The organism is Oceanobacillus bengalensis, from assembly GCF_003628445.1.
GTDB lineage: Bacteria > Bacillota > Bacilli > Bacillales > Amphibacillaceae > Oceanobacillus > Oceanobacillus bengalensis.
In genome coordinates this window covers 1-115,343 of sequence record NZ_RBZO01000004.1, presented here as the reverse complement: position 1 = coordinate 115,343, position 115,343 = coordinate 1, and the positions used below count along the sequence as shown (strand labels likewise).

The window sequence follows — 115,343 nt, the reverse complement described above, 5'->3', positions numbered from 1 at the left end:
TTCACACGTACAAGAAATAAAAAATATGTTCCCTGCAATCCTTGAAGTGAAGAAAACGAAAGAAGGGTTTAGCCGGACACAGTTTGTTTTGAAATAATCAAATAGGGGCCGCATTTATAGAATGTGGCTTTTATTAGAAAAGGAAGGGATGATGGAAGTGAATATTACCATTATTGGGGCAGGGGCAGTTGGTGGTTACTTTGGAGCAAGACTACATGATGCAGGTGCAAATGTAACATTTCTAGTACGAGAAAAGCGAAAGAAGCAACTGGATGAAGATGGCCTTAACGTAACAAGTGTAAATGGAGATACATATTTAAAGGAGCCTAATGTCGTAACTAATGCTTCTGACATTGAAGCATGTGATTTGCTTATTCTTTCTGTCAAAGGATATCATCTTGATGGTATTTATCCACAACTTGAAGTTCTCGTAAATAAAGGTGCAAAAATTCTTCCTTTACTAAACGGGATGGAACATTATGAGGTACTAGAAAAAAAGGTTGGACAAGAAGCAGTCATTGGTGGTCTATGCTTTATTATTTCAACGCTCGACAAGGGACATATCGTACATACTAGCAAGCAACATGATCTTATCTTTGGTCCTTTGAAAGAATCCCAACGGGCACTTTGTAAGAAATTAGCTATGATACTTGAGCAGGCGAACGTAAATTTTACCTGTACAGATGAGATACAAAATGAAATCTGGAATAAATATGCGTTTATCACTGCCTATTCTGGGGTGACTACAGCAAGTCGTTTGGAAATAGGGGCCATTCGCAAGCAAAAAGAAACGCTAACCTTATATAAAGAGGTTGCTGAAGAAATGAGGCAATTAGCTGAGGCGTACGGTGTTAACTTAGGTGGGGATCAATTTCTACAGTCAATTGAAGAGAAATCCTTCCAATTTCCAGAATATGCAACATCCTCCATGCATCAAGATTTCCGAAAAGGTCTTCCATTAGAACTGGATAGCTTGCAAGGCGGTGCATTACGAATGGCAGAATCGAAAGGTCTTAAACTGCCTATTATTAAGACGCTTTATGGTTTGTTAAAGCCGTTCGAAAGTGGACATGCATAATAAATTTTAAGTCATAAGTCTTTGGGATTTATGGCTTTTCGTTTTTCTAAGGATATAGCTTTCTTCTCAAGGCATGAGCAAGCTTTCCTCTTATCCCCATACCTCTAACAACGTGTCCTGAAATAATTTATTAAGATCACTAGATATATGAGCGTTGTTGCTATGTAAAGTTTTCACTCGTTGTTCTAGCCTTGTGATCTCTTTTTCTAAAAAAGAGTCAATGTGTGTAGACTGAAAGTGGACATCACCTGTAACTTTATACTTTATTAAAGAATCAATATCATTCCTTAATTTGCCTTTTGAAATAAACGCATCTACTAATGTGTTAAAATCTAAAGGAGGGAATTCGTTGTTTTTTTCAATCAAACAAGCTAAAAGGACTGGACGTAGTACATTTAGATAGTCTTTTATGTTTCGATCTTCACTTTGTAAAATCTGCTGGTAGTTTTGCTTCGCCATATTTAAATAATGGTACATACAGGGTTTTGCATTAAATCCATCAGATACCATTTTTCTTAATTGCTTGATGGTTGAAAATTTCTCGTAATAAGTAATAGTAGAATATAAACGTTCCAGTAAGGATGGATTCGATTTTCTAAATAGCCTAAGTGCTTTCGTTATCTCCCAACCACTGATATCGAGTGAATCATGAATCGGTATTTCGATAACATCCTTTTTCTTACCAATTCCAACTGGATCAATGCTTAAATAATGGTTTGTCTGGTGCACATAAATAAAACGTACATCATAATCACTATCATTATTAGCTAAACCCCAAGCTCTACTCCCGACATCACAAGCATGGAGTATTTTGATCGAATAGTCTCTTTCGATTTGTTTCAGTATGTTTGTGATTTTCTCTTTCATCATTGCACCTCGCATTTGGTTTCGTAAAAGCTTACATAATACAATAATGTACAGAAGGTGGGAATGCAATTAATGAAAAAGAAAAAAGGCATAATCATTCTATGTGTTGCAATATTTATAGTGATCTTCTCTTATACGCAAAATAATCTATTAAGTACAACAAAAATTACTGTACGATCAGGTATGCTCCCTTCCACTTTTGATGGGTACAAAATTGTACAATTATCCGATTTGCATAGTAAGCAATTTGGGAAGAATCAAACGCGATTGGTTAAACGTGTGGAAACGGAGAGACCTAATATTATTGTTTTTACAGGCGATCTTGTTGATCAGAAAAAAGCGGATGAAGAAAGTAATATCACTTTAATGAAAAAGTTGGCTAATATTGCTCCAACTTACTTTGTTACGGGAAATCATGAGTTTTGGTCAGGAAATGCTGCAGAAATAGAGAAAGCAGTACAACAGGTTGGTGTAAACGTTTTACGAAATGGCTATGAGCGGATTGAAAAGGGCGGAGAAGAAATTTATATTGCTGGAATGGATGATCCAGCAATAATGGAGGATTCATCGGGGGAAAGTATAGCAGTAGAAGATAACCTTCAAAAAGTATTAGATGGTGTAAGCGAGGATGCGTATACGATTTTATTATCCCACCGGCCAGAAATGTTTTCTATCTATCAACAGCAAAACATTGACCTAATATTCTCAGGGCATGCCCATGGTGGACAGTTGAGATTACCGTTCTTAGGTGGATTGGTAGCACCTGACCAAGGGTTATTTCCAGAATATACCGCTGGAAAATATATTGAGAATGATTCAGTGTTAATTGTTAATAGAGGGTTAGGAAATAGTATTATACCTCAGCGAATATTTAATCGGCCAGAGATTGTAAGTGTTACGCTGGAGAGAGAATAATAGAAAATAGACTGGAATGTGAAAGAAATGTTTCCGTTCCCATTACTAACGTCTCTGTTTCCGAAAAATGTATTTTATTTTTCATTAGAAACAATTATTTTATTCTAAATAATGAAAAATATTATTAAACCGTGTAAAATAGTATGTAAAGAAAGGAGGGATGCTCCAATTACTAGTAATGGATAATACAAATAAACTTAGAGAAGGGCCCGCACATTACATCCTCAGAGAGAAACGATCATCCACAAAATAGATTAAGAGAGAAAGTTTATTTACTAATTAAAATTAGGAGGAATGCGAGTGGCGCTAACCACAAATATTTTGGATCAAACCAATGGAAAACCAGCTGCAAACGTTTTGGTCGAGCTTTATTTACTAATGGAAAATTCCTTACAAAAGGAATTAATACATGTAAGCTATACGAATGAAGAGGGGCGAACGGATGAAGTTTTACTTACTAATGAGAAAATAGAAGTTGGAGAATATGAACTATTATTTTATATAGGGGATTATTTTAAAGAAATGAAGCTCGAAACGAATGGATCTACATTTTTAAATATGATACCAGTACGATTCGGAATTAATGATCGAGAAGCAAACTACCATGTTCGGTTTGATGTCTCCACTGGTGGATATCAGGTTTACCTGGGAGACTGAACGAAAACATGCATTTTACATGAAAAAATTGATAAAACAAATTATACATAAATAGCCTAGTTCATGATGAGTTAGGCTATTTTTATGGAAGTAATATTACATAGTTTAAATTTTGGGATAATTTGCCAAGTTTAAATATTTTTGATAAAGTTTAATAGATTAAATAATAGATTATTTAGAAGAAGATGCTGATACATATAAAGGGGAAGCCATAATGATTCGAACGTATATGAAACAAGAATTTTTTCTTATCATGAATAACAAGAAAAATATTCTTTTTATTCTGTTTCTTTTTGCTTTACTTTCTAGTTATTGTTTTTTGATCATACCAAATCAAGAGACATTAAATACATATGTACCAGAAGATAAGGCAAAAGAACTTGAAGAAATACATGCAGTACAACGGGATAGGGAAGAAAGAGGAGCAACTGGAATTATCCTTTACACAGGGATGCCGGCGTATGCGATGGATGCACATTACTATCATTTGCATCGTAATATGTTAACAGCTTACGAGGACCAAAATTATTTACGTTATCTCCTTTTAAAAACCTATGATCTCGAGTTTAATTCAATAGATTTCCATAATAAACAATACATAAATTTCATGGAATCGCCATTCCCGAGCAAGGATGTCGATCATCTTTACTATCAAACGTTACTACGTTATCAGGGATACTTAGAACAAGAACATCGAATTACCCTTCCAATAATAGAAGAAAAAACAGCTGTACAAGTATTGAAAAATAACATACTTCATTATGTTACATACTTCATTGTTTTTTGCGCCATTTTCTTTAGCAGTGATGTAGTAATTCGTGATCGTCATAATCGCTCCATTGTTCAGGGATTTCCATTTTCATGGTATAGCGTACTAAATATAAAATCGTTTGTTGCTTTTTCGTATACAATGATTATTCTCGTTTTGCTAGCTGCACTAGGAATGATTTTCTTAACTGCACAATTTGGCTTTGGTAACTTCGACATTCGCGTACCAATTCTAACATTGGAAAAGTGGAATTTTTCTTTGGAAGATTATGATACGATTTCCATTGCGCGTTTTCTGCTGCTCACAGTTAGTTTTATACCAATATTAGTTTATTTGTTTATTCGAATAAACGTTATTTTTAGTTTGTTATTCAAGAATCAATGGGTTGTTTTGGTTTTGAGTACGATTATGTTAGTTTCTGAAAGAATATATTTTACTAGAACAACGAGAGAATTGTTTGGTATAGAAATTAGCAATTTCCCACAAACCTATTTTGATTTTGGAAAGGTTATTACAGGGGAAAAGAACTTTCTTGTAAATGTTAATACGATTACATTTGAAAAAGGACTACTTGTATTAGGACTTAGCCTTATTATGGTGGAACTGATACTGATTGTCGTTTCACGTCTCATAAGCAAACGACGATTTTTTAAAGCTTCATAAATTCTAAAAATCTAGCAGTATCATAAGGTAGGTAAAAGATATGTTTTGGAAATATTTTCTCTTTGAGACAAAGTTATTACTGCATAATCGGAAAAATGCCTTATTAGGAATTATTATTATGTTATTTTTTCCATTATTTTATAATTATTATAGTGGAACACAACCAGAAACGTTAATTGACCAGAAGCGAACCGAAGGCGAACGGATGTATTCCATCCTAAACCAATTACCTGATAACTTGGAAGGAACACCAGAAGGAGAAGAAGTGTATCAACATATTACCAAACAAGCTTCCTTAGTAAACATGCAGGTGTACTATTTATCCGAAAAAGGTGAAATGGATGAAGAGTATATTAGAGATGGGTTACTACTTAATGAATTAAGAATGCGTGTCCATGAGCTAGGTAACATTGGGATACCAGAAAATTTAATAACTCCTATCGATGAAATATTAAGTGAGGACGCACGATTACGTTATATAGAAGAACATGATTTAACAATCATGACAGATCCGTTTGCCTCAAGTAACTATCTCGTTGTCGCTTTTCAGACGTTAAGTGGTATCTTGTTTTTCTTATTTGTTCTACTCTATGCCAGCGAAATCGTTGTATACGAAAGACTACATCACAGTGTTATGAATGGATTTCCACTTGCTTTTATGAAAAGAATCCATAGCAAAGTAATTCTTTATTTTATTCATTTATTTATGTTTTTAGTGATAGGGATTGTTTTAGGTGGATACTTCGCTTATAAAGATTCTGGTAGTTTTGGAGATTTCTCATATCCTATCCTTATTATGAATAATGGAGAATATACGTTCATATCAACAATGACCTATATTGGGATTTCGGTATTAATGCTAGCAATTATTACAGTCCTAGTTCTATATTTGTCCGTATTCATGAATTTACTTTTCAAAAATGCATATACAAATATATTGGTCGGCCTTGGATTGTTTATTTTACCAGATATACTAAGCGCAGTTGGGTTAGAAATATCCTTACTGAATCCAATAAAATATCTTGACTATTCGAAAGTGCTTTCTGGTGTATTTGCTAAGGATTGGGAGAATGCATTGGTTGATTATGGGCATGCCATTTTCTGGTTATTCATTGTTACTGGTTTGATTATAAGTGTGATCTATATTAAAAATAAATGGCCATATGTACAGAAAAAGAAGAATTTATTCGTTAAAAGGGGAATGGAATAGCGATGCTTACATTAAAAAATATCTCCGTGAAATTTAAAGACAAAGTTGTATTAGATGACCTATCATTTCAAGCTGAAAAAGGTGAAATTATTGGTGTTGCTGCTCCTAACGGTACTGGGAAAACAACGTTATTTAACGTCATGGCCAACTATTTAAAACCAAATGCAGGAGAAGTGATTATCGATGATAACTATACATATAAATCGGAGAAACAGGAAATTAAGATACGTAAACGGTTAACAACATTTCCAGATCAAGATGATTTATTTGATGAACTCTCAGGAATCGACCACTTGAAATTGTACGGCAATATGTGGAAGGGGACAACGAAGCATATACCACAAATTGTCGGAAAATTAAATATGGGGAATTATGTGAAGAATAAAGTACGTACCTATTCATTAGGAATGCGACAACGACTCTGCTTTGCGATGATGGCCGCTGCAGATAGTTCCATTATGTTAATGGATGAAGTGATGAACGGATTAGATATTAACAATGTATCCCTCATTTCCGAATACTTAATCGAGATGAAAAAAGAACAGAAACTTATCTTTATTGCGTCTCACTTATTGGAGAATTTAGATTTGTATGCAGACCGTGTAATTTTTTTAAGTGAAGGTAAAATTATTCATGAACAACGATTTGGTAGGGGAAATGATGACTATATTAAGATTTCCTTGGACCCACATCAATATAATCGATTAATAAATGAGTACGTGATTCCTGATAATCATCTGTACATTGCCAGCCATCTATTTTGTTTACCGCTTAAAGGTATGAAACAAGCGGAACAAATGAAATGGGTGGAACAGTTACTCGGCTTGAAAGAGAAAGAATTATCGATTGGACCACTTGGGACGGTGGAATACTATGAAAAACATTACCATTAAGAAACGGGAGAACATGACAATATTTCTGCTATTAGCTAGTGTTTGGTTGTTAGCGGGATGTCATAATGTACAAGAAGTACAAACTGAAAAGGTGTTAAGTTACCAAGAAAGTTATGAAATAACAGGTGAAGAAAAAGAAGAATTAATACGCAATCTAAGCCCAACAATCCTAGATACAAGTGATCGAAATAATTCCGAAGCAGAAGAGATAGTCATAGAAACGGTTGAACAGGAAGGTACGGAAGTAACAGTACCTTCTGGACGATATCAAATTTGGGGAAGCGATACAGGTCTTGTTGTAATTTCAGATGATAATGACCAAGTCCTACTTCGCGAAATCGTTGGGTATGGTGGTGTGCCAAGTATCACTGCTGATCTAAGTGAAAAACATACCATTCACTTTTACGGAGGATTTGACCAGGCTGGATTGACACCTGTTCCGACTTTAATGAATACAGAATTAACCACAGGTGTCTGGGAGGTAGGGATAGATATAAAAGCAGATAACTATCTGATCTCTGGTAGTTCTGGACTAGGTTATTTAGAGGTTTTTAACCCTGATGGTAAGGTGGATGTATATGAAATTGTTGTTGGTGGATTTGGTTCTTCTAAAAGCAATGTTCACTTAGAAGATGGGCAGAAACTACGAATCACAGGTGTTCCAAGCATTCTTTTTAACAGAGAGTAAGACTTAATAAAAAAACATCGCCTCCCTTTAAAGCTTGAGGCGATGTTTTTTTATTTGCAATATTTAATTTCCCCACCGATAATGGTCATTTCAATTTCTGTCGTTAATAACTCGTCAGGGTCTTCCATCTTAAATGGGTTCATTGAGTAAACCGTCATATCGGCTAGTTTCCCTCTAGCAATGGTACCTTTGATTGTTTCTTCGTTTGTTGGATATGCACCAAGCTCCGTAAATAATCGAAATGCTTCATGCATCGTAAGTCTCTCATCTGCGTTATAGATCGTATTTTGCCCAGGAATTTTCCTTGTGACAGCAGCATGGATTCCTAGTAATGGATCAACAGGTTCCACTGGTGAGTCTGAACCACCTGCACAAATAACACCTGCTTTTTGTAAGGATTTCCATGCATAAGAGAGTTTCAAGCGGTCTTCACCTAATCGTTCTGCGACCCAAGGAAAGTCACTAGCTAAGAAGCGCGGTTGAATATCAGCAATTCTACTTGGTTCTGCTAAACGCTGAATCAAATCCTCATGAAGTACTTGCGTATGAATAAGACGATCACGATGTGAAACAGTCGGAAACCTGTCTAATACATCTAGTACATTTTCTAAAGCCTTGTCACCAATCGTATGAACAGCGATTGGCATATCGATTTCACGTGCGCGTTTTACAATGTTTGAAAGTGCGTATGGATCTAACATTTCGTCACCATAATTGTCTCTGTCATCGGCATACGGTTCGGATAGAAGAGCAGTCCTTCTTCCAAAAGCACCATCTGCAAAAATTTTCACTGCACCAATTTGCAATGTGTCATTTCCATATCCGGCATACATGCCAGCGTTTTTTAAATCATCCAAGTACTCATGATTGATTAGTAGATTACAGCGTAACCCTAATTGTTCCTCGTTTAATAATTCGTCATAAATTTGGTATGTTCGCGCTAGCCCACCTAAATAAAGTGGATCATTAGAGTGTGCACTCGTAATTCCTTTACTCATAGCAAACTGAATCGCCTGTCTCATAGCATTTTTTGTTACTTCATAAGAATTAGCGGGAATATGCTGCTTAATTAAGTCAGATGCAGACTCAAGTAATAGTCCAGTTGGTTTTTTCGTCGTTTCATCTATAACAATTGTACCGCCTTCAGGAACGGTAATTGCTGGGTGGTAGTTACTCATTTCTAGTGCTTTACTGTTAACGACAGCGGCATGTTTGCAGACTCTAGTTAAGTATAAAGGGTTATTTGGCGCAACGTAGTCAAGTTCACTTAGGGGTGGAATAGAGCCTTCTGTAAAAAGATTTTCATCCCATCCACCACCAAGTAACCATTCACCAGGTTTTAATGTGTTTGCTTGTGCTCCAATTCTTTCTAACATAAACTGTTTTGAGCCTACCCCAGTTAAATCGAGATTGATAAAGTTGTCTGCAATCATAGAAAGATGTAGATGACTGTCCACTAAACCAGGAGTAACTGCTTTCCCCCCGAAATCGATTACTTCGGTATTTGCGTTTTTCCAGTTTTGTATCATTTCATTTGTTGTCCCCATTGAAACAAAGCGTCCATTTTCTACAACGACAGCTTCTGTAGTAGGGTGATTTTGATTAAATGTATAAATAACTCCGTTAATAAAGATCTTTCTCATCTACAACGCTCCTTGTTCATCTGTTTTCCGGATAAGCTGGTTCGCTTTTGGAAGAAATTAAAATTAAAAAAGTACACAAAAAAACAATGCTAGAAAATAACCTATCATTGTTTACAATATACGTTATCCTCCATTTCGATCAGTAGTTCTCCATGCAAAAAACATGCATGACAGTCTGCTCCTTATTCAGGAAACATCCCAGCATTAATAAGTTTGACCCTCATTATGCTTCGGCAAACAATCCTTTCATCTATCATCAACGCTGTCATACTCCGATAGACTACTCTTATTACTTGCGCCTCTACCTCACCGATCAGTAAGGTGTCTATGAAATTATTATCAATATTATCAAATAATTAGCTAATACTCAAGGATATAATTATTGAGAAACCGGCATTGGAGAAAAATTGGGAAGTCCCTCATTGACATCAATTATAGGAGTATTATATACTTTATTCAACATTGTTGAATAAGAAGAAACTATATTGAATATGTTGTAAGAAAGAAAAATGTTGGTAACATGAGAAAGCTTAAATCGTATTTGTGTGAGCGCATTCGGAGTAAACACAGACTTATGCGAAACTTCATATTATATAAAACGATAAAAATATACTTAAAGGAAAAATGACACCATCCTGAACCAGCAATAAAGAATATTTTAAACAGGAGGGTTTACCATGGTAAAATTGCCGGATTTTGTAGAGTTAAAGGAAGTTGGTCCCCGAGATGGTTTACAAAATGAACAAAAATGGCTACCGACTGAGGATAAAGTTGAATGGATTAATATGTTATCGGATTCGGGTCTTGGTGAAATTGAATATTCCTCCTTCGTCAATCCTAAATGGATCCCAGCACTTTCAGATGCACGGGCAGTTGGAAAACAGCTAAAACGCAATCCAAATGTACGCTATTCTGCACTTGTCCCCAACATGAAAGGCCTTGAATTTGCTTTAGAAGCAGGAATTGATGGAGCTTCTGTGTTTATGTCAGCAAGCGAAACACATAATTTAAATAATATTAATAAATCAATACAGAATACCTATCCCGTTCTAAAGTCAGTGATTGAAGAAGCAAAAAGGGCTGGTAAAAAAGTTACAGGCTATGTATCTACTGTTTTTGATTGTCCCTATGAAGGTAAAATCGCTCCTAATAAAGTTTTGTCTGTTTGTGAGAAACTACTAGAATTTGGTGTTGATGATCTGTCACTTGGGGATACGATTGGTTCTGCTGTTCCATCCCAAGTAGAAAAGTTGCTTGATGAATTATTGACTCGCTATCCTAGGGAAAAGATTATCCTGCATTTTCATGACACAAGAGGTATGGCAATTGCGAATATCATGACATCCATGCAATATGGAATCAACCGATTTGATAGCTCCATTGGCGGATTAGGCGGTTGTCCATACGCTCCAGGTGCAGCAGGAAATGTGGCAACAAATGATATTTTGTATCTTTTGCATGGTTTAGGAATTAAAACAGGAATTAATGATAAAAAAATACAGGAAGCATCATTATTCATTCAAAATAAATTAGGAAAGGTGCTTCCAAGTAGATCGCTATTGGCTAGTGGACAATAAGATAGTGAAAGCCCAATAAGACCACACGAAAGTAATCCGTTTGGTTTTGTTGGGCTTTTTGTGGTTAAAGTGTTATATAATTAAACCATATTAATAATAAGGGGTGTTTCATATCCGTAAAATTGCTTCAATTATTGGATTAATAGCGGGTGTAATCAGTGTAGTTCTATGGTTTATATTTGGCTTCTTCAATCCTTACTCGAGTAATTTGGAATTAGAGCCTATGATGAATACACTTGTTATGTTACTTCTCCCAGCTGTTTTAGCTATTCTGTCGGCACTAACTTCAAAAAAAATTTATATGTTAATTGCTTTCTTTTGGTCCTTTCCGATAAGCCTTTACTTTCTAATGACTTCTAGTATATTTGCTTTGTTTGGTATTACGTGCTTTACCTATTTTGTCAGCTTTATAATCATGTGGATGAATAAACAAGAAGAGGATTAAAGATTCCTTTATCACTACAATAATTGTAATTTTTGAAACCTTTCCTTCCCATATGCCGTAAACGATGATAGAAGAGCTGGAAAGGGGAGAAGGATGAAGAGACGTATAAAAATATATCTATTATTACTTATTAGCTTTGTTTTAACGGCATGTAATACGGAAGGAGAAGAAGAAATGGTTGATCAAAAGGAAGAAAATCTAGTCGTCGAGGAACCTATCAATGCGGAGGAATTACCTGAATACCTTATAAATGGTGATTTTGACAGGATTTATGGGCAGGCAAGTGAGGAGTTTCAAGAAAATGTAACCATTGAACAGTTCAAGGAGCTTGGTAGCTCTTTTAATGAAGGTGTCGAATATTTTGAACTTGTTTCAAAGGTTCCTGTTCAGGGGTTAATCGAATACCAATGGATGAATGATAAAGAAGATAAGGGGATTCGTAGTTATTTTTCCGAAGACCTTACGATAGAAGGGCTGCTGTTCTTACCAATTACTTCTTATCCAGAAACGGATGAACAGTATACCGAAAATACGTATCAGATGCCTGTGAACGAGGAATGGTTTACTTTTTGGGGAGGAACGAATGAACTAGTTAACTACCATTATGCAGTAGAAAGCCAGCGGTATGCTTATGATCTCGTTATTACACAAGGTGACAGTAGCTTTGATGGGAATCCAGCAGTTAATGAAAGCTACTATGCATTTGGAAAAGAAGTGATTGCGCCGAACCATGGAGTTGTTGTGTCCGTTGAAAATAATATTGAAGATAACACCCCTACCGTTGATACAAATACGGAACAGCCACTAGGAAATCATGTCATTATTGAACATGAGAATAATGAATACAGTATAATCGCACATTTTCAGAAAGATAGTGTAAAAGTGAATGTGGGAGATGAAGTAAGTGCTGGTGATGTTCTCGGATTAGCAGGTAATTCTGGAAACTCTAGTGAACCTCATATCCATTTTCATGTGGCAGATGGGCCTGACTGGAAAACCGCCACTTCCATTAGAATAAAATTTGAAAATGGATGGGATCCTGTACGCGGTGATTTTGTAACAGGGTTTTAAAAGGAGATTTTTCATGAAAGAAAAATTATTTCAATCAAATAACGAAGAATATGAGGACCCTATTTTATATGATAAGGAAAACAATGCCTACAATGACGATATCCCATTCCTCTTAAAATGGTCCTCAAAGGTTGATGGAACGATAATCGATTTGGCCTGTGGAACAGGGAGAGCGACTATTCCTTTAGCAAAAGGTGGGCATAAACTTATCGGTGTGGATGTACATCAGGGAATGTTAGCTGAAGCGAATAGAAAATCTTCAGATTCACAATTGAAGATTGCTTGGGTCTTACAGGATTGTACAAAATTGCATCTGAATACAAAAAGTAGGATGATTTATTCTGTTGGAAATTCATTTCAACATTTTCTTACTAACGAAACACAGGATGGTCTGTTACAATCAGTTAACAGACACTTAGAAGAGGCTGGTGTATTTATTTTTAGCACGAGATTTCCAAGCGCCGATGAATTGCTGCAACCAAGTACGGAAGAATATTGGAGAACGTACACGGACAGTGAAACATTGCTTGAGGTAGATCTATTTACAATTAGCAAGTACGATTCTCTGAACCAAATCCAACACAACACGACGATTAGAAGGTATAGAAGGCAATCTGGAGAAATCATAGATGAAAAAAGGACCAACATCAGCTTACGATACGTCTTTCCAAAAGAAATGGAACGAATCTTGTTTGCGAATGGATTTGAAATCGTGCATGTCTACGAAGACTGGAAGGAGAGTCCTTTAAAAGAAGATAGTAATCAAATGGTTTATGTTTGTAGGAAATTAACTACTATTTAAATGCAGATTGGATCATGAGTATGGCCTAGCTACATTGAGGTCTTCAAGAAAATCATAATGTACCTCCATTCCTTGACGCCTTCCCATGTACTATTCTATGATTAAAGCAATACATAAGATAAGAGACGAAGGGAATGAGTTTCAATAGATCTGAATAAAATTGGGCAAAAAATAAAGCAATTACGTTTAAGACAGAAGAAGACGCAACAGCAAATAGCAGATGTATGTGGCATTTCAAAAAGTATGCTATCAAAAATTGAGAATGGGCAAACGGCTTCTGCTGTTGCCACGTTATCGAAAATAAGCGAAGCATTAGACGTTTCCCTTTCCTGGGTTCTTGATGATAAAACCAATGAAGACCTTGTATTACAGAAAAGATCAAACCGTAAATCCAAGGTTGGGGATGTGCATATGGGATATTCCTATGAATTATTAGCTAATAGAGCTCATTCTAGTGGGATTGAACCAACCATTGTACATGTAGCACCAAAGAATATGAACAGGCGGAATGAATCCTACACCCATTCTCAAGATGAATTCATCTTCATTCTTGAGGGAGCGATTTATTTACTTTACGATGAAGAGAATTATTATATGGAAAAAGGGGATAGTGCGTATTTTCAAGGTTCAAAACCCCATCTCTTTGTACCAGTAAATGATGAAGAAGCACAAGTATTAACATGTTTTATTGATCAGGATGTATAATAAGCAGCTATGGTGTATTTACTTGAAAGATTGTGAAGTAAATGAAACGATTATTAACAATCTTAGTCAGTTATTAATTGCAGGAATTGGTGCATATTATGTTTTTTAGGCGATGGAAACATATACAATACAATGATATTAGCAGCAGGTCATTAAAAAGAGGGGGATAATGATGGTACGAAGTAAACTAGCACTCTTTAGTTCATTTATTATTCTAGCCATTTGTATGTATTTATTTTTTCCATTTCCAAACAATGTAACGTTAGAAGCACGTTCTCAATTCATGTCATTTCCAATCAGCAATCAAGATGGATATATATTACTTGGTATCATTGGGTCCATTTTGTTTGTAATCGCTATGATTTTACTTGTTATTGGCATGAATAAATATCGCTTTCGTGCAGTTATAATTGTTGCAGTCGTATATACAATTTTACCAAATCTATTAATTACAATGTACCAAGAAACGTTAGCGAGTGGTATTCAAGCAATTTCATACGATAGTCAAGGCGAGTGCAGTTTTGAGTATGTGAGCGAAGACTTATTGAATGGGGAATGCAATCTTGTATTACATAACAGAAGTAGTGAAGATGTGTCATTTGAATTAGAATTTATAGATTCCTCTTACTTTGAAGATGAAGTACGAATGGAGTCACTAATGAATGTAGCTGGTCCACATCATTTTACGATAGAAGCAAATCATAAAAATTCCATTCACTTAAAGGAATTACTTGATTTATCAGATATTCCGAAACATATTGAAGGAGGATCATCGTCTGATATTCATTTTAGGATAATTGACGGGGAACAAACGCGAATTTTATAGTGGTTGTTTATCTTTGAACCGTTTAACAGTAAAGAGCATTTCCTTGTGAGGAATGCTCTTTTTTATCTGGAATTACCAAAATATAAATATAAACAATATTTTTTTATTGCAAAACGATAAATGTTATATTAGAATCAATAAGTAAATAAATTTAGTGAGGTGCTTTTTATGAAACGAGGGTCAACACTCTTTTTAAAAATAGCTGTTATTTTAATTGGTATACCTATTTTAGCTTTATGCATATTTTTATTGCCTCAAATAGCATATGAAGCTATTCTGCAAGCTGGTGAAGGTTCTGACTTAGCTTATATAGTATTTGCAATATTAATTGTCATGTATGTATCGATAATACCGTTTTATTTTGCATTGTTCCAGGCATTGAAACTTTTAAGTTATATCGATAAGAACGAAGCTTTCTCTCAAATTTCAGTAAGAGCTTTAAAGAATATAAAAAACTGTGCCATTACAATTAGTGGTTTGCATATAGTAGCCCTACCATTTGTCTATATCATAGCGGAATGGGATGACGCACCTGGACTCATATTAATCGGAATGGTCATTATTGGTGCTTCAATGGTAATTGCAGTCTTTGCTGCTGTTCTCCAAAGACTTTTACAACAAGCTATTCATATAAAATCAGAAAATGATTTAACGGTTTGAGGTGATAACATGGCGATTATAATCAATATTGATGTGATGTTGGCGAAAAGAAAAATGAGTGTTACAGAGCTTTCGGGGAGGGTTGGAATAACAATGGCTAATCTTTCTATATTGAAAAACGGAAAGGCAAAAGCAATTCGTGTGACAACTTTAGATGCAATTTGTAAGGCGTTAGAATGTCAGCCTGGAGATATTTTAGAATACAGAAGTGATGAAGATACTTCAGGTTCATAATGTGGGGAAATTCATGATTGCAATGTTCTCATTCTTACTTATCCACTCCCTTAATAAATTCCTAATCTTACAAAAATAATTTATTTATCACTCGAATTGTGTGATAATATAGAAAATGGCAGAGACTCTATGGGGGTGGAAGGTTTGGACTACCTTGAAGCAAATATAATTCATGCACGAATCTCTACAGATGAAAATTGGTTATACATTATTGTGGATCAAAATAAGAGACAAATAGTATATATGGGAACTACAGAAATCCACCCAGTTGCACAGATAGAGAAACTTATTACAGATGGAACATATGAAACAAATGAAAATTCAGCACTAAAATTATATGCATTTCCGATACCGACAACAAAGAATAGGGAATTAATAAAGAAAATGGTTGTAAATGAACTGGAACAATTGAATGTAGATATTCGTGAGGAATTTGAAGGTGCGACATTAGATGCAGAAATATGGAAGGAACATGTAGATTTCTCTAAGAAAATAATCGCAAATATAAACATGATACAATTCGGTTGAAACGCATAGAATGGACCAATGGAAAAATGTGAAGAATTGCTGTTGACATACCATATTTCGAGGAATATAGAGGCTATTGATAAAGTAGCTCAAAGGCTTCCATTCCAAGTGTATCGATTACCGTTCTAACTCGGTTAATAATTGAATCGAAAGGTAAAAGAGCGATAAGTGAATTATAAGCAATGTTTTAGTGTAAGTGTATAGGGTGAAGATTACAGTATTCTGTAATCTTCACCCTTTTTGTATGGCTAAATCTGATTTCGTTTATTTTAAGTCATAAAACTCATTTTGTTCAACATTTTGTCACGAACACCTCATTGTGTGCTTAAAATCACATTCTGGGTGTGATGTAGTTCACTTAGTAAGCCCCACCTACAACTTACAATGTAATTGTAAAGTAAATAAGGGAGGGTTTATCAAATGGAGACAAACAAAGGGATCATCCCAGAGAATAACACGAAAGATGACGATGAAGATTCACTAAGAGGTTCATTATTTTCATCACTTGTATTTGTTGGAGGAACAATCGTAGCTTGTATTTTATTACTTTTCATCTTATACATGGTTAGATATTAAAAGGAGGTTATCGCATGAAAATGCATCGTTTTGAAGAAATATTTCTCATTATTGGTGTTGCCATTTTGGTGTTATCGATGGTTGTTACAGGGTATCAAACATTCGCATTAGAAATGGGTCCACCTAGTCATACAGAAACAATTGATCCACAGAAAGTTGATGAAACGGCACCGTTCGATAATCCAGGTGTATTTCAAACAGGTGATAATGAATACGAAGTTGTTATGACTTTACAAGTGTTCTCATTTACACCAAACCAAATTGAAGTACCGGTCGGATCAGAAGTTACATTTACGATGACTTCTAAAGATGTAACACATGGATTCCAAATAGCTGGAACAAATGTTAACGCAATGGTAATGCCTGGACACATTCAAAAAATTACAGAAACATTTGATGAACCAGGTGAATATTTAGTTTTATGTAACGAGTATTGTGGTGCTGGTCATCAAATGATGGCTACAACAATTACAGTTAAGTAGGAAGGAGGACAATATTATGGAAGCAGTAGTAAAAAATACTTTCGGTAGCAAAGTTAATGAAGTAGCAGGTGTCAATAAACAAGATGCACGAATTACTTTAACATTTTTCACAGTAGCATTTATAGCATTTTTTCTAGGTTGTGTTTTAGGATTACTTCAAGGGCTTAATCGTGCAGGACTTTTGGAACTACCAGCATGGCTAAATTATTATCAAGTACTTTCTGGTCACGGGGTATTATTGGTTCTAGTATTTAGTACAACATTTATGCTTGGTTACTTCCTAGCGGCATTTTCTCACACACTAGGAGGACTTCTGCCAAAAGTTAGAAAAATGGCATGGGTTGGATTCGCATTAATGGTTGTTGGTGTTGTGTTTGTTGCAACAACCATTATCATGGGTGACGCATCTGTTATGTATACGTTCTACCCACCAATGGCAGCATCCCCTTGGTTTTACGTTGGTTTAGTATTTTTAGTTTTAGGTATTTGGGCTGTTCTCTTTGGAGGATTTATCAATGTAGCTGATTGGAGAAAGAAACATAAAGGGCAGCATCTACCATTACTAGCATATTTCGCAACAGGTGCATTCGTTTTATTCTTCTTTGGTAGTATCGGTGTTACGATTGAAGTTCTAATGATCATCCCTTGGGCATTCGGATGGACAGAAACAATTAATGTTATGCTTAGTCGTACGCTATTCTGGAGTTTTGGTCATACACTCGTTAACATTTGGTATTTAACAGCTGTATCTTCATGGTATGTTGCAGTACCGAAACTTATCGGCGGAAAATTATTAAGTGATTCATTAGCTCGCTTAGTTGTTATTATCCTAGTTGTATTAAATATTACTGGTGGATTCCACCATCAAATTATTGACCCAGGTATAACAGAAGGGATTAAATTCATGCACGTATTTATGAGTTTATCTATCGCATTCCCTTCATTAATGACAGCTTTCGCAATGTTTGCAGTATTTGAACGTACAGGACGTAAGAAAGGTGCAAAAGGGCTCTTGGGCTGGATTAAAAAGTTACCATGGGGCGACGTTCGCTTCCTAGCACCAATGATCGCAATGATTGGCTTTATTCCAGCAGGAGCTGGTGGTATTGCACAAACGAATAACCAATTAAACCAAGTTGTTCATAACTCCATGTGGGTTGTTGGTCACTTCCATTTAACCCTAGGAGTAACAGTAGTATTGTCATTCTGCGGTATTGCATACTGGTTAATTCCACATCTGACAAAACGTGTGCTTACACCTAAAATCAATAAACTAGGTGTTATTCAAACAATTGTTTGGTCATTAGGTATGTTATTCATGTCTGGTGCAATGCACTGGGTTGGACTATTAGGTTCACCAAGAAGAACTTCTTATACAACATACGGTGATAATGCAACCGCATTAGGTTGGGATCCATATTTACTCTTCTTAGCTGTAGGTGGAACATTATTAATCATCGGTGCAGTACTCATGGTGTACATTGTATTCCATCTTATGTTTAAAGCACCTAAAGGAGAAACAGAGTTTCCAATCGCAGAAGCAGAAGAAGATGCATCTGAGACTCCAAAATGGACAGAACGATGGACACTTTGGATTGCGTTAATGATTGCAATTGTTGCGATGGCATATGTCATTCCTATTGTAGACATGATTGTTAATGCACCACCAGGATCACCACCATTTAGAACATGGTAATAATGAAGGACAAAGAGATAGTCTAATCGTTAGGCTATCTCTTTGGAATTATATCATCAGTATTTAAGCTTATTTTCCCTGATTCTCAGGGTAAATAAATAAAATCTAGGACGTGATCTTTATGATCAATAATAAACATAATCGGTTAGCAATGATAGTTGTTCTTATGTTTGGTGCAATATTGCTCTTTGTTGGTACAGATGGTTTTAAGGCATTTACGGTAGAGAAGGCTAGAATAAATAAACTCATGGAGGAAAACCCAGTCTTTCCTGAAGTTACGATTGAAGATAGTAAGGAGCGGGTCTATCCATTTAGTGCGTTCGAAGGAAAATATGTAATGCTAACGTTCATCTACACAGCCTGCACGGATGTCTGTCCAGAACTAGAGATGAATCTATACGAAGTTTATCGTTCGATACCAGAGAAATATATTGGTGAGGATATTGTATTTTTAAGTATTAGCTTTGACCCAACAAGAGATAATCCAGCTACACTAGAAAAATATAGACAATATTTTAATAGTGACGGGGAAACATGGCGTATGGCAAGAATCCCAAATCAAACAGAATTAGATAATTTATTAAATGAATTTGGAGTTATTGTTATACCAGATCAAAATGGTCACTTCCAACATAATTCTGCATTTTATCTAGTAGACCCCAATGGGATATTAGTTGAAGTAATGGACTATACTGAGGTAGAAGCAGCTGCAGACAAAGTTACATCTATTCTAACAACAGAAGTGGGGGAATAAAAAAGATGAAACAAGCAATCTATGGACTTGTGTTGTATATATTCTTAATGCTCCCACCAGTTGTTACATTAGCAGAATCTGTAATGGCAATTCATATGCACATGCAAATGCCCCTTTTCGTTGTTGCAGGGTTCCTAATGGCCCCGTTTTTCCAGAAACGATTTCCTAATTTCTTTGCAAAATGGAACAGTAATGGTGTACCAGGAATTATCCTTTTTATGATTATTGTACTTTACTGGTTGCTTCCACGTACGATGGATGAGGCACTAACAATCCCAGCAGTAGAAATATTTAAGTTTATTAGTTTACCATTCTTGGCTGGAATCCCTTTACGTGATAGTTGGAAAAAGCTAGGGAGCCTTGGTAAGAATATAATATATGTCTCATTAAGTGTCTTATTTGGGGTAATGGCATGGCTTTATATTGCTTCACCAACGCAACTTTGCAATAATTATTTAATCGTTGAACAAAAAACACTTGGTTGGGGATTTGTATTCCTTGCATTAGCTATTATGATATATTTTATTCAAACATTATTTATTGATAAATCGGAGTATGAATGAGTTTACAACAAGAGGCTGGGACAAAAGAAATTTAGTAAAGAAAAATCCGAACTATAAGTTTAAGTCCTCCATTAAATTCAAATTAATGGAGGACTTTGTATAGACTTCGGATCTATTTAATTCAGAATAGTGTAGCTCACGCTCACACTTATGAATGTTGTGTGTAGTCATTCGCTGCGGCAGAATGCTTCGCTTTCCGCGGGCACGGCCTCAGCCCTCCTCGGAAGAAGACCACTTCCTGTGGGGTCTTCAGACACGTGCTGTTCCCGCAGGAGTCTACGCATTCTGCCTACGCTATATTAAGTGCTCTAGATGTTATTAAAGCTATCGAACATAAAATAATTACGTTCTGGGCAGTTTTTCCTCGCAAAAGCATCGTTTTTTTAGTGGAAATCAAGTAGAGCAGGAGCTTAGTGGAGGAAAGACACGAAGACTCCTACGGGAGGATAGGCCTAGGTGAGACTGCGTAGTGCGTTAGCACGGAGGAGGCTCACCAGCCGCCCGTGGAAAGCGAAGTGTCTTTCCGGAACGGAGTGCTTAAAACAATTATGAATTAAATATATCTACACTTTATATCAACTATGAATTAATATTCAATTGTAGAATGTTAACATTCTGAGATTCCTATGCTATAATATTCGTCTTTTGATTGGAAGGTTTTAGTTTTGTCTCAGCCTCTTGTTTTTTTGCTGATACCTGGGGAAGCCTCTCTATTGTTAAAATAATTCTTCTTTTAATGCTTCAACACTAACAATCATATTTCCATCTTTATCTGTATGTAATAAGTGTTTCTTCTTTAATTGTGTTAACGTCCTGCTCACTGTTTCACGACTAGATCCAATCATATTCGCTAAGTCACGATTTGTAAATTGCGTTGTTACGTTTATTTCACCGTTGTCTAACTCTTTCCCATGATTATTTGCAATTCGAATTAGGAGTAAAATGATTTGTTCATAGGTATTGTATAAGATCTTTTCTTCTAAACGATTTTGTAAATCAAGAAGTCGCTCTCCAAGTACTCGGAAAAGCTTAATACTTATGTCTGGGTGTGTAATTAAAAAGTTTTCAAAAGAATGGATAGGAATATAGATAAGGACTGCATCTTCTAACACTTCAGCATGTGCCGGGTAATTATCTTTCCTGAAAAAGCCATGATGAGGGAACATTTGCCCCTTTTCAAATACATTAATGATTTGTTCCTTTCCATGCATGTCCGTTCTATAAATTTTAATCTTTCCTTGATGAATGAAATATACATTTGTCATCGGGTCACCTTGCATAAAGATATGTGATCCCTGACGATACGTTCTATTTTGTGCCAAGTCAACGATAGGCTCCATTTCTATATCATTTAAATCTTTAAACAAAGAAAATCGCTGCAACAAATCCTTTACAGATACTGGAAACATGTGGGCCATCCTTTCTTTATATATAAACCGTTTACATTTAGTTACCTTCATTTTATCAATTTATTATTCCTTTTGGTGTGATAAAAGTCATTGTCAATTGCTCTATTAAAACAATCCTAATTAATTGTAGCATACATATTTATAAAATAGGAGATAGATTGATATGTTAACGACACTTACTAATCGTAACACTGTGATGAGAATCATAGCTAGTTTGTGCGATAAATCACATCATAATGATTCATGAAGGTTTATGATAAGGATGTCGACAAGATAGTTAAAAATATTCTAGGAGGGCTTTATATGAAGAAAGGTTTATTAGTAACTCTATTCCTAAGTTTTATTTTAATGCTTGCAGCGTGTGGTGGCGAAGATACAGATGCTACAAGTGATACGTCGGATACTCCAGATTCAGAAGCTACGGAGCAGGTAGAAGAAACAGATTCATCTGCGGAAGCATCAGCAAATAATGATGTAAATATAATAGCAACAAACTATGATCTTGGTCAAGATGAATATGTTGTACAGTCTGGTGAAGAAGTAACATTAACATTAACTAATGAAGAAGGACATCATGGTATATCGATTGATGAGTTTGATGTAACAATCGAAGGAGATGGCGAAGTAACATTTACACCAGACGAACCTGGTGAATATAGAATCTATTGCAACATTTTCTGTGGTGAAGGTCATGGAGAAATGGTGGCTACTTTAGTAGTGATATAGAGTATATCTACAATTCCAGCAATACACTAGGTTAATGCTTTTCAACTTTTTAAAGCTAAATAATTGCGAGCATGTTGGTTGATCGTAACGGAAAACTACGTGCACTTACTTCAAAATTTGTATCTGCAATAAATTAATAAATCTAAAAAAACTGGAGGGTAGTACAATGAATGGTATCGAATATAAAGTAAAAATTCATGCACCAGATATTACACCAAGAATTCGTCATGTTAAAATCCTAGAAGCATTTGATGGATTACAACCAGGTGAATTTATGCATCTATCGAACGACCATGATCCAAAGCCATTACAATATCAACTTATGATAGAAAAAGAAGGATTATTTACTTGGGAATACCTTGAAAATGGGCCTGATCTTTGGCAAGTTGCAATAGGTAAAAAATAACCGAAATCAAATAACCCTCGATATTGACAATCATCGGGGGTTGTTTTTAATGAAGGATATGATGTGTGACAATTCTCACATCATATTAAATACAGCCGTGCTACACTTTAAGTAAATACAATTCACCAAGGGTGGGAAAAAAGATGTTTAATCGAGATTATAACAAAGATCCTTTTATTGTTATATGGGAATTGACACGTGCATGTCAGTTGCATTGTTTGCACTGTAGAGCTGAGGCACAGTATCACAGACACCCATTAGAATTAACGTTTGAAGAAGGTAAAAAACTAATTGATGATATTTTTGAAATGGACAATCCAATGCTTGTATTTACTGGTGGGGATCCATTAGAGCGTCCTGATGTATTTGATATTGCTGAATATGCAATTAAGAAAGGTGTTCGCGTATCAATGACACCATCAGCAACACCGAATGTCACAAAAGAAGCAATGCAAAAAGCTAAAGATATTGGACTTGCTAGATGGGCGTTTAGTATTGACGGTCATTGTGCCGAGGTCCATGATCATTTTCGTGGTACGGAAGGTTCTTTTGATTTGACGATGAATGCAATCAACTACTTACATGAGTTGGATATGCCATTACAAATTAATACAGTAATTTCAAGATATAATTATGAATACTTAGATGAACTGGCAGAAATGGTGGAAAAGTTAGGAGTTGTTTTATGGAGTGTGTTTTTCCTTGTTCCTACTGGAAGGGGAAAAGAGTCTGACATGATTTCCCCAGCAGAGCACGAAAAAGTATTTAGATGGTTATATAATCTATCGAAACGTGTTCCGTTTGATATCAAAACAACTGCAGGACAGCATTATCGCCGTGTCGTTATTCAAAATAAAATGCGCGAGCATAGAGGTATGAGTGACAAGGAACATATTTTTTACGAAGATGCCATCAATCAAGGAAAGACAGGTCAAATTGACGGGTTAGGTCGTGCTCCACAAGGCGTGAATGATGGAAATGGATTTGTCTTCATTTCGCATACGGGAGATGTTTTCCCAAGTGGGTTATTACCAATTAAAGCAGGTAATGTAAGGAAAACACCGTTATCCACAATATATAGGGAATCTGAGATATTTAAAAATTTAAGGAATCCTGATAAATACAAAGGGAAATGTGGTATCTGCGAATTCCGACATGTTTGTGGCGGGTCAAGGTCAAGAGCGTATAACGTGACAGGCGACTACATGGAAAGTGAACCATATTGTGTGTATATACCAAGAGCAATGAGACAAAAGGGAAAGAAAACAACTGTATAATTATTATGGAAGCCGAGCAATTGCTGTAAAAAGCTGTTGCTCGGCTTTTTTATGGATTGGATTTGAAGCGATAGTGTAACCGAACAGGATATTTGCCAAATTGATGAACAATAATCGCGTTTTCCAACTTGATTAGTGGAATTTAAGTATAAAAAAGGAAATTAAACCTCATAATTGTGATATATATTTTTAAAAAAGTAGTGACAATAGATTAGGAGGGATGAAAATATGTCAGGTCCAGGTTTAAAACATGTAGATAGTCATGCTGCAATTCATGAGGCAGCCCTGAATGAAGCAAGTGAGTTAAATGATATCCTAGCAAAATTAATAGAGCATAAACAAATGGACAAGGCTTTGGAAACTGCATTCATTGCTGTTGAACATTGGGAAACACGCACGCTTAGACATGCAGATGCAGAAGAAAAGGGATTATATAAAGATTTAGTAGAGGAAAATCCAAAGCTAAAAGATGATGTCATTCAGTTAACTCGAGATCATAATATCATGCGGTTTTTAGTAAAGGAAATTAAACAATCACTTGAAAAGGAAGGGTTTAATAAGGGCGTACTGGAGAAACTTCACGCACTTGTTCACGTCGATTTGTACCATAACCAAGAGGAAGAACGAATTTTGCCGCATCATTAATGAAGAGGTGATTATTCATGAGCGAAGAGCAGGAAATAAATATTAAATCCCTAATCTCTATTTCTCCAAAATTGTACCAAAAGATTACGAAAGAGTTGGAGAACAAGTACCATATCCACTCGTACGACTTACAAGTAACTGGGATCAAACAAGAAGAAGGAATCAAAGTTGTTCTGCGATTTGGAGAACATTTTAATAATGAAAAAGAACAGTTTTTCTCCTATGAATCTTTAGAAGATGATAAAGCACTAGACACCTTTATCGATGAAGCAGGAGAAACATGTAAGCAAGTATTAATTGATGATTATTTCAAAAAAATGGCCCCATAGCATAAGGAAAAAAGGAGGAGAAGTGTTGTTTTTCTTTGAGAATGAAGCAGGTTTTGTCCAGGATAGGGAAGACTTACTCCATGTACTCAAGTTGCGGTTTGGCGACATAGCACCTGGGATTGTAGATTCTATTTATAAAATAGATGATTTAGATGCACTAGAACGGCTGATTTTGGTAGCAGCTAATGCACCAACATTAACGGTTTTTCTTGAAGAATTAGAAGCTGGAAATGATAGCTTTAAAATTGTTGGAGAACGTTTTAATCCAATCGATTCCATACAGCAAGGGGGGGACAGTCATGGCCAAGAATGGTAACAAGCTAGTAGAAAGGTTTAAATATCTAAAGCGTGGAAAAGTAATTAATGATGGATGGACAGAAGAAAGTCCAAGATCAAGAGATTCTGAAGATATATACAGACGTAGATGGCAACATGATAAGATTGTTCGCTCAACACATGGGGTAAACTGTACGGGCTCATGTAGTTGGAAAATCTATGTGAAAGACGGCATTATCACATCGGAAACACAGCAAACAGACTATCCTTCTACTGGAGATGATTTTCCTGAATACGAACCACGTGGATGTCCTCGTGGAGCGAGTTTTTCCTGGTATACATATAGTCCAGCTAGAGTGAAATATCCATATGTTCGTGGTGACTTATATGAACTATGGAAGGAAGAACGGAAAAACGGGGGAAATCCTGTCAAAGCTTGGGAAAACATTCAAAGTGATCCTGAAAAGCGTAGTAGATTTGTAAAAGCACGCGGAAAAGGTGGTTTTGTTCGAGCCGAATGGAAGGATGTCTGTGAACTCATTGCGAGTGCAACAATCTACACGATTAAGAAATATGGGCCAGATCGTGTGGCTGGATTTAGTCCGATTCCTGCTATGTCAATGGTTAGTTATGCAGGCGGGGCTCGCTTTCTTTCGTTAATTGGTGCTACTATCCTGAGTTTCTATGATTGGTATGCAGATCTTCCACCTGCATCCCCGCAAGTATGGGGGGAACAGACAGACGTACCAGAGAGTGCTGATTGGTTCAACACAAAATACTTTATTATTTGGGGAACGAATCTACCGCAAACGCGTACACCTGATGCGCATTTTATGGTCGAGGCGAGGTATAACGGAACAAAGGTTGTCGGGGTTAGTCCAGATTACGCAGAATATGAAAAATTTGCTGACCTGTGGCTTCCAGCAAGAGCTGGGACGGACGGAGCACTTGCGATGGCAATGACGCATGTTATTTTAAAGGAATTTTATGTAAAACAACAGACTCCTTATTTTGTAGATTATGTGAAGAAATTTACGGACCTTCCTTTCCTAGTTATTTTAAGGGAACATGGCGAAGAATATCGAACAGACCGATTCTTTAGAGCATCCGACTTGAATGATTCACATAAACTTGATGAATGGAAAACAGCAGTGTGGGACGAAAGTACAAGTCAAATTGAAGTTCCAAATGGTACGCAAGGCCATCGTTGGGACGGAGGAAGCAATTGGAACTTAGATCTTACAAAAGAAGATGGCTCCGTGATTGACCCGAAACTCAGCTTTATCGATGACTCCGATGAAGTAACCCAAGTTACTTTCCCGTATTTTGCAGAAGAAGACGGTGGAACGTTAACACGTGGGGTACCAGTAAAACATATTACTGATTCTATTGGAAATAAGTTAATCGTAACGACTGTCTATGACCTGATGATGGCCCATGTTGGGGTGGACAGGGGTCTACTTGGAGATTATCCAAAAGATTATAATGATGATAAACCCTATACACCAGCTTGGCAGGAGAGCATTACTGGTGTAAATAAAAATCATGTCATTCAAATTGCCAAAGAATTTGCAGATAATGCAGCTCGGACAAAAGGAAAATCAATGATTGCATTAGGTGGTGGAACGAACCACTGGTACCATAGTGACCAAATTTACCGTGCGATTTTAAACCTTATCCTATTAACTGGATCTCAAGGCGTAAACGGTGGTGGTTGGGCGCATTATGTTGGTCAAGAAAAAGTTCGTCCAACAGAGGGATGGAATGTGGTTTCCTTTGCAAGTGACTGGGGAAATGCTGCAAGACTTCAAAATGGAACATCTTTCTTTTACTTTGCAACCGAACAGTTCCGCTATGAATCGGAAATTAACAAGGAAAACACAACTTGGAGTAGTAAATACAACAACATGCATCCAGCAGATGTAAATGCACTATCTGCAAGACTAGGTTGGCTGCCATCTTTCCCGCAGTTTTCACAAAACTCGATTGACATTGTGAAAGAAAGCAGGGAGAGTGGGGCGAAGACTGACAAGGAAGTCATTGATGATGTGGTACGTAAGATTAAAGCAGGAGAAATAGAGTGGGCAATTGAAAATCCGAACGATCCACGAAATTTCCCAAGAGTATTCTTTAATTGGCGCTCAAACCTACTTGGCGATAGTGGAAAAGGTCATGAGTATTTTGCGAAGCATTTAATTGGTGGAGACCATCAGGTGATGACAGATGCCAAAAATTCTTGGCAACCAGAAACGGTGAATGTATCTGAAGAACCACCAGAAGGAAAAACCGACCTATTTGTCAGCATTGATTTCCGAATGACAAGCTCTGGGTTATTTTCAGACATCGTTTTACCAGCTGCAACTTGGTATGAAAAATTTGATATTAGTAGTACAGATATGCATCCATTTATCCATCCATTTAATGCAGCGATATCACCACCATGGCAAGCGAAAAGTGATTGGGATTCATTCCGTGAAATTGCAAAGGTATTCTCAGAACTAGCGGAAGAACATTTGCCAGCAACGGAAGAATTACTTATGCGACCACTTGGTAAGGATTCTCAAGATGAAATCGCGCAAGCATTTGGGAAAATAAAAGATTGGCGTACAGGGGAAGTGGAAGCAATTCCTGGAAAAACAATGCCAAACTTACAAGTTATTCCGCGTGATTTCCCTAAAGTCTATGAAAAAATGATTACAGTTGGTCCTGAAATGAAGAAAGGCTATGGTGGTAAAGGCGTTAAAATCCCTGGTGAAAAAGTCTTTGAAGAATTAAAATCGAGGCTTGGCGTTTCAAAAAAAGAAGGAATTGGTAAAGGAAATCCTGATTTATATACCGATAAAAAAGCAATTGATGCGATTTTGCTTATGTCTGGTGCCTCTAATGGTAAACGTGCTGTTGAAGGCTGGAAATCATTAGAAGCAAAAACGGGGCAGAAGTTAACTGAAATAGCTGAAGAAAGAGCAGAGGAAGATTTCACGTTAAGGGAATTAACGATTCAACCACGAACATCCATTTCAACTCCGGTATGGAGTGGGATGGAAAAAGACGGCAGACGTTATTCTCCATTCACAGTGAATACGGAATATAACATCCCATGGCGTACGTTAACTGGTAGACAAAGCTTTTATTTGGACCACGAAATGATACTTGATTTTGGGGAAGGTCTTCCTTTATATTTGCCACCACTTAATAAAGGACCTTTCTTAAAACGTGATAAAGGCGTGGAAGATAACGGGAAATCAATTACTGTTCGTTACCTTACTCCACACCAAAAATGGGGTATCCATACCATGTTCACAGAAGCAATGCCAATGACTCAATTATTTAGAGGATGGCAGGTTGTTTGGATGAATGAAGAAGACGGTGCTTCTATTGGAATTAAGGATAATGACTTTATAGAAGTGTATAACCGAAATGGTGTAATTGCTGCCAGGGCTGTTCTTACGTATCGAATACCTAAGGGAATGGTTTATATGTACCATGCCCAAGACAGAACGATGGGAGTTCCTGGAACTGCTATTAATAAAAAGCGTGGTGGAACACATAACAGTGTAACAAGAATCACGTTAAAACCAACCCATATGATTGGTGGATATTCACAGCTTAGTTATGGATTTAATTATTACGGCCCAACAGGTCATCAGCGCGACACGATGGCTATTGTCAGACCGCTTAAGGAGGTAGATTGGCTTGAGAATTAAAGCACAGGTTGCAATGGTAATGCACCTAGATAAATGTATTGGTTGTCATACTTGCTCCGTAACCTGTAAAAACACATGGACGAATAGACCTGGAACAGAATACATGTGGTTTAACAACGTAGAAACACGTCCAGGCCCTGGGTACCCGAAACGCTGGGAAGATACCGACCGCTATAAAGGTGGCTGGGAACTAAAGAATGGAAAACTTACGCTTCGTGCAGGTGGGCCAATTACGAAACTTGCTAACATTTTTTACAATCCAAATATGGCAGAAATGGAAGATTTTTATGAGCCGTGGACATATGATTATGATAATCTCATCCATAGCCCGAAGAAGGAAAATCTTCCTGTAGCAAGACCGGTGTCACAAATAACTGGGAAATTTATCGATAAACCAGAATGGGGCTCTAACTGGGATGACGATTTAGCTGGTGGAAGTGAAATCGTTCCACTTGACCCAAATGTTCAAAAAATGCAAGAACATATCAAAATGGAATATGAAAAAACATTTATGATGTACCTTCCAAGAATTTGTGAACATTGCCTAAATCCATCCTGTGTTGCTTCTTGTCCAACAGGAGCATTGTACAAACGAGATGAGGATGGAATTGTTCTTGTCGATCATGATGCTTGCCGTGGTTGGCGTTTTTGCCAGAATGGTTGCCCATACCATAAGGTTTACTACAACTGGCATACACATAAAGCGGAAAAATGTAATTTCTGTTACCCAAGAACAGAAGCAGGACTTCCAACGATTTGTTCCGAAACATGTGTTGGACGTATCCGCTATATTGGGGTTGTTTTATATGATGCTGATAAAGTAAAAGAAGCTGCATCTGTAAAGGACCCGCAAGATTTATATGAAGCACAGCTTGGTTGTTTCCTAGATCCATTTGACCCAGAAGTGCAGGAAAAAGCAAAAGAAGCGGGAATTACGGATGCATGGCTAGAAGCGGCTAAAGATTCGCCAGTTTACAAGATGGCCATTAAATGGAAAATTGCATTACCACTACATCCCGAATATCGCACAATGCCAATGGTTTGGTATGTACCACCACTTAGCCCGATTATGAACCATATTACAAATGAAGATGAGCTAAATACGGATGGTTATATTCCAGCGGTTGACCAAATGCGTATCCCGATTGAATATCTTGCGTCAATACTTGCAGCAGATGATAAAGAAGTTGTTCGTAAAGTTCTTCTGAAGTTATCTGCGATGCGCGTATACATGCGTGGAAAGACAGTCGGAGGAGTCGATGAATTTAGACAAAGTGAATTAGTGAAAGAGGCGAATACCTCACCAGAGGAAATTGAAGAGATGGCAAGACTGTTAGGAATCGCAAAATATGATGAACGTTACGTCATTCCAACTGGTCGTAGAGAAATGGATGATGACTTACATTATAAGCAAGGGACATGTAGTCTTGAAGATTTAGCACCAGCAGAAGGTGAAAATCTGACAATTGGTTTGATGAAGGTGAGAGATAAATTATGAACCAGGAAAAACGAGTCATTTTAGTAATGGCTTCTCGATTATTGGGATATCCTACCGAAGATTTTGGGAAGATAAGTAATGAAATGAATGACCTAATGGATGAGGCTATTGAAGTGGAATCTCTTAAAGAAGAATTAAAGAAGGCATACGTTCCTTTGTCTTCTTTAAGTTCAAGAGAAATCCAGGAATTGTATGTTGAAACCTTTGATTTGAAGTCGAAATTAGGCTTATATCTAACGGCACATGAGCTAGGGGATAGTACAAAAAGAGGAGCAGCACTGATTAAACTCCAAAAAGTTATTAACCAATCAGGATTTGAACGTGTTGGAGAAGAATTGGTTGATTACATTCCGATGTTATTAGAGTTTTTAGCAGTGGCACCGAAAAAACCAGAAGTAGAGCGCATAGAAAAACGAGTTTCTGTAGCTATTTCTTATATGCTGGAACACGTGGATGAGGCAAATCCATATGCTCGAATTCTTGTTATGTTAATGAAACATGTATTCCCTACTCCGTCGAAAGAAGAAATAAAACAATTGGAATCAGGAAGAGAAGAAGCAGACTTGGAAGAACTGCCTTATCCTATCATGTATCAATGATTGTTAGGCATCCAATTACATTTAAAGGAGGGACATGTATGGCCGATATTTTTTGGTGGGTCATATTCCCATATATTACGGTAACAATCATGATTTTAGGTCTCCTTTATCGATATGCATTCCGCCAGCTTACTTGGGCTGCACCTTCAACAAACTTTTTTGAGAAAAAATGGTTACGGATTGGTTCTCCACTTTTTCACTACGGTATCGTTTTAGCGTTTATTGGTCACGTGATGGGGATGGTTATCCCAATGGAATTTTACCAAGGATTAGGAATATCAGATCATCTTTATCATATTGGAGCAATTTGGGGTGGAGGTCTTGCAGGATTAATGGTTGTTGCGGGTCTTATCATTTTGTTAATTCGTAAAATAACAATTGATCCTGTACGAATTAAGGCTGGATTTGCTGATTTCTTTACGGTTCTTGCACTATTGTTTGTTGCTGGAACAGGAACATATATGACAATAATTTTTAATACTACTGTTGTTGCATATGAATACCGTGAGACGATTGGTCCATGGTTCCGTAGTCTTTTTGTGTTCATGCCTAAATATGAATTAATGAGTGGTGTACCATTTATATTTAAGCTTCACGTTTTATCGGCATTTGCATTATTTGCCTCTATTCCGTTCACGAAGCTGGTTCATATATTTAGTTTTCCAATCAGATATCCAGCAAGATCGCCACAACAGTATCGTTCACGTTCGAATTATAGAAGGCAAGGATAATAAATTAGCAAGAATCAGAAGAGAGAAAATTACTTCTGATTCTTATTTCTTTTTTTAAGAAAAATTTAGTCAGTAGTTGATACAAATTGTGGAATTACTTAATTCAGATTATCTTAATTTTGAGCAACTCTCGCCGTCCGGGATCGCTCCGGGCGGATGCGGACCTTAGGGCACGGCCTCAGCCCTCCTCGGAAGAAAAGCCCTTCCTGCGGGGTCTTCGGACTCGTGCTATTCCCGCAGGAGTCACCGCCCTCCACTCACCCGGCCTAGTAAGGTAGTACAATGCTTTTTGACTTTCCGTATTGTAGGAGATAATGGTTAGTAACTTAAACTCAGTGGAGGAAACACACGAAGACTCCTACGGGAGGAAAGGCCTAGGTGAGACTACGTAGTGCGTTAGCACGAAGGAGGCTCATCAGCCGCCCGTGGAAAGCGAAGTGTGTTTCCGGAACGGTGTATTTAGGAAAACTCTGAATTAAAGAAATCAACAATTTATACAATAACCGTCATAGCTGTTGTTAATTATAAAGATTGAAAAGTAATTTAAAAGTGTAAAAACAAAAATCCTGAGCAACGAAACTCAGGATTTTTCTGCATCTGTTATGTCATTAAATACGCCTACATAATATTTAATCTCACCAACATTATTTCTTATAGGACTTATGGTTAATAATTCTTGATAAAGCTCTCCATTTTTTCGCTTATTGGTAATTTCACCTTCCCAGAACCCTTTTTCATCAATGGCATTCCACATCTTCTTATAAAAGTCAGGACCGTGTTTTCCAGAACTTAATAGTTTTGGAGTGTTTCCATGTGCTTCTTCTTTTGTATAACCAGTTATTCGTTCAAAGGCTGGGTTTACGTTTTGAATAATCCTTTTATTATTGGTAACCATGATTCCTTCAGCGGCACCTTCAATAATCTTACCTTCAATATTTACGCGATCTTGATAATACATAAAGATAACAATTACAAAACTCACCAATGCGAATTCGGACATCAACATAAAAGCAATCGCATGATGACCAGTCATATTTGCTACTGCAGTGAGTAATAGTGGTGGGAAAAATCCACCTAAACCACCCATTGCAGAAACAATCCCATTAACAATCCCTGCTTGATTTGAGAAATATAATGGAACTAATTTAAATACAGTACCGTTCCCGATACCAACCGTAATAGCAACGGCTAAAGCTCCAACCGTGTACCAAGCAATATCTGGAGAGAAGGATAGCAATATGCCGGAAAATGCCACACCAAGAAAGACGAACATCAAGATAACAAATGCGTTAAATTTGTCTGCTAACAATCCACCTACTGGTCGTAACAAGGTAGCTATTGCTATAAAAATAGCTGTCCTAATACCTGCATCAACAGGATCTAATCCAAAATTATCTACTAAGAAACTTGGTAAGAACATGGTAAAGGCAACAAATGCTCCGAATGTGATGAAATAAAACAAACAAAGGAACCAAAGCGTTGAGTTTTTATATACACCTTTAATTTGTTCAACCATTGATTTTTTAACTTTTTCTTCTTTTCGGTCACCAAAAAGGAAGATTAATGCTGAGAATACTAATAAAATAATTAAAAAGATACGTATTGCGCCTTGCCATCCGATGGATTCAGCGATAATCGGTGCCCCAAAAGTTGTTATAGCAGTACCTACATTACCAACCCCATATACTCCGTTAATAAATCCATGTTTTTCTTTCGGATAATATTTCGGCAATGAGGTAACCCCAATAGAAAAGGTAGCTCCACCAATACCTAAAATAAGCCCACCAATTACCAAATCAATAAATGAATCTGCAACACTTAGGTAAAAGACTGGAAATAAAAGGATAAGAAAACTAACTAGAAATATAATCCGTGCACCAAATCTGTCTGCATAAAAACCAATTGGAATCCGCATTAACGATCCTAAAATAACAGGAATCGCTGTTACGATGGAAGCCTGACCAGATGTGAGTGGAATATCGACGGTAATATAGGACATGAGTGATGAAATAAGCACCCATACCATAAAACCAACAACTAAACTCGATGTTTGTAATGATAATTGAATACCAGGTTTTTTCATGTAATCTACCTTTCCTTTCAGATACTTCATTTTATTATTTGTTAATGCTTATCAGTTTAAACGGACTACTTTTTTTAAGAAGTGAAAAACATCACAAAACATGTGTCAATTTTTTGAAATAAGTTGATGACATTCCATAAATGATAAATATGACCAAATTTTGACATCGTAATCAGGTGTGATGTTTTTCACATCCACAAAAATCAAGTAATGATTAACTTAACATAAGCGTTAATTAAAGCAACTTTATTTGGAGGGACAACGATGAAAAAGAAACCATCTCCACTTTGGCAACGATTGAATTATTTAAAACCAAAAGAAACCTATGCAGATAATCATAGTGAATTGCAAGAAGGTAACCGTGATTGGGAGAATGTGTATAGAAGAAGGTGGCAACATGACAAAGTAGTTCGTTCTACACATGGGGTGAACTGTACTGGGTCATGTAGTTGGAATATTTACGTAAAAGACGGAATTGTTACGTGGGAAGGACAGGCATTGGATTACCCAAGTACTGGTCCTGATATGCCAGACTTTGAACCACGTGGCTGTCCAAGAGGTGCAAGCTTTTCGTGGTATATATACAGTCCATTACGTGTGAAATATCCTTATATACGAAAAAGACTATTAAATTTATGGCGAGAAGCACTAGCATCGCACGATAGTCCACTTGATGCCTGGAAGAGCATTGTAGAGGATAAAGAAAAAGCAAACTCTTATAAACAAGCACGAGGAAAAGGTGGTCTCGTTCGAGCAGAATGGGATGAAGTTACAAAGCTTATCGCAGCATCAACCCTTTATACGACATTAAAATATGGACCAGATCGTAATGTCGGATTTTCACCAATTCCAGCAATGTCGATGATCAGTTATGCCGCTGGTAGTCGTTTTATGCATTTAATGGGTGGGCAAATGCTTAGCTTTTACGATTGGTATGCAGATTTGCCACCTGCTTCTCCACAAATTTGGGGAGATCAAACAGACGTACCAGAAAGCTCTGACTGGTTTAATTCGAGTTATATTATGACTTGGGGTTCAAATGTACCGATGACGCGTACGCCTGATGCTCACTTTTTAGTTGAAGCAAGATATAAAGGAACAAAAGTTGTTTCTGTCAGTCCAGACTATGCTGAATCAACGAAATTTGCAGATGATTGGTTATCGGTTAGACAAGGTACAGATGGTGCGGTTGCAATGGCAATGGGACATGTCATCTTAAATGAATTTTATGATAAGAATAAGACACCGTTTTTCGAAGACTATGCGCTAGCATACACGGATTTCCCATTCTCTGTCCGGCTGAAGAATGAAAATGGCAGGTTTACAGCAGATCGTTTCCTTCATGCAAAAGATTTGGGGATAGAATCTGACAATAACGAGTGGAAACCTGCAATGTTTAACAAAGCAACGAATGATTTTGCTATTCCTCAGGGTACAATGGGTTCACGCTGGGATAAAGAAGGAAAATGGAATTTACGTTTAATTGATGAGAACACAGGTGAGAAAATTGAACCTACATTAAGTTTTCTTGGGATGGAAGATGAAGTTGTTCTTGTTCATATGCCATATTTCGATGCGCACGAGAAAAGAGTATTAGAGCGTGCGGTACCAGTAAGAAAAGTTGAATTAAATGGTAAAACAGAATACATTGCAACAGTTTATGATCTAATGCTTGCAAACTATGGTATTGATCGTGGATTAGGTGGGGAAGCTGCAAGTTCTTATGATGACATTGCACCATTTTCACCAGCTTGGCAAGAAGAAATAACAGGAGTAGATCGTAACCTTGTTATTAAGATTGCTCGAGAATTTGCCCAGAATGCGATTGATACAAAAGGTCGGTCCATGATCATTATGGGAGCAGGAATTAACCATTGGTACCACTCAGATACCATTTATCGTGCAATTGTAAATCTTGTTTTAATGGTTGGTGCACAAGGAGTCAATGGTGGTGGCTGGGCGCACTATGTTGGCCAAGAAAAACTCCGCCCTGTTGAAGGATGGACAGCTATTCAATCTGCAAAAGACTGGGGTGGCCCTGCAAAATTACAAAATGGGACTTCCTTCTTCTATTTTGCAACCGACCAATGGCGCTACGAGGAAACGCCAATATCAGATCTTACCGCTGCTACCGTAGACAAAGCAAGATATGATCACCCAGGTGATTATAATGTTTTAGCAGCAAGACTTGGATGGCTACCATCATACCCAACATTCAACAAAAACGGGATTGATTTGTACAATGAGGCTGTAGCGGCTGGAAGTGAAACGACCGAAGAAATTGGGAAATATGTTGCGAAACAATTAAAAGAGAAGAAATTACAATTTGCGATTGAAGATCCAGATGATCCAGTAAACTTCCCAAGAACGCTGTTTGTTTGGCGTGCAAATCTAATTTCTAGTTCTGGTAAAGGTCATGAGTATTTCTTAAGACATTTATTAGGTGCCTCCCATGGACTCCTAAACTCTGATGAAGATAGTATCCGTCCAGAAGAAATAAAATGGCATGACAAAGCACCTGAAGGGAAAGTCGATCTCCTTGTAGATCTTGATTTCCGAATGGCTGGTACAGGGCTTTACTCAGATATTATTTTACCTGCTTCTACATGGTATGAAAAACAAGACTTATCAAGTACTGACATGCATCCATTTGTCCATCCGTTTAACTCAGCTATCTCATCACCATGGGAAGCGAAGTCAGATTGGGACATTTTTAAAGCATTAGCAAAGGGTGTATCCGATCTTGCGGAAGAAATTGACTTGGATAAGCAAAAGGAAATAGTTGCGACACCATTAAACCATGATACAACAGGAGAAATGGCACAAGCCTTTGGTGAAATAAAGGACTGGTCAAAAGGGGAATGTGAACCCATTCCAGGGAAAACAATGCCACACATTCATGTTGTTGAAAGAGACTTTAAGCAGATTTATAACAAAATGACTGCACTTGGGCCAAACATTGCGAAAGGTCCGTATGGCATTCACGGTATCAATTGGAATATGGAGAAAGAATACGAACAAGCAAAACGTACATTCGGTGTGATAGATAACGGAAGTATCGCGGATGGGTGTCCAGATATTTCAAATGCAAAGGATGCTTGTGATGCGGTATTAATGCTTTCATCTACAACGAATGGAAAAGTTGCTGTTCGGGCATGGGAAGCATTAGAGAAACAAACAAATATGGAATTAAAAGATTTGGCTACGGAGCGGGAAGAAGAGTTATTTACATTCGAAAATATAACCGCCCAACCGAAAACGGTCATCAGTTCACCAGCATTTAGTGGTTGTGAAAAAGATGGAAGAAGGTATTCACCATTTACGACAAATATTGAGCGAATGGTTCCATTCCGAACAATTACAGGTCGTCAATCCTACTTCCTTGACCATGAAATGATGAAGGAATTCGGGGAATCATTTGCAGTATTTAAACCAATTTTAAATGATAGACCATTTAGGTCAAAACGTCCTGATAAAGAAGGAAAGGAAATAACACTAAATTATTTAACACCACATAATAAATGGTCCATTCACAGTATGTATTTTGATGCGCAACCAATGTTGACACTATTCCGTGGTGGACCAACAATTTGGTTAAACAAAGATGATGCTGCTGAAATTGATGTAGAAGATAACGAATGGATTGAATGTTTTAATCGTAATGGTGTTGTTGTCGCACGAGCAGTTGTATCCCATCGTATTCCTAGAACAATGGCATTCATGCATCACGCACAAGATCGTCACATTCACACACCAGGTACAAAACTAACGAAAAACCGTGGCGGTACGCATAACAGTCCAACTAGGATCCATGTGAAACCAACACATATGATTGGTGGCTATGCACAACTAAGTTATGGATTTAATTATTATGGTCCAACAGGAAACCAACGTGACTTAAACGTAGTTATCCGGAAAATGAAGGAGGTAGATTGGCTTGAAGATTAAAGCACAAGTAGGTATGGTCATGAACCTTGATAAATGTATTGGTTGTCATACTTGTAGTGTAACCTGTAAGAACACCTGGACAAATCGTCCAGGTGCAGAATATATGTATTTTAATAATGTAGAAACAAAGCCAGGAATTGGTTATCCAAAACAATGGGAAGACCAAGAAAAATACAAAGGTGGCTGGGAACTGCATAATGGTGAATTAAGACTGAAATCAGGATCGAAGACGAACAGACTATTAAACTTATTTTATAATCCAGTCCAACCCGAAATGGATGACTATTTTGAACCATGGAATTATGACTATGAAACATTGACAAATAGTCCTGAAAGAAACCATCAACCAGTTGCCCGTGCGAAATCAGCAGTTACTGGTGAATTCATGGATATTGAATGGGGACCAAACTGGGAAGATGATTTAGCAGGAGGGCATATTACAGGGCTTCGTGACCCGAATGTTGTGCAAATGGAAGAATCGATAAAGACCGATTTTGAAGATGTTTTCATGATGTATCTTCCACGTATTTGTGAGCATTGCATAAATGCGCCATGTGTATCGTCATGCCCATCAGGTGCAATGTATAAACGAGAAGAAGATGGAATTGTTCTTGTTGACCAAAATGCATGCCGTGCTTGGAGACAATGTGTAACATCTTGTCCATATAAAAAGGTGTATTTCAACTGGCAAACAAATAAGGCTGAAAAATGTACGATGTGTTATCCAAGAATTGAAAATGGTCAACCAACGATTTGTTCAGAAACTTGTGTTGGAAGAATTCGTTATATTGGAATCATGTTATATGATGCAGATCGTGTGTTAGATGCAGCGTCTGTGGAGGATGAGAAGGATCTTTACGAGGCACAGCTTGGTATTTTCTTAGATCCAAATGATCCAGAAATTATCAAACAAGCAAAAAAAGACGGTATTCCAATGGATTGGATTGAAGCAGCTCAAGCTTCACCACTTTACAAGATGGTCATTGATTGGAAAATTGCTTTACCACTTCATCCTGAATATCGCACGATGCCGATGGTTTGGTATGTACCACCACTAAGCCCAATCATGAACACAATTGAAGGTAAGGGAAGTAATGCGGATGTGGATGATATTTTCCCAGCAATTGATAATATGCGAATTCCAATTGAATACCTTGCAAATCTATTAACAGCTGGAGATACCAGTCATATTCGGACAGTACTTAAAAAAATGGCAGTAATGCGTAGTTATATGCGTGCAGAAACAACTGGAAAGTCTTTTGATACAGATGTTATCACTGATTTAGGCTTAACAGAGGCTGATGTGAAGAAAATGTATCGACTACTTGCCATCGCTAAGTATGAAGATCGTTTCGTTATTCCACATAGTCATAAAGAAGAAGTAGCAGACCTATACGAAGAACAAGGGGCATGTGGACTTGACTTCGCAGGCGGCCCAGGAAGCTGTGGAGTATTGTCTTAAGGTTTTTAATAATATTTGGTCATATTAGATATAAACTTTGGACTTATTAATTCAGATTAGCGTGGCTCTCGCTCACACTTATTAATATTATGTGTTGCCATTCGCTGCGGGGTCTTCGGACACGTGCTATTCCCGCAGGAGTCTACGCATTCTGCCTCCGCTTATGATAGATGTTCTAATTGAATTGAGATTGTAGGACTATGAAATCACGTTTAAGATGGTTGTTTTCTCTGAAAAACTGCATAATTTTAGATTTATAAAAGTAAAGTAATGCTGAATCTTAGTGGAGGAAACACATGAAGACTCCTACGGGAGGACAGGCCTAGGTGAGACTACGGAGTGCGATAGCACGGAGGAGGCTCACCAGCCGCCCTAAGGTGCGCGAAGTGTGTTTCCGGAACGATGTTTTTCGCACGATACTAAATTAAAGAAATCAACAATCTATACAAATTCCAGATCTAATAAAGTTAAAGGAGGTAAAGTATATGAATCAAAGCACTTATCAATTGATTTCCTATCTACTAAGATACCCTAATGAACAAATGGTAGAAGTGCTTCCTGAAATCGAACGGGAACTTGACACCATTGAAAATACTAGGGTTAGAGAAAACTTACAAAAGTTTATTACCGAAACAAGAAACATTTCTTTAGATGAATGGATTAGTCATTATGTTGATCATTTTGATTTTGGAAGACTAACCAATCTTTATGTTACCTATTTAAAACTAGGGGAGCAACGTGAACGTGGTCTAGAATTACTCAAATTGAAAAAGTATTATGAGGCCCATGGTTTTGAAGTAACGGATAAAGAATTACCAGATTACCTACCAGTTATTCTAGAATTTTGTTCAAGTGTTCCAGTAAAAGCAAGTAACGAATTGTTAGAAATGCATGATAAAGCTATAAAAGTAATACAGGAAAAATTAAGTGAAAACAATAGCTATTATCGCTTTTTATTTGATGCTCTTTTTATTCATATGGAGGGTAATGGTTTAACTTTTTCACAAGAAAGGTAGTTGTATAAAAGACCTGGGAGGTAAACAATATGGATCTTTTACTATGGGGGATATTTCCCTATATCGTAGTAACAATTTTTATTGGTGGACTTATTTATCGGTATCAAAAAGATCAATTTGGCTGGACAACAAAATCCAGTGAGTTTTTAGAGAAAAAGCGTCTTAGAATCGGTTCACTATTATTTCATTGGGGAATACTATTTGTGTTTGGTGGGCATGTGCTTGGATTGATTATTCCTGTTCAGTTATATAATGCATTAGGTGTGACTGAGCATATGTACCATATCATTGCGATTAGTTTTGGTATGCCAGCTGGGATTGCCGCATTTCTTGGTATCGTACTATTATGCTACAGAAGATTAAGTGTAAAACGTATAAAAGCTACATCATCAACAAGTGATTGGGTTTCACTTTTCTTTATCATTTTGGCTATTGCAACGGGACTTATTGCAACATCGTTTAATGTTGATTCTAATGGGTTTGATTACCGAACAACGATTGCACCATGGCTCAGGGGATTATTTATTTTTAATGTTCAACCAGAATTAATGGCTTCCGTTCCAATTTGGTTTAAAATCCATATCTATAGTACGTTTGCTTTATACGTTGTTTGGCCATTTACTAGATTGGTACATGCATTTAGCTTCCCAGTTCGCTATTTAAAGCGAAGCTATGTCATATATAAACGAAGAATACCAAGTAAGTCAGTAAAAGAGAGCAGCTATTAATATCCGCTCTCTTTAAATCTTTCACAAGCTTAAAAGGAGCATTATGATGAGCAAATGGTTTTACTTTAATTTTTTCCTTTTCATTCTTGCACTATGGCAGGTTGTCACACATTATTCTTTTCCATGTTTATCAATGCCCGTACTGTTTGGATTAATTGGATTTTTATTTTTCTTATTTAATTGGACAAGAAATGCTGTGTTCTCAACCATTCGAAATGCACCTAGTAGAAATATGAAAATGAAGCTAGCAAATCTTTCTAAAAAAGTCATGCCATTTCATCGTTGGACTGGAACGTGTGCGCTACTATTTATTTTAGTTCATGTTTCACTCATATTTCAGTGGTACGGATTTTCTTTTCAAAATCCGAAAATGATCGCTGGACTTCTTGCTTTCATTAACTTAATTTTAATGGTAGCTACTGGCTGGTTGCGACTTGTGAGACCTACTGGGAAATTACGTAAAATTCATTTGCGATTAGGCATCTCCTTATTTTTATTAATAGCATTGCATCTCCTATTATGAATACAATAATATAACAAGGTTGTGAATCTGATGATAAATAACTTAGAACATGGACAACAATCTCCAATGCTCCTTAGCATTTGTAAAGAAATAAGAACTGCGTTGAAACAAGAAACATATAATAAGTCAAAAGATAGAGTAAATGCGATAGAAAAACAATTAGAAAATAAAGAAGCCTTGTCATCTGAGGTACAATTTTTCATACTAAGTACATTAGCGAAGTATTATAAAAAGGCGAAAAACTATGATAAAGCTGGTAATTATAGTCGGCAAGCAATCCGTTTATCTAAAAATGTACAAATAGAACAGATGGAAACGATTATTGATACCTATTTAGATTATGCTGCATTGGAGATGGAATATGGACAGCTATCTGCTGCTAGAATGGAACTAGCCAAGTTATTAGCATTCTTGGATTCAAAAGAGCATCAGGATCCATATTCATATGGACTAATCTTTCGTAGCCTTGGTAAGGTTTCGCTTAAAGAAGAAAACGTGGAAAGTGGTATAAAACAACTCGATCAAGCACTAGATTATTTTAAAAGAGCAGTACCTGAGACACATCCTGTTATCCAAACAACCATTCAAATCCTCTCCGATGCCCATATTCAAGTAGAAAGTTATGATCATGCAATAGAACTGTATGAGCATATGAGACACATCCATAATTATGAAAACGATAAAGTATCGGAATCTAAAACGTTATTAAAACTAGGGGAAATCTATTTTTATATCGATTTAAAGGAAGCCCGAAAAACCCTTACAAGAGCAATTAAGTTAATGGCTGAAATTTATGAAGGAAATCATTTAGATATTGCCAATGCCATATTAATGTTGGCTGAAATTGATGAAAATATGGGGAATTTCCCTAGAGCGATCAATTATTATAAGCAAGCACTAGACCAGCTAACGTCCTTTTATCATGAAGAGCACTTTATGATTGTTTATGTCTATTCGAAAATTGGTACAATTTCTATTAAGCTATTTAAATTAAGACAGGCGAAGGAGTATTTAGAGAAAGGATTAGCACTTTCTGCTAATTATCCGAAAATTAGACTTCAATTCCTATATGCACTTGGAAAGATTTATTCAGATAAGAAGGAATATGATAAAGCATTTACTGTCTTTAGCCAGTTTTTGGAGATGCTTGAGAAGGATGGACGGACGAAATCCATCGCATATGGTAACACGCTGCAAGCGATAGCATTTAATTATTTGCAACAAGATCATGTTGAAGAAGCATTTGCTTACTATGAACAAGCACTAGGAATCTATGAGAAACTATCAAATTGTATTGAAGAAAAGGGTCTCACATGTATTCGTTTGGCATATTGCTATGAAAATATATTAAAGAAAGATACAAAGAAAGCAGAGAACTATTATGAAAAAGGATTTAAGCTATTAGAGAAGACTCGTAATCAAGATCTCCTAGATGAGGCTTTAGCTGGTATTATTGACTTTTTCATACGGAATCACAATCCTAAGAAAAGAAAAATTTACGAAAATAAGTTTGTGAAACGACAAACAGCAAAACAAAATAATTAACTGAGTGATATTTGTAACAGACTTGCATTATAATAGTAGATATAATGTTAGAAAACGAAGGCTTAACCAAGCCTTAGTTGCACTTATGCAAGTAAGAGAGTTTCACACTTTCTTACCTGCCGAAAATAAGACGAATAAAGGAGAGATGATCCGATTGTCATTCATAACAGATAAATTTGGTCGGCCGATGCATGATCTCCGTATTTCTGTCATTGATCGCTGTAATTTTAGATGTACGTATTGTATGCCGAAAGAAATATTTGGCAGGGATTTTGCATTTATGCCTAGGGAACAATTATTAAGCTTTGAAGAGATTGAACGACTAGCTCGTATTTTTATAGATTTAGGGGTAAAGAAAATAAGATTAACAGGTGGAGAGCCTTTGTTAAGAAGAGATTTACCCGTATTAATTGAAAAATTAACAGCAATTGATGGGTTAGAGGATATTGGACTTACGACAAATGGTTCCTTGCTTGGAAATATGGCTCAGAAATTAAAAGATGCTGGTCTTAAGAGGGTAAATGTTAGTTTAGACGCTCTGGACGATACCTTATTTAAATCGATTAATGATAGCAATGTTGGCCCCGAACGGATTCTTAAAGGGATACAGAAGGCAAAAGAAGTTGGTCTTGAAGTGAAGGTCAATATGGTAGTTAAAAAAGGGATGAATGATGGGGAAATTGTTCCGATGGCAAGATATTTTAAGGAACAAGGAATTTCTTTACGTTATATCGAGTTTATGGATGTTGGACAGTCAAATGGTTGGAACTTCGAAAAAGTAATTACCAAAAAGGAAATCTTTAATCAGTTGAAGCAGCAGTTTGAATTAGAACCTCTTGATGCAGCATATATCGGGGAAGTTGCAAAGCGCTACCGCTACAAAGGAACCGATGCGGAAGTCGGTTTCATTACATCTGTTTCTGAATCCTTTTGTTCTACTTGTACAAGAGCGCGTATTGCAGCTGACGGAAAAATGTATACTTGTTTATTTGCCACTAATGGATTTGATTTTAGAGAACTTTTACGTTCAGGGAAGAGCAATGAAGAAATAAAAGCAGCAATAACGGATGTATGGAATAATCGCGGAGATCGTTATTCTGATGAGCGAACCGAAGAAACAGCTAGAAATAAGAAGAAGATTGAAATGTCTTATATCGGTGGTTAGTAAACAGTTTAAGTAGGGAAAGGAATAGTAGTATGGTAGATAGATATTCTCGACAAATGCTATTTAAGCCAATTGGTGAAGACGGTCAGTTGAAAATTTTAAACAAACACGTGCTAATTCTTGGCTGTGGAGCACTTGGTTCAGCTAATGCTGAAAATCTAGCACGAGCAGGTGTAGGAAAACTAACACTCATTGACCGTGATTACGTGGAATTAAGTAATTTACAAAGACAACAATTGTATACAGAAAAAGATGTCCATGAGCAGGTACCAAAAGCGATTGCTGCAAAGAAAAGGCTACTGGAAATTAACAGAGAAGTTAATATTGATGCATACGTTTTAGATGCGACACCGATTTCACTCGTCCCTTTATTAAACGATATCGATATTGTTATCGATGCTACCGATAATTTTGATACGCGTTTAATGATGAATGACCTGTTACAAAAATACCAAATTCCTTGGATTTTTGGGTCATGTGTAGGGAGCACTGGGATGAGCTATACGATACTACCAAAGGAAACACCTTGCCTCGGGTGTTTACTCGATCGAGCACCGATGTCAGGAGCTACCTGTGACTCAGTAGGAATTATTTCTCCAGCAGTCCAAATGGTTGTTGCTCATCAGACAACAGAGGCATTAAAACTATTAGTAGAAGATAAAGATTCACTTCGGACAAATCTTGTTACGTTTGATTTATGGAATAATTATTATCATACGATGAATGTTGAGCGTGCAAAGAAAGAGAATTGCCCAACATGCGGAGAAAACCCGAGTTTCCCACACTTTAGCGGAGAAGTTAGCACAAAGTCAGAAGTGTTGTGCGGGAGGAATACCGTCCAGATTCGAACAGGACGAAAAGTTAATTTGCAAGAACTAGCAAATAGACTTCAATATGTTGCTCCTATCAATATAAATGACTTTTTATTGTCGCTTGAATATGAGTCTTATCGTCTCGTTTTCTTTCATGATGGAAGAACCTTGATTCACGGTACGAATTCTATTGAAAAGGCAAAAACAATCTATTATCAATTAGCAGGATAAGGGTGAAAAATTGTGGTGGAAAGACGTAAACCAATTAAGGTAAGTGAAGCAATTGAACGGGTCATGCAGTATGCAAAGGAAGGGGACGTGAGCTATGTCCCGATTGAAAGATGTTATGGTCAGTTTTTAGGAGAAGATTTAATAGCTGATCATCATGTTCCTCCATTTGATAGATCTCCATATGATGGTTTTGCGATAAGGTCAGCGGATACCGTATCCGCAACACGTGCCAATCCACTTGCATTTGAAGTTGTCGGAGAAATTGGTGCGGGAAGTACGTTTCAAGGGACAGTAGACAGTATGCAGGCCGTTCGTATCATGACAGGTGCACAAATTCCAGAGGATTGTGATGCGGTTGTTATGTTTGAATTAGTGAAGGAAATCATGAATGAAGGAACAGCTTACATAGAGTTGAAACGTAAAATAAATGCTGGGGACAATATCTCCTTTACTGGAGAAGATACGAGAAAAGGTACTGTACTAGTAAAAAAAGGGACTTATATAAACCCAGGAGTTGTTGCGTTGCTCGCCACATTTGGCTACAAGGAAGTCCCAATCAGCGTAAAACCAAAAATCGGTATTATTGCTACTGGAAGTGAATTATTGGAACTAGATGAGCCGTTACAACCTGGGAAAATAAGGAATAGTAATGCATATATGATTTATTCACAAATTATTCGAGCAGGTGGAGAGCCAGTTTATCTTGGCCAATTTAGTGATGAGTTGGAAACGTGTTACAATCAGGTGAAGGATGCACTCGATAAAGTTGACTTCCTCATTACAACTGGAGGAGTTTCAGTAGGGGACTATGATTACTTACCAGCAATCTACGAAAAATTAGGTGCTCATGTTTTATTTAATAAAATTGGTATGAGACCTGGTAGTGTAACGACTGTAGCAGAATTGGATGGAAAGCTTTTATATGGTTTGTCAGGAAATCCTTCTGCATGTTATGTAGGGTTTGAACTATATACACGACCAGTCATCCGGACTTTTTTACATTCCTACCATGCCTATTTGAAAAAAGAGATTGCTATACTTGGAGCTGACTTTCCAAAGCCAAATCCATTTGACAGGTTTGTTAGAGGACACTTGACTTATCAGAATGGTAGAATGGTTGCAACGCCTGTAGGATTGGATAAATCTAATGTAGTATCATCTTTGGCTGAGGCTGACATTTTGATTGTACTTCCAGGTGGTACAAGAGGCTTTGAACAAGGAATGGAAGTTTCCGTTATATTACTCGAAGACCAAGAAGGTACAACATTAATAGAATTTAATAAACCTAATGTAAATATTAGAAGGAGTCGTCCGAAGCATGGCTGATTTATTATATGAAATTGTAAATGAACCGATTCAAGTAGAGTCACTCGTTAAGAAAGTTTCCGTAAGAGAAGCGGGTGCGATTACAACGTTTATTGGTACGGTTAGAGAGTGGACAAAGGGAAAACGAACCATTTATTTAGAATATCAGGCATATATTCCGATGGCGGTGAAGATGCTCGCACAGATTGGGAAAGAGATAGAAGAAAAGTGGACTAACACAAAGGTAGCTATTACGCACCGAATTGGTCGATTAGATATATCAGATATAGCTGTCGTAATTGCTGTTTCTTCTCCGCATCGGAAGGCTGCATATGAAGCGAATGAATATGCCATCGAACGGATCAAACAGATTGTCCCAATTTGGAAGAAGGAACATTGGGAAGACGGGGAAACATGGATTGGTGATCAATTGGAAAAGTTCCCATACAAAGATGGAAAACCAATTTTAAAGGATGTTGAGCTATGATAAAAATTCTATTATTTGCTGATTTGCAAGAAAAAGTAGGGAAGCCTGAGTTAGAATTGAAGTTGGAACAAATTACTGTAGAAGAATTAAAGAGCGAATTACAAAAAATTTATCCCTTAATAAATCTTGAAAGTGTAATGACAGCAGTGAACGAGGAGTATGCAATGGCAGATGATGCGATTAAGTCTGGAGATACCGTTGCATTTATTCCACCAGTGAGTGGTGGATAAGCGAGTGAAATAATGGATATTGTACAAATTGTTGGTTATAAAAATAGCGGAAAAACAACATTAGCAACGCGTGTCATCGAGGAACTCATTTCTAAGGGGAACCGCGTTGCCTCTCTAAAACATCACGGACATGGTGGTGTTCCACTTGGAATGAAGGATACCGATAGTGAAAAGCACAGCCGAGCAGGTGCACTCATTGCTGGAGTAGAAGGAGAAGGTGTTCTGCAATTATCACAACAGGAACCCTGGAATTTGGAACAGATGATTCCAATTTACGAAATGATGAGCATTGATATATTAGTAATTGAAGGCTTTAAGAATAAAGGATTTAATAAAATCGTATTAATCAACAAGGTAGAAGAGCTTCCCTTATTAGAAAGCGTAACAAATATAAAAGCTGTGATTTCATCCGTTTCATTAATTAATAAATCGATCAATTATCCAGTTTTTAAAAGACATGAAGTGGAGAAATTTTGTGAGTGGTTGGTACACATACATTTAAAAAAATAAGCTGGAACATAACTAAAACCTTCCGCCCATAGACGCACGATTAAAGGATAGCAAACTTAGAATGTTAACGATCTATAGCTAAATAAATAGATTGTATAGATTGTTGATTAACTGAATTCAGTATAGTGCTAAGCACGTCGTTCCGGCAATACACTTCGCTTTCCGTGGGCGGCTGGTGAGCCTACTCCGTGCTAACGCACTACTTAGTCTCACCTAGGCCTATCCTCCCACAGGAGTCTACGTGTATTGCCTCCACTAGGATTGTTCACTACTGAAGTACAACCTGGAAATTTGCTGTTAAATCCTACCATGATTTCTGTTGAAGCAGAGAGCTTTATTATCTTTTTTAGATGAGAGCAATTTTATAAAACGTATTTCTATGGGCTACAACTATACATTAACCAAAAAAATCTTTACCAGCGTAGGCAGAATACGTAGACTCCTACGGGAACAGCACGTGTCCGAAGACCCCGCAGGAAGGGCTTTTCTTCCGAGGAGGCTGAGGCCGTGCCCGTGGAAAGCGAAGTATTCTGCTGGAGCGGAGTAAGCACATCACATTAATAAGTGTGAGCGAGAGCAAAGTTATTCTGAATTAAATAAGCCAACACTTTACATCAAATCCAAAGTAATTTAAATTATAATGGAAGATTTTGTAGTATCGTTCGGCTTTTTCTATAGTAAATTACGCTGGTCTTAGCTTCTAGTTAATATTACATACTTCAATGGGACAATTCTCACAACCAATTTCATCACGTAAATACCCGATGTCTTTTATGAAAATTCTTCCTGTCTTATCGATAGTGATAATGTCCAGCTTTCTTAATTGAACAAGTATTCTGTTGACACTCTCCCGTGTGGCAGCACAAAAATTTGCTAGTTCTTGGTTCGTTAACGTTAAATCAATTAAAATACCATTTTCTTGTGTAATGCCGTAACTATTTGATAAACGAATAAGTGTAGAGTACACTGCACCTTTTTTTCCATTAAGTAATAAGTCTCTGATTTTCGTTTGGAATTTCCGCATATGGTTACTCGTCCATTTCATAAATTCGAAGGTAAGTACACTATTGGTCATTAGTTCCTTTTCTAGTTTATTCTTATTAATAACAAATATTTCTCCTGATTCTAAAACTTTTGCACTTAAAAGATACTTTGGATGATCGCTGAATAATGTTAGTTCGCCTATGATATCGTTATTTTTACAGACTCTGAGTATCATCTCTTTTCCATCAGCAGTAAGTTTGGAAATTTGCACAAGCCCTTGTTTTATAATGTAGATTTCTTCCGCTGCTGCACCTTCATGAAATACAAAAGTGTCCTTTTCGATGCTTTTCACAGTACTAATCGAGTCTAATAAAGCACGTAATTCTTTTGAAATCGGTTTGTCTGTCGTTCGAGAATTTAATAATAAACTTGTTTGCATATCATCACTCCTTATGAATGCAAATTTTTATTCTTATAATCTATTCTAACATTGTTCATGATGATTTCGTAATGTCTTTGGTTACGATATTGTGAAATTTGTTCAAACTTTAATATGCGGAAGGAGGCTAATTATGGGAAAAAGGTATGTCGGCGTGGTACTTGCTGGTGGACAATCTCGGAGGTTTGGCACAGCAAAGGCAATAGCCAAAAAAAATAATAAAGCTTTCTACAAGTATTCTATTGATGCATTAGCGCCAATTGTGGATTGTTTGTTGGTTGTGACAAATTCCAATTTAGAACATATATTTGATAAGGAAAAAACGAAGATCATCCATGACACGAAAAAATACCAAGGGCAAGGACCATTGGCTGGAATTTTCACTGCGATGGAGAAATATCCAGCTGAATGGTACATTGCCGTTCCTATTGATGTTCCATTTGTAGAAACATGGGTATATGAACATTTAATCTCTCAGATAGAACATGGTGTGGACGCAATTATTCCTATCGTAGCAGGAAAGAGACAGCCACTCATTGCTATTTATCATTCCTCTACCCGAAATTTGATAGAAAAAGGACTTAATAAAGGGGAAAGGTCTGTACAGAAGTTACTAGAAAAGTGTACCATTAAGTATGTTCCTTTTGATGAAGAGGGACCTTTTATCAATATCAATGATGTTATCGATTATCAACAATATATTGAAGGTTAATAATCATGGGGGTGAGGTATTTGTTGAAGGAGCATCGTAAAATATCAACGATGAAAGTAAACTGTGCTGTTATAACGGTAAGTGATACAAGAAATAGAGAAACAGATAAAAGTGGAAAACGTATCATAGATTTATTGAAGGATTCTAGTCATCAAATAAATATGTACGATATTACAACAGATGACAAGAGGGAAATCCAACAATCGATTGAAGCTATCATTGAAAGGGATGACGTTGATGCTGTTATTGTCAATGGGGGTACAGGTATAGCATACAGAGATGTAACTATCGAATCTGTCCAGCCATTATTTGATAAGGAATTGCCGGGATTTGGTGAGTTATTTCGGCATTTAAGTTATCAGTATGATATTGGTACGGCTAGTATTCTTTCACGGGCAACATGTGGAATAGCAAACCATCGTGTCATTTTCTGCCTACCAGGTTCGACCAGCGCAGTAACATTAGCAATGGAAAAGATCATACTACCTGAGATTGGTCATATGGTCATGGAATTAAAAAAAGATTTACATAATTAAAGGGTGAAAATTGGTGAGAATATTATATATCATACTCATGATGATTCCTGTTTTTATTGCTGGATGTTCTGAAGCATCTAATGCAAGCGATGACTCAACAGAAATATTAATCTCCTCTGCTTCGAGTTTAACAGAGAGTCTACTTGAGATTAAAGATGAATTTGAAAAACACAATGAGTCGGTTACTGTAACGTTTAATTTTGGTGGATCAGGTTCTTTAAGAAAACAGATTGAACAAGGTGCCCCGGCCGATTTATTTTTTTCTGCATCCAAGAAGGATTATGAACTTTTAGTGGAGGAAGGGATGGTACTCGAAGGTTCAGCTATTCTAGAGAATGAATTAGTACTTATTAAATCAAAACAAACGGACATCGATTCGCTAGATGATTTTTTATTACGTGATGGAGAATTAGCAGTTGGAACACCAGAAGCAGTACCAGCAGGCACGTATGCAAAGGAAGTGTTGGAGAACTTAGGGGTATGGAATCAACTCCAAGATAGAATGGTTCTTACGAAAGATGTTACACAAGTATTAACGTATGTAAGAGAAGGAGCAGCAGACATTGGGTTTGTTTATGCAAGTGACATAGTCGGTGTTGAAGATATTGATTCCTTGGAGAAAATAGATACTAGTCTTCACGCTCCTATTGAATACTATGCTGCTATTATAAATAAAGAAACAGAAGGAAGGCCAGATGCTATAGAAGACTTTTATCAATTTCTTCATAGTGATCTAGCAATAGAGATTTTTGAGAAGAATGGCTTTCAGGTGAGTAGGTGAAGTAACAATGCAATGGTCATGGCATCCAGTCCAGTTATCGTTTTATGTTGCAACAATTGCTACAATCATTACATTCTTATTTGCGATTATTGCAGCCTTTTTGCTGGTGGGGAAACAATTTAAAGGGAAAACAATCATTGAAACAATCTTTTTCTTGCCCCTTGTCTTACCGCCAACTGTTATCGGGTTTATGTTAATTATTATTTTTGGGAAAAACAGCTTTGTCGGACAAGCTATTGAGCAGTTTTCAGGAAGTAGTATTTTATTTACTTCTACAGCAGCTATAATTGCAGCGATTGTTGTTGCCTTTCCATTAATGTACCAGTCCATAAAGACAGGTTTCCTATCTGTTGACAATAATATTGTTGGTGCAGCAAAGGTTGATGGCGCAACGAATTGGATGGTATTGTTAGCAATTACCATTCCATTATCCATGCGTGCGATATTAACTGGAGTAATTCTAGGATTTGCTCGAGGATTTGGTGAGTTTGGGGCAACTTTAATGGTTGCAGGTAACATACCTGGTCGTACGCAAACAATCCCAACGGCAATTTATCTTGCCATTGAAACGGGACAGAATAAGATCGCATGGACTTATGTATTAATAAGCATCGCTTTTTCATTCGTATTGTTGCTAGTTATAAATCGAACAAAAAGAGATATTTGATTGGTCGATGACCTTAAATACTAATCGACAAGAAAAGAAATCGGTTTATACCCAACCGATTTCTTATCCTCTCTTATAGTCACCGCTTTTTCCGCCACTTTTTTCAAGTAGATAGGTTTGTCCGATGATCATTCCTTTGTCAACTGCTTTACACATATCATACACCGTTAACGCTGTAATTGAAGCAGCGGTTAATGCCTCCATCTCAACCCCTGTACTCCCCACGGTTTTTACTTCTGCATCAATTAACAATTCATACATATCGTTATCAACCTCTTCCCAATCAAACTTTACATCTACTCCACTTATTGGTATGGGGTGGCACATTGGAATTAAACCTGAAGTTTGTTTGGACGCCATAATCCCTGCAACTTGTGCTACCGCTAGTACGTCTCCTTTCTTATTTTTATTTTGAACAATATTCTCATACACTTGTTTATTCATTTGAATACTTGAATGGGCAATAGCTCTCCGTGCTGTTTCCTTCTTTTCCGTTATATCTACCATTTTTGCTCTTGCTTGTTCATTAAAATGTGTGAAATCTGCCATGAACTACACCAAACCTTCCTCATTATATTCATAATATCTTTTCTATTCTACTAAGTAAGTTTATCTGATGCATGCTATAAATTCAATCATAGAAGCCCGTTATAGACAGCAAGATAAATACTATTTTCACTATTTGTAATGTAATAAATATGAAAAATAAAATAAATCTAAATATAGTTATTTTTCTGTTATCTGTGACGAATATCACTAGATAAGGAGGATTATTTCGATATCATGAAATAGGGTTTATAAGATATTAAGGGGGTATTAATGTGGTACAAACAGTAGCATGGGTTACAAGTCTGTTTTTTATGATAGTTGTTGCAGCTGTTTTTCTGATCGTAGTTATTAAATCGAAGGAAAAAAGAGATTATGAACCTATTAAAAAGAAATGGTACAAAGCACGTACGTTTTATGCTACGATACTAGTTATTTTCTTTATAGTTGTTACTATTTATACGTTACGTGAATTACCATATGATCAACCTGTTTATGGTGAAGAAATCAAACCCACAATTGTCGATGTAGAAGCATTACAGTTTGGGTGGAAAATGAGTGAGACGGAATTTAAAGTGGGTGAACCAATAGAGTTTCATGTGACGAGTGGAGATGTTACACATGGTTTCGGTATCTATGATGAAAATATGAATTTAATTGCTCAAACACAAGCAATGCCTGCGTACACAAATAAAGTATATACAACGTTTGATGAACCAGGTACGTATGAAATTTTATGTCTTGAATATTGTGGATTAGGTCATCATGTAATGATTGGAAAACTAGAAGTGACGGAATAAAAAAGTGGGGTGTTTGGAGATGACGACAATTGTGGATAAAGGTGAATTAAAATCAAGAAATAGTATGATAGCAACGTATTTAGTTATAGGTGGAGCTGTTATTGCTGTAATGATGATTTTTGGTGTTCTCATGCTTTTGGCTCAGGGGGGCGTGTTAGACCTATCACCAGCTGCATTTTATCAATTTTTAACGATACATGGTACTGGGATGATAGGTGCAGCGGCTTTGGCAGCAGTTGGATTGATGTGGTATTTTTTAAGAGATTATGTTGAACTTTCAAAAAAGGTATTTACCTGGAATCTAATCCTATTTTTAATAGCACTTGTAATGATTATCGTTGGTGTATTTTCATTTGAATATGCTAGTGCATGGACATTTCTGTATCCGCTCCCAGCGTTATCAGCAGGGGCATGGGGAATTATTGGAGCATTACTTTATCTCGGTGGGATGTTAGTTCTTGGTACGGGATTCTTGTTATTATATATTGATACTGGAAGAGCTATTATTAGGAAATATGGAAGCCTTGGAAAAGGGTTAGGTTGGGATGTTATATCTGGGAAAAAGGACGTAAAAGATGCACCTCCAGCAACAGTAATAGCAAGCACAATGGTGACAATAGTAAATACGACAGCGATTGTTGCAGGGGCAGTTGTATTGATAATGAATGTAATCAACGTTATTAACCCAGCATTTACATTCGATCCATTATTAGCAAAAAATTTAACCTATGCTTTTGGACATATCTTCGCTAATGCAATTATCTATATGGGCGTTATTGTAGTTTATGAAATTCTACCACGTTACACGAATCGTAAATGGGCAGTAAATAAATCATTTTTAATTGCATGGACAATGTCGACAGCGTTTACACTCGTTATTTATACACATCACATGCTTATGGATTCTGTCATGCCAAAATGGATGTTAATTATGGGTCAAGCATTATCTTATGCAAATGGCATCCCTGTTCTTGTTGTCACAGCTTATGGTGCATTAATGATTGTTTATAAATCTGGGATCAAGTGGGATATGGCATCAGGATTAGCTTTCTTGTCTATGTTTGGTTGGTCAGTAGGAGTAGTACCTGCTATTGTTGATGCAACAATTGTTGTTAACCATGTGATGCATAATACGAAATGGGTACCAGGACATTTTCATATGTACATGGGATTAGGTGCTGTAGTGATGCTGTTCGCGTTTATGTATTATCTTGCTAAGGTGGACAGTAACTTGAAGCCAAATGGTTTAGATAAGTTGGCTTTTGTGTGTTATACGCTTGCTATGATTTCGATTAGTGCTCAATTTTTAGTTTCAGGTGCGATAAGTACTCCAAGAAGGTGGGCAACACATTTTCCAGAATGGATGGGCCCAGCACTTTTTGGTGCAATTGCTGGAGTGTTCTTAGTTATTGCGACAAGCATTTTTATTACCCACTTTATTCGCTACATAATAGTAAGAAATAAAACGGGAAGCGATTTTTATGAGAGAAAATTGGCGTAATACAGTTGCAGTGTTTATAAGCATTATTCTTGGAAGTGTATTGATTTATATCGGTACAGATGGATTTCGAGCGTTTACTGCAGAAGCTGCAAGAACCTATAAGTTGGTTCAGGAACAGCCCGAATTTCCAAGTGTGACATTGGAAGATAGCAAAGAAAGAGTATATCCGTTTTCGGAGTTTGAAGGGAAATATGTTTTACTCACGTTTATTTATACAGCTTGTACGGATATTTGCCCAAAGTTAGAGATGAACCTTGCTGAAGTGTATAATCAAATACCTAATAAATATATTGGTGATGATATTCAATTTTTAAGTATAAGCTTTGACCCTACGAGAGATGATCCAGCTACTTTGAAAAAATATAGTTCTCATTTTGATAGTGATGAAGAAACATGGAGAATGGCAAGAGTTGTTGATACTACTGAATTAAATGAGCTTTTACGAAAATTTGGTGTAATTGTAATTCCAGATGGAAGTGGTGGATTCTCGCATAACTCTGCTTTTTATCTAGTTGACAAAAATGGGAAGTTGCTAGATGTGATGGATTATACAAAAATAGATGAAGCTACCGATGAGATATTGAATGTGCTTGAAACAGAAGGGTAGGGGTAAATAATGAAAAAAACAGGATTTGCTTTTGTCTTGTACATTTTAATGATTATTTCTCCGATAAGAAATTTCATAGAATCTATTATGATTGCTCATATGTTAATACAACTACCGCTTCTAATCTTTGTGGGATGGCTAATCGGGCATTTTATAGTAGAAAAATTCCATAGTCTTTTTAATAGCTGGAATATAAATGGTGTGCCAGGTATGATAATCGTAGTGTTTATTACAATGTATTGGATGATTCCAAGAACTTTAGATGAGGCACTTACTATAGGTTTTATGGAGGTATTTAAATTTACTAGCTTACCAGTTGCTGGCGTTATATTGTTTGATAGTTGGAGGAGAATAGGAGACTTAGGAAAAAGTTTTATATTCCTAAACTATCTATCAATGTTTGGTTTAATGGCATGGTTATATATAGATTCTCCTATTCAGATTTGTAATAATTACTTAACAGGCCAGCAAAGGATTCTAGGTTGGGGCTTCTTGATAATAACACTTGCAATGGCGCTCTATACTATTCAAAGTGTTTTTACCGACCATTCAGAAGAAAACGTACTCTAGCATGTAAAATGTAGGGGGCTGGGATAAAACGAAAACCTTCCAATCAAAAGACGAATATTATAGCATAGGAATCTCGGAATGTTAACTTTCTACAATTGAATGTTATTTCATAGTTGATATAAATAGTGGACTTATTTAATTCAGTATTGTGTGAAGCACATCGTTCCGGAAACACACTTCGCTTTCCACGGGCGGCTGGTGAGCCTACTACGTGCTATCGCACTCCATAGTCTCACCTAGGCCTGTCCTCCCGTAGGAGTCTTCGTGTGTTTCCTCCACTGAGTTTAAGTTACTAACCATTATCTCCTTTGATACGGAAAGTCAAAAAGCATCGTACTACTTCACTAGTCTGGGTGAGTGTAGGGCGGTGACTCCTGCGGGAATAGCACGTGTCCGAAGACCCCGCAGCGGCGTTTTTTCCGCGAGGAGGGCTGAGGCCGTGCCCGCGGAAAGCATCCGCCTGGAGCGATCCCAGACGGCGAGATGTGCTCCGATTTAAGATAATCTAAATTAAGTTAGTTCGAAGTTTATACAAAGTCCTCCATTAATTTGAATTTAATGGAGGACTTAAACTTATAGTTCGGATTTTTCTTTACTAAATTTCTTTTGTCCCAGCCTATTTATTTTCGCTCTTTCCTAAAAGAATGTTGAACGCCTCAAATGCGCGAGTGAACACCCTAATGGGGAAGAGGGAATGCAATTAGAAAGCACATTTACCTCACAGAGTATATCAACTACTGGCCAAGAATCAATAAAAATTACAAAAAAGCCTGTATTTTTAATTAGATACTGTAACTTTAGAATTAATGATGCAACCATGGTACAATTAAGAAATAGAAGAATCATATTTTGGCAATATAGCCTTTTAAAAGGATGAGAATTAGTGAGTAAATCGCCTTTGGTACAGCAACGAAATAACATGACTTTAAAGACTTTAATAAGAGACATAAAGTCACTAATAAAATTTGGTGTGTTAATCGCAAATGTCTTACCTGTTATTGCGGGATTTTGGTTAGCACTCTATTTTACAGGGTCTACCTTCATGGATTATTGGCAAGCTTTTTTGTTAGTCACGATCGGTAGTACATTGGTGATGGCTGGAGCACTAATTATTAATAACTGGTTTGATATCGATATCGATACCGTAATGGAAAGAACCAAAAGTCGTCCAACGGTTACTGGACACTTTTCACTTACGACAGTTTTAACAATCGGAATTATTACTACAATAGTAGGGTTTATTTTATTATTATTTACTACATTAGAGGCGACAATCTACTCTTTTATTGGTTGGTTTACCTACGTGTTTTTATACACGATGTGGTCAAAGCGAAGATATACGCTTAACACAATTGTTGGGAGTGTATCAGGTGCAGTCACTCCTTTAATGGGGTGGGCAGTAGTTGATTCCGCTTTTCATATTATACCAATTACGATGTTTATGGTTTTATTTATATGGCAAGTTCCGCATACATTTGCAACAGCAATGAAGAAATGTGAAGAATATCGAGCTGCAGGCATTCCAATGCTTCCTGTTGTGTATGGTTTTGATGTTACAAAGCGACAAATGGTTATTTATATTGCCTGTCTACTTCCATTGCCTTTTTTAATGATTTCATTAGGCACATTGTTTGTTACAATTATAACGATACTTAATATTGCTTGGATAATCTTGGGAATTGCTGGTTTATATATAAAAGATGATTTAAAATGGGCCCATTGGAATTTCTTATATTCCGTAAATTATTTGGCTATTTTCTTCTTATTGACGATGATTGTAACAATTTAGATGCAGATATGTAAGAATGTAAAAAGCGCTGAGTATCAGCGCTTTTTTAGCTATTGTTGTAATCAGGATGTTGTTCATTCAGAGAAGTGAAAGTGTAATTGATCTTTATCTGTTTCCTATTTAAATATTACAGCCAAGCTGCTCCAACGATGATTAGTAGGATAAACAGCACAACGATTAAAGCAAAGCTGTTGCCACCGCCGTAGCCACCGCCGTAGCCACCGCCATAGCCGCCACCATAGCCGTATCCGCCGAATCCACAGTTACCAAAACCCATATAGAATAACCTCCTTAAAATTTTGATTGATTTTTAAATATCTTAATAACCTACGTAGGCAGACCCTACTATGATTAATAAGATAAACAAAACAACGAGTAAAGCGAAGCCTCCACCGAAGCCAGCTCCTTCTACATGTTCACTCATTAAATATCACCTCCAAAGTGACTTACACAATAATATATGTGAAGAATGATGTGATGTTATAGGTTTTCCCCCAGATAAAGCTAAATTGGGCGATTGTGAATGAAAGAATACTACTAGCTTGAATGATTTGAAAGTAAGCTATTTGCTTAGCTTGCTAGTATTTAGGCTTGTAATCTTCAACCTCTCGAACTACCGAATAATGAATTTTACGTGCCGTTAATCGTCTAGAAAATTTCTTCATAAAATACATTTTCAGACATATTTATAATCTGAGAAGAAAAAAATATCTTATTACTTTCCTTCATGATGAATCTCAAGAACTGCTAATTGATGCACTAATTTTATTGGTTAAGCTTAGTGTGATTATGCCATCTTCTCCTGAAACAGAAGGCATTTTATCGAATTTAATGCAATTTATGAAATCCAACAATTGGACATATAATGGTTGAATAGAATTATCAATCTCAATCACTTCTGTAACAGGTACTAGCATCCGACTTGTGTCCTCTATAATAAAACGTGTAATTTTAACAGTGCTATTTAAAATATCTGCATCAATATAAGCGTCTTCTGTGAGGATTCGAATGTTTCTAATTTTTTTCCTGGATTTAAAACTTGCTGTTAGGTTAGCGGTTACTCCTTGTTTGGACTTCGTAATAGCAACAGCATGTTTTGGTGTACCATTAATGACTTTTCCAAGTGCATAAATCTCCAAAATACTATCGTTTATAAGTTTGTTCAAAATATAAAGGTCATGAATCATTAGGTCTTTTACTACATCAACATTTTTAAGTCTATCGTCATAAGGGCTCATTCTCTGATGATCTAATCCTAAAATCTTTTCATTTTCTAACACTTTCGAAAGGAATTGAATTAATGGATTGAAAAGCTCAATATGTCCTACTTGAATTTTAACTCCTGCTTTATTTGCTTTTTTGAGCAAATCTTTAGCCTGCTCGACTGTACTGGTAATTGGTTTCTCCATCAACATGTGAACATTGTGTTGGATACAAAGCAGACCAACATCATAATGAAATTCAGTTGGTACAGCAATGCTGACAGCATCAACAGATTGAAGAAGGAAATCAATAGAATGAAATGGTTTTACATGATACTTTTTAGCAATCTCATTTCTTCTTAAATCATCAGTATCATAAATACCGACAAGTTCGCAATGATTATGGAGTGATAAGTAAGTTCGTATATGATTTTCCCCCATATTTCCAGTTCCAATCACACCTATTTTCATAAATGATCTCCTCACTTTTATTAGCTACTAATTTATACTATGCTTCTACAAATAATCGATATAGACTAGGATAATAAGAAAATAAATTTGGCTTTTTTCCTATTAAAATAAAATGATAGTAATTTTTGAGGAAAGGAGTTGTAGAATTGCTTAATATATTGCTAATAGCAGAGGATACATCCAAATTGCTGAATAAAAATTTCTACTACTTAGAAAATGAACTATCTAATTTAGCAAACCTAACGTTGTGGAGAAAACAGGGTCATATTAGTCATATTTTGAAGCAAATACCCACACGTCCAGATTTTATATTGCTGTTTAATGATATTGATACACAAATGACGCCTATGATTAAAGGACTTGCTAATATCGACATTTCTACAGGTCTATTCGTAACAGATGTTCATCGATTTATTAGTTTGAGAAGAAATTATATTGATAAAAATAAAATATCTAATATTTTTACAGTTGCTCGAGACAAATTTATGGAAATTTATCCAGAATACAAAAATAAAATGATATGGTTACCGAACTTTGTGAATACAGAATTATATAAGGATTATGGTTTAAAAAAGGAGCTTAATTTCTTAATGATGGGAGCTGTTAATGATACTTATCCATTAAGGCAAACAATATGCAACACCTATAAAAACGATAAAAATTTTGTTTATCACAATCACCCAGGTTATCGAACTTTAAGAAATAAAGAAAAAGAGCAAAGTTTCATAGGTGATAAGTATGCAAAAGAAATTAACCGAGCGAAATTATTTTTTACATGCCCATCGATTTACAATTATCCTGTGATGAAGTATTTTGAAGTGCTTGCTTGTCGTACACTTCTGTTAGCACCAACCTTCAAAGAATTAGAGGATCTTGGATTTATTCCCGGAAAACATTTCGTACCTATCGATAAAAAGAATTTTAAAGATAAGGCTACTTATTATTTAGTGAATGATAGAGAGAGAGAAAAAATAGTTGAAGAAGGTTATCGATTTATACATGGAAACCATTCTGTTAAACAACGAGCTAAGCAGATAATCCAGAAAATTGAAAGTATTGTTAAATAGAGAGGAGAGATTTTACTTGTCAATTATTCCTGAAAGTGCACAATTAGGAATCCATGTTGTAATTGAAAAGGATGTAAAGATTGGAGAGAATGTTGTGATTGGTCACAATTCAACGATTCTGCAAGGCAGTGAAATTGGTGACAATGTTATTATCGGTAATAATTGTGTGTTGGGTATTGAACCTGCTGTTAACTTAAGAATGCGAAAAACGAAAAAGAATAATAATAAGTTAGTTATTCATTCTGGAGCCCGAATAGGAAATTTGGTTTCTATTTATTCTAGTACTGTAATTGGGAAGTCTGTATTTATAGGAGATCATGCGAGTGTTAGAGAGAATGTTACGATAGGTGATGAAACAATAGTTGGAAGAGCGGCTATTGTTGAATTAAATACAAAAATCGGTAAAAATTGTACCATTCAAACACTGGCATATGTAACCGGTGATAGTATACTAGAGGACAATGTTTTCATTGGTCCTTGTGTATCAATGTCAAATGATAAGTACATGGGTGCTAAGTCCTATGATTTAAAAGGACCGCATATAAAAAAAGGCTCAAAAATTGGGAACAATGCATCACTGCTACCAGGTGTAACAATTGGCGAAAATACGATAGTTGGAGCCGGAGCAGTAGTTACTAAAAATATAGAAGATAACATTACTGTTGCAGGAGTACCAGCGAAGAAAATCAACACCTAAATGATTATAAATACTGACTCTTCACTTTTCACCGTGCCCTAAGGTGCGCGTACTGCCAGTAGCGGAATCAAGCGCAGCACTTACTGCGAAGTTTATATCAACGACAAGCTAAAGTGAATTACTTGAAACAAGCCATTGACATGTCATGGCTTGTTTTCTTTATTGGATTTGCGTGGAAGTTTTAAAGGAGTAGTGACTGAAAAGAACGAGAAAGAATAGGATAAAACAGGTAGTAATCTGGCTTTATTTTGTCTGAAATAGAAACTTCGAAACAAAAGTTAAAACATAAATGTATTTATCGGAGAAAGGTTGAATTGCTGTGAGGAAAAAGGTATGCATGGTTATTGCACACCATCCATTTTTGGATGCTAGAATTTTTAAAAAGGAAGCAAAAAGTTTAGTGAAAAAGGGACATCGTGTAACGATGATTGTTCCGAGAAACAATGGAAAGCTACTAGACATTGATGGTACCCCTTTTAATAATCGATTTAGGGAAAAAGTTTTTACCCATGAGGGAATCAGAATTGTGACATACAACTCGGAGATTGCGATGCAAGGGTTAAATAAAGTCTTAGCTGATGAAGCGGTATGGAACAGAGAAGGATTTAACAATCAATTAACACAACTGGCTATACAAGAGGATGCTGATATTTATCATACGCATGAGTTTCTTTCTCTATTTGCTGGAATTGGTGTAAAACGTTTGATGAAAAGTAGAAGGGGAAAAAATATAAAGTTAATTTATGATAGCCATGAACTAACACCAGATCCTTTAGATCCAAGATACACAATAGAAAGAAGGGATCTTCTAAAGGAAAAGCTATTGACGATGCTAAATGAAGTGGATTATATAATTACTGTTTCTGATGCGATAAAATCTTGGTATCTCTCTCATAAACCCGAATTACCTGTGGAAGTAATCTATAATTCACCGCCCCTCGCTAAAAATTACGTACCCAAAGATAATGATAAAGAAGGGTTAACAATCGGTTATGTCGGTAACTTTTATGATAACAAAGGTAGTGGTGAGAAACTTATTGATATAGCAGAATCTTGCTCAAAACAAATGGATTTTCAATGCAAAATTATTGGGGGAAGTCGTTTTGGTAGTTCATTGAAAATACCAAAACATCTAGAAAGTAATATAAAATCAACTGGATGGGTTGAATTTGGTACGATTCCAGAACATTTAAAAGAGGTTGATATTGGTTGGATTGACTTAGAAAATGTAGATCAATCTCTTAATAACAATTATGCAATGCCGAATAAATTCTTTAGCTATCTTAATAATGGTATACCTGTCTTAGTGAATAAGTGTCAAGAAATGGCGGAATTCATACGTAGATATAAATGTGGTTATGTGATTGATAAATACAATGCAACATCCCAAGATTATAAGGATGCATTAGTATATCTTAATGAAAACAAAAAAGAGCTAAAGGAAATGAGTCAAAATGGCCGAAAAGTAATGGAAAATTTATATTCCTGGGAAAAAATGGAAGTACGATTAATTAATGTTTATAATAAACTACAGGGAATCTAATGACAAGACTTACAATGTAGCACAAAATCTACTCTAGCATAATGCATTTGTAAAAGATATGTCCTAAAAGTCCGGTAAAAATGACACATCGAGAAAGGGATACTTCGACTAGTACCGACACGTCCTTAGTCGCTGTTAGAATAAATAAGCAAAAATGAGGTGGATCAACTCACCTCATTTTTGCTTATTTGGAGATCTAATAACGAATTGTTGAAATTTGGGAATTTGAGGTTATGATGGGGGTAAAGTGTTGTGTTGTACTATTTAACCAATGTCTCGACTATTTTTTGTGCGGTATTACCGTCCCCGAAGATAGGCGGAGAATCCCTCGGTATTTTTAGGTTCTTAACAGTATTTAATATTTCTTTTTTATTCGTACCTACTAAGTGATTCCAACCGGTTTGAATCGTTTCTACCCACTCCGATTCATTTCGGAGTGTAATACAAGGGACACGAAGCATATAGGCTTCTTTCTGTAGCCCACCTGAGTCAGTTAAAATTATTTTTGCATTAGAAGAAATTGCTAACATATCAAAGTAATTTAACGGTTCTACTATTTTAATATGAGGTTTAGAAATTAAATGATTTAATTTATAGTGACTTATTTTATTTTTGGTCCTAGGATGTAGTGGTAGGATTACGTCCATATCTAACTGTCTAAGTGCTTCTAGAATGGCCTCTAACCGTTCAGGATTATCTGTATTTTCTGCTCGGTGAATGGTTGCTAGATAATAATTATTCTCAGATTGTGATAGATCTTTTAGAATGGTAGATTTCTGTATAGCATGAGATTTAAAGTGTAGAACAGAGTCATACATGATATCTCCTGTCAGGTATACATTTTTATCGATTCCTTCATTCTTTAAGTTATCAGTTGCAGCTTGAGAGGGGCAAAATAGCCAGTGAGACAGGTGGTCTGTAACAATGCGATTAATTTCCTCAGGCATTTTTTTATTAAAACTTCGTAAACCTGACTCTACATGGGCTATAGGTATATGAAGTTTTGCTGCTGCTAAGCTCCCCGCAAGTGTAGAATTTGTGTCTCCGTATACTAATACGATATCGGGTTTTTCTGAAATCATCACTCTCTCTAACTCTGATAACATTTTTCCTGTTTGTAGACCGTGAGTACCTGAACCAATTCCAAGATAGTAATCTGGTTTAGGGAGATTTAACTGGTCAAAAAAAACAGTAGACATTTTATCATCATAATGTTGCCCCGTGTGAACGATGATTTCCGTTACGTCTGTATTTAAGTTTATAGCTTTTGATAGCATACATGCTTTTATAAATTGCGGTCTTGCTCCTAAAACGGTTAAGATTTTCATTGTTCTTTCCTTTCCATTCTTATTATACCGAGTTAGCGGAGGAGTAGGATCATACAAAACAAGCTAATCAGACGTTTGTTTATCCTACCTAATGAATACGCATTTCTAGCCAATTAACTGTATTCGTTATCCCGTCTTTAAAAGGTGTTTTTTTCGTTTGCCCAACCATATGATGCAATTTTTCTACCGAGCCTCTATGGCTTTGAACATCTGCAGTTCGCGCAGGTTTTTTAAGAACCTTCCCATTATAATTCATAACATCAATTATATTTTCTACTACCGTTTTAATTGTAGTTTGTTGGTCTGTTGTAATATTTACACTTTCACCTGGTGAGATAATAGGAAAGACCTTTAAAACAATATCAGCTGTGTCTTCAACGTATATAAAATCTCTTGTTTGTTTTCCATCGCCATGAATTTCTGGTGCTTCTCCTTCTAAAATTTTTTTAATGGTAATGGGAATTACCCCAGCCATTTCTCCTTCAAAGTTTTGCCTCGGACCATAATTGTTAAAAGGACGTACAATAAATGCATCTAAATGAAACATTCTTACATATGATTGCAGCATTAAATCAGCTGCTGCTTTTCCAGCTGCATAGGTTGTTAGCGGAGCAAGGGGATGCTCTTCATCCATCGGTTGGTATTGTGCAGAACCATAAGCCTCTGAAGAAGAATAGTGACATAATGTTTGAAATGCCTTTTTTCTTTGGAGTTCTAATAAGTTCTTTAAGACGATTACATTCGTTAGATAAGCATTAGAAGGGTTGATAAAGGAATAATTTAATGGTTTGGTTGCACAGTTAAATACTATTTTAATCTTGTATTTCTCTATAATATATTCAAGTGCTTCTTGATTTTCTGCATCATCTACATGTAGAATTGCTCCTTTACGTATAGCCTCATTTAAATTTTCTTTATTTCCGATAAATAGATTATCAATGATGATAACTTTTTTAGCTCCCTCTGATAATAGTTTATCTACCAGATGACTTCCGATAAAACCGGCACCTCCCACAACTAAAATGGAGTTATTCTTAATAGATTCTCGCATTACGCTTTGTCCATTCCTTTCTACTTTCGTATTAATAGTTCAATCGAGATTGCCCACCATCTACTGTTACCGTAGTTCCTATAATCCATGAGGCTTTATCTGATGCTAAAAAAGCTGCTACATTACCAATTTCTTCTGGTTTTCCTAGTCTTCCACCTGGTATTCGATCTTGAGCATATTTTTTTAAATAATCGGGGTCATGTTTTAACCTGCGTTCCCATTCATCATTCGGATGGTAAGTGGCTCCAGGAGCAATTCCGACTACACGTATATTATTTTTTATTGCCTCGGTACTAAATGCTTTTGTAAAACTAATTAAAGCAGCCTTAGAAGTATTATAAGAAGGGGAACCACCTGATTCTTTTCCGTATATGGAAGAAATATTTATGATGACACCTTCTCCATTTTCTATCATTGATTTATTCGATAATTGACTTAAATGCACAGCAGTTATGAAATTTAACTCCATGGTTTCTTCAAAAATATTTACTGGTGTATTGATAACGGATTCTCTATGGCTAGCCCCTACATTATTAACAAGAATATCAATGCTATTAAAATCTGCTATAAATTCTTGTATTAATCGTTCTCTATTCTTATATTCTGAAAGATCTATTTGGTATATTTGAACGCCTAGTTCTTCTTTTATTTCATTAAGTTCTTCTATATTTCTAGCTACAATTCCAACATGTGCTCCTTCATTGACAAAAGCTGTGGCTATTGCCTTACCAATACCTCTCGATCCACCAGTTACTAATACATTTTTTCCCTTTAAATTTAGATCCATCTATTTCTACCTCCTTCTATTTGCTCATGTAGAAGTTATATCTATCTCGCACTTTACTAATCAACCGAGTAGAGGAGAAAAATACCTTCCTTGAGGTTTGCTGATATTTACATTTGTATGAATAATTTGGAGATGTTGTTAATACGTTATAACTAGGTTTTAGATAAAATAGACTTGAACACTTTAGAATTAATAAAAAGACCCAGCAGTATAAAATGATTGGGAGAGTAGTGATGGTGAAAAATGTTTGCTTTTTAGTATCCGAACATCCTTTTTTAGATTCGAGAATTTTTAAGAAAGAAGCAAAGAGCTTATTGAAACAAGGTTATAATGTAACAATGATTGTGCCGAGGAAAGATGGGTATTTATTTGATGTGGATGGAAGTATTTTTGAGAATAGATTTCTATCTCAACAATTTACGTATGAAGGAATTAAGATTGTGACATATGAACAAATATACCCAGAAAAACAAATGAAGAAGCTTTACCATAATCTTCACTCCGGAAGTGAACATCAATTTACGGATTCGCTAACACAACTAGGAATCTTAGAGAAGGCAGATATTTATCATGCCCACGAGTTTTATTCACTGTATTCTGGAATAGGAATTAAACGTGCGTTAACTAAAGTCGGAAAACAATGTAAAGTAATCTATGACAGCCATGAACTTGATGTTGATCCATTAGTGGTTCAAGCTAAAAATATCATTGATTTTAAAACGAAAATGCTAAAATTAATGCTAAAAGAAACAGACTATGTCATAACGGTCTCAGAATCGATAAAAACATGGTTCCTCTCAATTGATTCCCATCCACCAATTGAAGTAATTTATAATTCACCCCCATTAGCTATTGAATACGAAGCAAAGCAGGCAAATAAACCTGGACTCCTTCTTGCATACGAAGGAGTGATAAGCCAAAAAAGGGTAAACTTTAAAAAAATAGTGAATATATTGGAGTTATGTAATAAAGCATTTGATTTAAAAGTGAAAATTATTGGAGGAAGGAAGTCAAATAACAATCAGGAATTACCTATCCCACCTCATTTAAAGGATAAAATAGAGTTTACTGGTTGGGTAAATTACCAATCCATCCCTAACGTTATGAAAGATGTAGATTTAGGTTGGGTGGATTTGGATGTAACTTCTTCAATGAATAATCAGTATGCAATGCCAAATAAGTTCTTTAGTTATTTAAATAATGGTGTACCTGTCTTAGTGAATGAGTGCAAAGATATGGAAAGTTTCATTAATCAGCATAAATGTGGGTGTGTTGTTAAGAAGTTAGAAGCTACTGCTAAGGATTATTCTCATGCTTTGATGGATCTTCATGCCAATCGAAGTAAAATTCGTGATATGGGTTTTCAAGCACGAAAGATAATGGAGTCAGCGTTCAGTTGGGAACATATGGAAAAGAGACTCTACGCTGTTTATAATCAGTTATTCGAAAGTAATTAAAGGAAGGACAGATACATTTGAGAGTACTGCATATTTCTTATGGTTCTCCTATGATTGAATTATCGAAGGCGCTACGAGTAAAAGGTATTCAATCGACATCTTGTCATTTTGATGAGCACCCTTTTAAATTTAAACCCGATATAAATTTGAAACTAAATGTATTACCAAAGCAAGAGCGACATAAAAAGCTAGAACAGTTCTTTCAAGGATCGATACCGAAGTATGATATTTTTCATTTTCACTTTGGTGAAACATTTTATCCTGATAAAAGAGATCTAGAAATTCTGCAACAAGCAGGAAAGAAAATGGTTGTCCACCATCACGGTTCTGATATTCGTCTACAGTCAGTTGCTAAAAAAAATAATCCATATGTGAATATAAAACCCGAGTGGACAGAAGGAAAAATAAATAACAATCTTACTACTTTATCAAAATATATTGATCACGCGATTGTCCAAGACTACGAATTAGAGGAGTATATTTTAAACGCTTATAAGCATGTCCACGTTATTCCTCATGCGATAGATGTTGCCCAGTATGCACCCCGATACCCGCAAATGAACAGCGCTTCTCCCTTGGTTGTACACGCTCCATCTTCCCGAAATATGAAAGGTACAGAATTCATATTAAAAGCAGTTGATGAATTGAAACAATCAGGGTTATCCTTTCAATTTAAATTAATAGAAGGGTTATCAAACGTTGAAGTTAAACATCTTCTAGCTAAATCCGATATTGTCATCGATCAGTTAAGAATTGGATCGAGTGGGTTTGTTACTTCAGAGGCGATGGCTTACGGGAAACCGGTGATTTGTTATATCAGGGATGACTTGGTCAAGAAATATCCTCCGGAGTTTCCGATTGTGAATGCTAACCCCACTAATATCAAAAGTGTCTTACAGAATCTAATTACAAATCCCCTTAAGAGAAACGAACTAGGGAAGAAAGGTAGAAGATATACGAAAATCTATCATGATGCTTTAGTAGTGGCTAAGAAATACATTGAAATTTACAATAGCTTATAGCATTTTAATTAAAAGGATTGGTCCAATAAGTCCAGTCAATCATACCCTCACTTTAATAACATACATTATGAATTGTCATCATAAGAACAATAGAAATGAGGTTAAATTGATGGGAGAAATTCAAAGTAAATCATTATCGTCGGTGACAGTTGTTGGCCTCGGAAAGATTGGACTGACGTTAGCGGCTGTTTTTGCCAATAATGGATATAGAGTAGTTGGAGCAGATATAAATAAGGATGTTGTTACATCTGTAAATCAGGGTAGATCGCATATTAATAATGAGCCAGGATTAGATAAGTTAGTTTTGAATGCACATAAAAATAAAACACTTTCAGCCACAACAGTAACCACAGATGCTGTAAGAGAGTCGAATATTATTATTGTCATTGTTCCAGTTTTAGTTGATAAACAGAATAAGATTGATTATCAATTTATTGATAGAGCTGTTGAGGATATAGCAAAAGGACTAAATAAAGATTCATTAATTGTATTCGAAACAACACTTCCACCAGGAGATACAAGAAGTAGATTTGGAAAAAAGATAGAAGAAATCTCAGGTTTAAATATGGGGGAGGACTTCTATCTAGCATACAGTCCTGAAAGGGTTTATTCGAATCAAATTATCAGAGATTTAAAGAATTACCCAAAAGTAGTTTCAGGAGTTAATAAACAAAGCCTTGATCTGGCCGCAGATTTTTATAGCAATTCCCTTCAATGTGAATTAATTAAAGTAAGTTCTTTAGAAACGGCAGAATTTTCAAAGGTTGCAGAATGTGTATATCGTGATGTTAACATTGCGCTTGCTAACGAGCTTGCCCAGTTTGCTGAGGAAAAGGAAGTTAATATATCTGAAGTAATAACCGCAAGTAATAGCCAACCATATTCTCACATTCATTCTCCAGGAATAGGTGTTGGGGGACATTGTATTCCAATCTACCCATATTTCTTTATTAATAAAGGATTAACAGAGGGGCTAACACCCTTGTCAAGACATGTTAATGATAATATGGCTCCATATGCGATTTCAAAGGTAGAAAAAAGGATTGGTTCTTTAGAAAACAAAAATGTGCTCATTTTAGGGTTGTCCTATCGAGAAAATGTGAAAGAACCAACCAAATCATCAAGCTTATTATTAATTGACCATCTAAAAGAAAAAGAGGCAAATGTTTTTGTAAATGATCCATTATTTACAGAAAGTGAAGTGATTGAGTATAGTGTTCTACCTTTATCATTAGACGATAGGCTCGTGTCCGAAATGGATGTTGTTATTCTTCAAGCATTCCATGACCAATACAGAAATATAGATTTTAGCCAATTTAAGAATTGCAAGGTTGTGTTAGACGGTCGTAACAAATTAAATAAGGATGAAATCATTGAATTAGGAATGATGTATGAAGGTATAGGGATAGGTCTTGAGGGGGGACATGATGAAAGATAATGTAAGCAACATACCAATGGTAGATTTGAAGGCAGAGTTAAAGTCTATTAGAACCCCTGTATTAGAGATGGTATCTGAAGTGTTGGATAGTGGGGTCTATATTCAAGGAGAAAAAGTAGAAAAATTAGAGAAAATAGTAGCATCCTATGTCGAAGCCTCTTATGGTCTTGGAGTCGGAAATGGTACGGATGCTCTATTACTTTCGATAAAAGCTTTGGATATAGGTCCTGGAGATGAAGTGATAACAACTCCTTTTACATTCTTTGCTACTGGAGAAGCAATCGCAGAAGCTGGGGCCACTCCAGTTTTTGTAGATATTGAAGAAGACACGTATAATATAAACCCGTTAGAAATTGAAAAGGCAATAACTGAGAATACCAAAGCAATTATTGTTGTACATTTGTTTGGTAAGGTTGCTAATATGAAGCAAATAATGGAAATAGCAAAGACACATCATTTAAAGGTGATAGAGGATGCATGTCAGGCAATTGGATCTGAATATGAAGGGAAAAGGGTAGGAGCGATAGGTGATATTGGATGTTTTTCCTTTTTTCCATCGAAAAACCTCGGAGCATATGGGGATGCGGGATTCATTGTAACGAATCAACAAGGACTCTATGAAAAAATGAAAATGCTCAGAAACCATGGAAGTGAAAAGAAGTACCAGCATGCATTAATTGGTATGAATAGTAGATTAGATGAACTACAAGCAGGTATACTTTTAGTGAAATTCAATTTTTTGGATACCTTTTTGCAAAAGAGAAAGGAAATAGCAAATAGATATACAGAAAGCCTATCTTCATTTTTGAAGACCCCACAAATATATAACAATCGTGCACATACATTTCATCAATATTGTATTGAATTAGATGATCGAGATAAACTTGCAGCATATTTACAAGACAGTGGTATTTCCTCTGCAATTTACTATCCAATTCCACTTCATTTGCAACAAGCTTTTAGTCATTATAACTATAAAAAGGGAGATTTTCCTGTTGCAGAAAGAACAGCGGAAAGAATACTAGCACTTCCAATTTCGCCGATGCTTACCTCAATCGATCAAACTAAAATCATAGCTACTGTCAATGAATTTGTTGAGAGGCTGTGAAATAACGATAACCTTCCGTACTAAAGGCGAATGATTATAAGATAGAAAGTTAACTTTCTATAAATGAATATAGTTTGTAGTTGATATAAACTTTGGACTTATTCAATTCAGAATAGTATAGCTCTCGCTCACACTTATGAATGGTTTATGTTGTCATTCGCTCCAGCAGAATGCTTCGCTTTCCGCGGGCACGGCCTCAGCCCCCTCAGAAGCAAAGAACGCTTCTTCCTGGTCTTCGGACACGTGCTGTTCCCGCAGGAGTCTACGCATTCTGCCTCCGCTATGATAGCTGCACTAGATATTTTTGAGGTTGTAGTCCATATAACCACGTTACGAATAGTTGTTTTCTGTAAAAAACAGCATAGTTCTAGTTTTATAAAAGTAGAGAAGAAACCTTAGTGGAGGAAACACACGGAGACTCCTACGGGAGGATAGGCCTAGGTGAGACTACGTAGTGCGTTAGCACGAAGAAGGCTCACCAGCCGCCCGTGGAAAGCGAAGTGTGTTTCCGGAACGATGTGTTTTGCACAATACTGTATTAAATAGATCCGAAGTTTATATAAAATCCGATGTAATTTGAATTGTAATGGTAGATTTTGAAGTGTCGTTTGAATTTTGTATAATAAATTACTTTTGTCCAACCTTTTAAATTATATGTGAGTAACTTCTTAAAGGTTCTTTTTGAATTGCTGCCATTTAGCTAGATTATTTTTCGTAATACTCTCCTGGTGTTCTCGTACATTGTATACCGTAAAGTCTTGATAACAAAATTGTGAGCTATTAATTAATCGATTTAACATACTTACATCTTCATAAAGTCTCCCATTTTCATACTCGATTACTGGAAATCCACCTACCTTCCGTAATGAAGAAGTTCGATAAATTCTTGGTCCTAATGGGAAATGATAATGCAGTAAATCGGCTTTTGCATGAATGCTTTTCCCTGTTGCAACCCCTTTAAACATGATGCCGTTTGTTATTTGTTTCCATTTCCGGAGGTTTCCATATAATAAGGAGATATTATCTGAAAGCTCTACCAAATACTTTTTAATCGTTGTAATTGCATCAGGATCTAGCCAATCATCTGCATCAAGTTCCAATACAAAGTTGGAAGTTACATGTGGCAGTAGATAATTTAGGGCTCTAGCTTTTCCCTCATTCTTTTTGTGAAAGACGTTAACACGTTTTTCGTCATTCCATTTTTTGATTCTTTCGTCTGAACCATCAGTTGAGCCGTCATCAATAATTAATATTTGATTTGGTGTCTCATTCTGTAAAAGGCATGAAACGATGGCGATGTCGATATATTTTTCCATATTATAATTTGATATGAGGACAGATAGGCTTGGATAACCTGTTTCTAATTTATCTAGTTGATATTTATGTATAAGTTTTTGCTTTTCCTTCATATTTGCTGAATTACTTTTCCTTGTTTGCTTCAAGAGCCCGTTTTTATAGGATACGAATGAGTGGGGAATCATGGAAAGCCACGAAGGAAACAGGGCTTCTTTAAATGGCAAATGTTTCATGGATATGAAAGGCGTCTTTTTTACAAGTGTTGTTCGAGCAAAGAGTGGGTGTTCAATGACAATGTTATTAATTGGATAGGATGTTATTAGAAGGTGCCTAGACTGGGAAAGATGGAGTGTTTCATTCGTTAATGTAGGGGATAGATAGCTCTGTTCATTTAGAAATAATACATAGGTACTATTTAATTTATCTATTGTTTCATTTAGTGAATTTCCAAAGTCTTCTGATTGAACGAATTGAATATGGCTAATCCAACCATGATCACTTTTCCAATTGAAGGACATTTTTTGATGATGTATGACTATAATAGAATGTAGTCTAGAACTGATTTTTTTTAACGATGAGAAAACTTTATGTAATCCTGCTTCATTCGAATTATTAATAAGGATGACCGTTATATCTCCCAACAATAAGCCTCCTATCAAGCATATTTGAAACATTTCCTAGTGTAGGCGACAACTAAGTATGTTTTGCATATACTATTGTATGATATGGAATGACTGTATATGTTAAGGAACCCCAAAGTTGTATGATAAAGTGAATACCTTGGTTTATAGACCAAGGTATCCGAACTCCATTAAATTAAGCGGTTTGAGGAAAGCGAACAAAGTTAATGGAACCTACTGACAGATAAATTCTCGTATTTCCACCGTAGCCACCACTCGTATCAAGAACTAGAACTAAGTCTGGAGTTACTGTAGATAGAATGCCTTCTAATAGATTATTATCAGTAGCTACCTCAACCCTTGAACCAGTACGATTCGCTAGCTCAGCAGCAAAAGTTTCTTCAAACATTAATATCCCTCCTTTTACAATTCACTGACGAATTCAATTTTGTCGATACGGACAAGTACTTGTACTCCAGAATCTTCAATAAGCGTAACATAGTCGTTTTGTACATTAATTAAAGTACCAGTTACAGTTCCAAATGGAGTAGTAAGTCCCACTTGTTCATTTAGTAAAGAAATCAATAGTTCTCTAACTGTTGTTGGAGTTCCTGGTGGTGGCGTAGTCCCATTTCCAGGGGGAGTTGTTCCTCCATTAATTCTTCCAAAATTTACGCCTAGGTCAATGTCTATTAAACTACTATTAGCACTAGTACCTGCACTATTTGGAGATAAGTTTGGGCTTAACTGGTTAATTAATGCCAGTAAATTTCTTTGGCGATCTGTTAGTTGTGGCAAATGTTTTCATCCTTTCTATATTATTTCTTTATGGCTTCCTCTGTTGAAAAGGGAAGACTGTAAAGATTTGATTGATAAGTTGGGAATTTTTATGGTAATTCCCAACTTTTCTATTAACGCATTATAAGATGTCTAGTGACAGAACAATTGCAACTAGAACTTGAATTAACAATTGGATGTTGATAGCTATATCTGTATCATTTGTATTGATTTCTATATTTCTAGATTTTTCAACAATCGTTTTCTGTCTATTGCTTTGTCTAGTACTTAGGATTTGTTTGAAATCTTGAGCTACTTCTTCAGCACGGTCAGAGTCGGCAATTGTAATTTGGAGAACAATCGCGATAGCAACCTGGATACCAATCTGTAAAGAAACGGCACCTTGGGTATCTGTTGTTGTAATATCAACACCTTCAGAATCTTTAATTATAATCCACTCATCAGATATTTGTTGTGTAGTTATTGCTTGATCCGCCTCTTGTACAACGGTAGCATCATTATTATCATTATCATCACAATGATCTAATGCTCGCCATTCTTTTAGTTTACTCATTTTATTCACCTCTCTTTTTATTTATAAAATATCTAGAAGTAATACTAATGTCAGTAATACTTGTAGTAATAATTGAATATTGACTGCGATATCTGTATCAGTAGTCGTTACAGTAGCATCTTTCGTGTTATAAATATAGATCTTCTGTCTATTGATCTGCTCTGTATTGGTGTATTGTAATAGCTCTTGTGACACATGATCACTTCTATCACTATCAGCAATAGTTATACTTATAACGATGGCAATTGCCAATTGTAAAGCGGCTTGTAGAGAAACACTTGCTTGCGTATCATTTGATGTTACTGTGATATTACAGGATTCTTTAACCCATATTAATTCAGCAGATTCTTGCTCTAAAAAAGAATATTCGCCGTCTCCTTGTGCAATTGTTGCATCATTGTTGCTTAGCAAGTTATAATTGTCCTCCTGATTCTGTGAACCCAAGCAATCGTTTTTATTCGCATTACAGTCATCATTAAAGTAAAGGTAATTTGCTCTCTCTTTAGTTGAATTGGCACTTCTATAAACTGTCACTTTAACACTCCTTTCTTGACTTATACAATAAGTTATGGATTTTCTCCTTAGTAAGACTGTACACATTCACTAGTTATCTACTTTTAATGAAAAATAGATAGATTACCTATTGGTCCTTTTATTAGATGGGAAAGAATAATGTATTATAGAGCAAGTATCTAGAAAAATGATGGTAGAAACAAAAAAATCCCAAGTAATAATACTACTTGGGATGCTGTTATTTTTCCGTAATTTATTCTTCTGAATCAGTGACTTTCTTCTGTGCTTTATTAAATTGGTCAACTTGCTGTCTTAAATCTTGAACCATTTCTTTCAACATCTGTCTTTGTTCGTCTGAAATATTTTTCTTCAATTCTTCAGGCTGCACACCATTTTTTCTAAATATATTATCAACCATAACTTTAATAACCTTTTCGGTAGCTGGTTGCTGTTTGGATGAATCATCCATATATATTTCACCTACTTTCTTAAGATATATAGTTTATTTTATGTAATACAATCAAAAGTGACTATGTAGTTGTCTATAGAATGGTTTTAACTTTAGTTATAAGAATTGCTTCATAAGATGTGTAAATTAAAAAAAAGTATTAGGAGCATTTCTCCCAATACTTTTTTAAATACATCTTAATCTAATCGTTCATTTTCAGCGGCGTTATGATCATTTTGCTCTACATTGTTAGAATTCGTAAGACTGTTCTTCCCAGTTATATTTTCTAGTAAATCTTTCACATCAATCCCTGAAGATGCTTTTAATGACTCCTGCAAGGTAGACATTAAATTGGTAGCATATCCTGATACTTTATTGGCACCACCATCTGTCCCGCTGCTACCTGTATCAACAACAGTAATCTTATCGATATTTCCAAGTGGACTAGCAATCTCTTTCGCATATTCAGGAAGCATTCTGATAACCATATCGAGAACAGCAGCTTGACCGTATTGCTCGAATGCCTCGGCAATTTTTCGTTTTGCTTCTGCTTCTGCAAGACCTTTTAAGCGGATAACCTCTGCTTCTGATTCCCCTTGTGCTCTTTGTGCGTCAGCTTTTGCAAGACCATCAACACGAACTTTCTCAGCTTCAGCTTTTGCCTGAGATTCAATACGATATTGGTTTGCATCTGCTTCTGCAATTTGTCTCGCCTTATCAGCAACGGCTGATTGCTCAACAGAATAGCGATCTGCATCGGCTTTTTTCTTCACTTCTGAATCATATTGCTTCTCGCGACGAAGTATTTCTTTTTCTTCCAATTCGATTTGTTTCTGACGCTCAATAATTTTAATTTGCATTTCTTGCTCGGTAACCTGTTGTTTTGCTCTTGCTGTTTCATAGTCATACGCCTGGTCAGCACGTGCTTTCGCAATATCTTGCTCACGGCGATATTCCGCTGTTTTTAATTGATTTTCTTTCTCAGCTTCTGCAATTTCTGTTGCGCGTTCAAGTTCAGCCTTCTGTGCTTCTTTAGCAGCTTCGGCACGTTTGATTCGAGTTTCTTTGTCTGCTTCCGCTGTAGCGATATCTGCATCACGTTTTACTTGGGCAATACGTGGTTTACCGAGGGAATCTAAGTATCCATTCTTATCTTTTACATCTTTTATTGTAAAGGAAACGATAACGAGTCCCATTTTTGCTAAGTCTTGCGATGCAACGCGTTGTACTTCTTGAGAGAATTTATCTCTATTTTTGTAAATTTCTTCTACAGTCATCGAACCGAGTATGGAGCGCAGATGACCTTCCAGTACTTCCTTTGCTTCATTTTCTCTGTCTGCTCTTGATTTTCCTAAAAATTGTTCAGCAGCAGTCGCAATTTCGCTGATGGATCCTCCAATTTTAATAATAGCAGTTCCATCGGCCATAACTGGAACACCTTGTTCTGTGTATACCTCTGGTGTTGTTACTTCTAGTTTGCTAGATAACAGACTAAGAGGTTCTGCTTGCTGAAATACAGGTAAGATAAATGTACCACCACCACGAATAATCTTAATTTTATTCCCTGATTCGTCTACATGTACATTTTTCCCACCAAGATAACTTCCTGTAACAATAAGTGCTTCGTCTGGTCCTGCAGTTCGATATTTCGAAACAAATACACCAATAAGTGCCAGTAATAAAACAACTGCAATTCCAATAACAATGAAAATAGGTGACATATAATTCCTCCTTGTATTATTTTTTATTAAAATACTCTAGTTGGGTGAGTATATTTAATTAAATTGATTAGCATCTAAGGCTTGTTCATATGGAACAACATAAAGATTTCCGTTGTTTACTTCTATAACTAATACTTTCTTTCCTTCTTCAATTTCTTCGTTATCGAAACTTGCTGCAGGTTTAGAAATCATTCCACTTTTACTTTCAATAACTATCTCTCCAAAGCCATCTGCCGGAATTGGGATAATAATTCTTCCAACCCTACCTTTAAGGGAATCCTCTGTATAACTTAGTGATTCCTCTGCAGAAGCCATCGGTATAAGAACAAAGATATTAAGAAAAATGTCTAAAATAAGTGCAGCTACGGCTGAAATAATAATAATCCATATGCTTGAAATTGAGGTGATCTTTTCTAATACATATCCGGATGTAGAGAAAAAGGTTAGGAAAGCTAGAATCAATATTGGGCTAAGGAAACCGGTTGAATCTAGTACTCCTTCAGCAATATCACCAAATAAGATATACAAAAGCGTTAAAATACCAGCTATGACTAATACGTATAAATAAATCGTTTCAATGGGTATACCAAAAATCATCATATGCACCATTCCTTTTTATGATATATATAATTATCGTTCTTATAACTTATATACGGATGAGGGGTGGAAGTGGTTTCGGAATATCAGAAATATTTTATTAATTGTTGTTATTTCGAACTTAAAAGGAAGGAATCTTAAATGTTAAGAAATAAAGTGATATAATGAAAATTACATACAATCTAACTATATTCGAACTGTCATATGATATCAACCTTTTAAGGTGATTTTTCAAAATGGAGTTCATAAAGGGATTTCAATCAAAGTTTCGTTTACTACGTGTATAGGAGAGGTTTTATTGCCTAAGCCCAACGTATATATACAAGATTATAATCCAGAATGGCCAGCTAAATTTCAAATATAGAAAAGTCGAATTATAAACGTTTTATAAAGAGGATAGAAGAACATATACGAAAGAAAAAGAGCCATGTATTAAAATGATTTTAAGCCTTGCGAGTAAAGAGGAGTAAGATACTTTAAATGTTCATATACAAGGCAGCATTATTAAATTATAAAATAGACTAAGTAAAGGGGGAATGAATCTTGACAGGGAAGCATTTATTTTTATTTGGTGGGAGTCCGCCTTTTACTGAGAAACTTGGCCGGAAATTTTCTAAGCTTACACGTAAGCAAAAGGGAAAAGTAGCAATTTTGTTTTTAGAAAGAGAAGGCTGGCTGGCATATATGCCAAAATATACGAAAGAGCTCGAGAAGCACGGCCTAAAAGATTTTATTTACGTTGCACTTACACCAAATCCATCCAAAGATATGTTAGAGCAGTTGTCTACTTGTACGGGAATTATAATTGGTGGTGGGGATACTGAACGTTATCGTGACTTTATTGTTAATACGATAGTCGGAGCAAGGATACAGGAAATGTATGAGCAGGGGGTGCCTGTAGCAGGGTTTTCTGCCGGAGCTTTAATCAGTCCAGTTCATTGTGTAATTCCTCCAGTAGATAATACAAGGGGAGAGCATCTCTTTCTTCATGGATTAGGCTTAGTATTGGACTGTGTAATTAGTGTTCATTTTTCAAAATGGGGGGAAGAAGAAAATTTAAGGAAAGCAGTACTTAAAACCAATGTATCTATAGGATATGGAATAGATGATGATGCTGGAGTATATTTTGAGAATGGAAAGTTAACTGAAACAGAAGGTAAAAAAATATATTGCTTTGGTAGATAAACATAGGAGAGACAGTCGGAACGGTTTCCCCTATGTTTATTTTTGGGGGAAAATAAAGAAGGAATTAGTTGTCAAGTTTAACTAATAAAGTTCATAAATTTGTTATAATATATTTGACAATTTTATGAACAAGGTGAATAATATAGATACAAAGGGGGATTGTTATTATGCAATCATATGGAAAGATTCTAAATGTAACAAGGTATATATGTGGAACGCTATTAACAATCGGAACGATAATGTTTTTATACGGTGCATTTGTAAGCGGTTTATCAACTGTAACAGGTATTGGAATAGGTGTTGTGATGGGAGCAGTATTTATTTTTATTATGGGATTATTCTTAGAGATAACGGATGAAATGATTGTTAAGAAAAGATAAGGATATAAAAAGAGCGTCGAACTTAATCGACGCTCTTTTATTAGGTTTTGTCTAGCTCAAGCATCCGTGCCGTTAGCGAGATAATCCTAAACAGGTACTTACACTTTTCTTCTTACATATAACCCCATACCATTGCTAGTAATGAACCGAAAACGGTAACTAACGCAATGATCAAACCATAAATTGTCGTGGTATAAATTGCTTTTTTATCTTCACTTTCTCCTGCATGCATAAAGATAACGAGCTGAACAGCAGCCTGAACGAATGCCGTAATTAGAAGAATTGTCATGCCTAATTCAAACGACATATCTAAAAAGTAAACACTAAGAGCCACTACTGTTAAAAGCATTGAGAATATAAATCCATTTACTTGTTTAATAGGAAATAGTTCTTTCAATTACATCATTCCTTTCAAGTAGATGAAGCTAAAGATAAAGATCCATACAACATCTAGAAAATGCCAATATAGTGAGAAAATGAACGACTTATTTGTAGTTGCTGGTGTCAATCCATTTTTCTTAATTTGGATGAAGATGAATAATCCCCAGACCAAACCAAATGTAACGTGTGCCCCATGTGTACCAAGTGTTGTTAATAACATACCAGTAAAGGCACTTGTTTGAAGTGTAGCTCCTACATGATAGTAATGCGTGAACTCATATATTTCAACACCTAGGAAAGCCAGACCTAGTACAAGTGTTACAGCTAGGAATGTCAGCATGGCTTTCTTGCGATTTAGACGCATGGCGTTAATTGCAAGTCCGATAGTGAAACTACTTGTTAATAGTAAAATAGTTTCAATCAAAACAGGTGTCAGTTCGAAAATTTCAGCACCAGATGGACCATTTCCTACACGATTTTCATAAACAAAGTAGGAAGTGAATAGTGTTGCAAAAAGCATAATTTCAGCACCGAGGAAGACCCAGAATCCAAGTATATTTAGTTGGTTCTGCTCTGTGCTATATTCTAGAGGTTGTGTATTGTTTATTTTCATTTATTTAGCACCTCCGAATTTATCTTCTGTTTCTTCGATTTCTTTTACTTTTATATGGCGACCATGGTCTTTTTCAAAGGAACGATAAGCCATACAAGCTAAAATACCAATTCCTGAAATAATTACACCAGCCCAAATGTAAAAGACAAAGGAGAAACCAAAGACGAAGAATAACCCTGCCATAATAACTGGTAAACCACTATTGTTCGGCATATGAATTTCCTTGTAATCACCACGGAATAATTTATGCCCTTTTTTCTTAGAATCCCAGAATGCTTCACTTGAGTTAACTTGAGGTACAATCGCGAAATTATATTCTGGTACTGGATTATGTGTAGCCCATTCAAGTGAACGTGCATTCCACGGGTCGTCTCCAATACCTCTCTTTGCATAACGGAAACTGTAATATACATTGTAAACAATGACAATAAATCCAATTGCCATTAAACCTGCACCAAAGAAGGAAAGCATATTCAATGGTCCAAAGCCACTTGCTTCAGAGTACGTGTACATACGACGTGCTTGACCATCTAGTCCTGTAATGTACATAGGGAAGAAGGAGAAGCAGAAACCGACTGTAAGGAACCAGAATGCCCATTTACCAATTTTTTCGTTTAACATAAAGCCGAACATTTTTGGCCACCAGTAGGTAAGACCTGCAAGCATGGCGAATACAACACCTGGAATAATAACATTATGGAAGTGAGCTACCAAGAACATTGTATTATGGTATTGATAGTCAGCACTTGCGATAGCAAGCATAACTCCTGTCACACCACCGATAGTGAATAGTGGGATAAATGCTACAGAATAAAGCATGGGAACGGTAAACCTAATTTTCCCTTTCCACATGGTGAGTAGCCAGTTAAATATCTTAATTCCAGTTGGAACGGCTATTGCCATCGTTGTAATTGAGAAAATACTGTTTGTTAAAGCATCGTGACCCATTGTAAAGAAATGGTGCACCCATACAAAGAACGATAGTAGGGAGATGATAACCATCGATCCTACCATTGATTTATATCCGTACAGATTACGTTCTGAGAAAGTAGAAATAATTTCACTATATATACCAAATGCAGGTAAAATTAGAATGTATACTTCAGGATGTCCCCAAACCCAGAAAAGGTTAGCCCACATCATGTCCATTCCGCCATTCTCTGAAGCAAAGAAAAATGTTCCGAGTTGACGATCGAAAGTTCCCATTAATAAAGCAATGGTCAAAACAGGGAACGCGAACACGATAATTACGTTTGTAACAAGGGAAGACCAGGTAAACATCGGCATTTTCATTAATGTCATGCCAGGTGCTCGCATTTTTATAATTGTTGCAATAAAGTTAATCCCAGTCATCAAGGTACCAATACCTGATATCTGCAGAGCCCAATTATAATAGTTTACACCTACAGACGTACTAAAATCGTTACCTGCTAGTGGATAGTAATTTGTCCAACCAGCATCAGGTGAACCACCAATTACAAATGATACGTTAAATAACATTGCCCCTGCAAAGTATAACCAAAAACTAATTGCATTTAATCTTGGGAAGGCAACATCCCTTGCTCCAATTTGTAATGGAACGACAAAGTTCATTAAACCGATAACGAATGCCATCGCCATGAAGAATATCATAACGACCCCGTGTGTTGTAAATACTTCATTGTAATGTTGTGCATCTAAAAATGCATTTTCTGGTACTGAAGTTTGAAAACGCATCATGACAGCATCTGCGCCACCACGGAAAAGCATAAGTAGTGCAGAAATAATATACATGATACCTATACGTTTATGGTCGGTTGTTGTTAGCCATTCGTTCCACAAGTAGCCCCATTTTTTAAAGTAAGTAATCCCTAAGACGATGGCGATAATCACTAGACCAATCGCTACCATTGACGCATAAATCAATGGACTAGGATGTGGAACTGCAAATCTTTCAAAAAATTCCATGTCTGTTCTCCTTTCAAGAGATGATATCTGTAAATCTAGTTGTTGTAAATCTAGTTTTAGTGATTGCTATGTTCTGATTCGTGTTCGTGCTCATGATCCATTTCATCGTGTGACTCTGTATTCGAGTCATCTGAACCATGGTTATGTCCACCGTGCTCTCCTTCTGGCGCTGGTAAGAAATCTAAATGTGTTCCAGTGAATGTCATCTGACCAAGATGACCAGGTTCTAATAACTCGTCAAATTTATCTTCAGTTATTGGGTCAGCTGTAGCGTGGATTTCTTCTATCCATGTATCATATTCGTCTGGTGATAGGACAGTTGCTATAAAGGTGTTTTCAGCAAAACCTTCACCACTAAAGTTTGCATTTCGACCTACAAAATCTCCTGTTTCTTCAGCAGCAAGATGTAAAGTAGTAACCATATCAGCCATTGCGTATTTTTGCCCGCCTAACTGTGGTATCCAAAAACTTGTAATTGGTCCAAATGAATATAATCTGAATTCAACTGGACGATCTGTTGGAAGGAAAACGTAATTTAACGTTTCAATGTCTTCTTCAGGATAACTGAAGTGCCATTTCCAATTAGATGATGATGCATAAATTACTAATGGTTCCTTGTCTTCATATCCTTCTGGTACTGATTCAACTTGATAAGTTGATACAACCGATACAACCGATAAAAATGCTACAATCAGTATTGGTATTCCAATAATAATACCTTCTAAGATTGGATTCCCTTCAATGTGTGGGGGTTCATAATCATCTGGTTGTTTAGATGCGCGATATTTTACTAACACTATCACCAAAAGTGTAATTACGACAATTACAATTACTGCCATTGTTATAATGGATAACCAAATTGTGTTTGATAATGTTTCTGCTTGTGGCCCTTTAGGATCTAGAACAAGCAAAGGCTCGCAACCTATTAACACTGTCACGATAGTGAAAACTAATGCTAGTAAGGCCCATTTTTGTTTCATGGAGTTACCCCTTTCTACTTTTCTAACCTTTTAGTTAGTTTAATACTTACATATATTATGATTGGATTTCATTAATTACAAGAGTTTGAGAAAAACTTCACAAAACGTTCAAGAATGTTTGAATGATTTTGGACTTAAAGGAAAATTTTGCACATTTTATTATGGGGGGAATTTTAGTAGTGAATCTAAAGAATAATATTATATAATATGAAGTAACTATTTTGCGACATGCCCTAAGGAATAGTGCTTTAAATGGTTGACTTTTTACAAACTAAGGTGTAGTATGCTTTTTGCTGTTGAAATGCTTCGTTACTTTTGAACACTTTAAATGAAGCTATTGACATGATTGTTTGTGTTATGTTATATTATTAAAGTCGTTTTTGAAAATATAACTTACAATTGCCGGCCTAGCTCAATTGGTAGAGCAACTGACTTGTAATCAGTAGGTTGGGGGTTCAAGTCCTCTGGCCGGCACCACTTTTTTATATGAGCCATTAGCTCAGTCGGTAGAGCATTTGACTTTTAATCAAAGGGTCGAAGGTTCGAATCCTTCATGGCTCACCATTTTGCGGGTGTGGCGGAATTGGCAGACGCGCTAGACTTAGGATCTAGTATCTTCGGATGTGGGGGTTCGACTCCCTTCACCCGCACCATCATTACAAATATTAAGGAAATTCTGTCACGTCCTGGGACTGTGCTTACTCGTCCCATCGAAAACCTTTGTGACAAACACAGAAGTCAGAACATCCTGTTCAAGCGCGGAAGTAGTTCAGTGGTAGAACATCACCTTGCCAAGGTGGGGGTCGCGGGTTCGAATCCCGTCTTCCGCTCCAGAAATACTCTTTGCCGGGGTGGCGGAACTGGCAGACGCACAGGACTTAAAATCCTGCGGTAGGTGACTACCGTACCGGTTCGATTCCGGTCCTCGGCACCATTCGCGCCCGTAGCTCAATTGGATAGAGCGTTTGACTACGGATCAAGAGGTTAGGGGTTCGACTCCTCTCGGGCGCGCCACACTGCGGGAAGTAGCTCAGCTTGGTAGAGCACTTGGTTTGGGACCAAGGGGTCGCAGGTTCAAATCCTGTCTTCCCGATAATATTTTGATAGATACATAAATTACTATAATATTACTAAGTATAATAAAAAAGGACAGACTGCGTAATAAATCGTATTCTGTTCTTTTTTTATTCTATTAAGAAGGATTTTATTAAGTAAAATTGTTACTTTGAAGCCATGTATGTAAACTGTGAGGTAACATCGAACTTAAAAAAATATCTTGCTTGTACTCTCAAGATCAATAAAGAATTATGAATGCCAATACTCAACGGAGCTATCAAGAATGAAATAGAGCAAAATTCTCTTGAAATGAACTTGATAAGCCTTCTCAAGATTGAAATAGAGCAAAATTCTCTTCAAATGAACTTGAAAAGCCTTCTCAAGGTTGAAATAGAGCAAAATCCTCTTCAAATGAACTTGATAAGCCTTCTCAAGATTAAAATAGAGCAAAACCCTCATGAAATGAACTTGATAAGCCTTCTCAAGATTGAAATTGAGCAAAATTCTCTTCAAATGAACTTGATAAGCTCTCTCAAGAAAATTTCCCAAATTATTGTTACCTCGCAGTTTAAATCAACTACGATGCTAAAGAATAGATAAACAGTACGAAAATAGCCATTATGAAAAAGAATATTCAGGGAATACTCCTGTTATAAAAAGAATGAATAGGGGAGTTTTCAATTTGACACTGGTTCGATTAGGATATTCAGCAATTAGTACGCAACTGCAAAATAGCTCCACATCAAAGACCATGACATATGCTCGATTTTCACAAATTAAAGATAGAGAGGCAGCGCTTCGGAAGTTAGAGGCTATATCAAATACCAATTTAAATAATTTACTCAGACTACTAAGGTATAATGTTGCGAATGATATCCATTTTTACCGTATTTCATCTAAATTAATTCCATTAGCTGATCATCCTGAAACCTCTGAATGGAATTATATGAAAGCTTTAAAGCGTTCTTTAAGTGATTTAAGAAAGTTTATTAAAGTGTACGAATCCTTAAGATTAGATTTCCATGCAGATCATTTTGTTTTAATTAATTCTCCCAGAAAAGAAGTATTATCGAGTGCGATCAAAACGTTAAGGATGCATCATCGTTTACTGAAGGGATTTGGTTTGAACCCAGAACATCGTTGTGTAATGCATGTGGGCGGTGGATATGGAGATAGAGAGAAGGCGTTAGAACGCTTTATTGAAAATTGGGCATACGTATCTGTAGATTTACAAGAAATGGTTATTCTAGAAAATGATGATAAAACCTTTACGATGAAAGAAACATTGTATTTATGTGAAAAGTTGGGTATTCCACTTGTTTTTGATTATCATCATCATATTGCTCATCATATTGATTCTAATTGGTATAACGAGTGGGATCGTATTGTTACTACATGGGAGTCATCAATTCTTCCAGTGAAAATGCACATATCCAGTCCGAAGTCTGAACAAAAGTTTCGTGCGCATGCTGATTATGTAGATAGCAAAATGTTTATGGGTTTTTTGCAAGAAATTAAAGGTAGTGTTCCACAAATTGATTGTATGATTGAAGCAAAACAAAAGGATGGAGCTCTCTACAAACTAATGGAAGATCTAAAGGAATATCCTGAAATAGAAATAGTGGATGGGGCTAGTTTTTACATTACATAATTACAACTGTAGAATTCTTTATGTGGACTTAAGTAAAGTTCAATCATCAATAACTTTCTTAAAAATCGACTGTTTCATAAATTTCCTTTTTTGAGTTAGTTGACAGTTCTGGGAAAAAAAGAAATCAAGAGAAATATTCGTTTACTTATTCTCTTGATTTCTTGTCTTTTTGACTTATTTTACATAAAAGCCAGCAATTTTCTCATTTTGGTCAAGCGTTATTTGAAAAACCACGTCCTGTTCTTCAAATGAACCATTGATTAATACAACATCATACCCCTCTAATTTTTCTGTTGATTGGTATTCTTGACTAACGAAGCTTCCAAATTGTTCTTCAAGAGATGTCCATGCTTCTTCAAGTTCTGAAGCAGGCAACTCATCTTTCATTGTTTCATCGTAATACTCGGTTGCATCTTCATATCTACCTTCATTAAGAAACATAACAAATTCTTCTGCAAAAACAATATTAGCATCTTTTTCAGCAGATTCCTGAAACTCCTCTTCTTTCTGTTCACTTTCATCATCAGCACACCCAGCAATAAATAGGATTAGAAACATTGATATTAGTATGTAATAGTGTTTTTTCTTCATAATAAACCCTCCAATCTTATCGTAATATTCGTTAGAAGTTTTATTATCATTTTCACCTAGAATTTCTCTTTTTACACCTTAGTAACAAGTATTTGCAAATAAAAAGAGAAGCAGCGCTTTAACTGCTTCTTTATAAGGGTTCCTATTGTTTGCCGTTATCGATTTCCATTAATAATGTTACCAATACTTCTCCAATAATGTTTCCCGCTGTTTTAGGTGCTGTTTTTCCAGGTAGCCCAAGTGCATGAATTGCCTTGATACCTTGCTTAGAAGCATAGTCAAAATCTGTACCACCTGGTTTTGAAGCAAGATCGATAATTAGCGATGATGTACCCATATTGGCGATAACGTCAGAGTTAATGATGAGGAATGGTACTGTATTAATACAAATGTCCATATCAATAATTGCTTCTTCTATTCTGCCAGTAGGTATCGCGTTTAAGCCCATTTCCTGTGCGCGAGCAAAGTGAGCTGGATTCCTAGCGGTAATGGTCACATTTGCTCCAATGGCAGAGAAGTAACGTGCTAAGGTTATACCTATTCGGCCAAAACCAACAATCATTACATTTGAACCATGTATCGTAACATCTGTTTCTTCAATTGCAAGTTGTAATGTCGCTTCTGCAGTAGGCATCGAATTGTAGATTGCAATATCATCTCGCTTGAACAAAGGCAAAACGGTACGATTTGTTTTTGCTCCTAAGTTATCTAAGTAAGTATTGGTAATTCCAGTATAGATCACACAATGCTCTGGTGTTTTCTCTAGCATATCTTTCGTGAGTTTAATAATCTCATTCGAATAAGTCGCTTCAACTTCACCATTTATATCTGTTCCAGGAACTGGTAAAAGGATGGCATCAATCTTACTAAAATTAACTTCTGTAAGAACACAATGTGTGATATTTGGATGTTCAAAGGTCATGTGTTCATAACCTGCAACAAAAACACTTGCTTGTCTTAAGGTTAGTATCTTTATTACTTCTAAGTAGCGGTTATCTCCCCCGATAATAAGTACCTTCATGTGGTTTAACAATAATTCGTTCCACCCTTCATTTTCGTATGTAAAGAAGCATACATTTCAGTCGCTATTATTATTTTATCGTACTACTCTCTTGCTTATGACTTTATTAGAAAATATGTTGTCATATAACTGAATCTAAAAATATAATAGATTCTGATTACATGATATAATGGAATTATTTAAAAAGGTTAATATCTTCCTAGAGTTAGAGCAAAACATAAGGAGGTTTTATGATTTGAAGACACAAACAAGATGGCAGACACCAGATCAATTACGAATCTTACTAGATGAACTTGTAAGCTGGAAAAGTGTAACCTTAACTGAAGGGGAGCGCGAGTTTCCTATCAAATTACAGGCAAAGTTACAAGACCTAGAATATTTCGGGGAAAATCCAACATATCTTGAACTCCATGATGCAGATATGCGGAGGAAATTCTTGACTGCTTTATATAAACATCCAGATGCGACAGAAACAATCGTACTAATTAGTCACTTTGATACAGTTAATACAGAAGAATATGGTGACTTCGAAGCATTAGCCACACATCCAGAAGAATTAACCAAAGTATGGATGGAAAACCAAGCGAAATTACCTCATGATGTGCTAGAAGATTTAAATACTGGTGAATATTTATTCGGACGTGGTGCAATGGATATGAAAATGGGATTGGTTTTGCATATGCGCCTTATTGAAAAGGCGAGTATAGAACAATGGCCAATTAATTTGTTGTTACTTACTGTTCCGGATGAAGAAGTGAATTCATCAGGAATGCGATGTGCTGTACCAACACTATTGGAAATACAGAAAACACATCATTTATCTTTTAAATTATTTTTAAATAGTGAACCTGTTTTTTCGATTAATCCAAAAAATCATGACTTTTTCATTTACAGTGGGACGATTGGTAAGATACTTGGCGCGGCTTTGTTTTACGGGAAAGAAACTCATGCAGGAGAACCGCTCAGTGGATTAACTTCACCATACATTGCTTCTTTTCTTACTAAGGAAATGGAATGGAACGACAGCTTTGTGGAAAATGTAATGGGAGAAACAACTCCACTTCCATTAACATTACAGCAAGCAGATTTAAGTCTAGCATATTCTACACAAACACCGTATCGTTCTTCTGCCCTTTACAATATTTTTGTTATGAAACGAAGTGCTTCTGAGGTGTTTGATATTTATGAGCAGGTCGCAAATCGTGCTGTACAAAAATTAAATCAAGATTATGAAGAAAAATGTAAGCGATTTAATGTAAATCCAATTGGGAAAGTAAAAGTTGTAAAATATAAGGATTTACTTGAATATGCGATGAAAAAGTTAGGGGAAGCTGCCATTGCAGAAATAAAAGCAGATATTTATTATCAAGATGGGTTAGATGATCGGGAAAAATCATTACGAATTGTCGACAAATTAATGATCCATTGTCAAGAACTAGCGCCAGCAATTGTGATTTTATTTGCTCCTCCATACTATCCAGCAGTTAATTCGTCCGAAAACGAACTCGTTAAAAAATGTGTTGATTTTGTATCGGAAACAGCGATGGCTAAGTTTCATTTGCCCATTAAACAAGTGCATTACTTTAACGGGATTTGTGATTTGAGTTATGTAAATTACGAGGGGACGGAGGAGGGATGGTCAGCTTTTGAAGAGAATACACCAGTGTGGATGGATACGTATTCCATTCCTTTTCCTGAAATGCAACAATTGAATGCCCCTGTACTAAATGTTGGGCCATTTGGAAAGGATGCACATAAACGTTCTGAACGCTTGCATATTAAAAATGCATTTGAGCAAACACCAATTTTACTTGAAGAACTTATAAGAATGTTGATGGAAGAATAATCTAAAATTGTAAAAAGAGCGATGAGTCTTATTAGGAAAGGGTTTATCGCTCTTTTTGATTTTGTAAATTCTGTAAATTCCGTACCATTTGGCACTATTTGGTAGCTATTTATAGACTTTGATACTTATTTCTGAATAATCGTACTAGAAGATGATTAAAACCGTTAAACCATGTTTAATCCGTTTTGACGAAAATGTGTCCTGCCTATAAGCTATTAATTGTGATAAGGTTTGTTAAAAATTACAGGAGGTGGGAGCATCAATATTTCTCAAGTAGCTGAAAAATTGCAAATTACAACCACGGAGTATCATTTCCGTAAGCCGAACAAAAATGATGGAGCTGGGGTTTATGAGCTTGTTAAACATACGGGTAATTTAGATCTTAATTCTTCATATAGCTATTTAATGTGGTGCGAAATTTTTTCCGATACATCGATTGTTGTTGTGAGAAAAGAGACACAGAAAGTTGTTGGATTTGTTTCTGGGTTTATTCATCCAGAACAGCAGGATACATTGTTCATTTGGCAGGTTGCTGTTCATTCATCAGAAAGAGGGAACGGTCTCGCGACGAAGATGTTGCTGCAATTACTAGACAGAGATATTTGTGAAGAAGTTCACTATATTGAGGCGACAGTATCACCATCAAACACACCATCGAAACGTTTGTTCTTAGGTTTAGCTAGGAAATTTGAAACAAACTGGAAAATAAGTGATTATTTTACTTCTGATCATTTTCCGACAAATGGTCATGAAGATGAGTTATTGTTTAAGATTGGACCAGTCGAAAAATAATAAATAAAAGGATGAGTGCATGCAGGCGGCAGTATTAAGCAACGCTAAAATGGAAACATTTGAAAAATTAGAATCTGCGGTAAGAAGTTATAGTCGTGGGTGGCCTACCGTATTTGAAAAAGCAAAGGGATATAAAATTTGGGATATTGATGGAAAAGAATATATTGATTTTTTTGCAGGGGCAGGAGCGTTAAATTATGGTCATAATAATGACGAAATGCAAGAAAAATTAATTGAGTATATAAAAAACGATGGGATTCTTCATAGCCTCGATATGGGGACGACTCCAAGGAAAAAGTTTCTTGAAGCTTTTCAGGAAATTATTCTTACACCTCGAAACCTCGATTATAAAGTGATGTTTCCGGGACCAACAGGTACAAACTCTGTTGAGAGTGCCTTAAAAATAGCCAGAAAGGTAACCGGTCGTGATACAGTTATAAGCTTTACCAATGCTTTTCATGGAATGACAATTGGTTCTTTATCGGTTACTGGAAACTCCTTCAAGCGTCATGGAGCTGGAATTCCATTACATCATTCGGTTTCAATGCCATTTGATGAATATGTGGAAGACCAAGACTCGATTGCCTATATTGAAAGATTCCTAGAGGATAGTGGAAGTGGTGTGGCATTACCTGCAGCGATTATACTAGAAACTGTTCAAGGTGAAGGTGGCATTAATGCTGCTCGCATGGAATGGTTGAGGAAAATAGAACGTATTTGCAGACGCTTTAATATTTTATTAATAGTCGATGATGTGCAAGCAGGATGCGGTAGAACAGGTACATTCTTTAGTTTTGAACCTGCTGGTATTAATCCAGACGTTGTTTGTTTATCAAAGTCTATTGGTGGTGCAGGTTTACCGATGGCTCTTACATTAATAAAACCCGAATATGACCAATGGGGACCTGGTGAGCATAATGGAACCTTCCGAGGGAATAATCTAGCATTTATTGCGGCTACAGAGGCTTTAAACAATTGGAAATCTGATACATTTTCAAACGAGATAAAACGGAAAGCTGCATTACTAAAAACTCGAATTACAGAAATCATTCAAGCATATCCAGAACTCAAAGGTGAGGCACGTGGTAGAGGCTTAATGCAAGGAATCGCTACCTGTGGTGAGGGACTCGCTTCGGAAATTTGTGCGGAGAGCTTTAAACGTGGATTAATCGTAGAAACTTCTGGGCCTAAGGATGAAGTAGTGAAATTCCTACCACCGCTTATTATTGATGAGGAAGGACTAAAGAACGGTTTATCCATCCTTGAAGAAAGTATTAATCATGTTTTATCTAAATAGCAGCATATACTATAACAAAAGCGTAAGCGCCCGTTTAGCTACGTAGGAGAGGGAAGTCTCCTTAGTCGTTGGGCGCTTGAGCTGGACGTGGACTTTCTTCAAAAGGAAATGAAGCAGGATGACTTTCTATACATTCTTATTATAAATATATCAAAAAAGGAGAATAGAAGAATGATTGTAAAATCACTAGATGAAATTATTGGAACAGAGGATGAAACAAAGGGAGAAACTTGGGAAAGCCGCAGATTTATTTTACAGAAAGACGGAGTTGGCTTTAGTTTAAATGATACAATTATCAAAGCAGGTACAGAAAGTTATTTCTGGTATAAAAACCATATCGAGGCTGTTTATTGCATTGAGGGTGAAGGAGAAATTGAAAAAGTAGAAACGGGAGAGGTGTGGCAACTTAAAGCTGGTTCAATGTATCTACTGAATGATCATGATAAACATAAGTTACGTGCTAGAACTGAAATGCGCATGGTGTGTGTATTTAACCCACCACTTGTAGGAACAGAAACACATAATGAAGAAGGGTATTATCCTTTACTAACAGAATAGTAGGAAACCAGGGACACGGATTGTGTTCCTGGTTTTTTTGGGGGTTGGCAGACCCTTTTATATAAGTTCCTCTTCTACGGCTGCTTTGATTTTATTGATGCATTCCTCTATGGTTTTTCCATAAATCCGTTTTCCATTAACCATCGCATATGGTCGCATGGCACACATCCCGCAATAGTTCATACATTCATAACTCATCACAGCAACTTCAGGCCGATTGAATACCTCTTCAAGTTCTTCTGAAGAGAGGATATTATAATCACATACTTCAATTATTACAATTCCCATTATAAACCCCGTCTTTCTATTAAAGGTCATAGTATAGCTTAAATGATTATAATGGTTAACACAAATAGTTGAACTTATTTATATTTTGAAAGTTATTTTTCCGTAGTTGATATAAACTTCGGACTAATTTAATTCAGAATAATTTTGCTCTCGCTCACACTTATTAATGTGATGTGCTTACTCCGCTCCAGCAGAATACTTCGCTTTCCACGGGCACGGCCTCAGCCTCCTCGGAAGAAAAGCCCTTCCTGCGGGGTCTTCGGACACGTGCTGTTCCCGTAGGAGTCTACGTATTCTGCCTACGCTGGTAAAGATTTTTTTGGTTAATGTATAGTTGTAGCCCATAGAAATACGTTTTATAAAATTGCTCTCATCTAAAAAAGATAATAAAGCTCTCTGCTTCAACAGAAATCATGGTAGGATTTAACAGCAAATTTCCAGGTTGTACTTCAGTAGTGAACAATCCTAGTGGAGGAAACACACGGAGACTCCTGTGGGAGGATAGGCCTAGGTGAGACTACGTAGTGCGTTAGCACGAAGGGGGCTCACCAGCCGCCCACGGAAAGCGAAGTGTGTTTCCGGAACGACGTGTTTCGCACTATACTGAATTAAAGAGATCCGAAGTCTATATATTTTGTGACAAATTCAACGGAAGTTATACAAGCAGCCTTTTCTAATATAATGGAAGCATTTAGTTATTCGGATACATTTCCTGTAAGAAGGATACGGATTGATTAATTAATTTCTTGAGTACGTCCACATTAATATCTGCAATTTTGTTGATGTATACACACGCTTTACCTGTCTTATGCTTTCCAAAATCTTTTAGCAATTCTGCTCGTTTATCATCACCTGTAGCGAAGTATAAACTGAAATTTGCTTTTCGAGGTGAGAAACCTACAAGTGGGGCATCTCCTTCATGGCCAGATTCGTACTTATAATGATAGGTTCCAAATCCAATGATACTTGTCCCCCACATTTTTGCACTATATCCTGTTGTTTCTGAGAAAATATCTAATAATCTATATGCATCTTCACGTTTTTTTGGTTTTTCTATCTTTTCAATAAAATCTATTATACTTTGATCATTTTCTTTTGTTTTTAATTCATACATTTATCTGATCACTCCTTCCAATATACCTTCATTCTAACAGATGGAAGTTAAAATAAAAAATCAGCATTAGGGGAAACCTAATCCTGATTGAAGGTTATTTCGATTGTAATTTCTTATAAAGCAGGGCGATTTCTTTATCATTTACTGGTCTACTAAAGTAATAGCCTTGGCCTTCATGGCACTCTTGTTTTTTTAGGTAGTTTAATTGCTGGGGCGTTTCGATTCCCTCTGCAATTACTCGAAAACGTAAATTCTTCCCCATGCTGATGATTGTATTTACAATGATTTCTCCGTCCATATCTAAGTCATCGATAAACGATTTATCAATTTTCAAGGTATCGATTGGTAACTGTTTCAAGTAACTTAAGGATGAGTATCCTGTCCCAAAATCATCAATAGAAACTTTTACACCTAATTCTTGGAGGTCATGTAACGTTTGTGACACATTTTCTATTTCTAAAATGGTCCCTTCCGTTATTTCTAGTTCTATGTAAGATGCATCGAGTTCTGTTTCATTTATAATTTGCTTTAAGTCTTGTACAAATTTCTTATCTTTAAATTGAATTGGTGAGACGTTCACAGATATTCTTTCAAGATACGTTCCATTTTCCTGCCACATCTTCATTTGATTACATACGGACCATAAAATCCATTTGCCAACTTGAATAATTTGACCCGTCTTCTCAAGAATCGGAATAAACTCGATAGGGGAAACAGAGCCAAGTTCTTTGTTTTTCCATCGTAATAAAGCCTCAACGCCAACAATTTGATTGTTTTTTAAATTAATGAGAGGTTGATAGACAATTTTAAATTCGTCACTTGCCAATGCGTTCTTTAGTTCTAGTTCCATTTGGAATTTTCGGTCCATTTCCATATTTTGGTCAGGTGTACTAAAGCAAAAATTATTCCCGCCATTCTTTTTCGCGTGGTACATAGCAGTGTCTGCTTTTTTTATAGATGTTTCTATAAACTCTTGGCAATTTTCAGGAATTTTATTTAGTGTTTCGTTATTGATACCGATACTTACTGTGGTCGACATTTCTTTATCATTTATGTAAATTGGAAGGCTAATCGTATCTAATATCTTTCTAGCAATACACATTGCAGTATCTTTGTCTGTATTGTTTTCTAGAATAACAATAAATTCATCTCCACCTTGCCTAGAGACAAAATCTGATTCGCGAAGGCATGCTCTTAAACGTCCTGAAACCTCTTCTAATACCTTATCTCCAATTCCGTGACCAAAATTATCATTAATAATCTTAAAATTATCTAAATCGAGAAAGAAAACAGTATACGTTTCATCTGTTTTTCTTGGATGTTCATCAACCCATTTATATAACTGATTACGGTTTGGTAAATGCGTAAGTGCATCATAATATGCCATTTCTTCTATGTATTCTTCGTAGGCTTTACGAGTTGTAATATCATATCGAATGGAGGTATATTGATATGGCTTTCCCTGATCGTTCAAAAAAGGAACAATGGTTGTGTCAACCCAATAGTATGTTCCGTCCTTTGCACGGTTTTTGATTTCTCCATGCCAAACATTCCCTGCTCCAATCGTTGTCCATAACTCTTTAAAAAAAGAATTAGAATGATAACCTGAATTAACGATATTTTGATTACTTCCAATTAATTCTTGTTGTCTATACTTCGATATATGACAAAATTTATCATTGGCAAATTGAATAATTCCTTTGCTATCCGTAATTGCTACGATTGCTGACTCATTTAATGCAAACTCTAAATCTCTAAGTTTTTTTTGCGTTTCGTCAAGCTGTGTTTCGTAAGTCAAATGAATCACCTCTCTTCCCAATCGTTCCAGTATATATCGTATACTAAGATAATTATACAATTTTTGGTGAATTTCGTAAACATCATATTTCGGCAAATTTCGAGTTAGGAGAGAGGGGTTAGTGATATGGTTATTTCCTGAATTGCTTACGCATAATGACCGCCAATTTTTTTACTACGATCGATTGTAACGCCTGCATCGGTATAACTGGAGGCACGGAGAATAGCAGTTGACCCATATTTATCACGAATGGCATCCATGACATAACCAATATCTGTTTTTTTCGGACGATCTTCAAACAGGTCTAATTGTGTTTCTCCTTTATCAAATAAGTGATCTAAGGTTACAGAGACATGCCTGATATTGCTTTTTCCATCGTAAAATTCGTGAAATAGCTGCATACAGATATGGTATATATCCATTGTTACATTTGTTGGAAGTGTAATTGACCTAGAACGTGAGAAACCACCACCGGTTTCTTTTGAGTAAGCTATTCCTAAGTGGATGGTTTTTCCCGCTTTGTCTCTTGCACGGGCTCTACGACATACTTCCTCGCAAAGGTCGAGAATGCAGACGGCGACTTCATCTTTCGTGTAGTCACGAAGAAGGGCGATTCCATGCCCAAATCCTTTGTGCTCAGTCTTAGTGAAGCTGCCATAAACTGGACTTAAATCAATTCCCCAAGCATGCCAATATAGTTGTTCACCCATAATACCGAAGCGCTTTTTTAAGTGATTTAGATCATAATTAGCAAGCTGACCGAGGGTAACAATTCCCATTCGGTTGAGATTGCGTTTCATTCTAGTGCCAATCCCCCAAATATCCTGAACTGGGAATGGCCAGAGTTTTTCTTCTACATCTTCATATCTACACTCTGCGATTCCAGCCTTTTTTCCATGCAAATCCATGACAACTTTTGCTAAAAATTTATTATCACCAATTCCAATAGAAGAGGTAATTCCAAAATTACGGAGAATATCTTGTTGGATTTTTCTTGCTATTTCCCAGCAGTTTCCGAAAAGCTTTTCTAATCCGTTTATCGTTACCCAAATTTCATCTACTGAGTATGGATGGATTGCCTCTTTCGGTGCATATTGATTAATGAGCTTTGTAATTTCTACGGAAACATGAAGATAGTCAGCCATATGGGCTGGGACGATATAGACGTCAGGGTCATCTGGTAGTTCAAAGAAACGACTTACATTACTAATACCGTATTTTTTCTTTAGGGCAGGGGATGCAGCTAGTACGATACTTCCGGACCTGCTTGGGTCACCAACAACAGCGAGCATTGTTTTCATTGGATCGAGTCCTAGTTTAACGGCCTCTACACTTGCATAGAAGGAACGCATGTCGATACATAGCACATCATTACGAGGATAGGATGAATAATCCAAATTAATTCACCACCTAATTGTTAGAACGTTTGTTCTTAATTATATGTAGTTAAGCAAAAAAAATCAATGGTAAATTATTCTGTAAAAGTATAACTTCCATATTTTAAACCACCCTATAACAGAAAAACATAAAAGGAGGTTATTGCATGTCACAAAATTTGCGAGACATTATGACTGGACAGGTAATGACAGTAAATGAAACACAGTCGGTGCAAGAGGCAGCTGCAGTGATGAGTACGTATAATATTGGAGCACTTCCTGTTGTAAATAGTAGTGGACAGATGGTTGGGATTGTTACTGACCGTGATATTACGCTAAGAACAACAGCACAGGGAGAATCAGCTCAGACTCCTATTTCTCAGGTGATGACTGCACAACAAGTTGTACAGGGAACACCTGATATGGACGTACATCAAGCTGCGCAGTTAATGGCCCAGCAACAAATTCGTCGCTTACCAGTGGTTGAGAACGAACAGATTGTAGGTATGGTAGCACTGGGTGATTTAGCTGTCCAGCAGCAATATGCAAATGAGGCAGAACAAGCGCTATCAAGTATATCTACACCATCCGCTCCTCAAAGCTAGAAAAAACAGCCTTAAAAGTTGCTTACTTTTAAGGCTGTTTGCTAAAAAATTATGCAGTAAATGTAATTTATGTGCCTTCTTTTACAGGAAGTGGTGAGATGAATGAGGATCAACAGCAGCCCATGAAAAGCGAAGTTCTTTCCGGAACGGTGTGATTTAGTAAATTCCCTTAAGTTACCTCACAGTTTTATATCAATGAGAAAAGTAACAAAAACTTACGAAAAAGTCTTTATCAAAGAGGATTATATTAGCGGTTTCTAGAATGAATAGACAGAAGCGAATAATATAGAGGGGGAGTTTGATGAAGGACAAAATAATGGAATACATAACAACAGATGTTAAGTTACAAGGTGGATTGATTGGAGTAAGTATTCGCTCGAAGTCGACAGGGAAAGTACTATTTGAACATCAGGATGACATTCGCATGCATCCAGCTTCTAATATGAAACTATTAACTAGTGCTGCTGCGTTAAGTGTTCTGGGCGAAAACTATACATTTCAAACAGACATAAGAACGGCTGGAAACATAGATGACAATACACTTCATGGTGATCTTTATATTATTGGAAAGGGAGACCCAACACTGCTTCCAGAAGTTTTCGACACATTAGCACAAGCGTTAAGAAAACGAGGGTTAACAAAAATAGAAGGTAATGTGGTTGGTGATGATTCGTGGTATGATGATACCCGTCTCTCTCCAGATTTGGTATGGACAGATGAACAATACTACTATGGTGCACAAGTCTCTGCATTAACTGCTTCACCAAATGAAGATTATGATACAGGGAGTATCATCATTGAAGCGTCTGCGAGTCGTCCTTTAGAGAAACCAACTATAGCCTTATTTCCGTCTACGGACTATATTACAATTCTAAATAATGCGATAACAGTAACGGAAAAGATAGAAGATGAATTAATTATCGAACGTAAACATGCAAGTAATGTAATTGAAATTAAAGGCAAGATTTCAATAGATTCAGAGAAAATAAAAGAATTTATGGCGGTATGGGAACCGACTACATATGCGCTTCACTTGTTTGCAGCCTCATTAGAAAGAGAAGGAATAACATGGAATGGAAAAGTGAAAGTCGGTAAGGCAAAAGAAAATAGTCAGTTACTTCTTTCCCGCAAATCAATCCCACTATCAGAGCTTCTCGTTCCTTTTATGAAATTTAGTAATAATGGACATGCAGAAATATTAGTAAAAGAAATGGGGAAAGTCGTTTATGGAGAAGGTAGTTGGGAAAAGGGATTAGAAGTAATGAAAGGGGAACTTGCGAACTTAGGAATGAACATGGATACGATTGTGATGAAAGATGGATCAGGTATTTCTCATTCCAATGCTATACCAGCTAATGAAATTACAAAATTATTACATGATGTACAGAGTAAATCATGGTTTCATAGTTATTTAAAGGCACTACCAGTTGCTGGAGAAGAGGAAAGAATAATGGGAGGAACGTTACAAGACAGAATGAAAGGTATAAAAGTAAGTGCAAAAACAGGTACAATTGAAGGTGTTAGTACACTGTCAGGTTACATGGAAACTAAAAAAGGAAGCGAATTTATATTCTCAATTATGCTAAACCATTTACTGGATGAGGAGGAAGGGAAAACGATAGAAAATGAACTGGTAGAGATTATAGCAAACGAGGGCTAAGAGTTTATAGTAAAAGAAGATTCAGAGATATGTATCACTGAATCTTCTTTTTTATACTAAGCTTTCTAATGCTTGGTCTAAATCTTTCTTTAAATCTTCCACTTGCTCGATACCGACTGAGAATCGTAATAGTCTATCACTTACGCCACGTCTCTCTCTTTCTTCTTTCGGTATTTCTGCATGTGTCTGTGTTGCTGGATAGGTAATAAAACTCTCCACACCACCAAGACTTTCAGCAAAAACGATTAATTGAAGGTTTGATAAAAACGGATCAATCCATCTGCTTTCAGTCAAACAGAATGATATCATTCCACCTTGACCTGCATAAAGTACTTCTGTTACTTTTCGGTGTTCATGTAAAAATTGAACGATTGATTTTGCGTTTTCTTGATGTTTTTCCATACGCAGTGCAAGTGTCTTTAGCCCTCTAATTAAGAGCCAACAATCAAAGGGAGAAAGAATCGCGCCAGAAGCGTTATGTAAGTTACTTAATTTCCCACAAAGCTCATTGCCCTTTGCTACCACTAAACCTGCCAAGACATCATTGTGTCCACCAACGTATTTTGTTGCGCTATGGATTACAATATCAGCTCCGAGTGCGAGTGGTTGCTGAAGGTATGGCGTTAAGAAGGTGTTATCCACGATTAATAGTAAGTTATGTTTTTTTGCTAACGTTGCATAGTCTGCGATGTTAACTTCAAGCATTAATGGGTTGGTGGGCGTTTCAATAAATAAGGCCTTTGTTTTGGATGTAATGGATTGCTCTGTTTCTAGAATATCTGTAAAAGTTGAATAAGTAGTTTGTATATCGTAGTTTTTAGCATATTGTTCAAGTAAGCGGTACGTACCACCATAAATATCCTCTATAGCAATGAGGTGGTCACCTGATTTAAATAGTGAAAAGACCAGCTGGATTGCAGCCATTCCTGAGCTGCATGCGTAACCCGCGTCACCCTTTTCTAATGTTGCAATGCCTTCTTCTAGAATGCTACGAGTGGGATTTTTGGTACGCGTGTAATCATAGCCTGTAGATTTTCCTAACCCTTGATGCTGATAAGCGGTTGATAAATAAATGGGAGGATTTACTGCACCCGTACTCGGATCCGTTTTATTCCCTAATTGTACTAATTCTGTTTCGATTGCTTTATCTGACATTGCTACATTCCTCCAAAATTTAAAGTACAAAGGCTGTTTTCATGTTGATTGTTGCGATTGTTACTATTGATATAATATGCGACGTAAGTGCTTTGTTGATTTCCGCTCCGGCAGCCAGTACGTGCACCTTAGGGCACGGCCTCAGCCTCGAGAGAAGCAAAGAGCGCTTCTTCTGGAGTCTTCGGACATGTGTTTTTCCTGCAGGACAAGTAATACATCGTCAGCGTTACATCTTCGTTAGAAAATTGCCCTTTATTTTCGAGGAGTCGACTGGCTGCCCTCCGCTCCAATCAACCAAATACGACTAATAATATTATTTGTAAGTTGAATAGCACAAAAAGTGTCTTAACAAGTACTCTCTAGATCAAAACGGAGCTCTAGGGCTTCGAAAGTAACTTGATAAAGCCTCTCTAGATCAAAACGGAGCTCTAGGGCTTCGAAAGTAACTTGAAAAAGCTTCTCTAGATCAAAACGGAGCTCTCGTGCAAGCGAAAGTAACTTGATAAAGCCTCTCTAGATCAAAACGGGGCTCTCGGGCTTCGAAAGTAACTTGAAAGAGCTTCTCTAGATCAAAACGGAGCTCTAGGCGTTCGAAAGTAACTTGATAAAGCCGCTCTAGATCAAAACGGAGCTCTCGTGCGTTCGAAAGTAACTTGAAAAAGCTTCTCTAGATCAAAACGGAGCTCTCGTGCAAGCGAAAGTAACTTGAAAGAGCTTCTCTAGATTAAAACGGAGCTCTTGGCAAGCGAAAACAACTTGATTAGCGTCGAAGCAAATTATTTCAGAATATTTTCAGTTAGTTTCCAAAGGTTAATCTTACGTCGCAGTTTATATCTTTTACGTCACTACTTATATTTAAGAAAAAGCAACAATCCTTTAGAAAACAGCAAATACAAAAGACCCTCTGCATAGAAGAAGAGGGTCTTTTCACATATACGCTCTTCTCATCTTTCGGGTGCAATACCCGTTGGATTTAGCACCACTACCAATGACAAATTGGTCGGTTGCTGAGACATCTTCGGGCCAGTCCCTCCGTCTCTCTTGATAAGAATTTGTTTATTTAATTTATATTTATAATAAACTACTTTACAATAAATATTTGAAAATTGCAATATGTGGGTGTCTTTTGGCATATTGTGAAATTATGTTCTGTTCCAAAAACGTTGCTTAGCAATTGCAGCAACAAAATCCTCTCCAAAGTCTGGATTATTTGTAGCAAAAACGACACCGGCTAGATTGTTTTTGTCTGAAGTATGAATGTAGGACTGTCCAGTTGTTGCAATACCAATTGGTTTATAGTGTTGATATGCTTCATTGATGAAATTCATAATATCAGAGTTGAACTTTGCTTGATTTTTAGCAGCTCCACCAACAACATAGAGAGAATCATATAGGACAGGGTACTTTGTTTTAAAAGTCTCGTTTGGTTCAATTTTTGTGCCATCAGCTCCTGTAACAGGGCTAAGATTTTCACTGATAATATCCATAAATACTCCATTTGTCTGAAGAGTGTTAAGTACATTTTTTACCTCGTCATCGTTAAACCCATTGCCAATTAATACACCAACTTTTTGTGTATAGGCATAATGTGGTGTATTTAATTGGCTAATAGCAGGGGAACTTTTTGTTACAGGAACATTTCCTTTAGTAGGTGGATTTACTCCGATACTTTCCGCAATGATTGTTGCCATTTCCTTATCAACGTTAGCCCACATTTCAACGTTTTGCTGTCTAACTGATTTACTTTTTACATATCCGAGATGATAATTAAATGTTTCTACGAGGTCTTGTTTTTCTACAGGTGATAAGCTGTTCCAGAAAAGTCTTGCCTGTGAGAAGTAATCATAGAAAGACTCACTTGGACGTTCTCTCGTAACGTGACCATCTACTTGCCCAGGATAATGTACATATCCACCTTCTTCAGCGGAAGCTTCTGCAGGCGTATTTCCAGCCAATGAATTATTATGATAGTTTACGTAATCAACATCTATCCGATGCCTTTGGTAGCTATCCCTAAGGTTATAGTTCTTTTCTACAATCGGTTTGTTAACAGGGATGTCCTCAATATTTGCAGAATTTTGTCGATATAATTCAGTATCTCTATAAGCAATTGCTCTACCTTGTAAGACAGGATCGTTCGTAAATTCGATTCCTGGAACAACATTGGCAGGATCAAATACGGACTGTTCTTCTTCTGCAAAGAAATTATCTACAAGCCGATTCAATGTCAACTTACCTACAATTTCAACTGGTACTACTTCTTCTGGCCATAGTTTTGTATCATCTAAAATATCGAAGTCATATTTAAATTCATCTTCTTCAGCAATTAATTGCACACCTAATTCATATTCGGGATATGCGCCTTTTTCTACTGCTTCTACGATATCACGGCGATGGAAGTCTGGGTCTACACCTCCGATAATATTTGCTTCATCTAGTAACAAGGAATGAACACCGAGTTTAGGCACCCATTTATACCTGACAAAAGTAGATTTTCCCTGTTCATTAACAAATCTGAACGTATTAATTGGCCACCCTGCCATCATGCGCCAGCTTCTTGGACGGCCCCGCATGGACATGAGCCACATCACCATATGTGCTGATTCCTCATTATTAGCGACATAGTCCCAAAAACCATCTTGTGCGACAGTAGCTTGCGGTATATCTGTAATTGGATTAGGCTTGGCTGCATGTGTTACATCCATAAATTTCATGGCATCCGCAAGAATAAATACTGGAAATTGGAGTGACAACATATCATAATTTCCTTCTTGCGTATAAAATTTGACCGCAAATCCACGTATATCCACTGCGGTGTCCTTCGATCCCTTACTACCGATAAAATTAGAGAATCTGACAAATACAGGTGTTTTACATCCGGGGTCTTGCAGGAAGTGAGCTCTTGTGAGGTGTTTCATTGATTTATATAACTCAAAGTCTCCATACAAACCGAACCCCCGGGCATGAACAACTTTTTCTGGTATTCGTTCCCGGTTAAAATGTGTCTGTTTCTTATAAAAATGAAAGTCTTGTAATAAATGTGGACCACGCTTTCCTGCCCTTAGGCTCCAGCGGTCATTTGAAACATTTACACCGTTCTCATCTGTCATCTTTTTTCCGGGACCAGTATTTTTCTTACGATATTGTTCGAGTTGATCATCTTTCGGATTCCCGTCAAATGGTGTCTGATTTCTCTCGTTATCTTTTTCCTTATCCACTAAAGTCACCATCCCTTAATAAGATAATTAGCTCCAATTATATACATATGGTTCTATCAAGGATTCAGAACGAATTCATAACAAGTTAAGCGGCGATCCGAAGATTATCTAAGGAAAATCAATAATAAAAGTAATCCTTCATGCATATCGGCAAATCTTGTAATATAATAGAATTACTACATTTATACAAACCTCTAATATTACCTTTCTATAAAAATCCCAATTATTCAAAAGAATAGGAGCTATTTATTTATGAAATTAGTACTTGCAGAAAAGCCGTCAGTCGCGAAGAATATTGCGGACGCACTAAATATAAAGGTGAAAAAAGATGGCTATTTTGAAGGGAATGATTACATCGTTACATGGGCCTTTGGACATTTAGTAGAATTATATGACGCCAAAGACTATGACAGTAAAATGTCCAGTTGGAAGATGGATAATTTTCCATTTATACCGCAGGAGTTTAAATATAAGGTTAAGAGCAATCCAAGAAATCGAAAACAAACAGATGGTGGGGCACGTAAGCAATTGAACACCATTCAATCCTTAATAAAACGGAATGATGTTCAAATGATTATTTCGGCCTGTGATTATGATAGAGAGGGACAATTGATTGGAGACAGTATTATTTATCGTGGTGGAAAACAAGCAAAACCCGTGTACAGGCTATTGTTAAATGAATGGACACCAGCTGAGGTGAATCAGGGCCTTGCGAATATAAAATCAAACCAAGAGATGCGATTTCTACGCGATGCTGGAATTAGTAGACAATGGACGGATTGGGTAATCGGAATCAATCTGACTTCCGTTGCAACGTTAAAATATCAAAAGGGAAAAGGAAAGGCACTTAATATTGGTCGAGTACTTTTACCAACGCTTAAAATCATTTATGATCGTGATAAAGAAATCGAAAATTTTGTACCCGAAGATTATTTTAAATTGCAGGCGACTTTCCAAACTGCAGAAGGGAAAGAATATATAGGAACATATATGGAGGAAAATGAGGAGAAATTCAAGAAAAAAGCAGACCTAGAGCATTTACATGAAAGGATCCAGGGAAACAAAGGAATGATAACAGACAAGCAAGTGAAGAAGAAGAAGGAATTTCCTCCATTTCTATTTAATTTATCGAACTTACAAGGTTACATTACGAATAAATTTAAAGGATGGACGTCTGATAAAGTATTGAAAGTTGCCCAATCCCTGTACGAGAAAAAGTTTATTACTTATCCAAGAACATCAAGTACTGCATTAGAGGAAAGTCTAGTCGGGAAAGCGGCGAAAGTATTACAGATCCATTCGGAAGATCATCCATATAAGGATGAAATTACATTTATGAGAACGAAACGCCTATTTAACAATGCAAAGGTTGAAAGTCATAGTGCGATTATTCCTACTTATTTAAAACCGAAGCGATTGACTAGTGATGAAAATATTATCTATACCGCCATTAAAAATAGATTCATCATGCAGTTTATGCCAATTGCTGAATATGAGGAAACAAAGCTAACAACATCAATGATTGGAGTGCAATTAAAAGGAGCATTTCATTCCAAGGGGAAAGTACAACTCATAGAGGGATGGAAGAAGATAGAAAATATCCAGTCAAAGGACACAATCCTACCTTATGTTGCGTTGCATGAGAATGTAGACTTAATAGCGTCCGAGGTGACAACACATGTAACGAAAGCACCTAAGCCCCATACAGAAAAAACATTACTACGTGTAATGGAAACTTGTGGGAAAAGCTACAAAGAAGCCGAAAACGAAGACACGCTAGGGAGAATTCTAACGGGTTTTAGTATAGGTACACCTGCAACAAGGGCGGAAACAATTAAGAAATTAAAAGATGTTGGATATATTATGGCAGAAGGAAAGAATTTAACGTGCACCATACTTGGCTCGAAACTTGTTGAAACCTTTCCAGTAAAAGAGTTGTTTGATTTAGAGTTTACTGGAAAGCTAGAAAAGGCACTATCAGATATTCAAAAAGGTGAGGCTAGAAAGCAAGATTTCCTTCAAACAATTTTCAGATTTACAACTGCATCAGTGGAAACCTTAAAAAAGGCAGAAGATAAAATTATTAAAGAAGTTTCCACAACAAGAAAATCTACCGAAGTGCTAGGGATATGTCCAAAATGTGGTGGTAAAATAATGGAGGGAACAAAAGGATTTGGGTGTAGCAACTGGAAGCAAGGTTGCAAATTTGTGATATGGAAAAACGACAAATATTTAAAGACCATGAAAAAGAAGCCAACAAAGACGATGGTAAAACAATTATTAAAAGAAAATCAGGCATATGTTAAAGGACTAACTAGTAAAAATGGAAAGAAGTTCAATGCCTATTTAAGCTATGAGAAAAATACCAATAACGACTATTATAGTTGGAAAATGCAGTTTGAGAAGTGAATTTCTATATAAGAGAATATACCTATGTTTGCATCATCTTTAGGAGTTTTGTAATATTGACGAGTGAGTTAATTATATTCAATCTTATAAGAAGGGTGATTGGAGGGTAAAAATGCTTAAAAAAGGAATATATGGAGTAGCAATAATTTTGATATTATTCATATTCGTAGGTTGTACAGAAAAAGAAAATGTAGCAGAACCAGAAGAGCCACAAGGGACTGAGAATAAAGAGATTACTAATGATGAAGTTCAAGAAAATAAAGAAACAGGAAACAATAAGGATATCCTTGATGGGAAATTAGAAACCATTTCTTTTATTGATTCAATAGAAGGAATGAAAGCAAGACAAGGTGGTACTTTAGTGGAAGGGATTTCCATCGATGAAGAAGCAGAAGACGATTATCAGGTGGAAGATGAGGTATTTGTACAAGAGTTAAGGGAGATTTCCAATGAGACACAGGAAGCTGTTTTCTTATATAAGGGACTTGTACATTTATTAGGTTCCCCTCATTACAAGTCATTAATTGAAAAGGCAGAGAGCTTTGTTCCGAACTTTGAAGATCCTTATTTGCCAGCACCTCAAGTAGAAAATGAGCGTGCCTGGGATGTAGAGAAGAATGGTAAAGCATTTATTCTTCTTGATGCAAGCTCAAGTATGCAACTGACAGTTGATGGTCAAGTTAAAATGGACATTGCAAGAAGGGCTGCTGAACAATTTGCTGAGGTGATTGGTCATAATAATGAGCTTTCACTCATCGTCTATGGTCACAAGGGTTCTGAATCTGAAGATGATAAAGAATTATCTTGTAATGGCATTGAAGAAGTTTACCCAATGGGGGTATACGATGAAGAGGCGTTTGAACAGACATTAAAGTCCTTTGAGAGTAATGGATATACACCATTAGCTGGAGCAATCAAGAAAGTGAATACATTAAGCAGTGGGTTTATGGAAGCTGTCACAGTATATATTATTAGTGATGGTGTTGAGACATGTGATGGAGATCCAGCTTTAGAAGCGGAATCATTTGTTTCAAACGATGAAAATCGAGTAGTTAATATTATCGGCTTTGATGTTGATGAAGTTACAGAAGGTCAGTTGAGACAAGTATCTGAAGCTGGAAATGGGGAGTATTTTTCAGCAAATAATGCCAACGAGCTAAAAACAACGATTGAAAAAAAATGGCTGCCATCGACCATTGATTTGGCATGGGCCCATACGATGGCTCCAGATCCATGGGAAATTCTTAATGAATATGACCGTTTTGATATTGACCTTAATATAATTCGAACGGTTATTCAGACAGAGAAGGATAGATTCGATTTAGCCTTAAGAAAATTAAGAGAAGAAGATTTAATTACAAGCGAAACCGCGAGTGAAATTTCGGATTTAATTACAGATGAATATCGAGTGAAATTAGATTTAATAAGAGATTTACGTTCCACGAAGTTAGATGAAATTGACCGTGAAGCTGAAGAGATACGGGAAGAAATAGATGAGTGGGTCGAAGAAATGAGAGGAAGAAAACAAAAGTAAGCAGCAATATCTATTAAGATAGAAAGTTGACATGAAATAGAACAGCATCTTTCATGTCAACTTTCTACTTTTTTAGAGAAATGAGAAGGAATATTAGCCTATTCAAAAAAAATTTGTTATTATATTGTTATGTTATTAACATATTTTATAAAATAGTACAGGTTTGTGAAATGATTATTATATGGAAGCGCTTGTACATTTTAAAATGAATGAATACATAAGATATAAGAAAGGTGGAGGTTTCATGAGTAAACCGAAAATAGTCGTACTTGGAGCAGGGTACGCTGGATTAGTAACAACAAGACATTTAACTAAAAAATTATCAGCAGAAGAAGCAGAAATTGTGCTTATTAATAAACACAATTATCATTATGAGAGTACATGGTTGCATGAAGTAGCAGCTGGAACAATTACACCAAATCAAGCGCGTTTTATGATTAGTGACGTTGTTAATCCGAATCGTGTACGTTTAATCTATGATACTGTGCAAGAAATTAATAAAGAGGAGCAGCGTATCGTACTAGAAAACAGTGAAGTTACTTATGATTATCTAGTGGTAGCACTAGGTTTTGTAACAAACACATTTGGTATTAAAGGAATGGAAGAAAATGCTTTCTTCATTCAAGATATTGACTCTGCTCGTTTAATTGCTGAACATATCGAATACCAATTTGCAAAATACAGTTCAGGTGAAGATACGAATGAAGATAACTTGAACATTGTTGTTGGTGGCGGTGGTTTCACAGGAATTGAATTTGTTGGTGAATTATCTGAAATTGTTCCTAAGCTTTGCAAGAAATACGATATTCCACGAAATAAGGTACGAATTATCAATGTTGAAGCGGCACCATCTGTATTGCCAATGTTTGACAAGGATTTAGTTTCGTACGCACTTCAATCTCTTGAAGCACGTGGTGTTGAGTTCAGAATGGGAGCAGCAATTTCTGAGTGTACAGAAGAAGGGTTTATTGTTGGAGAAGACAAGGAACTTATTAAAGGCGGAACGGTTGTATGGACAGGCGGTGTAACAGGTAACCCAGTTCTAGGAAAATCTGGCTTTGAATTATTTAGAGGTAAAGTTAATGTTGATGCTGATCTTCGTGTCCCTGGAGAAGAAAATATCTTTATTCTTGGAGACTGTTCATGGTTAATGAATAAAGAAACAGGCAGACCTTACGCACCAACTGGACAATTAGCAACACAAGAAGGTGTATATGCTGCAGATAATATTAAAGCGTTAATTCATGGCGAACCATTAAAAGACTTCGTTTATAGTGATAAAGGTACTGTTGCATCATTAGGTATAACAGATGGTATTGGTAATATCTTCTCTGGAACGAAGATAAAAGGTAAATCAGCAGCAGCCATGAAGAAAGTTGTTGACGATCGTACGTTATTCTTAATAGGTGGAGCTAAACTTGTACTTAAAAAAGGTAAATTCCGTCCATTCTAATATATTAATGAACCACGTTTATATAAGCTACAAATTGAGGAGGTAATTTTAGATGAAAAATTTCTTATACGGTTTGTTACTTGTATTAGCAGCGCTCATAGGATATAGGGTTGCTAGTGATTACCTAGAAGATACAAGAGATTTCCATTAAAATGAAAAGAAACTCCATTTAGCATTTGACGCTAGGTGGGTTTTTTTTTTTTTTGAGGTTGGCTGTTTTCTAAAGGATTGTTGTTTTTTAGGTATAAGTTGGTGACCTCCTTCGTTCAGAGGTGCCTGCATGTCCTAGTAATGCTTCAAAGCAAGGTTCATCAGTGTAAGGTAACGAAGAAGTTTCTCAAAGTAGACGACTCCTTGAAAAGGAAAGGCACTTTTTCTCACGAAGGTGTAATGCGGAAGTGTGGATTACAAAAAAAGAAAGAATATATCCCTATTGTGCACCAATACATGATTTACTTCATTTACCTCATACTAAGTGAGGGGGTGAACTTGTAATGCTATTATTCATGCTTTCTATGCTATTTTCCAATTTTCCAGTAGCAACTGAAATGATTAATCCTGAAGAGGAAAATAGTATCGCATTAGACCGAATTGAAATTAATCAATACGCATTATTTCACTTTGATTCCCTATACATTGATCAAAACAAACTAGATTTTTTCATGGATGATTTAGAAAAGAAAATGTATAGTGCTCCTATAAACGCAAAGATAGCAGATAATGGTGAGATTATTAGCGAGAAGTTGGGTGAAACGATGGACCGTAGCCTATTTGAAATTCAATTTCGAACTTTGTTTTACAATAATAAGGATGGAAAATTACGGATTCCCACTCTACTCGTTTACCCAAAAGTTGATAGGGGATTATTAGAAGAGATAAGTCAGCGAGAACTTGGTAGTTATGCAACATTTTTTCGGCAAAGTAATAAGGAACGTTCTTATAATATAGAACTGGCAGCTGAGGCGATTAACAATACGGTTGTGTTTCCTGGTGAGACATTTTCCTTTAATAAAATTGTTGGAGAACGAACAACTGATAAAGGTTATAAACGTGCCCCAGTTATTGTAAAGGGCGAACTAGCAGAGGATATTGGTGGTGGAATTTGTCAAGTATCATCAACCTTATTCAATGCAGTTGATTTACATGGCATTCAAATCGTCGAACGTTATGCACATAGTCGCAGCGTACCGTATGTTCCACCTGGACGCGATGCTACGGTTAGTTGGTGGGGACCAGATTTTGTTTTTAAAAATTTATATAATGAAGCCATTCTAATTCGTGCTAGAGCGGTTAATGGTAAGATGATTGTGGCAATTTATTCTTCTGATACAGCCGAATATTTCAAAGGGGAATAATACTATAATATAGAAAAAGCGCGGATTTCCGCGCTTTTTCTATGTTTATTAATCTTGCTTATGCAATTCTAATTCAAAATGAATTTTTACTTCTTCTGCAACTAGTACACCGCCAGTTTCTACTGCCGCATTCCAGACAAGTCCGAAATCTGTACGATTAATTTTTGTCTCTCCACTGAAACCAGCTACTGTGTTACCACTCATCGGATCTTTACTTACACCTTCAAATGTAACGTCAATTGTAACAGGCTTTGTATTTCCGCGAATCGTTAAATCACCTGTAACATCATAATTTGAGCTAGAAGTTTTTTTAATGTCTGTTGCAATAAATGTCATGTTTGGATGATTTTCTGCATCAAAGAAGTCAGCAGAGCGTAAATGTTGGTCACGACCATCATTACGAGTGTTTACACTTGCAACATCAACCGTTACCTCAATTTTAGAATCAGCTAAATTTTCTACATCTGCTTCAACTACAGTATCAAATTTATCAAAAGTTCCTTTCGCCTTCGAAATCATCATGTGTTTTACTGTAAAACCAACTTCGCTATGTGCTGTATCAACAGTCCAAGTATTCTTTGCCATCATAAATCCCTCCAAAATAGTTTTATAATACGTTAGTTACTTTATATTACTTAGTATAAATTCATAAATAACGAAAGTCAAGTGTATTTAATTAAATAATAATTAATTAAAACAAAGGGTGCTTGTCGCAATTTACATCGACTATAGGACATTCGAATACGCCGTTCCAAATGAAGAGAGAAATGAAAATAATATAGTAACCGAATCGTTTGGAGGTGTAAAAAAAGTGGACAAAGGTACAATTATTCGAACGGCTGCCCTTTTACTTGCATTAACCAATCAATTTCTCGTTTTATTTGGGAAGTCACCACTACCAATTGATAGTGAATTAGTGGAGCAAATCATTTCCTCAATCATTACGCTCGTAACAGCAATCAATGTCTGGTTTAGAAATAACTATGTGACAAAAACAGGGAAAAAGCAACGTCAGGTACTAGAACGAAATGGGCTGACAAAGAAAAAGAAGGAAAAGAAGCAGTAATCATATGATCAAAAATCTTCCCTTTAGCCAAAAACTGGGAAGGTTTTTGGTGAATGTTGTCTAATAATTCGTTATAATTAAAATCATGGTAAAAACTACTTTAGAGGAGAGATTAGATGAAGGAAACATATAGTCCAACATGGGATTTAGATGTAATATTTCCGGGTGGAAGTGATTCTGAGCAATTTCAAACATATGTCACTACAATAAAAAGAGAGATGCGTAAATTAGAAGAACAGATTAAAAGCTACGATCCTAATGTTAAAGACGATCATGCATTATTCATTGATATAATAACTGGATTAGAGCATACGATGAAGAAGTTACGTGAGGTAGGTGCTTATATTAGTTGTTTAAGCGCACAGGATGTAAAAGATGAAAAGGCAAATATTTTAGTAGGACAGCGTAGCTTGCTGTCAGCTGAAATGAGTGGAATTCAAACAAAATTTGATCAAAAACTAATTGGAATTAATGAAAATGAGTGGAATGCGTTATTATCGAGTCAAGAGTTACAGGAGCTTTCTTTTGTCTTAAATGAACGCAGAAATCAAGCGAAGGAATTATTAGATGTTGATCAGGAAATGTTAATTAATGATTTAGCAGTTGATGGGTATCATGCATGGAATCAAATGTATGGAGCAATTGTAGGTAATATGAGTGTAGAAATAGAAGAGGATGGTGAGGTAAGCTCCTATTCTGTTGGACAAGCATTAAATAAATTACATTCTCCTAACCGTGAAGTTCGTAAACACGTTTTTGATCAGTTAGGGAAAGCATGGAGCTCCGAAAGTAATCTATTTGGACAAACATTAAATCATTTAGCGGGTTTTCGCCTACAAACGTACAAGCATCGAAAGTGGGAGGATGTTTTAAAAGAGCCACTTGCTATAAATAGGATGAGTAAAGAAACATTGGACGCAATGTGGGGTGCGATTACGAGGAATAAGCAACATTTTGTTACGTTTTTAAATAAAAAAGCAAGCTTATTAGGGTTAGAGAAATTAAGTATGTATGATATCGGTGCACCGCTAACAGATTCTGTGAAAACATATAGCTATACAGAAGGCGCAAATTTTATCGTTGAACAATTTCGTAATTTCAGCCCAAAGATGGCAGACTTCGCAAAACAGGCATTCGAGAAGCGTTGGATTGAAGCGGAAGATCGTCCAGGGAAGAGGCCAGGAGGATTTTGTACAAGTTTTCCAGACAGTGAACAGACACGAATATTTATGACATACTCTGGTACTTCATCAAATATTTCAACTTTAGCGCATGAGTTAGGTCATGCATATCATCAACATGTGATGAATAATGTAAATGGTTTGAATCAGAGGTATGCCATGAATGTAGCAGAAACAGCTTCAACTTTTGCCGAGATGATTGTCGCAGATGCATCTGTCGGGAATGCTGAATCGAAAGAAGAAAAACTTTCCTTATTAGAGGATAAGATTGGGAGAAGTGTTGCTTTCTTTATGAATATTCATGCACGTTTTCTCTTTGAGCGGAACTTCTATGAGGAAAGAAAGGAAGGAATGGTGGCTGTAGATCGACTAAATGAGTTAATGATTGAGGCGCAGAAGGAGGCATATTGCGGGGTGCTTGACGAGTATGATCCAAATTTTTGGGCTTCAAAACTACACTTCCATATCACCGGTACACCATTTTATAATTTCCCTTATACATTTGGATATTTATTTAGTTTAGGCATCTATGCTCGTGCGAAGGAAAAAGGTGGAAACTTTGAGGATGATTATGTCGCATTACTACGTGACACAGGCAGAATGACAGTAGAAGATTTAGCCATGAATCATCTAAATGTTGATTTAACAAAAGCTGATTTCTGGGAGCATGCCATTTCTCTTTGTGTAAAAGATGTTGAAGCGTTTATCGAATTATCTTAGTATAAAAGGCAACTCAGTCCTTAATAGGCAGGAGTTGCTTTTTTCTATAATGCTATCGCTTGTTCAAGATACAAGTTGTGACGTAAAAGATATAAAATACGACGTAAATTTAAAGAGATTTGCTTAATCACGCCGTTCCGGAAACACACTTCGCATTTCCGCGGGCGGCTGGTGAGCCTCCTCCGTGCTAAGGCACTCCGTAGTCTCACCTAGGCCTATCCTCCCGCAGGAGTCTGCGTGTGTTTCCTCCACTACTAATTGCTCTTTACTCATATAAATCATGGTTTAGCACTATTATTATTGTTGATTGGAGCGGAGGGCAGCCAGTCGACTCCTGCGGGAAAAGCACGTGTCTGAAGACTCCAGAAGAAGCGCTCTTTGCTTCTTTGGAGGCTGAGGCCGTGCCCGCGGAAAGCGTACTGGCTGCCCGGAGCGGAAGTCAACAAAGCACTTACTGCGCATTTTCTATCAATAGTGACAAGCAATCGAAACAAGCCTTTTATAAAAATCAATATAAATCTAAATGAATTAGTATAGAAATTATTATTAATGCTTTTGAATAAGATATAACATACACTTCTCGTATGGGAGGGAGAATATTGAGAGAATTAGTTGGTACATGTGACCGTTGTGATAAACCAATTTATTGTGAAAATGGATTTTTCAATGGTGTACATGAGGATGGTAAAATATATTGTAACCAATGTGCAGACGGATAATGAAGAAATGTAAGAAATATAATATTGTGTCGTTTCCCTCAGGACGTGCATAGGCTATAGCACATTCGAATGAAAGTAGGGAAATAAATGGATTTAACAATTTCTCATATGCTATATGGTTTATTTACGATAATTATAATTGTTACAATGATATTTCGTAAAGGTGTTGTTTTACCAACTATCTTGGGTACATTTGTAATCGCGTGGGTTTATACAGGGAATATAATTGATGGTTTTACAGCCATTTTTAATGCCAATCTCGTAGCAGCACAAGAACTCTTCAGTATATTTCTAATCATTATGTTCATGTTGGCATTATTAAACTCTTTGCGTGATTTAGGCGCAGATAAGCGTATGATACAACCAATTCAGAAAATGATGATTAATGGTCATGTTTCCTTTTTTGTCTTAATTGCAGTGACTTATGTTATTTCATTGTTTTTCTGGCCGACTCCTGCTGTACCACTAATTTGTGCATTACTAGTGCCAGCAGCAGTACGTGCGGGACTACCAGCGATGACCGCTGCGATGGCTATCGCAATTGCTGGTCAAGGTATGGCACTTTCTTCAGATTACATTGTGCAGGTTGCTCCTAGTTTATCAGCGGCATCTGCAGGAATTGATGCATCACTCATTGCTGATAAAGCACTTGTATTGTCACTGATTGCTGGTGCCGTAGCCATTTCATTGGTGTATATATTTTACAGGAAGACGATCCGTCCAAAAGATGACCCATTGAATGAAAAGGAAATGGATACACTACAACAAGCTGAAAGGTCAACGAATAAGCCACAGACTGAAAATTTAACAAAATGGAGTAAAATATTTTCTATCGTTGTCCCACTTTCCCTACTCGCTGTCGTTATTGTGATGATGTATGGTAAATTGTTCTCTGGAGATAGTGGTTTAGTTGGTGGAGATGGTGCTGCTTTTGTTGGTGGTGTTGCAGCGATCCTATTACTACTTTCAACGCTTGCCTTCGGAAAAACACAAGCTTTAAATTATATTAGTAATCACATCACGGATGGATTTGTTTTTGCATTTAAAGCAATGGGACCTGTTATTCCAATTGCAGGTTTTTTCTTTCTAGGGAGTCCTGATTTCTCAAGTTCGATATTAGGAGTGGAAGAAGGGCCTTCATTATTATTTGGTCTTGTTGAATCTATACAAGGATTTTTACCTGAAAGTGCGGTATTAGCAGCATTGAGTATATTGGTAATAGGGATAATAACAGGATTAGATGGGTCTGGTTTTTCTGGATTACCATTAACTGGGGCACTGGCAGCTTCTTTAGAGACAGCTTCTATTGACACAGCAACACTAGCTGCTATCGGGCAACTTGGAGCAATATGGACTGGTGGTGGAACAATCGTTGCATGGTCATCACTCATTGCGATTGCTGGTTTTTGTGGAGTTTCGGTGATGGATTTAGTTCGTAAAAACTTTGTACCTGTTATCCTTGGATTAATAGTAGCGACACTTTTGGCTGTAATTATTATGTAGTATGTTGAGTTTTTGTAAATAGATAAGGAGAGGATGGGACAAAAGAAATTTAGTAAAGAAAAATCCGAACTATAAGTTTAAGTCCTCCATTAAATTCAAATTAATGGAGGACTTTGTATAAAGTGTTGATCTCTTTAATTCAGAGTTTTCCTAAATACACCGTTCCGGAAAGACACTTCGCTTTTGACCTGACCCCCATAAGTTAGAGTGAAAATAATTTATGGGGGTTAGGTTTATGGCAAAGTACAGTGAAGCGTTTAAGCTAAAGGTCGCAGAAGAATATCTTGATGGGAAA

General features: G+C 36.4%; 109 protein-coding genes, 7 tRNA genes, 1 pseudogene and 2 riboswitches (1 of these 119 running past the window's edge). Of the genes and pseudogenes, 84 read left to right on the top strand and 33 right to left on the bottom strand.

All coding sequences use genetic code 11. From position 1 onward, the window contains the following. Both D8M05_RS04230 and D8M05_RS04225 read left to right on the top strand, forming a co-directional pair. Window positions 1–97 carry the 3' portion of an AAA family ATPase gene (locus tag D8M05_RS04230; protein WP_121128970.1) on the top strand. It extends 2,996 nt beyond the left edge of the window, so 97 of the gene's 3,093 nt are visible here — the last part of the coding sequence; the start codon falls outside the window, past its left edge; it ends in the stop codon at window positions 95–97. Between the two features lie 24 nt (window positions 98–121). After that, window positions 122–1,078: a ketopantoate reductase family protein gene (locus D8M05_RS04225; protein WP_245985187.1), complete on the top strand. Its 957-nt coding sequence runs from the start codon at window positions 122–124 to the stop codon at window positions 1,076–1,078. Window positions 1,079–1,168: 90 nt separating this feature from the next. On the opposite strand, the gene D8M05_RS04220 is transcribed toward D8M05_RS04225, so the two are convergent. Continuing rightward, window positions 1,169–1,945, bottom strand: coding sequence for a nucleotidyltransferase domain-containing protein (locus D8M05_RS04220; protein WP_121128968.1), 777 nt, complete (start codon window positions 1,943–1,945; stop codon window positions 1,169–1,171). Between the two features lie 72 nt (window positions 1,946–2,017). Between D8M05_RS04220 and D8M05_RS04215 the strand changes: the two genes are divergently transcribed. From D8M05_RS04215 to D8M05_RS04190, 6 genes are all read left to right on the top strand, one after another. Further along, a complete protein-coding gene (locus D8M05_RS04215; protein WP_121128966.1) occupies window positions 2,018–2,860 on the top strand; it encodes a metallophosphoesterase in 843 nt (280 codons plus the stop codon). Between the two features lie 300 nt (window positions 2,861–3,160). Next, window positions 3,161–3,517: a hydroxyisourate hydrolase gene (gene uraH / locus D8M05_RS04210; RefSeq protein WP_121128964.1), complete on the top strand. Its 357-nt coding sequence runs from the start codon at window positions 3,161–3,163 to the stop codon at window positions 3,515–3,517. Window positions 3,518–3,731: 214 nt separating this feature from the next. Continuing rightward, a complete protein-coding gene (locus D8M05_RS04205) occupies window positions 3,732–4,949 on the top strand; it encodes a hypothetical protein (protein ID WP_121128962.1) in 1,218 nt (405 codons plus the stop codon). Between the two features lie 40 nt (window positions 4,950–4,989). Further along, entirely contained in the window at window positions 4,990–6,159 is a 1,170-nt protein-coding gene (locus tag D8M05_RS04200) for a hypothetical protein (protein WP_121128960.1), read from the top strand. 2 nt (window positions 6,160–6,161) lie between these two features. After that, on the top strand, window positions 6,162–7,052 hold the full coding sequence (locus D8M05_RS04195; RefSeq protein WP_121128958.1) for an ATP-binding cassette domain-containing protein: 891 nt from the start codon (window positions 6,162–6,164) through the stop codon (window positions 7,050–7,052). After that, on the top strand, window positions 7,033–7,740 hold the full coding sequence (locus D8M05_RS04190; protein ID WP_121128956.1) for a hypothetical protein: 708 nt from the start codon (window positions 7,033–7,035) through the stop codon (window positions 7,738–7,740). Before D8M05_RS04195 ends, D8M05_RS04190 begins: the two co-directional genes overlap by 20 nt. 50 nt (window positions 7,741–7,790) lie before the next feature. On the opposite strand, the gene D8M05_RS04185 is transcribed toward D8M05_RS04190, so the two are convergent. Then, window positions 7,791–9,383, bottom strand: a complete 1,593-nt coding sequence (locus D8M05_RS04185; protein WP_121128955.1) for an amidohydrolase — start codon at window positions 9,381–9,383, stop codon at window positions 7,791–7,793. 135 nt (window positions 9,384–9,518) lie between these two features. Beyond that, a riboswitch (Lysine riboswitch) is annotated at window positions 9,519–9,695 on the bottom strand. A 365-nt stretch (window positions 9,696–10,060) separates the two neighbouring features. Here D8M05_RS04185 and D8M05_RS04180 point away from each other — a divergent pair. The 14 genes from D8M05_RS04180 to D8M05_RS04120 all read left to right on the top strand — a co-directional run bounded on the left by D8M05_RS04180 (window position 10,061) and on the right by D8M05_RS04120 (window position 20,302). Continuing rightward, a complete protein-coding gene (locus D8M05_RS04180; RefSeq protein ID WP_121128953.1) occupies window positions 10,061–10,960 on the top strand; it encodes a hydroxymethylglutaryl-CoA lyase in 900 nt (299 codons plus the stop codon). Between the two features lie 223 nt (window positions 10,961–11,183). Beyond that, complete coding sequence (locus D8M05_RS04175; protein WP_121128951.1) at window positions 11,184–11,405, top strand: hypothetical protein; 222 nt, start codon at window positions 11,184–11,186, stop codon at window positions 11,403–11,405. A 93-nt stretch (window positions 11,406–11,498) separates the two neighbouring features. After that, window positions 11,499–12,476, top strand: a complete 978-nt coding sequence (locus tag D8M05_RS04170) for a peptidoglycan DD-metalloendopeptidase family protein (protein ID WP_121128949.1) — start codon at window positions 11,499–11,501, stop codon at window positions 12,474–12,476. A gap of 13 nt (window positions 12,477–12,489) precedes the next feature. Further along, window positions 12,490–13,278 (top strand): class I SAM-dependent methyltransferase, encoded by a 789-nt coding sequence (locus D8M05_RS04165; protein WP_121128947.1) that lies wholly within the window; start codon window positions 12,490–12,492, stop codon window positions 13,276–13,278. 144 nt (window positions 13,279–13,422) lie between these two features. Further along, window positions 13,423–13,983, top strand: a complete 561-nt coding sequence (locus D8M05_RS04160) for a helix-turn-helix domain-containing protein (protein ID WP_121128945.1) — start codon at window positions 13,423–13,425, stop codon at window positions 13,981–13,983. 169 nt (window positions 13,984–14,152) lie between these two features. Next, complete coding sequence (locus tag D8M05_RS04155; RefSeq protein WP_245985185.1) at window positions 14,153–14,809, top strand: hypothetical protein; 657 nt, start codon at window positions 14,153–14,155, stop codon at window positions 14,807–14,809. 168 nt (window positions 14,810–14,977) lie between these two features. Next, on the top strand, window positions 14,978–15,469 hold the full coding sequence (locus tag D8M05_RS04150) for a DUF2975 domain-containing protein (protein WP_121128941.1): 492 nt from the start codon (window positions 14,978–14,980) through the stop codon (window positions 15,467–15,469). A gap of 9 nt (window positions 15,470–15,478) precedes the next feature. Continuing rightward, on the top strand, window positions 15,479–15,703 hold the full coding sequence (locus tag D8M05_RS04145) for a helix-turn-helix domain-containing protein (RefSeq protein WP_121128939.1): 225 nt from the start codon (window positions 15,479–15,481) through the stop codon (window positions 15,701–15,703). Window positions 15,704–15,847: 144 nt separating this feature from the next. Then, on the top strand, window positions 15,848–16,231 hold the full coding sequence (locus D8M05_RS04140; protein WP_121128937.1) for a hypothetical protein: 384 nt from the start codon (window positions 15,848–15,850) through the stop codon (window positions 16,229–16,231). 420 nt (window positions 16,232–16,651) lie between these two features. Then, window positions 16,652–16,807 carry a hypothetical protein gene (locus D8M05_RS20090; protein ID WP_183072696.1) on the top strand — a complete coding sequence of 52 codons (156 nt, stop codon included), beginning with the start codon at window positions 16,652–16,654 and terminating at the stop codon, window positions 16,805–16,807. Between the two features lie 14 nt (window positions 16,808–16,821). Then, a complete protein-coding gene (locus tag D8M05_RS04135; protein WP_121128935.1) occupies window positions 16,822–17,289 on the top strand; it encodes a cytochrome c oxidase subunit II in 468 nt (155 codons plus the stop codon). Between the two features lie 16 nt (window positions 17,290–17,305). Next, window positions 17,306–18,985 carry a cbb3-type cytochrome c oxidase subunit I gene (locus D8M05_RS04130; RefSeq protein WP_121128933.1) on the top strand — a complete coding sequence of 560 codons (1,680 nt, stop codon included), beginning with the start codon at window positions 17,306–17,308 and terminating at the stop codon, window positions 18,983–18,985. A gap of 121 nt (window positions 18,986–19,106) precedes the next feature. Further along, a complete protein-coding gene (locus D8M05_RS04125) occupies window positions 19,107–19,739 on the top strand; it encodes an SCO family protein (protein WP_121128931.1) in 633 nt (210 codons plus the stop codon). A gap of 5 nt (window positions 19,740–19,744) precedes the next feature. Further along, window positions 19,745–20,302 carry a hypothetical protein gene (locus D8M05_RS04120; protein ID WP_121128929.1) on the top strand — a complete coding sequence of 186 codons (558 nt, stop codon included), beginning with the start codon at window positions 19,745–19,747 and terminating at the stop codon, window positions 20,300–20,302. A gap of 716 nt (window positions 20,303–21,018) precedes the next feature. Here D8M05_RS04120 and D8M05_RS04115 read toward each other — a convergent pair. Next, the gene (locus D8M05_RS04115; protein ID WP_121128927.1) at window positions 21,019–21,711 is read right to left on the bottom strand and encodes a Crp/Fnr family transcriptional regulator; all 693 of its coding nucleotides are present in this window, start codon (window positions 21,709–21,711) and stop codon (window positions 21,019–21,021) included. Between the two features lie 303 nt (window positions 21,712–22,014). Between D8M05_RS04115 and D8M05_RS04110 the strand changes: the two genes are divergently transcribed. From D8M05_RS04110 to narI (D8M05_RS04065), 10 genes are all read left to right on the top strand, one after another. Next, the gene (locus D8M05_RS04110) at window positions 22,015–22,437 is read left to right on the top strand and encodes a cupredoxin domain-containing protein (RefSeq protein WP_121128925.1); all 423 of its coding nucleotides are present in this window, start codon (window positions 22,015–22,017) and stop codon (window positions 22,435–22,437) included. Window positions 22,438–22,603: 166 nt separating this feature from the next. Beyond that, window positions 22,604–22,843 (top strand): DUF2249 domain-containing protein, encoded by a 240-nt coding sequence (locus D8M05_RS04105; RefSeq protein WP_121128923.1) that lies wholly within the window; start codon window positions 22,604–22,606, stop codon window positions 22,841–22,843. Between the two features lie 143 nt (window positions 22,844–22,986). Continuing rightward, window positions 22,987–24,120, top strand: a complete 1,134-nt coding sequence (locus D8M05_RS04100; protein ID WP_121128921.1) for a TIGR04053 family radical SAM/SPASM domain-containing protein — start codon at window positions 22,987–22,989, stop codon at window positions 24,118–24,120. A 228-nt stretch (window positions 24,121–24,348) separates the two neighbouring features. After that, window positions 24,349–24,765 carry a hemerythrin domain-containing protein gene (locus tag D8M05_RS04095; protein WP_121128919.1) on the top strand — a complete coding sequence of 139 codons (417 nt, stop codon included), beginning with the start codon at window positions 24,349–24,351 and terminating at the stop codon, window positions 24,763–24,765. A gap of 17 nt (window positions 24,766–24,782) precedes the next feature. After that, window positions 24,783–25,094 (top strand): hypothetical protein, encoded by a 312-nt coding sequence (locus D8M05_RS04090; RefSeq protein ID WP_121128917.1) that lies wholly within the window; start codon window positions 24,783–24,785, stop codon window positions 25,092–25,094. Window positions 25,095–25,119: 25 nt separating this feature from the next. Then, the gene (locus D8M05_RS04085) at window positions 25,120–25,410 is read left to right on the top strand and encodes a hypothetical protein (RefSeq protein WP_121128915.1); all 291 of its coding nucleotides are present in this window, start codon (window positions 25,120–25,122) and stop codon (window positions 25,408–25,410) included. Further along, window positions 25,394–29,074, top strand: coding sequence for a nitrate reductase subunit alpha (locus D8M05_RS04080; RefSeq protein ID WP_121128913.1), 3,681 nt, complete (start codon window positions 25,394–25,396; stop codon window positions 29,072–29,074). The genes D8M05_RS04085 and D8M05_RS04080 overlap by 17 nt, the downstream gene beginning before the upstream one ends. Beyond that, window positions 29,064–30,572 carry a nitrate reductase subunit beta gene (narH, locus tag D8M05_RS04075; protein ID WP_121128911.1) on the top strand — a complete coding sequence of 503 codons (1,509 nt, stop codon included), beginning with the start codon at window positions 29,064–29,066 and terminating at the stop codon, window positions 30,570–30,572. Before D8M05_RS04080 ends, narH (D8M05_RS04075) begins: the two co-directional genes overlap by 11 nt. Further along, complete coding sequence (gene narJ, locus D8M05_RS04070; protein ID WP_121128909.1) at window positions 30,569–31,171, top strand: nitrate reductase molybdenum cofactor assembly chaperone; 603 nt, start codon at window positions 30,569–30,571, stop codon at window positions 31,169–31,171. The genes narH (D8M05_RS04075) and narJ (D8M05_RS04070) overlap by 4 nt, the downstream gene beginning before the upstream one ends. A gap of 38 nt (window positions 31,172–31,209) precedes the next feature. Beyond that, the gene (gene narI / locus D8M05_RS04065) at window positions 31,210–31,902 is read left to right on the top strand and encodes a respiratory nitrate reductase subunit gamma (protein ID WP_121128907.1); all 693 of its coding nucleotides are present in this window, start codon (window positions 31,210–31,212) and stop codon (window positions 31,900–31,902) included. A gap of 580 nt (window positions 31,903–32,482) precedes the next feature. On the opposite strand, the gene D8M05_RS04060 is transcribed toward narI (D8M05_RS04065), so the two are convergent. Continuing rightward, window positions 32,483–33,985: a nitrate/nitrite transporter gene (locus tag D8M05_RS04060; protein WP_121128905.1), complete on the bottom strand. Its 1,503-nt coding sequence runs from the start codon at window positions 33,983–33,985 to the stop codon at window positions 32,483–32,485. 264 nt (window positions 33,986–34,249) lie between these two features. Between D8M05_RS04060 and D8M05_RS04055 the strand changes: the two genes are divergently transcribed. From D8M05_RS04055 to mobB, 12 genes are all read left to right on the top strand, one after another. Continuing rightward, window positions 34,250–37,933, top strand: a complete 3,684-nt coding sequence (locus D8M05_RS04055) for a nitrate reductase subunit alpha (protein ID WP_121128903.1) — start codon at window positions 34,250–34,252, stop codon at window positions 37,931–37,933. Beyond that, window positions 37,923–39,395, top strand: a complete 1,473-nt coding sequence (gene narH / locus D8M05_RS04050; protein ID WP_121128901.1) for a nitrate reductase subunit beta — start codon at window positions 37,923–37,925, stop codon at window positions 39,393–39,395. Before D8M05_RS04055 ends, narH (D8M05_RS04050) begins: the two co-directional genes overlap by 11 nt. Window positions 39,396–39,880: 485 nt before the next feature. Further along, window positions 39,881–40,411, top strand: coding sequence for a nitrate reductase molybdenum cofactor assembly chaperone (gene narJ, locus D8M05_RS04045; RefSeq protein ID WP_121128899.1), 531 nt, complete (start codon window positions 39,881–39,883; stop codon window positions 40,409–40,411). A 29-nt stretch (window positions 40,412–40,440) separates the two neighbouring features. After that, the gene (gene narI, locus D8M05_RS04040; protein WP_121128897.1) at window positions 40,441–41,139 is read left to right on the top strand and encodes a respiratory nitrate reductase subunit gamma; all 699 of its coding nucleotides are present in this window, start codon (window positions 40,441–40,443) and stop codon (window positions 41,137–41,139) included. A gap of 46 nt (window positions 41,140–41,185) precedes the next feature. Continuing rightward, complete coding sequence (locus D8M05_RS04035; protein WP_121128895.1) at window positions 41,186–41,662, top strand: hypothetical protein; 477 nt, start codon at window positions 41,186–41,188, stop codon at window positions 41,660–41,662. 30 nt (window positions 41,663–41,692) lie between these two features. After that, window positions 41,693–43,207 carry a tetratricopeptide repeat protein gene (locus tag D8M05_RS04030; protein WP_121128893.1) on the top strand — a complete coding sequence of 505 codons (1,515 nt, stop codon included), beginning with the start codon at window positions 41,693–41,695 and terminating at the stop codon, window positions 43,205–43,207. Between the two features lie 145 nt (window positions 43,208–43,352). Beyond that, entirely contained in the window at window positions 43,353–44,372 is a 1,020-nt protein-coding gene (moaA, locus tag D8M05_RS04025) for a GTP 3',8-cyclase MoaA (protein WP_121128891.1), read from the top strand. Window positions 44,373–44,404: 32 nt separating this feature from the next. Next, window positions 44,405–45,415 (top strand): MoeB/ThiF family adenylyltransferase, encoded by a 1,011-nt coding sequence (locus D8M05_RS04020; protein ID WP_121128889.1) that lies wholly within the window; start codon window positions 44,405–44,407, stop codon window positions 45,413–45,415. A 15-nt stretch (window positions 45,416–45,430) separates the two neighbouring features. Continuing rightward, window positions 45,431–46,741, top strand: a complete 1,311-nt coding sequence (locus D8M05_RS04015) for a molybdopterin molybdotransferase MoeA (protein WP_281271893.1) — start codon at window positions 45,431–45,433, stop codon at window positions 46,739–46,741. Beyond that, on the top strand, window positions 46,734–47,207 hold the full coding sequence (locus D8M05_RS04010; RefSeq protein ID WP_121128885.1) for a molybdenum cofactor biosynthesis protein MoaE: 474 nt from the start codon (window positions 46,734–46,736) through the stop codon (window positions 47,205–47,207). Before D8M05_RS04015 ends, D8M05_RS04010 begins: the two co-directional genes overlap by 8 nt. Further along, window positions 47,204–47,437, top strand: coding sequence for a molybdopterin converting factor subunit 1 (moaD, locus tag D8M05_RS04005; RefSeq protein ID WP_121128883.1), 234 nt, complete (start codon window positions 47,204–47,206; stop codon window positions 47,435–47,437). The genes D8M05_RS04010 and moaD overlap by 4 nt, the downstream gene beginning before the upstream one ends. 12 nt (window positions 47,438–47,449) lie before the next feature. Beyond that, window positions 47,450–47,947, top strand: a complete 498-nt coding sequence (mobB, locus tag D8M05_RS04000; RefSeq protein WP_121128881.1) for a molybdopterin-guanine dinucleotide biosynthesis protein B — start codon at window positions 47,450–47,452, stop codon at window positions 47,945–47,947. A 700-nt stretch (window positions 47,948–48,647) separates the two neighbouring features. On the opposite strand, the gene D8M05_RS03995 is transcribed toward mobB, so the two are convergent. Then, entirely contained in the window at window positions 48,648–49,370 is a 723-nt protein-coding gene (locus D8M05_RS03995) for a Crp/Fnr family transcriptional regulator (RefSeq protein WP_121128879.1), read from the bottom strand. A 133-nt stretch (window positions 49,371–49,503) separates the two neighbouring features. On the opposite strand from D8M05_RS03995, the gene mobA reads away from it, so the two are divergent. Genes mobA through modB form a run of 4 tightly spaced genes read left to right on the top strand, consistent with a single transcriptional unit; the run spans window position 49,504 to window position 52,066 of the window. Next, a complete protein-coding gene (gene mobA, locus D8M05_RS03990; RefSeq protein WP_121128877.1) occupies window positions 49,504–50,082 on the top strand; it encodes a molybdenum cofactor guanylyltransferase in 579 nt (192 codons plus the stop codon). A gap of 50 nt (window positions 50,083–50,132) precedes the next feature. Continuing rightward, entirely contained in the window at window positions 50,133–50,618 is a 486-nt protein-coding gene (locus D8M05_RS03985) for a MogA/MoaB family molybdenum cofactor biosynthesis protein (RefSeq protein WP_245985190.1), read from the top strand. A 13-nt stretch (window positions 50,619–50,631) separates the two neighbouring features. Continuing rightward, window positions 50,632–51,399 carry a molybdate ABC transporter substrate-binding protein gene (gene modA, locus D8M05_RS03980; RefSeq protein ID WP_121128873.1) on the top strand — a complete coding sequence of 256 codons (768 nt, stop codon included), beginning with the start codon at window positions 50,632–50,634 and terminating at the stop codon, window positions 51,397–51,399. 7 nt (window positions 51,400–51,406) lie between these two features. Further along, window positions 51,407–52,066 carry a molybdate ABC transporter permease subunit gene (gene modB, locus D8M05_RS03975; RefSeq protein WP_121128871.1) on the top strand — a complete coding sequence of 220 codons (660 nt, stop codon included), beginning with the start codon at window positions 51,407–51,409 and terminating at the stop codon, window positions 52,064–52,066. A 63-nt stretch (window positions 52,067–52,129) separates the two neighbouring features. On the opposite strand, the gene moaC is transcribed toward modB, so the two are convergent. Then, on the bottom strand, window positions 52,130–52,615 hold the full coding sequence (moaC, locus tag D8M05_RS03970; protein ID WP_121128869.1) for a cyclic pyranopterin monophosphate synthase MoaC: 486 nt from the start codon (window positions 52,613–52,615) through the stop codon (window positions 52,130–52,132). 272 nt (window positions 52,616–52,887) lie between these two features. On the opposite strand from moaC, the gene D8M05_RS03965 reads away from it, so the two are divergent. The 5 genes from D8M05_RS03965 to cyoE all read left to right on the top strand — a co-directional run bounded on the left by D8M05_RS03965 (window position 52,888) and on the right by cyoE (window position 57,879). Next, window positions 52,888–53,412, top strand: a complete 525-nt coding sequence (locus D8M05_RS03965; RefSeq protein ID WP_121128867.1) for a cupredoxin domain-containing protein — start codon at window positions 52,888–52,890, stop codon at window positions 53,410–53,412. A gap of 19 nt (window positions 53,413–53,431) precedes the next feature. Continuing rightward, window positions 53,432–54,913, top strand: coding sequence for a cbb3-type cytochrome c oxidase subunit I (locus tag D8M05_RS03960; protein WP_183072695.1), 1,482 nt, complete (start codon window positions 53,432–53,434; stop codon window positions 54,911–54,913). Beyond that, the gene (locus tag D8M05_RS03955) at window positions 54,894–55,520 is read left to right on the top strand and encodes an SCO family protein (protein WP_121128865.1); all 627 of its coding nucleotides are present in this window, start codon (window positions 54,894–54,896) and stop codon (window positions 55,518–55,520) included. The genes D8M05_RS03960 and D8M05_RS03955 overlap by 20 nt, the downstream gene beginning before the upstream one ends. Before the next feature lie 9 nt (window positions 55,521–55,529). Beyond that, entirely contained in the window at window positions 55,530–56,090 is a 561-nt protein-coding gene (locus tag D8M05_RS03950; protein WP_121128862.1) for a hypothetical protein, read from the top strand. Window positions 56,091–56,973: 883 nt separating this feature from the next. Further along, window positions 56,974–57,879, top strand: coding sequence for a heme o synthase (gene cyoE / locus D8M05_RS03940; protein WP_342772234.1), 906 nt, complete (start codon window positions 56,974–56,976; stop codon window positions 57,877–57,879). Window positions 57,880–58,006: 127 nt separating this feature from the next. Here cyoE and D8M05_RS20875 read toward each other — a convergent pair. The 3 genes and pseudogenes from D8M05_RS20875 to D8M05_RS03925 all read right to left on the bottom strand — a co-directional run. Continuing rightward, a pseudogene (locus tag D8M05_RS20875) lies at window positions 58,007–58,090 on the bottom strand (YjcZ family sporulation protein); the annotation flags it as partial. Window positions 58,091–58,198: 108 nt separating this feature from the next. Continuing rightward, window positions 58,199–58,303, bottom strand: a complete 105-nt coding sequence (locus D8M05_RS03930) for a YjcZ family sporulation protein (RefSeq protein WP_121128856.1) — start codon at window positions 58,301–58,303, stop codon at window positions 58,199–58,201. 313 nt (window positions 58,304–58,616) lie between these two features. Continuing rightward, complete coding sequence (locus D8M05_RS03925) at window positions 58,617–59,552, bottom strand: Gfo/Idh/MocA family protein (protein ID WP_121128854.1); 936 nt, start codon at window positions 59,550–59,552, stop codon at window positions 58,617–58,619. 146 nt (window positions 59,553–59,698) lie between these two features. Between D8M05_RS03925 and D8M05_RS03920 the strand changes: the two genes are divergently transcribed. The 3 genes from D8M05_RS03920 (at window position 59,699) to D8M05_RS03910 (ending at window position 62,859) form a co-directional block, all read left to right on the top strand. After that, window positions 59,699–60,619 carry a glycosyltransferase gene (locus D8M05_RS03920; protein ID WP_121128852.1) on the top strand — a complete coding sequence of 307 codons (921 nt, stop codon included), beginning with the start codon at window positions 59,699–59,701 and terminating at the stop codon, window positions 60,617–60,619. Between the two features lie 16 nt (window positions 60,620–60,635). Beyond that, window positions 60,636–61,316 carry an N-acetyltransferase gene (locus D8M05_RS03915; protein ID WP_245985182.1) on the top strand — a complete coding sequence of 227 codons (681 nt, stop codon included), beginning with the start codon at window positions 60,636–60,638 and terminating at the stop codon, window positions 61,314–61,316. Between the two features lie 319 nt (window positions 61,317–61,635). After that, a complete protein-coding gene (locus D8M05_RS03910; RefSeq protein WP_245985181.1) occupies window positions 61,636–62,859 on the top strand; it encodes a glycosyltransferase in 1,224 nt (407 codons plus the stop codon). Window positions 62,860–63,119: 260 nt separating this feature from the next. Here D8M05_RS03910 and wecB read toward each other — a convergent pair whose 3' ends face one another. The 3 genes from wecB to D8M05_RS03895 form a co-directional block, all read right to left on the bottom strand. Further along, window positions 63,120–64,187: a non-hydrolyzing UDP-N-acetylglucosamine 2-epimerase gene (wecB, locus tag D8M05_RS03905; RefSeq protein WP_121128846.1), complete on the bottom strand. Its 1,068-nt coding sequence runs from the start codon at window positions 64,185–64,187 to the stop codon at window positions 63,120–63,122. Window positions 64,188–64,275: 88 nt separating this feature from the next. After that, window positions 64,276–65,238 (bottom strand): dTDP-glucose 4,6-dehydratase, encoded by a 963-nt coding sequence (locus tag D8M05_RS03900; RefSeq protein ID WP_121128844.1) that lies wholly within the window; start codon window positions 65,236–65,238, stop codon window positions 64,276–64,278. 31 nt (window positions 65,239–65,269) lie between these two features. After that, window positions 65,270–66,025 (bottom strand): SDR family NAD(P)-dependent oxidoreductase, encoded by a 756-nt coding sequence (locus tag D8M05_RS03895; protein ID WP_121128842.1) that lies wholly within the window; start codon window positions 66,023–66,025, stop codon window positions 65,270–65,272. A gap of 233 nt (window positions 66,026–66,258) precedes the next feature. Here D8M05_RS03895 and D8M05_RS03890 point away from each other — a divergent pair, with 233 nt between their 5' ends. The 4 genes from D8M05_RS03890 to D8M05_RS03875 all read left to right on the top strand — a co-directional run bounded on the left by D8M05_RS03890 (window position 66,259) and on the right by D8M05_RS03875 (window position 71,050). Continuing rightward, the gene (locus tag D8M05_RS03890) at window positions 66,259–67,482 is read left to right on the top strand and encodes a glycosyltransferase (RefSeq protein WP_245985180.1); all 1,224 of its coding nucleotides are present in this window, start codon (window positions 66,259–66,261) and stop codon (window positions 67,480–67,482) included. Between the two features lie 17 nt (window positions 67,483–67,499). Then, window positions 67,500–68,504 carry a glycosyltransferase family 4 protein gene (locus D8M05_RS03885; protein WP_121128840.1) on the top strand — a complete coding sequence of 335 codons (1,005 nt, stop codon included), beginning with the start codon at window positions 67,500–67,502 and terminating at the stop codon, window positions 68,502–68,504. Between the two features lie 109 nt (window positions 68,505–68,613). Continuing rightward, window positions 68,614–69,942: a nucleotide sugar dehydrogenase gene (locus D8M05_RS03880; protein WP_121128838.1), complete on the top strand. Its 1,329-nt coding sequence runs from the start codon at window positions 68,614–68,616 to the stop codon at window positions 69,940–69,942. Then, the gene (locus D8M05_RS03875; RefSeq protein WP_121128836.1) at window positions 69,932–71,050 is read left to right on the top strand and encodes a DegT/DnrJ/EryC1/StrS family aminotransferase; all 1,119 of its coding nucleotides are present in this window, start codon (window positions 69,932–69,934) and stop codon (window positions 71,048–71,050) included. Before D8M05_RS03880 ends, D8M05_RS03875 begins: the two co-directional genes overlap by 11 nt. A gap of 668 nt (window positions 71,051–71,718) precedes the next feature. Here the strand turns inward: D8M05_RS03875 and D8M05_RS03870 are convergent. The 8 genes from D8M05_RS03870 to D8M05_RS03835 all read right to left on the bottom strand — a co-directional run bounded on the left by D8M05_RS03870 (window position 71,719) and on the right by D8M05_RS03835 (window position 77,599). Then, window positions 71,719–72,987, bottom strand: coding sequence for a glycosyltransferase family 2 protein (locus D8M05_RS03870; protein ID WP_121128834.1), 1,269 nt, complete (start codon window positions 72,985–72,987; stop codon window positions 71,719–71,721). Between the two features lie 175 nt (window positions 72,988–73,162). Continuing rightward, window positions 73,163–73,375 (bottom strand): hypothetical protein, encoded by a 213-nt coding sequence (locus D8M05_RS03865; protein WP_121128832.1) that lies wholly within the window; start codon window positions 73,373–73,375, stop codon window positions 73,163–73,165. A 14-nt stretch (window positions 73,376–73,389) separates the two neighbouring features. Next, window positions 73,390–73,764 carry a DUF2642 domain-containing protein gene (locus D8M05_RS03860; protein WP_121128830.1) on the bottom strand — a complete coding sequence of 125 codons (375 nt, stop codon included), beginning with the start codon at window positions 73,762–73,764 and terminating at the stop codon, window positions 73,390–73,392. 121 nt (window positions 73,765–73,885) lie between these two features. Beyond that, window positions 73,886–74,317: a spore coat protein gene (locus D8M05_RS03855; protein ID WP_121128828.1), complete on the bottom strand. Its 432-nt coding sequence runs from the start codon at window positions 74,315–74,317 to the stop codon at window positions 73,886–73,888. Window positions 74,318–74,338: 21 nt separating this feature from the next. Then, window positions 74,339–74,851: a spore coat protein gene (locus tag D8M05_RS03850; protein ID WP_245985179.1), complete on the bottom strand. Its 513-nt coding sequence runs from the start codon at window positions 74,849–74,851 to the stop codon at window positions 74,339–74,341. A gap of 232 nt (window positions 74,852–75,083) precedes the next feature. Further along, window positions 75,084–75,299, bottom strand: coding sequence for a spore coat protein (locus D8M05_RS03845; protein WP_121128824.1), 216 nt, complete (start codon window positions 75,297–75,299; stop codon window positions 75,084–75,086). Window positions 75,300–75,475: 176 nt separating this feature from the next. After that, window positions 75,476–76,999, bottom strand: a complete 1,524-nt coding sequence (locus D8M05_RS03840; RefSeq protein WP_121128822.1) for a flotillin lipid rafts scaffold protein FloT — start codon at window positions 76,997–76,999, stop codon at window positions 75,476–75,478. Window positions 77,000–77,053: 54 nt separating this feature from the next. Beyond that, window positions 77,054–77,599, bottom strand: a complete 546-nt coding sequence (locus tag D8M05_RS03835) for an NfeD family membrane protein (RefSeq protein WP_183072694.1) — start codon at window positions 77,597–77,599, stop codon at window positions 77,054–77,056. 540 nt (window positions 77,600–78,139) lie between these two features. Between D8M05_RS03835 and D8M05_RS03830 the strand changes: the two genes are divergently transcribed. Both D8M05_RS03830 and D8M05_RS03825 read left to right on the top strand, forming a co-directional pair. Then, window positions 78,140–78,781: a Type 1 glutamine amidotransferase-like domain-containing protein gene (locus tag D8M05_RS03830; RefSeq protein WP_121128818.1), complete on the top strand. Its 642-nt coding sequence runs from the start codon at window positions 78,140–78,142 to the stop codon at window positions 78,779–78,781. Between the two features lie 167 nt (window positions 78,782–78,948). Beyond that, window positions 78,949–79,161, top strand: a complete 213-nt coding sequence (locus tag D8M05_RS03825; protein ID WP_121128816.1) for a hypothetical protein — start codon at window positions 78,949–78,951, stop codon at window positions 79,159–79,161. A 112-nt stretch (window positions 79,162–79,273) separates the two neighbouring features. Here D8M05_RS03825 and qoxD read toward each other — a convergent pair whose 3' ends face one another. From qoxD to qoxA, 4 genes are read right to left on the bottom strand one after another with little or no spacing between them, the layout of a single operon-like run. Then, window positions 79,274–79,558 (bottom strand): cytochrome aa3 quinol oxidase subunit IV, encoded by a 285-nt coding sequence (gene qoxD, locus D8M05_RS03820; RefSeq protein ID WP_121128814.1) that lies wholly within the window; start codon window positions 79,556–79,558, stop codon window positions 79,274–79,276. Further along, a complete protein-coding gene (gene qoxC / locus D8M05_RS03815; protein ID WP_121128812.1) occupies window positions 79,559–80,155 on the bottom strand; it encodes a cytochrome aa3 quinol oxidase subunit III in 597 nt (198 codons plus the stop codon). Beyond that, a complete protein-coding gene (gene qoxB / locus D8M05_RS03810; protein ID WP_121128810.1) occupies window positions 80,156–82,102 on the bottom strand; it encodes a cytochrome aa3 quinol oxidase subunit I in 1,947 nt (648 codons plus the stop codon). A 56-nt stretch (window positions 82,103–82,158) separates the two neighbouring features. After that, window positions 82,159–83,082 carry a cytochrome aa3 quinol oxidase subunit II gene (qoxA, locus tag D8M05_RS03805; protein WP_121128808.1) on the bottom strand — a complete coding sequence of 308 codons (924 nt, stop codon included), beginning with the start codon at window positions 83,080–83,082 and terminating at the stop codon, window positions 82,159–82,161. A 401-nt stretch (window positions 83,083–83,483) separates the two neighbouring features. On the opposite strand from qoxA, the gene D8M05_RS03800 reads away from it, so the two are divergent. The 9 genes from D8M05_RS03800 (at window position 83,484) to uvsE (ending at window position 85,789) form a co-directional block, all read left to right on the top strand. Next, window positions 83,484–83,559: transfer RNA gene (locus D8M05_RS03800), tRNA-Thr, on the top strand. Between the two features lie 11 nt (window positions 83,560–83,570). After that, window positions 83,571–83,646 (top strand) — tRNA-Lys (locus D8M05_RS03795). A gap of 4 nt (window positions 83,647–83,650) precedes the next feature. Then, window positions 83,651–83,735 (top strand) — tRNA-Leu (locus D8M05_RS03790). A gap of 105 nt (window positions 83,736–83,840) precedes the next feature. Beyond that, window positions 83,841–83,915 (top strand) — tRNA-Gly (locus tag D8M05_RS03785). 12 nt (window positions 83,916–83,927) lie between these two features. Next, a tRNA-Leu gene (locus D8M05_RS03780) sits at window positions 83,928–84,016 on the top strand. A 3-nt stretch (window positions 84,017–84,019) separates the two neighbouring features. Beyond that, window positions 84,020–84,096, top strand: a tRNA-Arg gene (locus tag D8M05_RS03775). A 5-nt stretch (window positions 84,097–84,101) separates the two neighbouring features. Further along, a tRNA-Pro gene (locus tag D8M05_RS03770) sits at window positions 84,102–84,175 on the top strand. Window positions 84,176–84,393: 218 nt separating this feature from the next. Further along, on the top strand, window positions 84,394–84,738 hold the full coding sequence (locus D8M05_RS03765) for a hypothetical protein (protein WP_121128806.1): 345 nt from the start codon (window positions 84,394–84,396) through the stop codon (window positions 84,736–84,738). Between the two features lie 82 nt (window positions 84,739–84,820). Next, window positions 84,821–85,789: a UV DNA damage repair endonuclease UvsE gene (gene uvsE / locus D8M05_RS03760; RefSeq protein ID WP_121128804.1), complete on the top strand. Its 969-nt coding sequence runs from the start codon at window positions 84,821–84,823 to the stop codon at window positions 85,787–85,789. 174 nt (window positions 85,790–85,963) lie between these two features. Here uvsE and D8M05_RS03755 read toward each other — a convergent pair whose 3' ends face one another. Continuing rightward, complete coding sequence (locus tag D8M05_RS03755) at window positions 85,964–86,380, bottom strand: DUF3887 domain-containing protein (RefSeq protein ID WP_121128802.1); 417 nt, start codon at window positions 86,378–86,380, stop codon at window positions 85,964–85,966. A gap of 142 nt (window positions 86,381–86,522) precedes the next feature. Further along, a complete protein-coding gene (gene dpsA, locus D8M05_RS03750; RefSeq protein ID WP_121128800.1) occupies window positions 86,523–87,413 on the bottom strand; it encodes a dipicolinate synthase subunit DpsA in 891 nt (296 codons plus the stop codon). 223 nt (window positions 87,414–87,636) lie between these two features. On the opposite strand from dpsA, the gene D8M05_RS03745 reads away from it, so the two are divergent. From D8M05_RS03745 to D8M05_RS03730, 4 genes are all read left to right on the top strand, one after another. After that, the gene (locus tag D8M05_RS03745; protein WP_245985178.1) at window positions 87,637–89,247 is read left to right on the top strand and encodes a M20/M25/M40 family metallo-hydrolase; all 1,611 of its coding nucleotides are present in this window, start codon (window positions 87,637–87,639) and stop codon (window positions 89,245–89,247) included. A 231-nt stretch (window positions 89,248–89,478) separates the two neighbouring features. Beyond that, the gene (gene ectA, locus D8M05_RS03740; protein ID WP_342772232.1) at window positions 89,479–90,039 is read left to right on the top strand and encodes a diaminobutyrate acetyltransferase; all 561 of its coding nucleotides are present in this window, start codon (window positions 89,479–89,481) and stop codon (window positions 90,037–90,039) included. Window positions 90,040–90,058: 19 nt separating this feature from the next. Next, a complete protein-coding gene (ectB, locus tag D8M05_RS03735; protein WP_121128793.1) occupies window positions 90,059–91,336 on the top strand; it encodes a diaminobutyrate--2-oxoglutarate transaminase in 1,278 nt (425 codons plus the stop codon). 171 nt (window positions 91,337–91,507) lie between these two features. After that, window positions 91,508–91,894, top strand: coding sequence for an ectoine synthase (locus D8M05_RS03730; RefSeq protein ID WP_121128791.1), 387 nt, complete (start codon window positions 91,508–91,510; stop codon window positions 91,892–91,894). Window positions 91,895–91,951: 57 nt separating this feature from the next. On the opposite strand, the gene D8M05_RS03725 is transcribed toward D8M05_RS03730, so the two are convergent. The 4 genes from D8M05_RS03725 to D8M05_RS03710 form a co-directional block, all read right to left on the bottom strand. Next, entirely contained in the window at window positions 91,952–92,182 is a 231-nt protein-coding gene (locus D8M05_RS03725; RefSeq protein WP_121128789.1) for a YuzB family protein, read from the bottom strand. Between the two features lie 691 nt (window positions 92,183–92,873). Beyond that, window positions 92,874–93,296: a DUF1801 domain-containing protein gene (locus D8M05_RS03720; RefSeq protein WP_121128787.1), complete on the bottom strand. Its 423-nt coding sequence runs from the start codon at window positions 93,294–93,296 to the stop codon at window positions 92,874–92,876. A 94-nt stretch (window positions 93,297–93,390) separates the two neighbouring features. After that, entirely contained in the window at window positions 93,391–95,094 is a 1,704-nt protein-coding gene (locus D8M05_RS03715) for a sensor domain-containing protein (protein ID WP_245985177.1), read from the bottom strand. Between the two features lie 146 nt (window positions 95,095–95,240). Beyond that, window positions 95,241–96,491 (bottom strand): DNA polymerase IV, encoded by a 1,251-nt coding sequence (locus D8M05_RS03710; protein ID WP_121128783.1) that lies wholly within the window; start codon window positions 96,489–96,491, stop codon window positions 95,241–95,243. Window positions 96,492–96,637: 146 nt separating this feature from the next. Between D8M05_RS03710 and D8M05_RS03705 the strand changes: the two genes are divergently transcribed. Both D8M05_RS03705 and dacB read left to right on the top strand, forming a co-directional pair. Beyond that, window positions 96,638–97,075, top strand: coding sequence for a CBS domain-containing protein (locus D8M05_RS03705; RefSeq protein WP_121128780.1), 438 nt, complete (start codon window positions 96,638–96,640; stop codon window positions 97,073–97,075). A gap of 301 nt (window positions 97,076–97,376) precedes the next feature. Next, window positions 97,377–98,735: a D-alanyl-D-alanine carboxypeptidase/D-alanyl-D-alanine endopeptidase gene (gene dacB / locus D8M05_RS03700; protein ID WP_183072693.1), complete on the top strand. Its 1,359-nt coding sequence runs from the start codon at window positions 97,377–97,379 to the stop codon at window positions 98,733–98,735. Between the two features lie 51 nt (window positions 98,736–98,786). Here the strand turns inward: dacB and D8M05_RS03695 are convergent, their stop codons facing one another. Both D8M05_RS03695 and D8M05_RS03690 read right to left on the bottom strand, forming a co-directional pair. Further along, entirely contained in the window at window positions 98,787–99,890 is a 1,104-nt protein-coding gene (locus tag D8M05_RS03695; protein ID WP_121128776.1) for a methionine biosynthesis PLP-dependent protein, read from the bottom strand. Between the two features lie 941 nt (window positions 99,891–100,831). Continuing rightward, window positions 100,832–100,941: riboswitch (SAM riboswitch) on the bottom strand. A gap of 91 nt (window positions 100,942–101,032) precedes the next feature. Further along, window positions 101,033–103,120: a catalase gene (locus tag D8M05_RS03690; protein WP_121128774.1), complete on the bottom strand. Its 2,088-nt coding sequence runs from the start codon at window positions 103,118–103,120 to the stop codon at window positions 101,033–101,035. Between the two features lie 240 nt (window positions 103,121–103,360). Between D8M05_RS03690 and D8M05_RS03685 the strand changes: the two genes are divergently transcribed. From D8M05_RS03685 to D8M05_RS03665, 4 genes are all read left to right on the top strand, one after another. Then, complete coding sequence (locus D8M05_RS03685; RefSeq protein WP_121128772.1) at window positions 103,361–105,517, top strand: type IA DNA topoisomerase; 2,157 nt, start codon at window positions 103,361–103,363, stop codon at window positions 105,515–105,517. Between the two features lie 112 nt (window positions 105,518–105,629). Further along, window positions 105,630–107,051, top strand: coding sequence for a vWA domain-containing protein (locus tag D8M05_RS03680; RefSeq protein WP_121128770.1), 1,422 nt, complete (start codon window positions 105,630–105,632; stop codon window positions 107,049–107,051). 244 nt (window positions 107,052–107,295) lie between these two features. Continuing rightward, window positions 107,296–108,504 (top strand): NAD(P)/FAD-dependent oxidoreductase, encoded by a 1,209-nt coding sequence (locus D8M05_RS03675; protein WP_121128768.1) that lies wholly within the window; start codon window positions 107,296–107,298, stop codon window positions 108,502–108,504. Window positions 108,505–108,998: 494 nt separating this feature from the next. Beyond that, the gene (locus D8M05_RS03665; RefSeq protein WP_121128764.1) at window positions 108,999–109,859 is read left to right on the top strand and encodes a VanW family protein; all 861 of its coding nucleotides are present in this window, start codon (window positions 108,999–109,001) and stop codon (window positions 109,857–109,859) included. Window positions 109,860–109,907: 48 nt separating this feature from the next. On the opposite strand, the gene D8M05_RS03660 is transcribed toward D8M05_RS03665, so the two are convergent. After that, a complete protein-coding gene (locus tag D8M05_RS03660) occupies window positions 109,908–110,444 on the bottom strand; it encodes a YceI family protein (RefSeq protein WP_121128762.1) in 537 nt (178 codons plus the stop codon). 226 nt (window positions 110,445–110,670) lie between these two features. Between D8M05_RS03660 and D8M05_RS03655 the strand changes: the two genes are divergently transcribed. The 3 genes from D8M05_RS03655 (at window position 110,671) to D8M05_RS03645 (ending at window position 115,048) form a co-directional block, all read left to right on the top strand. Next, window positions 110,671–110,925 (top strand): phage holin, encoded by a 255-nt coding sequence (locus tag D8M05_RS03655; protein ID WP_121128760.1) that lies wholly within the window; start codon window positions 110,671–110,673, stop codon window positions 110,923–110,925. Between the two features lie 116 nt (window positions 110,926–111,041). After that, a complete protein-coding gene (locus D8M05_RS03650) occupies window positions 111,042–112,826 on the top strand; it encodes a M3 family oligoendopeptidase (RefSeq protein WP_121128758.1) in 1,785 nt (594 codons plus the stop codon). 806 nt (window positions 112,827–113,632) lie between these two features. Further along, a complete protein-coding gene (locus D8M05_RS03645; RefSeq protein WP_121128756.1) occupies window positions 113,633–115,048 on the top strand; it encodes a hypothetical protein in 1,416 nt (471 codons plus the stop codon). Window positions 115,049–115,343 lie beyond the last annotated feature (295 nt).

What these genes read in the sequence shown, in the direction of transcription:
- D8M05_RS04225 (WP_245985187.1), top strand. Translation starts at nt 122, where the DNA reads ATGTGGCTTTTATTAGAAAAGGAAGGGATGATGGAAGTGAATATTACC.
- D8M05_RS04220 (WP_121128968.1), bottom strand. Translation starts at nt 1,945, where the DNA reads ATGAAAGAGAAAATCACAAACATACTGAAACAAATCGAAAGAGACTAT.
- D8M05_RS04215 (WP_121128966.1), top strand. Translation starts at nt 2,018, where the DNA reads ATGAAAAAGAAAAAAGGCATAATCATTCTATGTGTTGCAATATTTATA.
- D8M05_RS04205 (WP_121128962.1), top strand. Translation starts at nt 3,732, where the DNA reads ATGATTCGAACGTATATGAAACAAGAATTTTTTCTTATCATGAATAAC.
- D8M05_RS04200 (WP_121128960.1), top strand. Translation starts at nt 4,990, where the DNA reads ATGTTTTGGAAATATTTTCTCTTTGAGACAAAGTTATTACTGCATAAT.
- D8M05_RS04195 (WP_121128958.1), top strand. Translation starts at nt 6,162, where the DNA reads ATGCTTACATTAAAAAATATCTCCGTGAAATTTAAAGACAAAGTTGTA.
- D8M05_RS04190 (WP_121128956.1), top strand. Translation starts at nt 7,033, where the DNA reads ATGAAAAACATTACCATTAAGAAACGGGAGAACATGACAATATTTCTG.
- D8M05_RS04185 (WP_121128955.1), bottom strand. Translation starts at nt 9,383, where the DNA reads ATGAGAAAGATCTTTATTAACGGAGTTATTTATACATTTAATCAAAAT.
- D8M05_RS04180 (WP_121128953.1), top strand. Translation starts at nt 10,061, where the DNA reads ATGGTAAAATTGCCGGATTTTGTAGAGTTAAAGGAAGTTGGTCCCCGA.
- D8M05_RS04175 (WP_121128951.1), top strand. Translation starts at nt 11,184, where the DNA reads ATGATGAATACACTTGTTATGTTACTTCTCCCAGCTGTTTTAGCTATT.
- D8M05_RS04170 (WP_121128949.1), top strand. Translation starts at nt 11,499, where the DNA reads ATGAAGAGACGTATAAAAATATATCTATTATTACTTATTAGCTTTGTT.
- D8M05_RS04165 (WP_121128947.1), top strand. Translation starts at nt 12,490, where the DNA reads ATGAAAGAAAAATTATTTCAATCAAATAACGAAGAATATGAGGACCCT.
- D8M05_RS04155 (WP_245985185.1), top strand. Translation starts at nt 14,153, where the DNA reads ATGATGGTACGAAGTAAACTAGCACTCTTTAGTTCATTTATTATTCTA.
- D8M05_RS04150 (WP_121128941.1), top strand. Translation starts at nt 14,978, where the DNA reads ATGAAACGAGGGTCAACACTCTTTTTAAAAATAGCTGTTATTTTAATT.
- D8M05_RS04145 (WP_121128939.1), top strand. Translation starts at nt 15,479, where the DNA reads ATGGCGATTATAATCAATATTGATGTGATGTTGGCGAAAAGAAAAATG.
- D8M05_RS20090 (WP_183072696.1), top strand. Translation starts at nt 16,652, where the DNA reads ATGGAGACAAACAAAGGGATCATCCCAGAGAATAACACGAAAGATGAC.
- D8M05_RS04135 (WP_121128935.1), top strand. Translation starts at nt 16,822, where the DNA reads ATGAAAATGCATCGTTTTGAAGAAATATTTCTCATTATTGGTGTTGCC.
- D8M05_RS04130 (WP_121128933.1), top strand. Translation starts at nt 17,306, where the DNA reads ATGGAAGCAGTAGTAAAAAATACTTTCGGTAGCAAAGTTAATGAAGTA.
- D8M05_RS04125 (WP_121128931.1), top strand. Translation starts at nt 19,107, where the DNA reads ATGATCAATAATAAACATAATCGGTTAGCAATGATAGTTGTTCTTATG.
- D8M05_RS04120 (WP_121128929.1), top strand. Translation starts at nt 19,745, where the DNA reads ATGAAACAAGCAATCTATGGACTTGTGTTGTATATATTCTTAATGCTC.
- D8M05_RS04115 (WP_121128927.1), bottom strand. Translation starts at nt 21,711, where the DNA reads ATGTTTCCAGTATCTGTAAAGGATTTGTTGCAGCGATTTTCTTTGTTT.
- D8M05_RS04110 (WP_121128925.1), top strand. Translation starts at nt 22,015, where the DNA reads ATGAAGAAAGGTTTATTAGTAACTCTATTCCTAAGTTTTATTTTAATG.
- D8M05_RS04105 (WP_121128923.1), top strand. Translation starts at nt 22,604, where the DNA reads ATGAATGGTATCGAATATAAAGTAAAAATTCATGCACCAGATATTACA.
- D8M05_RS04100 (WP_121128921.1), top strand. Translation starts at nt 22,987, where the DNA reads ATGTTTAATCGAGATTATAACAAAGATCCTTTTATTGTTATATGGGAA.
- D8M05_RS04095 (WP_121128919.1), top strand. Translation starts at nt 24,349, where the DNA reads ATGTCAGGTCCAGGTTTAAAACATGTAGATAGTCATGCTGCAATTCAT.
- D8M05_RS04090 (WP_121128917.1), top strand. Translation starts at nt 24,783, where the DNA reads ATGAGCGAAGAGCAGGAAATAAATATTAAATCCCTAATCTCTATTTCT.
- D8M05_RS04080 (WP_121128913.1), top strand. Translation starts at nt 25,394, where the DNA reads ATGGCCAAGAATGGTAACAAGCTAGTAGAAAGGTTTAAATATCTAAAG.
- narJ (WP_121128909.1), top strand. Translation starts at nt 30,569, where the DNA reads ATGAACCAGGAAAAACGAGTCATTTTAGTAATGGCTTCTCGATTATTG.
- narI (WP_121128907.1), top strand. Translation starts at nt 31,210, where the DNA reads ATGGCCGATATTTTTTGGTGGGTCATATTCCCATATATTACGGTAACA.
- D8M05_RS04060 (WP_121128905.1), bottom strand. Translation starts at nt 33,985, where the DNA reads ATGAAAAAACCTGGTATTCAATTATCATTACAAACATCGAGTTTAGTT.
- D8M05_RS04055 (WP_121128903.1), top strand. Translation starts at nt 34,250, where the DNA reads ATGAAAAAGAAACCATCTCCACTTTGGCAACGATTGAATTATTTAAAA.
- narJ (WP_121128899.1), top strand. Translation starts at nt 39,881, where the DNA reads ATGAATCAAAGCACTTATCAATTGATTTCCTATCTACTAAGATACCCT.
- narI (WP_121128897.1), top strand. Translation starts at nt 40,441, where the DNA reads ATGGATCTTTTACTATGGGGGATATTTCCCTATATCGTAGTAACAATT.
- D8M05_RS04035 (WP_121128895.1), top strand. Translation starts at nt 41,186, where the DNA reads ATGAGCAAATGGTTTTACTTTAATTTTTTCCTTTTCATTCTTGCACTA.
- D8M05_RS04030 (WP_121128893.1), top strand. Translation starts at nt 41,693, where the DNA reads ATGATAAATAACTTAGAACATGGACAACAATCTCCAATGCTCCTTAGC.
- moaA (WP_121128891.1), top strand. Translation starts at nt 43,353, where the DNA reads ATGATCCGATTGTCATTCATAACAGATAAATTTGGTCGGCCGATGCAT.
- D8M05_RS04020 (WP_121128889.1), top strand. Translation starts at nt 44,405, where the DNA reads ATGGTAGATAGATATTCTCGACAAATGCTATTTAAGCCAATTGGTGAA.
- D8M05_RS04010 (WP_121128885.1), top strand. Translation starts at nt 46,734, where the DNA reads ATGGCTGATTTATTATATGAAATTGTAAATGAACCGATTCAAGTAGAG.
- moaD (WP_121128883.1), top strand. Translation starts at nt 47,204, where the DNA reads ATGATAAAAATTCTATTATTTGCTGATTTGCAAGAAAAAGTAGGGAAG.
- mobB (WP_121128881.1), top strand. Translation starts at nt 47,450, where the DNA reads ATGGATATTGTACAAATTGTTGGTTATAAAAATAGCGGAAAAACAACA.
- D8M05_RS03995 (WP_121128879.1), bottom strand. Translation starts at nt 49,370, where the DNA reads ATGCAAACAAGTTTATTATTAAATTCTCGAACGACAGACAAACCGATT.
- mobA (WP_121128877.1), top strand. Translation starts at nt 49,504, where the DNA reads ATGGGAAAAAGGTATGTCGGCGTGGTACTTGCTGGTGGACAATCTCGG.
- D8M05_RS03985 (WP_245985190.1), top strand. Translation starts at nt 50,133, where the DNA reads ATGAAAGTAAACTGTGCTGTTATAACGGTAAGTGATACAAGAAATAGA.
- modB (WP_121128871.1), top strand. Translation starts at nt 51,407, where the DNA reads ATGCAATGGTCATGGCATCCAGTCCAGTTATCGTTTTATGTTGCAACA.
- moaC (WP_121128869.1), bottom strand. Translation starts at nt 52,615, where the DNA reads ATGGCAGATTTCACACATTTTAATGAACAAGCAAGAGCAAAAATGGTA.
- D8M05_RS03960 (WP_183072695.1), top strand. Translation starts at nt 53,432, where the DNA reads ATGACGACAATTGTGGATAAAGGTGAATTAAAATCAAGAAATAGTATG.
- D8M05_RS03955 (WP_121128865.1), top strand. Translation starts at nt 54,894, where the DNA reads ATGAGAGAAAATTGGCGTAATACAGTTGCAGTGTTTATAAGCATTATT.
- D8M05_RS03950 (WP_121128862.1), top strand. Translation starts at nt 55,530, where the DNA reads ATGAAAAAAACAGGATTTGCTTTTGTCTTGTACATTTTAATGATTATT.
- D8M05_RS03930 (WP_121128856.1), bottom strand. Translation starts at nt 58,303, where the DNA reads ATGAGTGAACATGTAGAAGGAGCTGGCTTCGGTGGAGGCTTCGCTTTA.
- D8M05_RS03925 (WP_121128854.1), bottom strand. Translation starts at nt 59,552, where the DNA reads ATGAAAATAGGTGTGATTGGAACTGGAAATATGGGGGAAAATCATATA.
- wecB (WP_121128846.1), bottom strand. Translation starts at nt 64,187, where the DNA reads ATGAAAATCTTAACCGTTTTAGGAGCAAGACCGCAATTTATAAAAGCA.
- D8M05_RS03900 (WP_121128844.1), bottom strand. Translation starts at nt 65,238, where the DNA reads ATGCGAGAATCTATTAAGAATAACTCCATTTTAGTTGTGGGAGGTGCC.
- D8M05_RS03895 (WP_121128842.1), bottom strand. Translation starts at nt 66,025, where the DNA reads ATGGATCTAAATTTAAAGGGAAAAAATGTATTAGTAACTGGTGGATCG.
- D8M05_RS03890 (WP_245985180.1), top strand. Translation starts at nt 66,259, where the DNA reads ATGGTGAAAAATGTTTGCTTTTTAGTATCCGAACATCCTTTTTTAGAT.
- D8M05_RS03880 (WP_121128838.1), top strand. Translation starts at nt 68,614, where the DNA reads ATGGGAGAAATTCAAAGTAAATCATTATCGTCGGTGACAGTTGTTGGC.
- D8M05_RS03875 (WP_121128836.1), top strand. Translation starts at nt 69,932, where the DNA reads ATGAAAGATAATGTAAGCAACATACCAATGGTAGATTTGAAGGCAGAG.
- D8M05_RS03865 (WP_121128832.1), bottom strand. Translation starts at nt 73,375, where the DNA reads ATGTTTGAAGAAACTTTTGCTGCTGAGCTAGCGAATCGTACTGGTTCA.
- D8M05_RS03855 (WP_121128828.1), bottom strand. Translation starts at nt 74,317, where the DNA reads ATGAGTAAACTAAAAGAATGGCGAGCATTAGATCATTGTGATGATAAT.
- D8M05_RS03845 (WP_121128824.1), bottom strand. Translation starts at nt 75,299, where the DNA reads ATGGATGATTCATCCAAACAGCAACCAGCTACCGAAAAGGTTATTAAA.
- D8M05_RS03840 (WP_121128822.1), bottom strand. Translation starts at nt 76,999, where the DNA reads ATGTCACCTATTTTCATTGTTATTGGAATTGCAGTTGTTTTATTACTG.
- D8M05_RS03835 (WP_183072694.1), bottom strand. Translation starts at nt 77,599, where the DNA reads ATGATGATTTTTGGTATACCCATTGAAACGATTTATTTATACGTATTA.
- D8M05_RS03825 (WP_121128816.1), top strand. Translation starts at nt 78,949, where the DNA reads ATGCAATCATATGGAAAGATTCTAAATGTAACAAGGTATATATGTGGA.
- qoxC (WP_121128812.1), bottom strand. Translation starts at nt 80,155, where the DNA reads ATGAAAATAAACAATACACAACCTCTAGAATATAGCACAGAGCAGAAC.
- qoxB (WP_121128810.1), bottom strand. Translation starts at nt 82,102, where the DNA reads ATGGAATTTTTTGAAAGATTTGCAGTTCCACATCCTAGTCCATTGATT.
- qoxA (WP_121128808.1), bottom strand. Translation starts at nt 83,082, where the DNA reads ATGAAACAAAAATGGGCCTTACTAGCATTAGTTTTCACTATCGTGACA.
- D8M05_RS03765 (WP_121128806.1), top strand. Translation starts at nt 84,394, where the DNA reads ATGCCAATACTCAACGGAGCTATCAAGAATGAAATAGAGCAAAATTCT.
- D8M05_RS03755 (WP_121128802.1), bottom strand. Translation starts at nt 86,380, where the DNA reads ATGAAGAAAAAACACTATTACATACTAATATCAATGTTTCTAATCCTA.
- ectB (WP_121128793.1), top strand. Translation starts at nt 90,059, where the DNA reads ATGCAGGCGGCAGTATTAAGCAACGCTAAAATGGAAACATTTGAAAAA.
- D8M05_RS03730 (WP_121128791.1), top strand. Translation starts at nt 91,508, where the DNA reads ATGATTGTAAAATCACTAGATGAAATTATTGGAACAGAGGATGAAACA.
- D8M05_RS03725 (WP_121128789.1), bottom strand. Translation starts at nt 92,182, where the DNA reads ATGGGAATTGTAATAATTGAAGTATGTGATTATAATATCCTCTCTTCA.
- D8M05_RS03720 (WP_121128787.1), bottom strand. Translation starts at nt 93,296, where the DNA reads ATGTATGAATTAAAAACAAAAGAAAATGATCAAAGTATAATAGATTTT.
- D8M05_RS03705 (WP_121128780.1), top strand. Translation starts at nt 96,638, where the DNA reads ATGTCACAAAATTTGCGAGACATTATGACTGGACAGGTAATGACAGTA.
- dacB (WP_183072693.1), top strand. Translation starts at nt 97,377, where the DNA reads ATGAAGGACAAAATAATGGAATACATAACAACAGATGTTAAGTTACAA.
- D8M05_RS03695 (WP_121128776.1), bottom strand. Translation starts at nt 99,890, where the DNA reads ATGTCAGATAAAGCAATCGAAACAGAATTAGTACAATTAGGGAATAAA.
- D8M05_RS03690 (WP_121128774.1), bottom strand. Translation starts at nt 103,120, where the DNA reads ATGGTGACTTTAGTGGATAAGGAAAAAGATAACGAGAGAAATCAGACA.
- D8M05_RS03685 (WP_121128772.1), top strand. Translation starts at nt 103,361, where the DNA reads ATGAAATTAGTACTTGCAGAAAAGCCGTCAGTCGCGAAGAATATTGCG.
- D8M05_RS03680 (WP_121128770.1), top strand. Translation starts at nt 105,630, where the DNA reads ATGCTTAAAAAAGGAATATATGGAGTAGCAATAATTTTGATATTATTC.
- D8M05_RS03675 (WP_121128768.1), top strand. Translation starts at nt 107,296, where the DNA reads ATGAGTAAACCGAAAATAGTCGTACTTGGAGCAGGGTACGCTGGATTA.
- D8M05_RS03665 (WP_121128764.1), top strand. Translation starts at nt 108,999, where the DNA reads ATGCTATTATTCATGCTTTCTATGCTATTTTCCAATTTTCCAGTAGCA.
- D8M05_RS03660 (WP_121128762.1), bottom strand. Translation starts at nt 110,444, where the DNA reads ATGGCAAAGAATACTTGGACTGTTGATACAGCACATAGCGAAGTTGGT.
- D8M05_RS03650 (WP_121128758.1), top strand. Translation starts at nt 111,042, where the DNA reads ATGAAGGAAACATATAGTCCAACATGGGATTTAGATGTAATATTTCCG.
- D8M05_RS03645 (WP_121128756.1), top strand. Translation starts at nt 113,633, where the DNA reads ATGGATTTAACAATTTCTCATATGCTATATGGTTTATTTACGATAATT.